The organism is Streptomyces violaceus, assembly GCF_036014075.1.
Lineage (GTDB): Bacteria > Actinomycetota > Actinomycetes > Streptomycetales > Streptomycetaceae > Streptomyces > Streptomyces violaceus.
The window spans coordinates 8,818,779-8,918,193 of sequence record NZ_CP107911.1; the positions used below are offsets into that span (position 1 = coordinate 8,818,779).

A 99,415-nucleotide genomic window follows, 5' to 3' on the forward strand; every position below is an offset into this window, starting at 1 on the left:
CGGGAGAAGTGGGCTGGATCTCCCGCGCCCAGGTGATGCGGCGGATATCCGGCACCTGGCAGACCCACTACGACGACCCCAAGTGGGGCCACTACTACTGGTTCGTCCCCGACGTGGTCACCGGCCCGGCTCCGAACGGCACGGACGGCAAACACAGCGCGGTCGTGGTCAAGTCCCGCAAGATGACGGCCGAAGAGAAGAAGCTGTGCTCCACCGGCAACACCCAGGACAGGATCTTCACCCGGTCATGAGTGTGTTCGGCGGGCTCGACGACTTCGTCGTGACGTCGCTCGGGGGCTCGTGACGGCAGATAGGGCCCGCCGTACGGCCTACCGGTCCCGTGATGTACCGGTGAAAACCCTGCCGAGTCGGGCGAGTTCGGCCGGGCCCGCGAAGCCGCCGACCAGGCACGCGCCGCCCACGCCCGGCCCCCGCGCTACGAGCGGCTCAGCAACTGCCTGCGCGAACTCGCCCGCCTCCGGGCCCAGCAGCAGAACGCCGACTCCCTCGCCCTGCTCGGCGAGCCGGGACCGGAGGAGGACCGGGCAGAGGAATGGGCCGAGTGCGTCCGCCTCGCGGGTGCCGTGGAGGGCATCTACCTGGAACGCCCCGCCCCCCGCCCTCACCCGCCTCGACGCGGCGGTCTCCCGCCTGACCGCGCCGGCCACACCGAGGGGGCCGAGCCGCTGACGTCGTTGGCGGCCCGGCTCCACGACGAGGAGTGACTCCGGGGGAGAGAGGAAAACTCCGGGCCGCCGGCGCGGGCATGCCGTCGGCCGACGGCGGGCAGAGCTGAACCAAGTCGAAGGAAGGTGGCGTTGTGGCCGGAGTTCACGTCTGCTCTCTCAAGGTCGACACCCCTCAGCTGATCGCGCCGGGAACCACGTACAAGATCGTGCGGTTCCCCTTCGGCACGGCGGAGGCATCGGACGGATTCGAGATGCACCAGGCCGTCCAGCCGGACGGCTACGTCGTGAGCAACTGGGCGACAGACGACCGCAGCGGCCTGATCTGGCCGTCCAAGGCCGGCTGGGGCCATCTGCACGCGATGATCCAGTGGGAATCCGCCAGTGGCGCGGGCGGCTACACCGAGCTGCGCGACCAGTACGTCCGTGACCCGCTGGGCCTGACGCCCACACCCAACGACACCACGGCGACCGAGCACCGCACGCCGACACCCGGAGGCCAGTACTACGTCAAGAACCACGGCATCTTCGTCGCCCCGGGCACCCCGATCGCACTCCGCGTGACACACAACGACGCCGCCTCCCGCCTCCTGACCCTCGCCGAGTTCAAGCTCGTCATCCACGATGCCGCCTAGCGCTCCGGGCACGCCGATTCCACCGGATGCCTGACCGCCTCGTGTGAGCGGCCCGGCAACGTGGGACCGATGCTCCATGCGCATCGTGCTCACCGGGTCGACCGGACACATCGGCTCCCTCGTACGCCGCCCACGGGCCGAGGCCGGGCACGCCCTCGCCGGTTGCGCCCGGAGGCTGCCCGGCGGCCCCGGCGTGTGCGACGAGACGACCTGTCAGGCGCCGGACGCGGGTAGGCGGTGCCGGTGACCGCCGAGGCGGCCGGCACCGCCGACCCGACCCCGGCGCGCCACAGACCGCCGCGTGTGCTCGCGCTGCTCGCCGCCGCCCACGGCGGGCCCGCCCTGGCGGTCACCGTCATCACGGGCCTGCTGGCGCTCCGCGGCGGCCTGCACCCGTTCCACGCCGTCGCCGTCGCGGCGGCGGTGTTCACCGGCCAGCTCACCATCGGCTGGGGCAACGACCTGCTCGACCTCCCGCGCGACCGCGCCGTGGGCCGCACCGACAAGCCCTTGGCCGTCGGCTCTCTCCCGGCCGGCTGGGTGGCGCGGGCCCTGGTCGTGGCCGCAGCCGCCTCTCTCGCGCTGTCCGCGCTCGTCGGCTGGCGCAGCGCGCTGGTCAATGTCGTCCTCGCCACCGGTGCGGGCCACGCGTACAACCTCGGGCTCAAGGCGACCCCGTGGTCCTGGGCGCCGTACGCGTGCGGCTTCGGGACGTTGCCCTCGGTCGTCACCCTCGCCGGCCCGGCCCCGGACTGGGCGCCATGGTGGATGACCGGCGCAGGCGCCGCACTCGGCGTCGGAGCGCATCTGCTCAACGTGCTGCCCGACCTCGCCGACGACGAACGCACCGGTGTCCGCGGCCTGCCGCACCGGATCGGCGAACACCTCTCGCGCGTCCTGGCCGCCCTGCTGCTCACCGCCGCCTCGGTACTCGCCGTGGCCGGTCCCGCCGGTTCCCCTCCCGCGTGGACATGGATGGCCCTGGCCCTGGTGGTCGTCCTCGCGGTGCTCACGCTGTGCGCCCGGGGGCGCGCTCCTTTCCGTGCCGCGGTGACCATCGCCCTGCTAGACGTCGCGCTGCTGGCGGCCGGCTGATGGCGCGACAGACGTCATGCCGGCCGGGCCGGCCCGGCCGCCCCAACCGCCCGATCCCAGGAGCCACCATGACCATGCGCGTCCTCAGCGTCCGCGGCACACTGCCCGAGCACTGCCACCGGCAGGAGGAGATCACCGAGTCCGTCACCACCACCCTGGTCGGGAACACGGTCGATCGCGGCGTCGTCGAACGGTTCCACCGCAACGTGGGTGTCGAGACCCGGCACACCGTGCTCCCGCTGGAGGAGTACGACCGGATCGAGGACTTCGGCCAGTCGAACGACGTCTTCATCCGCGCCGGCGTCGAACTCGGCGGTCGCGCGGTCGTCGACGCGCTCAAGAGCGTCGACCTCACACCGGCCGACGTCGACTACATCGTCTCGTGCACGGTGACCGGCCTGGCCGTGCCCTCCCTCGAGGCCCGCGTCGCGGCGGAGATCGGCCTGCGCCCCGACGTGGTACGCCTGCCCCTCGTCGGCCTCGGCTGCGTCGCCGGCGCGGCCGGCGTCGCCCGCCTGCACGACCTGCTGCGCGGCCGCCCGGACGCGGTGGCGGTGCTGATGTCCGTCGAGCTGTGCTCCCTCACGCTCCAGCGCGACGACACCTCGGTCGCCAACTTCGTGGCCAGCGGCCTGTTCGGGGACGGCGCCGCGGCGGTGGTCGCCGTCGGGTGCGAGCACCCCCTCGCACAGTCCGACGACCCCGCCGCTCCCGAAGTGCTCGCCTCGCGCAGCCGCCTCTACCCCGACTCGGAACGCATGATGGGCTGGGAGATCGGCGCCGGCGGGTTCAGAGTCGTGCTCGACTCCGCGGTCCCGGACCTGGTGCGCCGGTACGTCGGCGACGACGTCCGCCGCTTCCTCGCCGATCACGGCCTGACCAGCGGCGATCTCGACTGGTACGTCGCGCATCCCGGCGGCCCGAAGGTCCTCGAGGCGTTGCAGGACGCCCTCGGCATCGAGCGGGACGCGTTGAGCGTGACCTGGGACTCGCTGCGCCGGATCGGCAATCTGTCCTCCTCCTCGGTGCTGCATGTCATGGCGGACACCCTCGCCAACCGCCCGCCCCCGCCCGGCTCCTACGGGCTCATGCTCGCCATGGGCCCGGGCTTCTGTTCCGAACTCGTGCTCCTTCGCGCCCCGGGTGGTGGGCAGTGAGCAGCGAGGCCCTGTTCACCGTGCTGGTGCTGGCCGTGGGCCTGGAGCGGGTCGCCGAGCTGGCCGTCTCCCAACGCAACGCCGCCTGGAGCCTCGCGCAGGGCGGCGTGGAGTCCGGGCGGGGGCACTACCCGTTCATGGTGGTGCTGCACACGGGCCTGCTCGGCGGCGCGCTCGTGGAGGTGTGGATGCGCCGGCCGGACGTCGTCCCCGTCCTGGCCTGGGCCATGCTCGCCCTCGTCGCGATCTCGCAAGGGCTGCGCTGGTGGTGCATCGCCACCCTGGGCCGGCAGTGGAACACCCGGGTGATCGTCGTGCCGGGCGCCGCGCGGGTGACCGGCGGACCCTATCGCTGGATCCCGCATCCGAACTATGTCGCCGTCGTCGTCGAAGGGCTCGCGCTGCCCCTCGTGCACTCGGCCTGGGCCACGGCGATCGTCTTCACCGCGCTGAACGGATCCCTGCTCGCCACCCGCATCCGCGCCGAGGACGCCGCCCTGGCACGGCTGGCCTGAGGAGACATCCATGGATCTGCTCGTCGTCGGCGGCGGCCCCGCGGGCCTGGCCACGGCCCTGCACGCGGCCCGGGCGGGGCTCGACGTCTCCGTCTGGGAGCAGCGCGCCGGCATCGTCGACAAGGCGTGCGGCGAGGGCCTGATGCCGGGCGCCGTCGCCGCCCTGGCGGCACTGGGCGTGCACCCGCCGGGGCACGACCTGCGAGGAATCCGCTACGTCGCGGGTCCCCGCCGGGTCGACGCCCACTTCCGAGCGGGCCCGGGGCGCGGAGTGCGCCGCACGACGCTGCACGCGCTGCTGCGCGAGGCGGTGCTGGCAGCGGGCGTACGCGTCGACCAGCGCACCGCCCGTCACGTCGCGCAGGACCGGGACGGGGTGATGGTCGACGGCACCCGCGCCCACCACCTCGTGGCGGCCGACGGACTGCACTCGCCGATCCGCCGCGCCCTCGGGCTGAACCGGCCGCGCCGCGCCCGTCCGCGGCACGGGCTGCGCCGCCACTACGCGCTCGCCCCCTGGAGCGATCACGTCGAGGTGTACTGGTCCCGCGAAGCGGAGGCCTATGTGACCCCGGTGGCCGACGACCTCGTGGGCGTCGCGGTCCTCACCACCGCCCGCCGGCCCTACGACGACCACCTCGCCGCCTTCCCCGAACTGAGGGAGCGGCTGGCCGGGGCCGGCCCCGCCGGACCGGTACGGGGGGCGGGCCCGTTCCGCCAGACCGCGAGCGCGCGCACAGCCGGCCGGGTGCTGCTCGTGGGCGATGCCGCCGGCTACGTCGACGCGCTGACCGGCGAGGGCGTCGCGCTGGCGCTCGCGCAGGCGTCCGCCGCGGTCCGGGCCATCACCGACGGTGACCTGACGGTCTACGAGAGGGAGTGGCGGCAGCTCACCCGGCGCTACCGCTGGCTGACGCACGCGCTCCTCGGCGCGACGAGACCACTTCCGGCCCGCGCGGCGCTGGTCCCCATCGCGCAACGCCTGCCGTGGCTGTTCTCCGCGGCCGTCGGCATGCTGGCGCGGCCGGCGGGGGAGCACGCCAGGTCCGGCCGACGGACCGGGTAGGGGTCGGCCCCCTGCCGGACGCGTCCAGCAGGGGGGCCGACAAGCCCGCTCGTCGGGAAGTCCGCGTCAGGCGATGGACGCCGACAGGATGGCCGACACAGCGAGATTGCAGGACGCCGTCACCCACACCGCGGGGTGCGGCTCCGGCTCGACCAGCGCGGCGCCCAGGCGCCCCGGCGTGATCAGGTCCACCACCAGGAACGCCACGGCCATCATCACCAGACCCAGCAGCCCGAACGCGGCGGTCGAGACCAGTCCCTTGCCGAAGTCCTCGTAGGTCGTCCAGATGGACGTGAACACGATGCCACCGATACCGAGCAGCGCGGAGCTGAGCACCATGGCGGCGTTGCGGTTGCGCTGCTCCCAGATCTGCCGGCCCAGCTTTCCGGGCGTGAGCACGTCGACCAGGACGATGCCGAGGACCAGCAGAACCAGTCCCAGTCCGCCGTAAGCGGTGGCCCTGCCAAGTCCGTTGACGATGTCGCTCATGGGTGGGCGGCTCCGTAGCGTGAGAGATCGTGAATGATCGCGGTCAAGGAACAGCAAAATGTAACGCACCTGTTCGGTGCCCCGACCGGCCCCCCTGGCGCTGTCACAGCGGGGGCAGCGCCTGCTCGCACCAGATGGTCTTGCCCGTGGTCGTCTGCCGGGTACCCCAGCCCTGGGTGAGCTGGGCGACGAGGAGCAGTCCGCGTCCGCCCTCGTCGAAGGCCCGGGCGCGCCGGAGATGCGGTGCGGTGCTGCTGGTGTCGGACACCTCGCAGATCAGCGTGTGATCGCGGATGAGCCGGAGCTGGATAGGGGGTTGCCCGTAACGGATGGCGTTGGTGACCAGCTCGCTCACCACCAGCTCGATGACGAACGTCGCCTCCGTCAGCCCCCAGGCGTCGAGCTGCTCGACGACCAGCTTGCGGGCGCGCTCCACCTGGACCGGCTCCGCCGGGATCTGCCACGTCGCGACGTGGTCCGCCGGCAGAGCGCGGGTGCGGGCCAGGAGCAGCGCCACGTCGTCGGCCGCCCGGTCGGTGAGCAGGGACCCGATCACGGTGTCACAGGCTTCCTCCAGGGATTCCGCGGGTTGCGCGAGGGCGAGGCACAGCTCGGCCAGCCCGGCGTCGATGTCCCGGTGGCGCGCCTCGACAAGGCCGTCGGTGTACAGGGCGAGCACACTCCCGGCATCCAGTTCCAGATGCGTGACTTCGAAGGGGAGGCCGCCGATCCCCAGCGGGGGACCGACATGACCGGAGACGACGTGCACCGTGCCGTCCGGAGCCAGGACAGCGGGCATCGGGTGCCCGGCCGTGGCCAGCGTGCAGCCGCGGGAGACCGGGTCGTACACCGCGTACAGGCAGGTGGCGCCGAGGTCCGCCGCGGAGGACCCGAAGCCGTCCACCTCTCCGTCATCCCCGTCTCCGCCGGGCACGGGTTCGCCTTCGGAGAAGTGCAGGATGAGGTCGTCGAGGTGGGTGAGCAGTTCGTCGGGCGGCAGGTCGACATCAGCCAGCGTGCGCACGGCGGTGCGCAGCCGGCCCATGGCCGCGGAGGCCTGGAGACCGTGTCCGACGACGTCCCCGACGACCAGGGCGACCCGGCTGCCCGACAGCGGGATCACGTCGTACCAGTCACCGCCGACCCCGGTCCGCGTCCAGGCGGGCAGGTAGCGGGAGGCCACCTCCACGGCCGTCTGGTAGGGCAGACGCTGCGGCAGCAGGTGACGCTGCAGGGCCAGCGCGGTGGACCGCTCCCGGGTGTACCGGCGCGCGTTGTCGACGGCGACCGCCGCCTTGGCGGCCAGCTCCTCGGCGAAGGCGACATCGTCGGGCCCGAAGGGATCGGGTCGGCTGCGCCAGAAATCCACCGTGCCCACCGTCACCCCTCTGGCCTGCAGCGGTGTCCTGATCCTGGAGTGGATGCCGTACGCGAGGATGCGCGCTGCCGCCTCCGGCTGCTCCGACGCCCACTCGGTACTGTCCCGCAGGTCCGCGTCGAGCCTGGCCCGCCCGGAGAGCGGCACCCGGATCTCGGGCGGGGGCGAGGTCGGGTCCGGCAGGTCCGCCGGACCCGCCAAGGGGGAATCGCCCCGGACACCGTCCGCGGCCACCCGGCGCAGCCGCGTGCCGGCGCCGGCGGTCGGCTCGTCGCCGCGCAGCACCGGTTCCAGCAGGTCGACGGTGGTGAAGTCGGCGAACCTAGGAACCGCCACCCGCGCCAACTCGCGGGCCGTCTGCTCCACATCCAGCCCGGTCCCCACCGACACACTCGCCCCGTACAGCAGCTCCAGGCGCGTGTACAAGAACTCCAGACGCTCACGTGCTTCCTCGGTCCGCGCACGGCTGTCCTGCAACGAGGCGGCCATGGTGTTGAACGACGCTGCCAGCGCGGCGACCTCCGCCACCCTGCTGGAAGGCACCCGTACCTCCAGATCGCCCTTCGCCAGCCGCCCGGCCGCCGAGGCCGCGCGCCGCAGCGGCCGCACGATGGCCCGGTGCTGGAACACGGTGAGCGTGACGATGAGCCCGGTCAGTCCGGCGAGCCCCGCACAGGCCACGACCACCGCCCGCTGGGCGCTGGCGTCCGTGGCGTCCTGGCGCTCCTGGAGCTTGGCCCGCTCATCGGTGATGTACGTGGTGAACCGGGCCCGCAGCGCGTCCACCCGCCGCTTGCCCTCAGTGGTCACCGCCGGACTCGAGGCCGAGGAGTCGTCCCGCCGAACCGCCTCGACCAGCGGTACCGAGTAGTCCGTGACGAACGAGTCGATGTCCCTGTTGATCTGTCCCGCGAGACGGCGCTGTTCCGGGGAGGTCGCCGACGCCAGGAGCCGCCTCGCCTCGGCCGGATAGCTTTCCCGTGCCGCTTGCCAGGGCTGAAGGAACGCCTCGTCCCGGGTGATGACGAAGCCGCGCTGGCCGGTTTCCAGGTCGATCAGATGCTGTTCCAGAGTGCCGGCATCCGTGATGGCTTCGCGGGAGGCCCTCGCGTCAGCCGTGAAGCCGCGAGAGTCACCGATGACCTGCAGCAGGACGGCGAACGCCACACCGATCAGCACCGCCAGCAAGCCGCTCGCCAGGACCGAGGTGCTCGTCAGCCCCAGTCGACTGCTCCCACCATCGGGCCGTGTCCTCATGATCCGCCTACCTAGGTCGTTCGACCGCGGGCGAGGTGACGTCCCCTGGTGCGCGGCTCGGCCTTCCAGGTACAAGGCGGCCGCCGAAGCCACCCGGCGTGCAGAACGTTCGTCGAGCAGTGTCCAGGCTAGTAGAGCCGGTCACCCGTCGCACCCGGCTGCCGTGCCCGGAAGAGGCCTCCGAAAGCTGAACCGGGGCAGAAGAAGTGGTAGAGGACTGATCCCTCTGTCGCCCTGGTCAGGAGGACGCGATGCCCAGGAGACTCCTTCCGCAAGGCGGCCCCTCGCTGCGCGACCGGCTCGGCAGGGAGATCTTCTCCCGCGTGGCGGGTCCGGAGGGCCCGGGCAACAGGGCACGCATTCACGGCACACCCGGTCCCCGCTGGTTCGGCCCCGAGCGGCCCGTCAGGAGGGTGCACGGGGACGCCGCGATGTTCATCGGCGGTCTGTCGGCCCTGCTGCTCCAGTCGCTCCATCCTCTGGCCATGGCCGCCGTGGCCGGGCATTCGGGATTCCGCGGAGATCCGTGGGGACGGCTGCAGCGGACCAGTACCTTTCTGGCCGTCACCACCTACGGGCCTGCCCGCAGCGCGCAGGAAGCCTGTGACCGGGTACGAGCCGTCCACGAGACGGTGCGCGGCACGACCGCCGACGGTCAGTTCTACTCCGCCGCGGACCCGCATCTGCTGTGCTGGGTGCACATCGCCGAGGTCGACAGTTTCCTGCGCGCTCATCAGCGCTACGGGGCGCACCCCCTCGACGGCGAGGGATGCGACGCCTACGTCGCCGACATGGCACGCATCGCCATGGCGCTCGGCGTCCCGGACCCGCCGGTGAACACCGCTGAACTCGCCGCGCGCCTGGCCGCCTACCGCGGTGAACTGCGCGCCACCAAAGAGGCGCGCAGCTCGGCCCGCTTCCTGCTGCTGAACCCGCCCGTCCCGTTCCTCGCCCGCCTCCCGTACGGCGTCATCGCCGCCAACGCCGTCTCCCTCCTGCCGCTCTGGGCCTCGCGTGCGCTGTGGCTGCCACGGCTCCCCGTCGCCGAGGGCCCGTGCGTCCGCCCGCTCGGCACGGCCGTGACCGCGGGCATCCGCTGGGCCATGTCGCCGCCTCGCGACGCGGCATAGCACTACCGGCAAGGCACCTCGACTCGCCGCTCCGAAGCTGGCACTGTGCATGCGTATGAAGCGGGTCGAAACCGGGCAAACCGAAACATCGGTGCGCTTGAGACTCATGCTGGCCAGCAGCACCATGCTCTTCGTCGAGCTGGCACTGATCAGATGGGCGGGCGCCAACGTCGTCCACCTCAGCTACTTCTCGAACTTCATCCTGCTGGGATCGTTCCTCGGCATCGGCATCGGGTTCCTGATCCCCGCGGAGCGCGGACACTGGCTCAAACGCTGGACGCCGATCCCGCTCGTGATTCTCGTCGTCCTGGTCCGCGAGTTTCCGGTGCAGGTGCGTCAGAGCAGCGGCCAGGTCATCTACTTCACCGCTGTGAAGACCACCGGGCTGCCCGAGTGGGTGACGCTGCCGGTCATCTTCCTGCTGACCGCGGTGATCATGGCGGGGATCGGCAAGATCACCGCCGACCTCTTCCGCCGGCTTCCCTCGCTCAATGCCTACCGCTACGACCTGCTCGGCAGTCTCACCGGCTCGGTGTCCTTCGCCGTACTGTCCTGGCTCCGCGCCCCGTCGGTCGTATGGGGCGTACTCGCCGCCGTGGCCCTGCTGATCCTCGGCGGCCGGCGTCACACCCTGCTGTACGGCATCCCCCTGACGGCGATGGTCGTCGTGCTGTTCACGGAGTCGACGACGACCGGCATCTCCTGGTCGCCCTACTACAAGATCCAGCTCGAACCCTCACCGACCACGACCCGGACCTACCACATCTCCGCCAACGGCGTCCCGCACCAGAGCACCGCGCCGCTTCCGGTGCTGATGCGCGAGAACTCGCCCTACCGGCGGGCGTACGAGCAGACGCCCCACAACCCCCACAAGCGCGTGCTGGTCATCGGGGCCGGCAACGGTAATGACGTCGCGGTCGCACTCGCGTACGGAGCGGAGCACGTGGACGCGGTCGAGATCGACCCCCGGCTCCAGCAGATCGGCGCCCAACTGCACCCCACGAAGCCGTACGACGACCCCAGGGTGCACGTTCACATCGACGACGGCCGGGCCTTCCTCGAGCGGACGGACACCAAGTACGACCTCATCGTCCTGGCACTGCCGGACTCGCTGACGCTGGTGGCCGGCGCGAGCAATCTGCGCCTGGAGAGCTACCTGTTCACCCGGGAGGCGTTCGAGGCCGCGCGCGACCATCTGACGCCTGACGGCGCGTTCGCCATGTACAACTACTACCGGAAAAGCTGGTTGGTCGACCGCTTCGCCGGTACCCTCGACGACGTCTACGGCCACGCCCCCTGTGCGACGACGTTCAAACGGAACGCGGCCGTGCTGGTGGCCGGAATGACCACCGCCGACCAGTCCTGCGGGCAGGTCTGGAGGCCCAGCGGCGCGGTCCCGCGGGCCGCGACCGACGACCACCCCTTCCCCTACCTGCTCCACCGCAGCATTCCCACGCTCTATCTGGGCGCGCTCGGCGCCATGCTGCTGGTGACACTCCTGTCGGTTCGCCTGGCCGGGGTCCGCGTCCGAAGCACGTTCCGCTACACCGACATGTTCCTGCTGGGCGCGGCCTTCATGCTGCTCGAAACGAAGAACGTGATCGGATTCGCGCTCTACTTCGGCACGACCTGGCTGGTCAACGCCCTCGTCTTCATCGGCGTGCTCCTGGCGGTCCTGGCGGCGGTAGAGGTCCGGCGCAAGCTGCGGCGGGTCAACCAGATCGTGCTGCAGCTTCTCCTCTTCAGCTCCCTCGCAGCAGCCTGGCTGGTCCCGACGGACGCCGTCCTGTCGCTGCCGTTCCCCGCCCGTCTCGCCTCGGCCATCGCCCTGGCCTTCGCCCCCATCTTCTGCGCCAACCTCATCTTCTCGGACCGCCTCGCCCACGCCCCGGACCCGACCACGGCGTTCGGCGCGAACCTGCTGGGCGCGCTGACCGGGGGCGCGCTCGAGTACCTGGCCCTGGTGACGGGCTATCAGGCGCTGCTGCTGGTGGTAGCCGTGCTGTACCTGGGGGCAGTCGCCGCCGTGCGCTTCGCCGGCGCCGGGACGGCCCGTCCCAAGCCTTGAAGCCTCTTCTCACCGGCGCCGAGGCCTTGATCGGGCCGGCGGCGACAGCGAGCCGTGCGACGGTGCTGCCGATCTCCACGGAGCCGGGGGAGGGGAGCCTGCGCAGCGGCTCAGGCCAGGTAGCCTGCGCGGGCGTCACTGAGCCGTTCCCGGTGAGGGGTCAGGTGGTGAGTCGGCGGACGGCCTCGAGGAGGGTGTCGACGTCGTGCTCGGTGGTGGAGAAGGAGGTGACGAAGCGGCAGACGCCCGGCTCCCAGCGGTCGTGGTAGAAGGCGAATCCTTCCGCCAGGAGTTGGTTGACGACCGGCTGGGGGAGGCGGCAGAAGAGGATGTTCGCCTCGACCGCGTGCAGCAGGTCGGCGCCCGGCAGAGCTTTGAGGCCGTTGCCCAGGCGTGCGGCCATGGCGTTGGCGTGGGCGGCGTTGCGCAGCCACAGGCCGTCGGTGAGGTAGGCGTCCAGCTGGGCGGACTGGAAGCGCATCTTGGAGGTGAGCTGGCCGGCGCGCTTGGCGCGGAAGGACAGTTCCGGGGTGAGGGCGTGGTCGAAGACGACGATGGCGTCGGCGGTCATGCCACCGTTCTTGGTCACCCCGAAGGACAGGACGTCGACACCGGCCCGCCAGGTCAGCTCGGCGGGCGTGCAGCCCAGCGTGGTGACCGCGTTGGCGAAGCGGGCCCCGTCCATGTGGACGCGCAGGCCCGCCCCCTTGGCGATGCCGGCCAGGGCCCGGATCTCGTCCGGGGTGTAGAGGGCTCCTGTCTCGGTGGCCTGGGTGATGCTGAGCACGGAGGGCTGCACGCTGTGCACATCGCCCGCCTTCCGTGTCGCGGCCGCGCGCAGCCGGTCGGGGTCGATCCGGGCGTCGTCGCCGGGCAGTGCGACAAGCTTGGCCCCGTTGGTGAAGAACTCCGGGGCGCCGCATTCGTCGGTGTTGATGTGGCTGTCGCGGTGGCACAGCACGCTGCCCCACGGTGGGGTGAGGGCGGCCAGGCTCAGGGCGTTGGCCGCGGACCCGGTGGAGACGGGCAGGACATCGACCTCGCGCTCGAAGACCTCGGCGAAGCGTGCCCGGGCGCCGGCGGTGAACGGGTCGGCGCCGTAAGGCAGGTCCTGCCCGCCGGCGGCGCCGGCGACGGCCTGGACGATCTCCGGGCAGGCGCCGGCGGTGTTGTCGCTGGTGAATATGTGCTGGGGTGCGGCGGGGGCGGCGACGCTCATGTTCAGGGGTCTTTCAGCTGATGATGGGGGAGGCGATGACGACGGTGACGTCGGCCCCTTCGGGGCCGGTGCGGTAGACGTGCGGGGCATCTCCCGCGAAGGCGAGCAGATCGCCGGGGTGCAGGTCGGTGGGAGCCTCGGAGGGTCCGGCGGTGAGATGGCCGGACGAGACGAGCAGGTGCTCGATGGTGCCGGTCGCGTGCGGAACGCCGTCCAGGTGCGTGCCGGGGGGCATGCGCAGCCGCCAGATCTCCAGGCTGTTGCCGCTGCTGATCCGCCGCAGCAGCTCTCGTCCCACTTCGCCGTCGGCCAGGTCGGTGCCGGGCACGAACACCGGTCCCGGGTCGGTGTCGCGGGCCAGCAGGTCGGTCAGCGGGATGCGCAGGGCGATCGCGAGCGCGTCGAGGGTCTCGATGGTCGGGTTGCCCCGTCCGGCCTCCAGTTGCGACAACGTCGCCTTGCTCAAACCGGCCCTGCGGGCCAGTTCGGCACTGCTCATGCCGCGCTGCTCGCGGCGCTGCCGGATCTGCGCCCCGACCGCGATCGCGGTGCTGCTGGCGGGGCGGCGCTCGCCCGACGGGGGAGTCATGACCGCTCCTGGTGGGCGGCGCTGTAGGAGACGCGGATCCGGCCCTTCTTGACCTTCAGCGTCGGCAGCGCAACGTCGGCGATGTCGCCGAGACCGCTCACGTGGGTTCCCCCGCACGGAGCCGAATGCAGACCTGCCAGGTGCACGATGCGGCGTCCCTCGGCGTCGTTCTCCCAGGTCACAGGCAAGTTCTGCGCAATGGCCCCGGCGACCTCCGTCCGCAGCGCCTCGGTGGCCTTCTCCCGGCCCTCCGGGCTGTCCAGGCGGGCGTCGGGCTGTGGCGTGGTGAACTCGATCCGGGCCTGGCCGGGAAAGTGGCTGTTCGCGGCCAGCGCCCAGCCCTGCGCCCGCCCGGCCGCCTCGATCAGATGGCCGGCCGTATGCAACGCGGCGTGCGCGATGCGCGCCGGAAGGTCGATGCGGACCTCGACCGGCTGTCCGACCGAGAAGACCGGCAGCGCGGCCTCGCCGCGGGTCACGGCCACGACCAGCCCGGAGTCATGGTCCCGCACGGGGACGATCTCGTGGCCGTCCACCCACCCACGGTCGGCCGGCTGGCCGCCGCCCTGTGGATGGAACAGACAGTGCTCGACCGCCACCCACGGCGCGCCGTCGCGCTCGCCTATGGCGGCCACCCGGGTATGGGCCTGCTCCTCGTACGTGTCCGCGTAGTAGGCGGGGATCTGCATACACCCTCACTGGAGAAGATAAACGAACTATACGTTCACTGTAACGAACGCAGCCGTAATCTCGAGCCCGTCGGCGTCTGGAGCGCCGCGTCGGGAGTCGCCCGAGCGTTCACCTTCAATGTATTGCAACGAATAACCCTTCGAGTGTTGCGTTAGACTGAACCCATTGCAACGATCCCAAAGCTGTGGCCTGCGTAAATAGACATGTAAGGCAGCTAAGCCGTTGCCATATCCATGAACGCAACGTAGCGTTTCCTCTACAAGAAACTACGCGCGGAAGGCCTGGCAGGTCGAGAGGCGCATGTTTCGGGGAGTAAGGGATCAAGGGGGTTGGATCATGGCAGCGCAGAGACGGCAGCGGGCGGCACCCGGCGCCTTCGCAGCCTTCGCCCGCTTCGTGCTCTGCGGCGGCGGAGTGGGGCTCGCCTCCGGCTTCACCGTGGCGGCGCTCGCCTCCTGGATACCGTGGGTTGTGGCCAACGCCCTGATCACCGCGGTTTCCACGGTCATCGCAACCGAGTTACACGCCCGCTTCACCTTCGGCGCCGGCGGCCGCGCGACGTGGCGCCAGCACGCGCAGTCGGCCGGGTCTGCGGCGGCCGCGTACGCGGTGACCTGTGCGGCGATGCTGGGCCTGCACCAGTTGGTGGCGGCACCCAGTGCGGTGCTCGAGCAGGTCGTCTATCTGTCCGCCTGCGCACTCACCGGTGTCGCGCGGTTCGCGGTGCTGCGCCTCCTTGTCTTCGCGCGGAACCACGCCCAGGTCGCGGCCGCCGCCCGCACTGCCCGTCCCGTGCGCGCGACCGTGACCCGTGCCGCGGCACCGTCCGGCCCGGCGGCGCTCTGCCGGACGGCCTGATTGTCCCGTCGGTCTCGTCAGTCGTTGTACCGCTTGAGGTGTAGCTGCTTGCCGTATTCCTGGCCCAGCCACAGGCGCCGGTCTTCGCCGAAGTCGGCGATCCATCCCTGGGTTCCCCCGTGCGGTACGTCGGCGGTGCGGACATGCGCCTCGATCCTCGTGATCCTTGCCATAGGAGTGTCTTCCTTTCCCCCGCCGAGTTTCCCCGGCGGGGCTCTGAGTCTTTCTGGATCAATCCCCCGCAGTCGGCCGCTGAATCCGCTGAGGCTGCAATGTCTTTGTGTCCGTCCAGCCCATTTCGGTGGTATGCAGATATTAATTACAGAGCTGCGGGTGCTGGACCTTCAGGTTGCTGGCACAGGTGCATCGGCGCGGCTCTCCGCGTCCGGCGGTCGGTGAGCCCCCACCGATAGACCGGCGCGCGACGGCGCACGGAACCTGCGGGGAGAGCGCTTCGCTCAATTGAATGAACCCGTGGAGGGAGGTGTTTCCGTGTGGTGCGCAGGTCAGAATTAAGAAGGTCGGCAGCAAGCGACCTGGAATTTGTGCAGGCAAATGTGAGCCTGATCAATGTATTCACTGGGCCCTGCCGTGGTAATTCCTCTTCTCTCTTTTCCGGAAAGGGTGCATAATATGCCTCGCCGCCGTTCCCGTTCGTCGTTCAGTCATGCGTTGCGCGATATCGTGCGTGCCACGGAGGATCTGGTGGACGACGCCCTGGACAGGGCGGGTGAATTCGAGTGCGGCCTGCGGAGATCGGTCAGCCGGGCGCTGGACGACGACCATCACGACCGCCGCGGCCACGACGACTACGACGATGATGACTGGGACGGGCACCGCGCACCCCAGCACCGGCGCGGTCGCCGCCGAGGTGACGGGCCCCGCCGTCGGCTCGGACCGGACGAGGGGGAGCCCTACGCGTCCGATCCCCGGCCGGGCCCGCGTCCCCGCTCGGACGACGACCACCCCGACAGGGAGCCGGGCGAACTCACGGCGCTGAGGGACCAGCTGGAGCTGTTACGGGGGCGGATGGACAGGCGCTTGAGCGACGGGGATCATCCCGGAGGCCGGGGGAGGGTGCCGCGGGCCCGGGGCGCGGAGGACGCGGAAGCCCTGAAAGACGAACTGGCGCGGTTGGCCGATCGCATCGACCGTATCCGCGATGCGCGCTGACCCTGTGCCGGTCCGCTGTTCGCCGCCCCCGGCCCGGCCGTCCCCCGGGCGGGCCGAGGACGACGGGGGCGGCCGGGAGCGGGAGCACGAGCGATGAGCACGGGCCGGGGGCGTGTGCTGATGCGAGTGCTCACTCACCTGGTCCGCCAGGAGGCCGCGCTCGCGGCCATGCCCGCGCCCGGGGCGGCGGAAGGAAAGGGCGCCAGGGCCGTACGCCGGGCCCGCAACGTCCGCCGTGCGCTGGAGAGTCTCGGGCCCTTCTACGTGAAGGTCGGCCAGATGCTGGCCACCCGGCCCGACATCGTGACCCCCGAGATGATCGGCGAGTTCGAAAAGCTGCAGGACGAGGCATCGCCCGTTCCCTTCGGCGACTTCGAGCCGGTGCTCCGGCAGGAACTGGGAGCCGGCTGGGCCGGGCGCTTCCGTGACATCGACACCCAGCGCCCCCTGGGCACGGCGTCCCTGGCACAGGTGTACCGGGCGGAACTGCCGGACGGCCGGCCGGTCGCGGTGAAGATCCAGCGGCCCGGTGTGCGCGAGACGGTCGAGGCGGACATGAAGCTCATGGGCTCCCTGTCCCGCTTTGCCTCCCGGCGGGCCTGGCGTTTCAACGAGGTCATCGACGTCGAGGCCATGCTCAACGTGGTCTTCGACGCGATGCGGCCCGAACTCGACTTCGTCATGGAAGCCCGGAACATGACCGAGGCGGCCAAGACGGCGGAGGACTTCGACTACGTCCAGGTCCCCGACGTGGTCGAAGCCACCGGGCGGGCCTCGTGCAGGGACTCGCTCCGGGGACGCCGATCCGGGAAGCGGACAAGAACCGGTTCGACGCCGAGGAACGCAAGGCCATCGGGCAGGACCTGCTGGCCTTCATGTACCGCGGCTACTTCGTGGACCGCATCTTCCACGCGGACCCGCACCCGGGCAACATTTTCGTCGCCCCCGGCCACCCGGCCACCCTGATCGACTGGGGCATGGTCGGACGCATCGACCGGCCCATGAGCACCAGCATCCTGCTGCTGCTCAACCTGGCGATGAACGACGGAGCCGGCACCGCCCGGGCGTGGATCGACATGGGCAGCGCCACCTCGTGGGCGAACACCCCAGCGTTCGCCGGGGACATGGCTTCACTGGTGCCGCAGATCGCCACGGCCTCCCTGGAGGAGCTCAACTTCGGGGTGACCCTCACCGCCGTACTGCGACCGGAATGGAACACCGGCTTGGCGGTACTGTCCGCGCATGAAGCAGCTCCCCTGCACTTTGGAAGCCCTTGTTGTGCGCACTGACTTCTCGGGGGACGGTGCCTGGGACGCTCTTCGGGCGGCGTTGTATTCGCCCAGCAAGGACGGCTTCTTGGCCAACGTCGCCCTGGTCGATGACCGAAGGTACGAGGGCTTGACGCCTGACCGGGCCATCGACCTGATCCATCCCTCGTACCAGCATCCCCTTCTTGTGCTGGCGGACTCCACGGCTGTCACCTCGGCCGAACTGCCGCTCCTTGTGGTGGACCTGCGGGGTGATCGTGGGTGTTGTGTCCGCGTTGTGGCAGCCGAGCTGTGGAGCATCGAGAACAACCTCTCGGGCGCGAACATGGACTTCGAGGAGTTCGCCGGTGCCGTCGGCGACGACGGTGTCTTCCGGGGCTTCTGAGTCAGGCGTGATCGGTGAGCACGGCGAGTCCGGCGACGAGTCCCACGAAGGCCAGCAGCGCGAGCAAGCAGAGGAACAACACCAGCCAGCCTGCCAGGATGCTGGCCAAGGCCAGCCCGCGGCCTTCGCCGTCCATCCGGCGTCCCCGGAAGCGTCCTACGTGCCCGGCGGGGATGGCCATCAGCGCGCACAGTGTGGCCAGGCCGACGAAGATGCCAGGGTTTATCCAGGCGATGCCGGTGGCGAAGTTCGCCAGGAACGCGACTCCACTCAGCGTGAGGAACGCACTGACCTTCGCCGCCCGGTTTCGTCCCGTGAGTGTCCGCGCCGGCGCTCCGGCTGCCGTCCGCGTGCTGTTGGTACTGCTCATGCCCAATTCCCCGAGGTGTCCGTGTCCTGGATGCGTACAGGGCAAGAAATGTTACGGCCAGGCCGCGGACTCCGGTCCGGGTGAGGCCCACGTCCTTGATCACCTCCGCCACCGTGTGAACCGCACGCCCGGTGGCTCGATCACGGCTGTCGTACCCCGATTGTCAGTCGGCACCCAGTACGGTTCATCCCGCCCGGGCGAGGAAGAACAGCACGATCTTCAAGAACCCAACCAGCCGCATCAGGGTCGGCCAGCAGGAGAACTGTGTCATCCAGCCCCTGGGCCCCGGGCACGTCCAGTCCGCGGTCACCGTGGTGGCCTGGCCGGCGGACCGGCTGATCCTCGCCCTCGCGGCCGTCCACGCCGCCCGCCCCAGTGCGATCCGCCGTCTCAGCTCGACGACTTCGACATCGGCAACCGCCGACTGGTCATCGACGGCCGTGTCCGACCCCTGGACGAGCTGACGCTCCAGCTTGCCCTTGCCTGGCTGGACTACCGGCGAAAGCGCTGGCCCGACACCGCCAACCCGACCCTACTGATCAACAAGCACAGCGCGCTGGAGACCGGGTCCATCAGCGGTGTGTCCGTCTCGGCGGCACTCCGCGGTCAGACCGCCACGCTGGAACGGCTCCGTGTCGACCGCCAGCTCGAAGTAGCCCCGGTTCACGGCCCGGACTCGCTCCACCTCGCCGAGGTCTCCGGTCAGGCCGAGAAGTCCGCGATCCGTTACGCGGGCTCCGCCCGGGCGCTGCTGGCACAGACTGCTGAGCTCTCGACGTAGCCCACGGGAAAAGAACTTGGCCCGGATTGAGGGGCCTTGAACAATGCTGGCTAGCCCGCTCACCGTCTTGTCCGTCCAGAGAACCAGAAGGCGGCGTGGTCGCGAGTTGGAGTCGAACTCACGGATCCAGCACCGTGGAGCAGGACGACGGACCCCTGAGTTCCTGCCAAGGACCCTTCAGTCTGCGTGAACTCGCGGGGATCTCGGGGTGCCGGTAAATCTCGGGGTGCCGGTAAGAATCGTGTCACCAGCCGCAGACGGCGGTGACCATCCCTCAGGTCCCGAAACCTGTTTGACCTGAGTCGACGTACCGTCCTCGCCGATGCGGCCATCGGCGTACTCGCCGAGGCCGGAATCCGGGGCCTGACCCATCGCGCGGTGGACCGGGCAGCAGACCTGCCACCCGGCACCACCTCCGCCTACTACCGCACCCGCCAGGCACTGCTCACCGCACTGGTCCGGCGTCTGGTCGCCCTTGACCAGGCAGAACTCCAGGCGATCGGAGAGCAGGCGCCGGTGCCGCGGAGTGCCGAGGAAATGGTGGCCGGGATCGCTGCCTTCGTCGAGCAACGGCTCACGGGGGAGGGACGACGACGCTCCCTCGCGCGATACGCGTGCGCCCTCGAGAGTGTGCACTACCCCGAGCTGCAGGAGATCCTCGTGCCGCGCCAGAACGCAGCACGACAAGCCGCGCGCGACTTCCTGGCCGCGCAAGGTGTCGCAGACGCCGAGGACCGTACTGTCACGCTGCTGACCTGTGTGGACGGATTGGTTTTCGACCGCCTGGTGGGGGGCGGAACCGTGTCGGACCAGGAGATCCGCGGGCTGGTGGCGGCGGCGCTCCGATAGCCCACACCTGCCGGCACCGGGCGCGGGCCCGAACCAGATGCTCCTGGGGCCCGTTGACGGAAAGGGTCCGATGGTAGGAGCGCGACACTCGGGGCAGGCGACGGGCTCGTTCAGCCAGTGGCGCCATCGCACCCTCATCCCGCAAGCACCCCCAGGCTCCCACCGCAAGGCTCTGGGTGTTGCCAGAACTCAGAAGCATCGCCCTCCGGCCAAACCGGGCGTTGCTCGCCCTGATCGACAAGTGGTGTCAGCTCCCACGTACAAAACCAGCCGATCGAGAGCTTGGCGCCGCCGTGCGGCTCGTACATCGGGGGGACACAGCGGTGACGTCCAGCCGTCACGAGATCGGCCGCTACCGAGGCGTATGACGGCTCTACGTCACGATCAACTCGGGCGGCTGCCGGGTGCTGTCCAATCTCGTGCACATCGCCCCCGGCCCAAATCGAGCGCCTCCCATCGAGCTGAACATCTGCTGTCGAGAGAGAGTCGTGGATGAAGCCACCCGCAGCTCGATGACGCTGAGTGAGCGGTCAGGGGGAGATCTGATCATCCCCGTCGACAGGCGCAAGGGCCGGGCGCCCAGTGCATCCCTGGCCGTGGGGCGTCGGCCTCTCCGCCAGGCCGACGCCACTGGTCGCCGGAGCGGCGCGGTGCTGTCATGGGTAGGGAAGACGGCGTGGACGTGCCGGCAGGGCTGCGGAGGCCGGCGCGCCGCGCGTGGCCTGCCCGGGCGGTCCGGCCTCGGCCGCCCCGTCGTACAGCGGAGGAGGCCGATGCCATGTTGTACCGCCGCACGGTCGGTGACGTGATGACCGAGGAAGTCGTCACCTTCCGCCCCAACACACCGTTCCAGGAGGTCGCCGCCCTGCTGGACGCGAACGACATCGTCGCGGCCCGGGTCGTCGGCGACGACGGCGCTCCCGTCGGCGTCGTGTCCGCGTCCGACGTGCTGCACCACGAGACCGGCATGCCCGATCCGCAGGGTCAGAACGGGAACAACGAGCGTTCCTGGGGCAAGGCCCGGGCCCGAACCGCGGGCGCGCTCATGAGCAGACCTGCCTTCACCGCCCGCGCCGACTGGACGATCCCCCGGGCCGCGCGGGAACTCCGCAGGCGGCACGTCAAGCAACTGCCGGTGGTCGGCGACGACGGGCTCCTCACCGGCATCGTCACCGCAGCGACTTGCTCGACGCCTTAATCCGCTCCGACGCCGAGGTCCGCAGCGAGGTCGAGCAGGACGTCCTGAGGCGCATCCTCGACCTCGACGAGGGCTCCGTCGCGGTCGAGGTACGGGACGGCGTCGTCACCCTTCAGGGACACATCCCGGAACGCGTCTCGTCCCGGTCGTCGTGGGCCTCTGCCAGGGCGTCGACGGTGTCGTCGCCGTGGACGCTCACCTCGCCGCCGCCCGGGCGGCTGAGTGTTCTGCCCCACGCCCACGCCGCCGCGACCCCGCCCCGATCGATACCCGGACGCCGTCCGGCAAGTACCTCCCCTACTGAGTCCCCGAACGAAGGAATCATGAACGCCCGAAAGATAGTCATCACTCAGAAGCGCGTGGCCCACCCGTGGCTGCGACTCTTCAACCCGTTCATCTCAGGCCTCAATCGGCGTGATCGTGCATATCGCGAGGAGGCTGCCGAACGCAGGAGCGTCAGTGGAAGAAGGACGGGACCCTCAAGTGAACGACACCAAGAACACCTCGAACCTCATCCCTGACCTCTGGGGGTAGGGGCAGGGACGCCCTCGTCAGGACCTGGCGCACCTCCCAACACGCCGCCCGTGCCGCCGTCCGCCGCATCACCGGCCACAGCTTCCGCCGCGGCTGGATCCATCGGGACGCCGGCAGCCCGCCCGAGGCGTTCGTTCTGCGGTTCGAAGCCGGGCTTGTGCGGCTGCGTCGGATCGGCGGCCGAGGAGTCCGGGGGCCAGGTTCGTAGGATCCAACGGCGGCGGAGCGTCACGGCGACTACTCCCGATAGGAAGAAGGCAGCGAGAGCCGCCGTGCCGAACGCTGGCAGGTTAGGGGGAAGAGCCATCACCCAACTGCGGGTAAGACTGCGCGATGGATCCTTTGGAACGTAGGTAACCAGCATCGACTCACCGGTATGCGCATCGGGAAGCATCCCGCCGATCTGCGAGAGCTCGACCGTGGTCCCTCTCTCAGGGCCCTGGACGAAGCGGACTTCGACACAGTTGGGCTTGGTGTCGACGTCAATGACCGTGGCGGCCACTGTGACGCCGCGGGAGTGCAGATCCTCGACCAAGGAGCGCGACGGAAGCCAGAAGGTGAGAGACATCCCGACACACAACGCACACAAGCCGATGCAAGCCCAGATAACACGCAATCCTGGAGGCTGTGGCCGTGGCTTGAACTCGGCGACTCTGGCTGCAGCCTGCCGTGCGCGTTCTGCCTTGGGGGCAGCTGATACTGATCCGCAGGGCGGCGCTTCTGCTTCTTCTTACTCATCGTTGATCGACCTCATGAGAACCATTCGCTTCGGTCGCCTCGTGCGGAGTGGCGGCGGGTCTTCCCGTGCCGTCCCTCTCGCCGGCTTCGTCGGGGTACGGCGACGACGCTCGAGCTGACACGGGTTAGGGAGTCCCCGGTCGCACGAGCGAGTGCCTACCTTGCTGGTACCTCCTGGGCGGACATGCTGGCGCACCGGTTCCGCCCGCGCGAACCGCAGCGCGATACGGCGCATCAGACGCGCTGGATGCGGGAGTGGGACGACAAGGACGACCCGAAGGTCCCGGCCATGCACCCCGTGAATCTCGCCCTACCTGGGCACGTACGCGGAGCGGGTGATGACGCTGCGCGGCACCGCGTCGACCACCGGCCTGGATCTGATGACCGCGCTGCGGCCGCCGACCCGTGTGGAGAAGAACGAAGCCGGTATGTTCAAGCAGGCGTTCAACGCGGTTGTTCCCCGGTCAGCAGCTCGGACATCGGCGACCTGTGCAGCATCGGTCATGGGCTGCTGTTCTCCTCAACCCTCGTCAAACAGCAGGTCATCGGCGGCGTGCGTCATGCGGAGGGTGTTGCCGTTGGTGACCTCCACGACGTGGTGGAGGCCCAGGCGACGCTTGTTGGTGGACAGGATGGTGAAGGGGTCCTCCTTGCCCGCCAGGTAGGCCGGGAAGCAGGCGATCGACGGCGTGCCCAGGGCGAAGTAGTCGACCAGTCTCCGGAACAGCTTCGGCAGAATCACGACGTCGTCGACGATCGATGACAGGCCTGTGATCTTCGCTCCGGTCGTCGTCACGTCGTCGGGCCACAGTCCCTTGCCATCGTCGCTGGCCTTCTTCGCTGCGGCGGTCAGTTCGAGCCTGAGGTCCATGAACAGGCTGCGGTAGAAAGTGGGGTAGGCCAGTCCCTCCGTGACCAGATGGTGGTTGACCGTCTCCTTAAGCAGGGGGACGTCGACGGTGATGTCCGAGCCGCTGGCCGCCGGCGCATTGCCCTTGCCCACCAGAGCGACACAGCGGCCGAGGTTGTCGGCTCCCCGGGAGAGGACGAACCCCGGCGTCGTCTCCGGGGTGGACGAGATGACCTCGCCCTTTGCATCGCGCTGCACATCGGTGAACCCGAGCCAGCTCAGCAACTCCGCTGCGGCGGCGTTCGCATGGGTGAGCGGCTGGTGGGACCCGTGGTAGTGGGTTTCCAGCGCGTCGATGCCCTCCAGCCGGATCTTCGCCTCACCCGCAGCCGTGGTGTCAAGCGGGTTCTTGCCGCTGACGAGGTTCCAATCGGCCGGGTTATCGGCGACGAAACGGACGGTGTCCCCGTCCGGCCCGGTGCCCTTCAAACGGAAGACACCTTCGATCAGCACCATCGGCATGGCAACTCCTGCGGTTAGGGACTGGCGGAGGGCGGGGCACCGCCGTACGCGAATGAGGCCGGTAGTTTCGTGTGACGCACGTTTGTCCCGTATTAGGCAAATTGGCGTCGTACTGGATCATCGCCCGTGAGGCGCGCCGCCGCGCGGCAGCCGAGGCCGTTAGGGCGACAATGGCGTCATCTGCGCGGCAGCGAGGGCGAGCTCGTCGGCGGCCGGCTCCGGTTGGCAGGACGGGATATGCGCACCTAGATCAAACGCCTTCTAACGACTCCGGGAACTGGGAACCGCTCCGCTCGCCGACCGGAAGACCGTCAGCTCCGCGAGCCAGCAGGACGTCCCCTCCTCGTCGGGAGGGCTCATGACGATGCGCCAGCCGTCCGTGTCCGTTCCCGGGCGGACATCGATCCTCGGGCCGGGCTCCGAACGCCCCGCGCAGTCGACGGCGCCGGGCTCCACACCGGGGGCCAGGGTCACTTCCACCCGATGGGGGACGAGGGAGCTGCCCCAGACGGCTCGGTAGAGGACGTCTCCCGTGGCCTCCGTCGCGGGCGGGCCACTGTGGCGCAGCGTCACCGACTTGCCCTCCCGCAGCGCGAAGACCGCGGCGCCGGCCACGCGGACGGGCGCGTCGGCAGGGATAGCGTCCGCGACCGGTCCGCCGGGGAAGGGAACACAGCCGACCATCTGCGGCAGGGCCCCGCCGCCACCCCCGCGGTCCCGGTCGTCCCGTCGGACCGCGGTCCGGGCGAGTCGTACGGTGGTCAGGGCGATGTCGACCGCGCCGTCCGCGGCGACGCGCACCACCGCATCCCGGCGCAGGGCACCTTGGGCGGCGAGCGTTCTGACCAGGTCCACATTGCGCGGGTGGTAGGCCCTTTCCAGCTGCTTCCACGCGAGATCCTGGGCGGACCCCGGGGCGGTCTCCGTCCGCGCGTATGTCCAGCACCTGGCTGCCTGATAGGCCACGAGTGCCCGCCGCGTGCCGCCGCGGGCCGCCCACTGCCGCTGAGCCGAGACGGTTTCTTCCCAGACCTGGCGCAGCCGGTCCTCCAGCCTCTGCCGGTTCCTGGGCGGTCGCCTGCCGTGCAGCTTGCCCAGCCGCCGTGAGCATTCCAGGAACCTGTCGAGGTAGGCGTTGCGCGGCGCGGCGACATAGGCGCGCAACGCGCAGTCCGCCGCGGTCAGGAAGCTGCGCGTCGCCGCCTCGAGCAGGCCCGCTCGTTCCAGGCCGCACCGTCGGCACAGGCCTGATCCAGCGCCCGGCGGTAGTCGCCCTCGTCCCGGTACCAGCCGGCCAGTGCCGTGACCGACCCAGCCGACGCGGCGGCGTCGGCCCGTAGGTGGCCGACGACCTCGGCCTGCAGCCGCGCCGCACTCGTGTGGTCGTGCCGCGAGGCGAGGTACAAGGCGGGCGAGGACAGCAGATGGCAGCGCAGGCCTACGCGCTGGTGCGCCGATTCCACCGTGTCGACCGCTGCCAGAGCCGTGGTGATGAAGTCCGGTGCAAGGGCCGCGCCCGTGCACGTGGCCCGGAGCAGCAGGTGCGCCGCCGTGATGGATGCGCTGCGTACGTCGCCGCTCGCCCGCTGCCGCACTAGGTGTGCTGACCGGACAGGTTGGTGACGCGGCTGGCTGGGGTGTGGCCGCTGAGCATCGTGTCGAAGGTGTCGGCGAGTTCGCGGAACTCGTCCTTGCGGCCCGGTAGCCGGATCCGGTGGGACAGCGATCCGGCTGCGGCCGTACGGGTGGCGTGGGTGATGCGGTCCAGGGGGGCGAGCATGCGTCCGGCGAGGATCCAGCCTCCCAGAAGACCGAATATCAGCAGACATACCAGTACAACGGCTACCGCCGGGCCGAAGCCCTGCAGGAGGACGGAGCGGATCAGCATGCCCGATGGGTAGGAGCGCAGGAGGTACACCCATACCGCTGCGAGCAGCAGGACGCCGGCCAGCATGAGGAATCCGGCGTAGCTGAGGGTGAGTTTGAGGCGCACGCTCCATCCGGGCTGCCTATCCACGACCGCTGCCTCCCTCACGCCCGGTGTCGCGCGTCGTGTCGATGCGGTAGCCGACGCCCGGCACGGTGGCGATGAGCCAGGGCTCGCCGAGGCGTTTGCGCAGGGCGGAGACCGTGATGCGGACGGCGTTGGTGAACGGGTCGGCGTTCTCGTCCCACGCGCGCGCCAGGAGTTCCTCGGCGCTGACGACACCGCCTTCGGCGGCGACGAGGACTTCGAGGACCGCGAACTGTTTGCGGGTGAGCGCGATGTAGTGGTCGTCGCGGTAGACCTCGCGGCGGAACGGATCGAGGCGCAGCCCCGCGATCTCCCGCACCGGCGGCCGGTTGTGGGCGCGCCTGCGATCGAGTGCCCTGAGCCTGAGCACGAGCTCCAGGAGTTCGAAAGGTTTCGTGAGGTAGTCGTCGGCGCCGAGTTTGAACCCGGACGCCTTGTCGTCGAGCCGGTCGGCCGCGGTGAGCATCAGAACGGGTGTGCCGCTGCCGGAGGCGACGATGCGTTTGGCGATCTCGTCGCCGGAAGGACCGGGAATGTCACGGTCGAGGACGGCGATGTCGTAGGTGTTGATACTCAGCAGCTCCAGGGCGGTATCGCCGTCACCGGCGATGTCGGCCGCGATCGCTTCCAGGCGCAGGCCATCGCGGATCGCTTCTGCCATGTAGGGCTCGTCCTCGACGATCAAGACACGCATGTTCTGAAGACTACGAGTCGGCACATATCGTCGGCGTAACAAAAACCACATACGTGCTGGCAACACCGGAGTGCTTTCACTAGCGGCATGCCTCGAACTCCAGCATCAGCACGAGCAACGACGACCCGCCGGGTTCGCTGGTTGCCCACCGTCGGCCCGACGGCCGTCACAGCCGCGATGCCCGCGGGTGGCTCCCGGCCGGGCCCGTGGAAGCGCGGCCCGGTACCCACGGCGTGCGCGCTCCTGCTCGGCCTGCTTCTGCTGCTGCACGGGACGCTCACGGACCGGGCCGGTCTGGGCAGTCTGGTGGAGACCTTCCTGCCATGGTTCGGTCTGTTCGTCCCGGTGCTGCTCGCTGCGGCGCTCTGGCGCCGTTCCGCCTCCGCGGTCACCGCGCTGGTGCTTCCGGCCGTGGCGTGGGTGAGCCTCTTCGGCGGGCTGCTCGGCGACAAGTCCCACGCGGGCAGCGACCTCACCGTCGTCAGTCACAACGTCGCCGCCGAGAACCGCGATCCGGTCGGCACCGCCCGTGACCTGGCCGCCTCCGGCGCGGACCTGCTGGCGCTCGAGGAGCTGACCGACCAGGCCAGGGGCACGTACGAGAAGGAGCTCGCGCAGGCATACCCGCACCACACCGTGCAGGGCACGGTCGGACTGTGGAGCAAGCTGCCGCTGTCCGGCACCCGGCCGGTCGACGTCCTGCGGGGCAGGGCCGGGCCCCTGGCCGAGAAGCTGCGGCCCGAGGACACCCCGGTGGACCCGCCCCGGGCGCTGCGCACCACGGTGACCACCGGGCAGGGACCGCTGGCGGTGTACGTGGCGCATCTGGGTTCGGTGCGGGTGATGCCCAGAGGCGGCTTCTGGACCGACTCGCGCGACGCCGGCGCGACGAAGCTCGCCGAGGCGGTCGCCGCCGAGCGCAGTGAGCGGGTACTGGTGCTGGGCGACTTCAACGGCACCGTGGACGATCGTGCGCTCGACGGCCTCTCCTCGCAGCTGCGCTCGGTCCAGGACGTGGCCGGGGACGGCTTCGGCTTCACCTGGCCGGCGAAGTTCCCGGTGGCGCGGATCGACCAGATCCTGGTCCGCGGTGTGGAGCCGAGGAGCGCGTGGCTGTTGCCGGCCACGAGCAGTGACCACCGGCCGGTGGCGGCCGGAATCAGCTGGTGAACGCCGCTCCCACCGCGGGGCGGGGACATATCGTCGGCGTATGGAGATGTGCATACGCCCGGGCGACACTCCGCCGCCCTTGGACCGGCGAGATCGAAACGTGGCTCGATCCGCCGGCGGCGCATCTCGGCAGCAGGCGGCCCACCGAGGTGTCCGGCCGGTGGACCGACCCGGTCGGCGCCCATGTGGCCGCCCGGCTCAGCGCCGCCGGCCGGCTTCCGCGGAGTCCCCGGGACGGCTTCGGGATGGGACATCCGCAGTACAGATACGAGATTCCGCTGGCGGGCAGAGCCGAGGACGACGTACTCAGAGGCATGAACCAGCAGTGGCGCCGCGACATTGACAAGGCTGACAGGGCGGGCGTCGTGGTCACGGCCGGCGACGGAAACCCGGAAGACCTGAAGGCGTTCCACGACCTCTACGTCCACGCCGCCGAGCGCGAGCGCTTCACACCCCGGCCGCTGCGCTCTTTCGAGACCATGTTCGCGAAGATGTGGGCCGAGGATCCCGAGCGGATCAGGCTCTACGGGGCGCACGTCGGCCTCGTCCGGTCCAAGGCCGGCACCGGCGGCCAGGCGGTGCGGTACGTCGGCGAGTGGGACCTGCCACTGCGGCCGGGCATCGCCCCGCCCGCGACGTATCGCGGGTATATCGAAAACCACATACGTTCCGGCAACAGCACACCGTCTTGACTGAAGGTATGACCCACAGCGAAACGACCCGCATCACCATGTACGGGTGCGGCCCGGACGAAGCCGTTCTGTTCCGCGAACTGGCGCCCGGCCTCGGTGTGCGGCCGGTCGTCACCGACGCACCAGTGTCCGAGGCCAATGCCGAACTGGCCGCAGGCAGCCGGTGCGTCAGCGTCGGCCACAAAACGCACATCACCCACGCCACTCTCCGTGCGCTCGGCCGGGCCGGCGTGGGTTACATCTCCACGCGGAGCATCGGCTACAACCACATCGATGTGGCATACGCGGACAGCATCGGCATCCTCGTGGAAAACGTCTCCTACTCGCCGGACAGCGTGGCCGACTACACGCTGATGCTCATGTTGATGGCGGTGCGGGATGCGAAAGCCATCGTCCGGCGCACCGACATGCACGATTACCGGCTCAGCGAGGAGCGCGGGAGGGAATTGCGCGACCTGACGGTCGGAGTGATCGGGACGGGCCGCATCGGCGCGGCGGTCATCGACCGGCTGCGGGGTTTCGGCTGCCGCATCCTGGCCCATGACCACCGTCCCGCGGACCGCCCCGGTGCCGCTGTCGAGCTCGTTCCGCTCGATGAGTTGCTGCGGCGCAGCGACCTGGTCACGCTGCATGTGCCGCTCACCGCGCAGACGCACCATCTGCTGAACCGGCAGCGCCTGGCACAGCTGAAGAACGGCGCGCTGATCGTCAACACCGCACGGGGTGCGCTCATCGACACCGAGGCACTGGTGCAGCGGTTGGAGAGCGGCAGTCTGAGTGGCGCGGCACTGGATGTCGTCGAAGGCGAGGAAGGCATCTTCTACGCCGACTGCCGAAGCAAAGCCATAGAAGGCAAGGGGCTGTTGCGACTGCAGGAGCTGCCGAATGTGCTCATCAGCCCGCACACCGCCTACTACACGGACCACGCCCTGCGCGACACCGTGGAGAACTCCCTCACCAACTGCCTGACATTCGAAAGCAGGAACAACCGGGGCTGAGCGCCCGCCTCGTCCAAGGGACGAGGCGGGCGCTCACATCGTCCTGGGGCCCTCGACAGCCCGCTGGGCGCAGGCTGCGAGGTGAGCCTGGCGGACTGCTTGTGTCAGCGGGTGGTTGTCACTGAGCACCCGTGCGGAGTCGGACAGAATCTGCTCGAACAGCGGGATGGCCCGGCTCAGGTCCCCGGCCGACTGGTAGGCGTAGGCGAGGTTGTTGCGGGTGGTCAGGGTGGAGGGGTGGGTCTCACCCAGCAGCAGGACCCGGGCGTCCACAGTCTGCTCGAACAGCGGGATGGCCCGGCCCAGGTCCCCGGCCGACTGGTAGGCGTAGGCGAGGTTGTTGCGGGCGGTCAGGGTGTCGGGGTGGTCCTCACCGAGCACCCGTGCGGTGTCGAACAGGGTCTGCTCGAACAGCGGGACGGCCCGCATCAGGTCCCCGGCCGACTCATAGGCACTGGCGAGGTTGTTGCGGGCGGTCAGGGTGTCGGGGTGGTCCTCACCGAGCACCCGTGCGGTGTCGAACAGGGTCTGCTCGAACAGCGGGACGGCCCGCATCAGGTCCCCGGCCGACTCATAGGCACTGGCGAGGTTGTTGCGGGCGGTCAGGGTGTCGGGGTGGTCCTCACCGAGCACCCGTGCGGTGTCGAACAGGGTCTGCTCGAACAGCGGGACGGCCCGCATCAGGTCCCCGGCCGACTGATACGCGCAGGCGAGGTTGTTGCGGGCGGTCAGGGTGTCGGGGTGCTCCTCACCGAGCACCCGTGCGGAGTTCGACAGCGTCCGCTCGAACCGCGGGATCGCCCGGCTCAGATCCCCCGCCGGCCCGCGGTGATGGTTGCACCCACACCGCAGGCACCAGCCGGAATGGCGCTCTGACATACCTTCTCTTTCTCGCGTGAGCCGCACGCGCTTCGGCGGCTTCGACTTCCCGGGCCCGGTTCAGTCACGTGACCGGAAAGTCGAAATACGTGTCCGGATACGGCTCGTCCTTCAGGGTGTAATGCCACCATTCACACGCGTAGGCGTTGAAACCACATGTCTCCATGATGGAGCGGAGGTATTGCCGGTTTCTCGCCTCGGACTGTGTGATCCCGTGTGCTCCGTGATGCGAGATCGGATCCATCAGGTCGTGGTCACCACCCATGGCGGCCAGCTCTCCGGTGGCCAGATGGTAGAGCGTCAGGTCGACGGTGCTGCCCCGGCTGTGGCCGGACTTCTCGGCGACATAGCCCATCTCGAACATGTCGGCTCTGTCGATATTCGGATAGTGCCGCTGCTTCGTCCGGCCGTCCTCCGGCTGCTTCGACCAGCGCACGAAGCAGTCCACGGCGCGTTGGGGGCGGTACCCGTCCCAGATGAGCAGGCCGAAGCCATAGGCCCGGGCCTTTTCTCGCGCCCTTTCCAGAGCCGAACACAAAGGTATGGTGCCGACGATTCGATTGGCCAGATAGCCGTCCACGGGTTTGCCGGTGAAGTTGTCCCAGGTGGCGTACTTGGCATCCCAGCGTATTCCGGGTACGCCTTCGTCCAGGAAGGCGAAGTTGTCCTTCATTGGATTTTCCCCGTCAGTGCCAACGTCACCATGCGGTCGATCACTTCGGTCAGCGGCAACCCCGCAGCCGCCATCATCCTCGGGTAACGGCTGTAGGAGGTCAGGCCCGGCAATGTGTTGACCTCGTTGAGGACCACACTTCCGTCCTCCTTGAGGAACAGGTCCACCCGTGCCAGACCGCTGCAGCCCAGGGCGCGATAGATGACCTTCGCCGTCTCCTGAACGAGTGAGCGCGATTCTGCTGAAATGTCAGCGGGAACGATGAACGTCGAGTTCTCGGACCCGCTCTCCGGATTCTTCTCCTGATGGATCTTGAAGAACCCGTGCGACAGGGCGACTCGGTCCACCTCGCCGGTGATCAAGTCCAGTTCGTTCCCCAGGATGGAGCATCCGACTTCGCTGCCGACGACCGCCTCTTCGACCAGCACCTTTGAGTCGTACTGCCGCGCGGTCTCCACCGCAGGCAGCAGTTCCTCCTCCCGGGACACCTTGGTCACGCCGAAGGACGACCCCGAACGGGCCGGCTTCGTGAAGACGGGATACGTCAGCTTCCCGGGATCAATATTCTCGTCCGCCGCCACCGTCCAGAAGTTCGGTGTGGCGATCCCGGCCCCCCTGACGATTTGATAGGTCAGGGACTTGTCCATGCACAGAGCGGAACTCTGCACATCACAGCCCGCGTAGGGGATGCCGGCGACCTCCAGCAGGCCTTGCATCGCGCCGTCCTCGCCGAGTTTTCCGTGCAGGATGGGCAATACGACGTCCAGCTTGACCGTGCTGTACCGCCCCTGCTCCAGAACGAGCAATCCGCCTACGCTTCTGTCCGGTGACAGCAGTGCCGTGCGACAGTCGCCGCTCTCCCAGTCCGGGCCGGGGCTGTCACAAAGCTTCCAGGCACCGCTCTTCGTGATTCCGATGTAGAAGGGCTCGTACTTGGTGAGATCAATGCTTTTTGCGACCTCTTGCACAGATTTGATGGAGACCGGGTGCTCTTCGGAACAGCCCCCGAACAGGATTCCGACGTTCAGCTTGCCCATGCCGGTTCCTGCTTTCTCGCGGGACGCCGTGTGCTTTGATGCGCTGTAGGTCATGCCCTCAGTCAAGGCGGCACGGCGTTGCCGCAACGTATGCGGTTTTCGATACGTCGACGATATGTTACCCAGCGGTAACATATCGTCGGCGTATCGAAAACCGCATACGTGCCCGCAACATGACGCCGCCTTGACTTGGAGGTGTGACCTACAGCGAACCTGCCTCCTCCTACCTCTACCTCGCCGGCCTCGCTCCAGCCCGCGGGCTCCCGCGCCGCGTGGGCATGGTCCCGCTCAGCCTCAGCGAGATCGCTGCGGTCGTCGGCGGCACGGTCGTGGGCGACGGCGCCGTGACGGTGACCGCGCCGGCCGTGCTCGACGGCCGGCAGGCCGAGCCGGGCGGCCTCTTCGTCGCCATGGCCGGGGAGCGTGCCGACGGTCACGACTACGCCGGCCAGGCCGGCCGGGCCGGAGTGGTGGCCGTGCTCGGCTCCCAGCCCACGCCGCTGCCCACCGTCGTCGTCGAGGACGTCCAGACCGCGCTGCAGAGGCTCGCCGCCCACGTCGTGGCCGGCCTGCGCAACGGACTGACCGTCGCCGGGGTGACCGGCTCGCAGGGCAAGACCAGCACCAAGGACCTGCTGACGGCCGTGCTGTCGAGCGCCGCGCCGACGGTTGCCACGGCCGGCTCGCTCAACAACGAGCTCGGCGTACCGCTCACCATGGTGCGCGCCGAGATGGGCACCCAGTTCCTCGTCCTTGAGATGGGAGCCCGTCATGTCGGCGACATCGCCGCCCTCACCGGCCTCGTCGCGCCCGACATCGCTGTCGTCCTCAACGTCGGAGTGGCCCATCTCGGCGAGTTCGGGTCGCGCGCCGCCATCGCCGAGGCCAAGAGCGAACTGGTGCGGGGGCTGGCGCCCGGCGGCACCGCCGTCCTCAACGCCGACGATCCCCGGGTGGTCGCGATGCGCGCGCTCACCGACGGCCCGGTGCTCACCTTCGGGCGGGCCGAGCACGCCGACGTACGCGTGCTCGACCTGACCCTTGACCGGCTCGGCCGGCCGTCCTTCACACTGCGCACCGCCGACACCGCGGCGCGCGTCGCGCTGCCGCTCGTGGGCGCGCACCAGGCACTCAACGCGTCGGCCGCCGCGGCGGCGGGGCTCGCGGCCGACATACCGCTGGAGGTGGCCGCGGCGGCGTTGGGCACGGTCTCGCTGTCGAAGTGGCGGATGGAGCTGCGCGACCTCGCCTGCGGGGCGACGCTGCTCAACGACTCCTACAACGCCAACCCCGACTCGACCCGCGCCGCCCTGGACGCGCTGGAGGCGATCGAGGGCGGGCGTCGTATCGCCGTCCTCGGCGCGATGCTCGAACTCGGCGACGGCAGCGAGGCGGAGCACCGTGCCGTCGGGGCGTACGCCGCCGCCCGGGCCGACACGGTGGTCGCGGTCGGCGAAGCCGCCCGGCCGATCGCCGACGGCGCGGGCGAACGGTCAGTGGTGCTGGCCGGCAACGACGCGGCCGTCGACTGGCTGCGCGGTCACCTCGACACCGGCGACGTGGTACTCGTCAAGGCTTCCCGCGGGGCGTGCCTCGACGAGGTCGCCGCCGCGCTCGCGTAGTTCGGCGGGCGGCCACGCCGACTCCCGCGGTCCGCCGTTCGACTCACGATGGACCACAAAGGGGGCTTCCCCTACGCTAGTTGAGGATCGGCGGTGCGGGCGAGAAACACCAGAAGGGAGACGGCCATGGACAGCGAGCGTGGTCCGGCGGGGCGCGCGCTCGCCGACAAACTGGAGCACTTGTTCCGGACGGTCGTCCCACCCGGACGTGAGCCTTACGGCACGGAGGAAGTGGCCCAGGCCATCACGGCAAGCGGGGTGTCGATCTCCGGCAGCTATGTCTGGCTGCTGCGTAAAGGCCAGCGGGACAACCCCACCATCCGGCATCTGCAGGCGATCGCGGATTTCTTCGGAGTGCCCGCCGCGTACTTCTTCGACGACCAGGTGGCAGCGGACGTCGACGCGGACCTGAGGCTGCTCGTCGCGCTCAAGGATGCAGGCGTGCAGAGCGTCGCGCTCAGAGCGGCCGGCTTGTCGTCCAAGAGTCTGCGCTCGATCAGCGAGGTGATCGAGCGGGTCCGTGAACTGGAGGGCCTGCAGCAGGACGCGCCGGATCACCGCTCAGCAGAACGAGGCCACCAGGACGGAAAGTTGCCGTCCTTACCTGGCGGCGCAGTGCCTGACGAGAGAAACGGAGAGGGTGCGTGAAACTGGGAGGCTTACAGCGGCGGTGCAAGGCTCTCATCCGCAACTTGGAGATACCGAGCCCGTTCGACGTACACACGTTGATTCAGAGCGTTGCACAACGGCAGGGCCGTCCCATTCAGTTGATTGCCATCGCCATGCCGGCAGGCAGCCCCTGCGGGCTGTGGGTGTCCACGGCCGGCACCGACTACATCTTCTACGAGAAACAGGCCAGCCCGCTCCATCAGGAGCACATCATTGTTCACGAGCTCGGCCATCTTCTGTGCGGCCATGTCCGCCTCACGGATGTGAACAACGATATAACGCGCCGGCTCATGCCGACCTTGAGCCCGAATATGATCGAGCGAGTGCTGCAGCGCACCTATTACAACACCCCGGAAGAAAAGGAGGCCGAAATGATCGCCTCACTGATTCTCCAGGGTGTCGACCGGTCGCCGTCAGGACTGAACCGGGCCGTGCCGGAGGTCGACGAGGCCGTGCGAAGAGTGCAACGCTTGTTGGTGGACTGAAGGCGACCGGTCGCTAATTTTACCTGCCGCGGAGTTGCTGTGACCGGAGCCAAGAGTGTCTTATACCCTTTACTTGCCTTATTGTGTTGGGTGGCCTTCTTCTACAAGTGTCACTCCCTGAGATCGGGTCGGTGTGATCCAGGGCTGCTCGCGTTACTGGCCGCTCTCCTCCTGAAGGGGTCGGCCTTCGCGCTCGCGACCCCCGCGGTCTCCCTGGCCGTCGACGAGTATCTAGGCATATCCGACGTGACGGCGCTGGCCATACACGTCCTCGGTGGCGTGGCCTTCAGTGCCGCACTACTCGTTGTCCTCCTGTTCTGGGCGCACCCACCCGAACAGGCATGGCCGAGGGCTCAATGGCGGCTCGGTATGGCCGCGATCATGATGCTGGCCATGCTGTCGCTGTGGATCATGGCCTCGTCCGAGTCGCAGGAACGCTCGGCGCACTTTCTTCTGCAGAACGTTCACCGGCCCGTGGTGGCTGCCTACTCGCTCATCTACGTGGGCGCCCTGCTGGTGGCGCTCGTCGAGATCGCCCGCCTGTGCTGGAGATATGCCGAGGTCGCGGGAGAGCCATGGCTGCGCCGCGGCCTGCGCCTGACCGCTGTAGGCGCAGTGGTCTATTCGGTCAATTTCGTCAGTCGAGCGTCGGCCGTGGTCAGCGTGCAATTCGGCCTCCACCCGTTGGAGTGGGAACTGGTGACCGTGCTTGGTGCAGGGATCGGCATACCACTCGTCGTCGGTGGTCTCACCATGCCGTCCTGGGGGCCCCGCCTGTCGACCCTGAATACCTGGTGGAACAACTACCGCACCTACCGCAGCCTTTCCCCCTTATGGCTGGCGATGCATCAAGAACTACCCGAGATCGTATTGCATTCTCCAGCTTCGGTCATGGTCAATCTGAACTACCGTCTGTATCGCCGGACCATCGAGATCCGTGACGGACAGATCGCGCTGCGCCCCTACATGAGTCCTGAAACAGCAATGCGGACAGCCGAACTGGGCGAAGAGGCCGGCCTCACCGGCAACGACCTTCGGGCGGTGGTTGAGGCAGCCCAGCTGAAGGCGGCGCTCCGGGCCAAAATGAACGGAGCCCCCGTTCCGGCTTCAGGCGCCAGTACTGGCCACCCCGTCCCCTCCGAACCGTACGGGGGCGACGATCTGGTCAGCGAGGCCGTTTGGCTGTCACAGATCGCACGAGCCTTCGCACATTCACCGGTCGTCGCCGCATCGGTGAACGGTCGCTGCAGCCGCAGTTAGCGCGGTCCGCGCGCGTGATGCCGCTGCGTTGCCCCGGTCTGTGGGCTGCCGACCGTAGGGGCCATCAACTCACGTAAGAGTAGAGGGAGTTTACAGTTATACCTCCGTTGACTGCCGTCACGCGGCGCTGTTACTGTCACCAGCGTTCCACTGGGGCGCCGAAGGCGCGTTGACACCCACGTCAGTGGGCCCATCTCCAGCGGGCCTGGGACCTGGGAGGCCCATCGGTCCGCTTCAGCTCGGCAGCTCGTCCGGCCGCGCCCTCGCGCTGTGGCCCGGGCTTTGAGGCAGGAAACTCCGTCTGCACCACAGGCACCGAACGGGTAAGTAGTGGCAATGGGTAATTCCGTACCGCACCGCAACGTCGCCGACGAAGTAGAAACCCGAAAGGGAGAGTTCAGGTGGATCCGACAAGCGTTGACATGGTCGCTCTCCCTGTCGTCGAAATCGAGTTGTCCCGGCTGTCTTCCGTATCCTCGCCCCGAACCTCAGGAGAGGATCCGGAGCACGTCGAGACATTGTTGTCGACAGAGGGAGCACTGCCGCCTATTCTCGTCCACCGACCGACGATGCGGGTGGTCGACGGCCTGCACCGGTTGAAGGTGGCGCGACTCAGAGGCGATACAAAGATCGTGGCAAGGCTCGTCGACGGCACTGAAGCGGACGCCTTCGTCCTGGCCGTCGAGGCGAACATACGGCACGGTCTGCCGCTCTCGCTCGCTGATCGCAAGCGTGCTGCCGTGCACATCATCGGGACGCATCCGCAGTGGTCCGACCGGCGCGTAGCCTCGGCGACCGGCATCTCCGCCGGTACCGTGGCCGACCTGCGCAGACGCGGCGGCGACAAGGGAACCGAGGCAAGGATCGGCAGGGATGGACGCATCCGTCCGGCCGACGGCTCGGGGCGCAGGAGACACGCTGCCGAGCTCATCCGCAGCAACCCGGGCCTTTCGCTCCGGCAGGTCGCCCATCAGGTCGGCATCTCCCCGGAGACGGTCCGGGACGTGCGCGGCCGGCTCGAGCGCGGTGAGAGCCCGGTCCCGGAAGGAAGCCTGAAGTTACGAACCGAGTCGCGTCCACTGCATCGCACGGAAACGGGCTTCGGCCGCGCGGTGGATCGAGACCGCCTCGTGACGCTGGAGCGCCTCAAGGCCGATCCGGCGTTGCGGTTGAGCGAGACCGGCCGCATTCTGTTGCGCATGCTGGCCATGCACTCCATCGACGGGCAGGAGTGGGAAAGGATCCTGCACCGCGTCCCGCCGCACTTGTACAACGTGATCGCCGAGTTCGCCAGAGAGCACGCGCAGGTCTGGACCGGGTTCGCGGAATGCCTGGAGAACTGGGCGACCAGTTTGGCCGCAGAATAATCGCGTTTTACGGCGCAGTTCAGCACGTTGATGCCGCTTGCGGATTCGGGAGAGCATTGCTGATCCCCTCCGTAGCCTGCAAGCCGGCGTCCGGGCGGTACTCGAAGTGCCACCACTCGTTGTCGTAGATGCGGTGGAGGCCGTAGCGGGCACCGTGCTCCTCGAGCCAGCGCGCGCCTTCGTACGGGCGCACATCCAGCGCGGTGCCCTTGACGTGCTTGGATTCCGCCGGTGGCAGCACAAGCATCCGGGCCGCGGCCGGTGAGCCGACGCGACTCACCTCCTCGTCGAACAGCCGCTGCTGGACGAGGGGGTCGCGGTATCCCGAGGTGAGGCCGATGAGCTGCCCGTGACGCCAGAGCGCCTCAGCGCGTGCAGCGGTGAACGCCGCCCTGGCACCGTAGGTGAGCCCGGTGAGATTTTCGGCCGGAAACCGGACCCCCAGCGCCCAGTGGCAGGCCCATTCGCGGGCGCGGCCGGGATGGCGGACGAACGCGACGGGCAGCAGGAGCACGGCGAGCACCACGGCAAGTACGGCGAACAGCCGGTCACGGGGCCGAAGCGGGATGATGTGCGATTCATTCATGCCTCCAGTTGAGCGGGCGCGATGTTGTCGGCCCGTATCCAGTTTTCGATATGCCGACGAAATGCACGGCTCCGCTGGACAAGAAGCTTCATGAGGCAGCGATGGATATGCTCTGTCCGCGCTTCGAGGGCCGGCCAATGGCCGCACCGAGGACAACGATGGCCGGCTCGAACGCGCCGATCGGGCCGCCGCACCGCAGACCGCCCGCCCCGCGTACCCGCCCGGAACCGTACGGCCGCAGTGGGAGGCGCCGTTCACTTCCCCTGGGGGCGGGTCCGACTGCCGGATGCGCGCATGGCCGTGCCACCCCTGGGAGTCTTCATGTCCGATACCGAACGACGAACCCGCACCGCTGCGCTGGACCACGGTGCCACCGGGTGGCTGACCAAAGACCCTGGACGGGGGCCGGCATGAGTGCCGCGTTCGACCTGGAGCACCTCGATGTCCTGGAGTCGGAAGCGGTACACGTATTCCGGGAAGTGGCAGGGGAGTTCGCACGGCCGGTGCTGCTGTTCTCCGGCGGCAAGGACTCCATCGTCATGCCGCACCTGGCACTGAAGGCCATGGCCCCGGCCCCCGCTGCCGTTCGCGCTCCTGCACGTCGACACCGGGCACAACGTCCCGGAGGTGCTGAGGTATCGCGACCGAGTGGTGGCGGAGCACAACCTCCGCCTGGACGTGGCCTCGGTGCAGAAGTTCATCGACAGCGGCAGGCTGCGCGAGCGCCCGGACGGCAGCCGCAACCCGCTGCAGACGGTGCCGCTTCTGCACGCCATCGAGACCGCGCGGCTCGGCGCCGTCTTCGGCGGTGGGCGACGGGACGAGGAGAAGGCCCGCGCGAAGGAACGGGTGTTCAGCCTGCGGCACGAGTTCGGCGGCTGGGACCCGCGCCGGCAGCGTCCGGAGCTGTGGCACCTGTACAACGGCCGGCACGCCCCCGGCGAACATGTCCGCGTCTTCCCACTGTCCAACTTCACCGAGCTGGACATCTGGCAGTACATCGCCCGCGAGAAGATCGAACTCCCGTCGATCTACTACGCGCACAAGCGTGAGGTGTTCCGTCGCGACGGGATGTGGCTGGCCGCCGGCGACCGGGGCGGCCCAAGACGCGGCGAGACCGCCCAGACCCGCCTCGTCCGCTACCGCACTGTCGGCGACATGTCCTGCACCGGTGCCGTCGACTCCCGTGCCGACACCGTCGAAAAGATCGTGACCGAGATCGCCGCCTCCCGGCTGACCGAGCGCGGAGCCACCCGCGCCGACGGTCGCCTCTCGGAGACCGCGATGGAAGACCGCAAGCGCGAAGGCTACTTCTGACCATGAACGGCATCTCACTTCTGCGCCTGGCCACCGCCGGAAGCGTGGACGAGGGCAAGTCCACGCTGGTCGGCCGGCTGCTGCACGATTCCAAATCGGTCCTCGCCGACCAACTCCGCACCATTGAGCGCGCATCGAGGAGCCGCGGAAAGGAGGGCCTGGACCTGGCGCTGCTCACGGACGGCCTGCGTGCCGAGCGCGAACAGGGCATCACCATCGATGTCGCCTACCGCTACTTCGCCACCGCTGCCCGGCGCTTCATCCTCGCCGGCACCTCCGGCCACGTGCAGTACACCCGCAACATGGTCACCGGAGCCTCCACGGCCGAACTCGCGATCATCCTGATCGACGCCCGTACAGGCGTGGTGGAGCAGACCCGCCGGCACGCCGCCATCGCCGGCCTCCTGCGCGTCCCGCACGTGGTCCTCGCCGTCAACAAGATGGACCTGGTCGCGTACGACGAGGACGTCTTCGCCACGGTCGCCGCGGACTTCGTCGACTACGCCACCCGCCTGGGTGTGCCCGCGGTGACGGCCATCCCCATCTCCGCACTCCACGGCGACAACGTCGTCGAGTGGCCCGTTTCCCCGTGCAGTACGTCATCCGACCGCAGACCGCAGACCGCAGACCGCGGACCGCGGAGCACCCGGACTACCGCGGCTACGCCGGAAAGATCGCATCCGGCCTCTTCCACGTCGGGCAGCAGGTCACCGTTCCGCCCTCGGGACGTACCACCACGATCGCCGCGATCGACGTCCTCGGCGAGGCCGCCGAGATCGCCTGGGCTCCGCAGTCGATCACGATGCGCCTCGCAGACGACCTGGAGTCTCCCGCGGCGACGTGATCGCCCCGTCCGACCAGCCGCCCACGCTGACCAACGAGGTCACCGCAACGGTGTGCCACCTCGCGGACACACCGCTCACCGCGGGCGACCGGGTACTGCTGCGACACGGCACGCGTACGGTCACCGCCAAGGTCAAGGCCATCGACTCCCGGCTCACCCTGGCCGACCTGTCCCAGCAGCCGGGCCCGGGACGACTCGTGGTCAATGACATCGGTGAGGTGGTGCTCCGCACCGCGGAGCCGGTGCCGGTCGACGACTACGCCGCTTCCCGCCGCACCGGATCGTTCATCCTGATTGACCCGGCCGACGGCGCCATGCTCACCGCCGGCATGGCGGCCCACACCCTCGGGTGAAGGCGGTGACGTCGGCGGAGGCGCAGGGAAGGCCACCGCGGGCCGGCCACGTCCAAGTGGCAAAATTCTTCAGTTGGACTCACTCGTGGCCATTGACCTGATTCAGCAGGTGGACCCAGAATGCGTCTTTGCGGATCAGTGTATGGCAAAAGTGCCCTGAACTCGGGACGGGTAATTTTCCTGCGGGGTGACGTTCCTATACGTTCATTCGCTCGTCCGGGGAAACGGTGTCGGAAAAACAGCGAGGAGCGGATGCACAATGTCAGAGAACGGACTGTTCACCTCCACAGTGACGCTGTCCGCCCAACCCGACCGGATGTGCGTAAAGGGGGGTGCAGCCAACGGGGAGGAGGGCTTTCCACTCTCCCTGGATATGCTGCTCATCCTGGACATCATGCTCCACGAGCATGATGTCGCAGCGGCGGAAGCCCAGTTCACCGCGGTGCGGAGGGCCCCACTGGCGGCCGACGCGCAAGCCGCTGTGGATGAACTCAGCTACAGCGGGAACACCTGCTCGATACGCGCCCAGCGCGGCTCTGTCATCGTGCGCGATGATCGGAAGATGGCCCCGGCGGCGGACCTGACCGCACAGAGCCGTTCGACCCGGCAGGTGCTGCGGGCGCTGGGAATGCGGCGAAATCTGAGCCACGATCTCGAAACCCCGAATTTTCGCGGGCTTTTCACGGAACTGCAGGAACGTGGCCTCCTGGTGCCGTCGGTCGGTGAGATCGACTGGGGCCAGCTGCGCAGGCTGACGCCGATCTGCCCGGATTTCGGAATATCCCGGGGCACCCCCATCGACCGCCACTACCTGAACCAGTTCATCGCCGAAATCCGTGATCTCGTTCAAGGAGATGTTGTGGAGATCGGCGGAAATGACGGAAACAAGGACGTCTACGGTTTCACCCGTACTTCCGGATACCGCGGTCTGGACATCAGAGAGGCCCCGGGAGTCTCTCTGGTCGGTGACGCGGCGGACCCAGGAATCATCCCGGCGGACTCCCTTGACGCCATCATCGCCTTCAACGTTCTGGAGCACACCGCGCGCCCGTGGCAGGTGGTCGACAACATGCGGCAATGGCTGCGAAAGGGCGGAAGAGCGTACTGCATGGTTCCCAGCGCCCAACGACTGCACGGCGCGCCCGAGGACTACTGGCGGCCACTCCCGGCAGCGTTGCGGGAGATGTTCGGCGCCTGGTCCGAACAGACCGTGTACCAGTACGGCAATCCGATGAGTGTCATCGCGTCGCTCATGGGTGTCGCGGCCGAGGAACTCGACACCCTGGAATTGAGCACATACCACCCGGCCTACCCTGTGGCCAGTTGCGTCGTCGCAAGGAAGTGAGGCCCGACCGGGCGGCAAGCCGACGAGCCCTGGGTCGAGAGGGTGATCGCGGTGGTCCCCCGCGCCGCGGCGGTCGTGCGGCACAGACGCCGGTCGCTGCGTCCAAGTGCCCGAAGTCCTCAGTTGGACTCACTCGTGGACATCGACGTGATTCAGCACGATTGGGATTCGCTGACTTCGTGCGTTGTATGAGAGGGGCACCTGCGTGGAGATGGTGTTGCGCTTCCAGGGCATGAAGAAGAGTGATGAGGACCCCGATCCCTGGCACACCGACATCCACCCGGGGACGGTGCGCAGAGTCCTCGCCTACTTTCGCCCGCACATTCGCACGGTGGTGCTCTTCATTGCTGTCGCCGCATTGGAGGCGTTCGCCGTCGCCACCACTCCTTTGCTCTTGAGGGAGCTCGTCGACAACGGCATCGTCAAGAACGACCGCGGGGTCGTGATCTCGACGGCATGCCTGGCCGCGGGGCTCGCCGTGCTGGGCGCGGTGTTGTCGCTGGTGTCCGCCTACATCTCCGGGCGGATCGGGCAGGGGGTCACCCACGACCTCCGGGTGCAGGCGCTCGACCACGTCCGGCGGCAGCCGCTCGCGTTCTTCACCCGCACCCAGACGGGGGTGCTGGTCGGTCGGCTGCACACCGAACTGGTCATGGTGCAGCAGCAGTTCACCGGCTTGCTGATGGCGGCCACCAGTGCGGTCATGGCCCTGGTGGTGCTGGCCGAGCTGTTCTACCTGTCGTGGCTCGTCGGCCTCATCACGCTGGCGCTGGTTCCGCTGTTCATCGTGCCCTGGGTGCACGTGGGGCGGCAGATACAGCGGCGCACCCGACGGCAGATGGACGAGAACGCCGGCCTCGGCGGACGGCTTCAGGAGCGGTTCAACGTACAAGGGGCGATGCTCTCCAAGCTCTTCGGCCGTCCGGACGAGGAGATGGCCGAATTCGCGGACCGTGCCAGGAAGATCCGCACGATCGGCGTGAACCTCGCCGTCTGGGGCCGGGGCGCCTTCGTCATGATGACGCTGATGGCCTCGCTCGCCACGGCGCTCGTCTACGGGGTCGGTGGCGGGCTCGTGCTCGCCGGGACTTTCCAGCTCGGCACGCTGATCGCCCTCGCCACCCTGCTCCAGCGACTGTTCGGGCCGATCACCCAGCTGTCCGGGATGCAGCAGACCGCGCAGGCCATCGTGGTGAGCTTTTCCCGGGTCTTCGAACTGCTCGACTTGAAGCCGTTGATCCAGGAAAGCCCCGATGCGGTCGTGCTCGCGCAAGACGTGCCGCCGGACCTCGAGTTCGAGCATGTGTCGTTCCGCTATCCCACCGCGGACGAGGTCTCACTGGCGTCCTTGGAACATCTGCGGACCGATCGCGAGCGCGGGGAAGTGACGCCGGACGTCCTGCGCGACGTGAGCTTTCACGTGCGGGCCGGAACCCTCACCGCGCTGGTCGGCCCGTCCGGCGCGGGGAAGAGCACCATCACGCACCTGGTGTCCCGGCTGTACGACGCGAACTCCGGGACCGTTCGCGTAGGCGGACACGACCTGCGGGACCTCACCTTCGACTCGCTCCGCGAAGCGGTGGGGGTGGTCAGCCAGGACGCCTACCTGTTCCACGACACGATCCGGGAGAACCTTCTCTACGCTCGCCCGACCGCCACCGAGGACGAGTTGATCGAGGCATGCAAAGGGGCCCAGATCTGGGATCTGATCGCCTCCCTCCCCAGTGGGCTCGACACCGTCTCGGGCGATCGCGGCTACCGCATGTCGGGCGGGGAGAAGCAACGGCTGTCCATCGCCCGGCTGCTGCTGAAGGCACCCTCGATCGTCGTGCTGGACGAAGCCACCGCGCACCTGGACTCCGAGTCGGAGGCCGCCGTCCAGCGGGCCCTCAAGATCGCCCTGCGCAGCCGTACCTCCCTGGTGATCGCCCACCGGTTGTCCACGATCCGCGAGGCCGACCAGATTCTCGTGATCGACGACGGACAAGTCCGCGAACACGGGACGCACGAGGAGTTGCTGGCCGCAGATGGCCTGTACGCCGACCTCTATCGCACGCAGTTCGCCAAGCCGGCAGGCAACGGCGCCGAGCCCGCCGGACTCGGGACCGGGCTCGGACCGGACAACGCACTCCGGCCGGTGCCTCAGGCGGTTCGTGAAGGAGAACGATGAATTCCACAGCGCAAGCCACACCGACGGTGCTGGAGCTGTTCGCCTCGCACGTGGACCGGACCCCCGATGCGGTGGCCGTCGTCGACCGTGATCGGGTTCTGACGTACCGGCAACTCGATCAGCACGCGGGCCGGCTGGCCGGGCGCCTTGTCCGTCGGGGCGTCCGCCGTGGCGACCGCGTCGCGGTCATGATGGACCGTTCCGCCGACCTGCTGGTGGCCCTGCTCGCGGCATGGAAGGCGGGGGCGGTGTACGTGCCCGTGGACGCCGCCTATCCGGCGCGGCGGGTGGCGTTCATGGTGGCGGATGCAGGGGTCTCCCTGATGGTGTGCTCAGCCGCGGCGCGCGACGGCGTACCGGACGGGATCGAGTCGATCGAGCCCATCGATGCGGACGCCGGCACGGACGAGGGCGCGTGCGATGCGGCGGCGGTCACGGTGCGCCCGGGCGATCTGGCCTACGTGATGTACACCTCCGGCTCGACGGGCACCCCGAAGGGGGTGGCCGTTCCGCATCGGAGCCTGGTGGAGCTGGTGGAGAGTTCCGGCTGGGCGATGGAGCCCGGCGATGCGGTCCTCATGCACGCGCCGTACGCCTTCGACGCTTCCATGTTCGAGATCTGGGTGCCGCTGGCGTGGGGCGCCCGTGTGATGATCGCCGGGCCGGGGCCGGTGGATGCCCGGCGCCTGCGGGAGTTGGTCGCGGCCGGGTTGACGAGGGCGTATCTGACCGCCGGGAACTTCCGCGCGGTGGCGGAGGAGTCGCCGGAGTCGTTCGCGGGGCTCCGTGAGGTGCAGACCGGTGGCGACCTGGTGCCCGCGCACGCGGTGCACAGGGTGCGGGAGGCCTGTCCCCGGGCGCGGATCCGGCACCTTTACGGCCCGACCGAAGCGACCGTGTGGGCGACGTGGCATGTGCTCGAACCAGGTGACGTGATGGGTCCGACGTTGCCGATCGGACGGTCGCTGTCGGGCCGCCGGGCTCAGGTGCTCGACGAGTTCCTCCGGCCCGTGGGGCCGGGTGTGGTCGGGGAGCTGTACCTCTCCGGTGCCGGTCTGGCGGACGGCTACCTGAACCGGCCGGGTCTGACGGCGGAGCGGTTCGTGGCGGATCCGTACGCACCCGACAGCGCTTCCGAGGGGGGCGGTGACCAGGTGACGGGCGGGCGGATGTACCGGACCGGGGACCTCGCCCAGTGGACCGCGGACGGTGAGCTGCTGTTCGCGGGCCGGGTCGATCACCAGGTGAAGATCCGTGGGTACCGGATCGAGCCCGGCGAGATCGAGGCCGCGCTGACGGCTCAGCCGGGCGTCCACGACGCCGTGCTTGTGGCGGTCGACGGGCGCCCGATCGGTTATGTGGTGGCGGATGGGGACGTGGACCCCGAACTCGTCCGCGAGCGCCTCGCGGCGCAACTGCCGGAGTACATGGTGCCGGCCGCCGTGATCGTGATGGACGCGCTGCCGCTTACCGGCAACGGCAAGGTGGACCGAGCGGCGTTGCCCGCGCCCGAGTTCGCGGCGAGCGCTACCGGCCGTGAACCCGTGACCGAGGCGGAGCGTGTCCTGTGCGATCTCTTCGCCGAGATGCTCGGCCAGGAGCGGGTCGGTGTCGACGACGGCTTGATCCAGTTGGGCGGGGACTCGATCGTCGCGATGCGCATGGCGGCACGTGCGTTCAAAGCCGGCCTGCTGGTGACACCCGCCCAGATCCTCAAGGAGCAGACCCCCGCACGGCTGGCGGCCGTGGCGCGTGCCGTACAGGCTGATCGCCCCGTCGACCGGCCGCTGATCGCTCTGACCGCGCAGGACGAGGCGGAGCCCGCGATCGCCGATCCGCAGGCGGAGGAGGTCTGGCCGCTGGCACCGCTCCAGGAGGGGCTGGTCTTCCAGTCGACCCTCGATGATCAGGGTCTCGATGGTCACGGCCTCGGTGATCAGGGTCGCGACATCTACCAGGTGCACTGGCTCGTGGAGCTGAACGGACCGCTGGACGCGGCCCGGCTGCGGGCCACGTGGGAAGCGGTTTTCGCCCGGCACCCCCAGCTGCGACCGAGCTTCCATCGACTCCCGTCGGGCAAGACGGTGCAGGTCGTCCACCGGCACGTCACCCTGCCGTGGCAGGAGGTGGATCTGACGGGCGCGAGCGATGTCGATGCGGCCGTCGACGCCCTGGTCGAACGGGAACAGGAGAAGCGGTTCGATCTCGCCGAGGCTCCGCTGGCCCGGCTGGTGCTGGTGCGGATCGCGGAGGACCGGCACCGCCTGCTGGTCGTCATTCACCACACCCTGATCGACGGTTGGTCGGTGGCGGTCATCCTCAACGAGGTGGCCGAGGCGTACACGGCCGGCGGGCAGCTCCCCGAACGGGCGGGTTCGGCCTCCTACCGGGATTACCTGGCTTGGCTGGACCGGCAGGACAAGGATGCGGCACGTGCGGCCTGGCGGGCGGAGCTGTCCGGTACGGACGAGCCGGCGCTGGTCGCGACAGCGGCCCCTGCGGCGGACTACGACCACCGCGTCGTCCACCTGTCGACGGATCTGCACACCCGGCTGACGCGGTTGGCCCGCGACCACGGGCTGACGCTGAACACGGTGGTACAGGGTGCGTGGGCGATGGTCCTGGCGCGACTTCTGCGGCGGACCGATGTGGTCTTCGGCGCCACGGTCGCCTGCCGTCCCGCGGTGCTCCCGGGTGTGGAGTCGATGCCGGGCCTCATGATGAACACGGTGCCGGTCCGGGTGCCACTGGACGGCGGGCAGTCGGTTGTGGACATGCTCGCCGCGTTGCAGCACCGGCAGGCGGCCCTGATCCCGCATCAGCATCTGGGGCTGCCGGAGATCCAGAAGGCGGCCGGCTCCGGCGCGGCGTTCGACACGTTGCTGGTGTTCGAGAACTATCCGCGCGACTTCGCGGGCCGGTTCACGTATCTGGGCACGGTCGAGGGGACCCACTATCCGCTGACCCTCGGCATCATTCCGGGAGATCATTTCCGGATCCAGCTCAGCTACTGGCGCGGGCAGATCCGGGAGAGCGTTGCCGAGTCGGCTCTGCAGTGGTTCGTCGATGCGCTCGCCGCGTTGGTCGCCGATCCGTCCGGACTGGTGGGGCGGGTCGGTGTGGCCGCGGGCCATGCGCATGACGCGGGCCCGGCGTTGGTGGCGGGGCAGTCGTTGCCGGCCTTGGTGAGGCGGGTGGTGACGGAGCGGTCGAACGACGTGGCGGTAGTGGACGGTGCGGGTGAGCTGTCGTTCGGGGAGTTGTGGGACCGGGCGGTGGGACTGGCCGCTGTGCTGCGGGCTCGCGGGGTCGGGCCGGAGCGCCGGGTGGGCGTGGTGGTGGAGCGGTCGTCGTGGTGGCTGGTCGGAATCCTGGGCGTGTCATTGGCGGGCGGTGCGTTCGTTCCGGTGGATCCGGCGTATCCGGCCGAACGTGTGAAGTGGATGCTGGACGACGCCGATCCGGTGTCGGTGGTGTGTGTGGGAACGACGCGCCCGGCGGTGCCGGAGGAGTTCGCGGACCGGCTGGTGATGGTCGACGAGGTCGATCTGGCGGGGGGCTCGGAGGCGGGGCTGCCGCAGGCGGGTCCGGGTGACGCGGCGTATGTGATGTATACGTCGGGCTCGACGGGCGCTCCGAAGGGGGTCGTCGTCTCCCACGCGGGGCTCGGCAATCTGGCGGCGGCGCAGATCGACCGGTTCGGTGTGTCGCCGTCGTCACGGGTCCTGCAGTTCGCGGCGCTGGGCTTCGACGCCATGGTGTCGGAGGTGTTGATGGCATTGCTGTCGGGGGCGACGCTGGTCATGGCGCCGGCGCGGGACCTGCCGCCGCAGGTGTCGTTGGCCGAGGCGCTGGAACGGTGGCAGGTCACACATGTGACGGTTCCGCCGTCGGTGCTGGGCACGGCCGACGCCTTGCCGGACGCGCTGCAGACGGTGGTGGTGGCGGGGGAGGCCTGTCCGCCGAGCCTGGTGGATCGCTGGTCCCGGGGGCGGCGGCTGATCGACGCCTATGGCCCGGCCGAGGCCACGGTATGCGCGGCGATGAGTACGCCGTTGGCGGCGGGCCGGGATGTGGTCCCGGTCGGGACGCCGATCCCGGGGGGCCGTTGTTATGTGCTCGACGCGTTCCTGCTTCCGTTGCCGCCGGGGATCGCTGGTGAGCTGTACGTGGCCGGAGTCGGGCTGGCACGCGGCTACCTGGGCCGCGCGGGGCTGACGGCCGAGCGGTTCCTGGCCGATCCGTTCGCCCCTGGTGAGCGGATGTACCGGACGGGGGATCTGGCGTACTGGACGAGCCAGGGTGAGTTGGTGTTCGCCGGGCGCGCCGATGACCAGGTCAAAGTCCGTGGGTTCCGGATCGAACCCGGCGAGATCGAGTCTGTCCTGTCCGACCACCCACGGGTCTCCCAAGCCGCGGTGACCGTCCGCGCGGACCGACTCCTTGCCTACGTTTCACCGAGCGACGTCGATCCGCGGGCGGTGCGCGAAAGGCTTGCCTCCCGGTTGCCTCAGCACATGGTGCCTGCGGCGGTGATGGCGCTGGACGCGCTGCCGGTGACGGCGAACGGGAAGATCGACCGGGGTGCGCTGCCCGATCCCGATTTCGCCGCCGCGACCGCGGGACGGGAGCCGGCCACGGAGGCCGAGCGGGTGCTGTGCGACCTCTTCGCCGAGGTGCTTGGTCTCGACCGGGTCGGTGCGGACGACAGCTTCTTCGAGCTGGGTGGGGACTCGATCCTCTCGATGCAGCTGGCGTCGCGGGCGAGGCATGCCGGTCTGACGTTCACCTCGCGGGATGTCTTCGCGTGCAGGACGCCGGAGCGGCTCGCCCGGCTGGCGGCGCAATCGCCGCTGCCGTACAGCGATCCATCCCCCGCCGCCGATGGTGTGGGCGGTGTCGCATGGACGCCGGTCATGCGGATGCTGGGGGACGGGGTGACGGGGGCGGGGTTTGCCCAGTGGGCGGTGGTGGGTGCGCCACCGGATCTGACGCAGGACGTGCTGGCGGCGGGGCTGGCGGCGCTGGTGGACGCGCATGACATGTTGCGTGTGCGGGTGGAGCCGGGGCGGTTGGTGGTGGGTGAGCCAGGGTCGGTGGATCCGTCCGCCTTGGTCACGCGCGTAGCGGCTGCCGGACGTCGGCTGGACGAGGTCGTGCAGGACGCGGCCCGGGGGGCGGTGGAACGGCTCGATCCCGCGGCGGGTGTGGTGGTACAGGCGGTGTGGGTGGACGGCGGGCCGGATCGGCCGGGACGGGTGGTGGTGGCGGTACATCACCTGGCCGTCGACGGGGTGTCGTGGCGCATCCTGCTGCCGGATCTGCAGGCCGCCTGCGAGGCGGTGGCCGCCGGACGGGCTCCGGAAGTGGAACCCGTGGCGGTGTCGTTCAGGCGGTGGGCAGGCCTGTTGGAGGAGTGGGCTCTGTCCGCTGAGCGGGTCGGCGAGTTGGCGGCATGGAAGGCGATCGTCGGTCAGGAGGACCGGCCGGTCGGTGCGCGTGGGCTGACCCCAGGCCGGGACGCGGGCGGTACCGTGCGCTCGCGGTCGTGGGTCGCGCCGAAGGCGGAGGCGTCGGTGCTGCTCGGGCGGGCTCCCAGGGAGTTCCACTGCGGGGCGCATGAAGTCCTGCTGGCCGGGCTGGCCGGCGCGGTCGCGCGGTGGCACGGCGAGGACGCGCTGTTGGTGGATGTGGAGAGCCATGGCCGTCATCCCGTCGACGGAATGGATGTGTCCAGGACAGTGGGCTGGTTCACCAGCGTGCATCCGGTGCGGCTGGACGTGACGGGGATCGACCTGGCGGATGTGCTGTGCGGTGGTTCGGCGGCCGGACGCCTGCTGAAGGCGGTCAAGGAGCAGTCGCGGGCGGTGCCCGGCGACGGCCTCGGCTACGGGTTGCTGCGCTATCTCAACGGTGAGACCGGGCCGATTCTGGCGGCATTGCCGTCACCCCGGATCGGGTTCAACTACCTGGGCCGGTTCGCTGTCGGTGACCACAACGGTGTGCGGGCGTGGCGGTTGGCCGGGGACATCGGCAGTTCGATGGATGCGAGCACGGATCTGCCGCACGCGGTGGACGCCAACGCGATCGTCCAGGACCGGCCGGACGGTCCGGAGCTGACGCTCACGCTGGAATGGCCGGACGGTCTGCTCGACGAGGCCGAGATCGAACGACTGGGCCAGGAATGGCTGGACATGTTGTCCGGGTTGGCCCGTCAGGCGGACGATCCTGCCGCGGGCGGACACACCGCGTCCGACTTCGGCCTCGTCGACCTGGAGCAGGACGAGATCGAGGCCCTCGAGGCCGAACACGCGGGCACCGGTGGGCTGGCCGAGGTGCTGCCGCTCTCCCCGTTGCAGCACGGGCTGGCCTTCCACGCCGGCTACGTGGGCGACGGCGTCGATGTCTACACCGCACAGGCGGTGCTGGACCTGACCGGTCCGCTGGACACACAGCTGCTGCGGAAGTCGGTGCGCGGGCTGCTGGACCGGCATACCAATCTCCGGGCCGGATTCCGGCACAGCGCCGCCGGGGTCCCCTACCAGGTGATCGCTGGCACCGCGGAGGTGCCATGGACCCAGGTGGACGTGGATCAATCGGTGGATCCGCAGGCCGAGGCGGTGGCGGTGGCCGCGGCCGAACGGGCACGGCCGTTCGAACTGTCCCGCCCCCCGCTGCTGCGGTTCGTGCTGATCTCGGTGGGACCGGACCATTACCAGCTGGTGCTGACCTCTCATCACATCCTGCTCGACGGCTGGTCGATACATCTGCTGCTGGATGAACTGTTCAAGCTGTACGGCAACGGAGCAAATCCGCTCGCGCTGGCGCCGGTGACGCCGTACCGGCAGTACCTGGCCTGGCTGAGCCGGACCGATCGGGACGCCGCGACGGCCGCGTGGCGCAACGCTCTGGCCGGCCTGCCGGAGCCGACTCTGATCGCGGCGGACCGGCCGGTGCCGGTCCAGATGTCCGAACAGATCTGGGCCGCACTGGACGAGGCGTTCTTCGAGGCGGTGACGGCGCGGGCCCGTGAGTTCGGCGTCACGGTCAGCACACTGCTGCAGGCGGTGTGGGGAGTGGTGCTGGCGGCGATGACCGGTCGCGACGATGTGGTGTTCGGCTCGGTGGTGTCCGGACGCGCGGCCGGGCTCGACGGGAGCGAGACCATGGTCGGACTCTTCATCAACACCGTCCCGGTCCGGGTACGGATGCGGCCGCAGCACACCTTCACCGAGCTGGTGCGGCGCTTGCAGGACGAGCAGACAGCGGTGCTTCCCCATCACCACCTGGGGCTCACCGACATTCAGCAGGCCGCCGGACTTGGGCAGCTCTTCGACACCCTCTTCGTCTACGAGAACTACCCCAAGCCCGCCGCGATCGGTGACGGAGCCGCCGATGCGGAACCGGACCGGCTGCGTGTGCGGGGTGTGACCGACGCCGATTCCACCCACTACCCCCTGGCTCTGACGGCCATCCCGGACAACGGCCTGCGGCTGCGGCTGGAACGCCAGCCGGCGCTGGTCACCGCCGCGCAAGCCGATGCCGTGCTGGACCGGTTCACGCAGGTGCTCGAAACCCTGATCGCCGCGCCGCAGTCACCGCTGTCCATGGTGCCGGTCTTGACGGACTCCGAACGGCAACAGCTGGGGGCGTGGAACGACACTGCGGCGGAGGTGCCCGCACAGACGCTGCCGGAGTTGTTCGCCGCGCAGGTCGCCGCCACCCCCGAGGCGACTGCGGCGGTCTTCGAGAACCAGTCGCTGACCTACGCCCAGCTCGACGCCCGCGCCGACCAGTTCGCCCACTGGCTCATCGATCACGGTGTCGGACCCGAGGACCGGGTCGCGATCATGTTGCCTCGCTGCCTGGAACTGGTGGTCGCCGTGCTGGGTGTCACCAAAGCCGGCGCGGCCTGGCTGCCCATCGACGCGAACTACCCCCAGGCGCGCATCGACTACATCCTCGCCGACGCGCGGCCGGCGGTCGTGGTGGACGAGTCGGTGGTGCGCGAGGTCAGCCAATACCCCACTGGTCCTGTGCGGTCGCGGACAGTGCCCGAGAACGCGGCCTACGTCATCTACACCTCCGGCTCCACCGGGCAGCCCAAAGGCGTTGTGGTCACCCACACCGGTCTGGCCAGTCTGGCCCGCAGCCTGGCCGAGCGGCTGGATCTGAGGGCGCGGAGCCGGGTCCTGGCGCTGGCATCGCCGAGTTTCGATGTCTCGGTGCTGGAGCTGCTCATGGCGATCGGTGGCGGCGCGGCACTGGTGGTTCCGCGCGAGGGTGTTGTGGCCGGTGGAGAGCTGGCCGAGGTGTTGGCCGGCCAGGAGATCAGCCATGCGTTGATCCCGCCCCCCGTGCTGGCCACCGTGCCCGCAGTGCCCGAGACGGTACTGCCGTGCCTGGTACTGGGTGTGGCGGCGTGTCCTCCTGAACTCGTGCACCGGTGGTCGCCCGGGCGCCGGATGATCAACACCTATGGGCCGACCGAGGCCACCATCGCCATGACCATCGGCCCGGACATACCGCCCGGTGACGAGATCCCGCCGGTCGGCTATCCGACCGCGAACGCGCGGGCGTTCGTGCTGGACTCGTGGCTGCGTCCGGTGCCACCGGGTGCGGTGGGCGAGTTGTACATAGCCGGCGTGGGTGTGGCGCGGGGGTATCTGGGACGAGCGGGGCTGACCGCGGCACGCTTCGTAGCCGATCCGTTCGGTTCCGGTGAGCGGATGTACCGGACCGGGGACCTGGTCCGCTGGAACCCGGAAGGGGAATTGGTCTTCGTCGGCCGTGTGGATGACCAGGTGAAGGTGCGGGGGTTCCGCATCGAACCCGGTGAGGTCGAGGCGGCCCTGCTGGCGCAGGAGTCGGTGGGGCAGGCGGTGGCGGCGGTCCGCGCCAGCCGCGCCGGCGAACGGCTGGTGGCGTATGTGACCGCCGCCGGGGCCAGCGCGGTGGATGCCGTCGCGGTGCGCGAGGGCGTGGCGGCCCGGTTGCCGGAATACATGGTGCCGGCGGCGGTGGTGGTGCTCGATGCGCTGCCCTTGACGGCGAACGGGAAGATCGACCGCAAGGCGTTGCCGGAACCCGACTTCAGCGGACGCGTCTCGGACAGGGAGCCGGTCACGGAGGTCGAACGGATGCTGTGCGATCTGTTCGCCGAGGTGCTCGGTCTGCCACGGGTCGGTGCGGACGACAGCTTCTTCGAGCTGGGCGGGGATTCGCTGCTCTCGATGCAACTGGCAGCGCGGGCCCGCCGTGACGGCATGGTCTTCGGCTCGCGAGAGGTGTTCGAGCATCGCACGCCCGCGGGCATCGCGACGATCGTGGAGCTGGGCGCGGACGACCCCGCTGCGGGTGGAGACATCACAGCTGACGTCGACCTCCTCGACTTGGACCAGTCGGAGATCGACGCATTCGAGGCCGAGTTCGACCACCAGTAGGACCGCCGATCCCGCCGCTCATGCGGGGCAACCGAAGGAATGGACGTGGCCGTGATGCACTCCGCGCTGGTGATAGGCACAGGACTGATGGGCACGTCGGCGGCGTTGGCGCTGCGGGCGCGTGGCGTGACCGTGTACCTCGAGGACGTCGACTCGGCGGCCGCCCGGACGGCCGCGTCGCTGGGCGCCGGTACGGTGCGGCCGCCCACGGAAACCGTCGACCTGGCGATCGTCGCGGTGCCGCCGCCGCTGGTCGGCAAGGTGCTGGCGGACGCACAGGGCAGACACCTGGCGCGGCACTACACGGACGTGGCGAGCGTGAAGGCGGAAACGCAGCACGACATCATCGACCTCGCCTGCGACACCTCGTGCTACATCGGCGGACATCCCATGGCGGGCGCGTCGCGCAGCGGTCCGCTGAAGGCCCGGGGCGACCTCTTCGAGGGCCGCACCTGGGCGCTGACGCCGACGGCGGACACCGACACGGAGACGCTCAACACGGCACTGGAACTGGTGACGCTGTGCGGCGCTGTTCCCGTGCTGATGGAGGCGGCGGTGCACGACCGTGCGGTGGCGCTGGTGTCCCACGCGCCCCATGTGGTGGCGAGCCTGGTCGCGATGCGCCTGGAGAGCGCCGGGGAACGTGAGGTGAGTCTGGCGGGCCCGGGCCTGCGGGACCTGACCCGGATCGCGGAGGCCGACCCCCAGCTCTGGCTGGACATACTGGGCGGCAACGCCTCGGTCGTGGCGGACCTCCTGGACGAACTGGGCGCCGATCTGAGCGAGATGGTCGCCGGGCTGCGCGCCATGGCGGCGACGGACGACGCCAAGCGCAGCAGCGGCATGAAGACGGTCGGGACCATGCTGCGCAGGGGGGTGTCGGGCCGCAGCCGCATCTCCGGCAAGCACGGGAGCCGGCCCGAGCGGTTCGAATCGGTGACCGTGATGATCGGGGACCAGCAGGGCGAACTGGCACGGCTGCTGACGGACGCGGACCGCGCGGACGTCAACATCGAGGACATCCGCATCGAACATGCCACCGGCCGGCAGGCCGGCCTGGTCCATGTCAGCGTCGCTCCCGGCATGACGGCACCGCTGCGGGAAGCTCTGCGGACGGGTGGCTGGCACGAGCAGTGAAGACCGAGCGACCGCGTCAGGTGCGACTGGACATGTTGTCCGGGCTCGCCCCGTCAGGTGATGATTCTCCTGTGCGGCACGTTTCGCATTCGCATTCGACGTCGACCTCCTCGACCTGGAACAGGGCGAGTTGAGGAATTCACGGCTGAGTTCGACGACGCACGTCAATCCCACAGCTGACCGAGGGAGACATTGATGGCCCAGTCGCGTATCGAGGACATCTGGCCGCTGTCGCCACTGCAGGCTGGGTTGCTCTTCCACGCGGTTTACGACGGCGAAGGACCCGACGTCTATATAGGCCATTGGATCCTGGACCTGGACGGGCCGCTGGACGCGGCCAGGCTGCGCGCGTCGTGGGAGGCGCTGCTGACGCGGCACGCGCCACTTCGGGCCTGCTTCCGGCAGCGTAAATCGGGTGAGACGGTGCAGATCGTCCTCAAAGAGGTGGAACTGCCGTGGCGGGAGGTCGACCTTTCGCACCTCGAGGACCCCGAGGAGGCCGTGCGAGAGCTGGCCGAGGAGGATCGGACGACGAGGTTCGACCTCGCGCAGGCGCCGTTGCTGCGGTTGACCTTGATCCGTCTCGACGACCGTACGCACCGGCTGGTGATGACCTGTCATCACACGATCATGGACGGCTGGTCGTTGCCGGTCGTGGTCAACGAGCTGTCGAAGCTGTACCCGGCCCACGGCGATCCGCAGGCCCTGCCCGCGGTGACGTCGTACCGGAACTACCTCGCGTGGCTGAGCAGGCAGGACAAGGAGAGGGCGCTGTCGGCATGGGTGGCGCAGCTGCGCGGTGCCGAGGAGCCGACGCTGGTGGCGCCCGCCGATCCGGGGCGAGCGCCCGGTGTGCCGGAGAGCGTCGAGGTCGAGCTGTCCGAGACCCTCACGCGCTCGCTGGACGAGCTGGCTCGTAGCCATGGGCTGACGCTGAACACGGTGGTGCAAGGCGCGTGGGCGATGGTGCTGGCGCGACTGGCGGGCCGGACGGACGTGGTGTTCGGGGCGGCGGTGTCGGCGCGCCCGCCGGATCTGCCCGGAGTGGAGGAGATGGCGGGGCTGTTCCTCAACACCGTTCCGGTGCGTGTGCGGCTTTGCGGCTCGACGCCCGTCATGGAGTTGCTTGCGCAATTACAGAAACAGCAGTCGGCGCTCATACCTGACCAGTTCGTGGGGTTGGTGGACATACAGCAGGCGGCCGGCCCCGGCGCGGTCTTCGACACCATGATTGTCTTCGAGAAGTTCCCCAATAAGCCCGCCGAATCGGACTCCGCAGGGAACTTCGGCATTCGCATACATCAGGGCCGGGCAGCCGCCCATTATCCGCTGACGCTGGTGTGCGTCCCCGGCGAAAAGATGCTCCTCAAACTCGACTATCTGACGGAGCTCTTCGACTGGGCCACAGCGTTCTCCATCGCTGAGCGGTTGAAGGAGGTTCTGCGTCAGCTGACGGGTGCGGGCGACCTGACGGTGGCCGAGATCGACGTGACGAGTGCGGCCGAGCGTGAACTGGTGGTGGACGCATGGGGCGCGGCAGCCGCCCTGACGCAGGGCCGGCCACAGCATCCGGCCGGACTGGCCTCGGAACTGTTCGACCGTCAGGTGGAGCGCCGCCGCGACAGGGTGGCGGTCGTCGAGGGCGATCGGGCGATGTCGTTCGGGGAACTGGCTGAGCACGCGGAGCGGCTCGCCGGCTATCTGCGCGGCAGGGGAGTGCGGCGTGGGGACCGGGTGGCCGTGGTGCTGGGCCGGTCGCCCGAGCTGATCGCGACGTTGCTCGCGGTGTGGAAGGCAGGAGCGGCGTACGTCCCCCTGGATCCCGCCTATCCGGCGGAACGCCTGAAGTTCATGCTCGCGGATGCGGAGCCGGCGGCGGTGATCTGCGCGGAAGCGTACCGAGATGTCGTGCTGGTCGGAGGGCTCGATCCGATCGTCCTGGACGATGTCCGGACGCGGCAGGCGGTGGCGGAGTGCACCCGCCTGTCCGTAGACGTACATGCGGACGACCTCGCGTACGTGATGTACACGTCGGGGTCGACGGGAACACCGAAGGGCGTCGCGGTGTCGCACGGCAGCGTCGCGGCGCTGGTCGGCGAGCCGGGATGGGCGATCGGCCCCGATGACGCCGTGCTGATGCATGCCTCGCACGCCTTCGACATATCCCTGTTCGAGCTGTGGGTGCCGCTGCTGTCGGGTGCCAGGGTGGTGCTGGCCGGACCGGGTGCGGTGGACGGCGAGGCTCTGGCCGGACATGTGGCCGGCGGTGTCACGGCCGCCCACCTGACCGCGGGGACCTTCCGGGTGGTGGCCGAGGAGTCACCGGAGTCGCTCGTCGGTCTGCGCGAGGTGCTGACCGGTGGGGACGCGGTGCCGCCCGCGGCGGTGGAGCGGGTGCGGCGCGGCAGTCCGGGCGTGCGGGTGCGGCATCTCTACGGCCCGACGGAGGCCACGCTGTGCGCGACGTGGTGGATGCTCGAACCCGGCGACACGACGGGAACGGTGCTGCCGATCGGACGACCGCTCCCGGGGCGGCGAACCTACGTCCTCGATGCGTTCCTGCGACCTGTGCCGCCGGGCGTGGTGGGCGAGCTGTATGTCGCCGGAGCCGGTGTGGCGCAGGGCTATCTCGGCCGTGCGGCATTGACGGCGGAGCGGTTCGTCGCTGACCCGTTCGTTCCCGGCGACACGGCTGTGGGCAGCGCCTCCGTGCCGGGTGAGCGGATGTACCGGACCGGGGACCTGGCGTACTGGACGGACCAGGGCGCGTTGGTGTTCGCCGGACGCGCCGATGACCAGGTCAAGATCCGCGGGTATCGGGTGGAGCCCGGCGAGATCGAGGTGGTCCTCGCCGGCCTGCCCGGTGTCGGCCAGGCGGTGGTGTCCGTACGGGACGAGCACCTGATCGGTTATGTGGTCGCCGAAACGGGGCACGACGCCGACCCGGAGCGGTTGCGCGAACAGCTCGCCGCGACGCTGCCCGAGTTCATGGTTCCGGCCGTGGTGCTGGTGCTGGACCAACTGCCGTTGACGGTCAACGGAAAGGTGGACCGGCAGGCCCTGCCCGCACCGGACTTCGCCGCGAAGGCGGTCGGCCGGGGGCCGGACACGGAGGCTGAGCGCATCCTGTGCTCGGTGTTCGCCGAAGTCCTCGGCCTGGAACGGGTCGGGGTCGAGGACAGCTTCTTCGAACTGGGCGGGGACTCGATCTCGTCGATGCAGGTGGCCGCCCGTGCGCGGCGCGAGGGGATCTCCCTCACCCCGCGGCAGATCTTTGAGCACCGGACCCCTGAGCGGCTCGCGGGACTGGCACAAGAGGCCCCGACGACACCGGCACGGGATCGCTCCGAGGCGGTCACAGGCGTGGGAGACATCCCATGGACGCCGGTGATGCGTGCCCTTGGGGATGCCGCGGTACGCCCTGGCTTCGTGCAGGCGAAAGTCGTCGTCACCCCGGCACGCCTGAATCCGGATGCCCTGGTGGGCGCCCTGCAGGCGGTGCTGGATGTGCACGATCTGCTGCGGGCACGGGTGGCGCCCGACGGACGGCTGTTCGTGGCCGAGCGCGGCGCGGTGGACGCGGCCGGCCTGCTCACGCGGGTGCCGGCCGGGACCGGGAACCTCGATGAACTCGCCGCGCACGAGGCCAGGGCGGCGGCAGGCACGCTGGACCCGTCGGCGGGAATCATGGTGCGGGCCGTATGGCTCGACGCCGGAAGCGACCGGCCGGGCCGGCTGGCTCTGGTGGCGCATCACCTGTCGGTCGACGCGGTCTCCTGGGGCATCCTGTTGCCGGATTTGCGTTCGGCGTACGACGAGGTGGTCTCCGGCGGGCCCCCTGCCCTGGAGCCCGCGTCGACCTCGTACCGGCACTGGGCGCGGCGGCTGACCGAGCAGGCGTTCAGCGCGAGCACGATCGCTGAAGTCGATCACTGGGTCGCCGTACTGGACGGTGCGGATTCGTCCATCGTGAAGCAGACCGGAAAGCAGACCGGGCAGTCCCACTCCTGGTCACGGACGCTGTCCGGAACCACGGCGCGCAGTCTGGTGGCCCGGCTGCCGGCGGCTTTCCACTGCGGGATCCACGAAGTCCTGCTGGCGGGTCTCGGAGGTGCGGTGGCGCGCTGGCGCGGTACCGGCGCCGGGATCCTGGTGGACGTGGAGGGCCATGGTCGCCACGGCGCCGACGGGATGGATCTGTTGCGCACCGTCGGCTGGTTCACCAGCGTCCATCCGGTCCGCCTCGATGTCTCCGACGTCGACCTTTCTGCCGCGGCAGCGGGGAACGCCGCCGCCGGGCAGTTGCTGAAGGCCGTGAAGGAACAGGCCCGCGCCGTCCCCGGCGATGGCCTCGGCTATGGGCTGTTGCGCCATCTCAACCCCGAAACCGGGGCGAGGCTGGCCGAGTTGCCGTCCCCGCAGATCGGATTCAACTACTTCGGCCGGTCCGGCCTCGCCGCCGAGGACATCCCGTGGCAGGCGAGCGAGGAGTCGCTCGGCGGCGGTCCGGAGATGTCCGCGGCCCACCCGGTGGAGGTCGCTGCGGATGTCCAGGACACGCCCGCAGGACCCCGGCTGAGACTGGCCATCGACGGCAGGGACCTCGACCCCGCCACGGTGGAGCGGCTCGGCGAGGCATGGCTGGAGATGCTGACCGGTTTCGCGGCACTGGCCGAGGATCCCGGCGCCGGCGGGCACACACCGTCCGACTTCGACCTCGTAGAGCTGACGCAGCGGGACGTGGCGGAGCTGGAGGCCGCGGTGCCGGGGCTGAGGGACGTCTGGCCGCTGTCACCGCTGCAGGAAGGCATGCTCTTCGAGCGGGCCATCGACGCGGACGGCGTCGACGTCTACCAGAGCCAGCGGATCCTGGACCTCGAAGGACCGCTCGACGCGCCACGGCTGCGTGCGGCGTGGCAACGGCTGGTCGCCCGGCACGCATCGCTGCGGACAAGCTTCCACCAGCTCGGATCCGGCGAAACGGTGCAGGCCGTCGCGGACGAGGTCGCTGTCCCATGGCGCGAGGCCGATCTGTCGCACCTCGATGAGGCGGCCGTGGCCGCGGAGGCCGACCGCCTGCTCGCGCAGGATCAGGCCGAGCGGTTCGACGTGACCAGGGCGCCGCTGCTCCGGCTGTTGCTGATCCGTCTCGGTGAGAGCAGGCACCGGCTCATCGTGACGTCGCACCATGTCGTCCTGGACGGCTGGTCCACACCGATCGTCCTGGGCGAGATGTCGACGGGGTACGCGGGTGGGCAGGGCCCGTCGACGGCACCGTCCTATCGGGACTACCTGGCGTGGCTCCGCCGTCAGGACGTGGAGGCGCCACGAGCGGCGTGGCGGTCCGAGCTGGCCGGGGCGGACGAACCGACCCTGACGGACGCCGACGCGGACAAGACGATGGTCATGCCGGACGGGCATGCCGCATGGCTGCCCGAGGAGACGACGCAGGCGCTCACCGACTTCGCGCGTGGCCATGGACTGACGCTGAGCACGATCGTGCAGGGCGCATGGGCGCTGGTGCTGGCGCGGCTGGCGGGCCGGACGGACGTGGTGTTCGGGACGGTGGTGTCGGGGCGTCCCGCGGAGGTGCCGGATGTCGAGCGGATGGTGGGGATGTTCATCAACACCGTCCCGGCCCGTGTGCGGCTCGAAGGCGGCCGACCGGTGCTGGAGATGCTGCGGGACTTGCAGAGGCGCCAGTCGGCGTTGACGGAACACCAGTACCTCGGGCTGTCGGAGATCCAGCGGCTGGCGGGGACGGGCGCGATCTTCGACACCATCGTGATGGTCGCGAACTACCCGGACGACGCCGCCGGTCCCGGAGACGACGGTGGCTTCGCGATCAGCTCGCTCCGCACCCGGACCGGTACCCATTATCCGCTGACGATGAGCGTCTCTCCCGGAAACCGCCTGCGGATCGATGTGGCCTACCGGCCCGATCGGATAGACCGGGAAACGGCCGCCGAGGTCGCCGGGCAGGTCGTGCGGGTCATCGAACGAATGGTGGCGGAGCCCTCGCTTCCGGTGGGCCGTCTGGCCGTGACGCACGCATCGACGCGCGCGTCGATGCTGGAGCACGGCAACGCGACCGGCGAAGCGGCCGCCCGGCCTTCGGTGCTGGAGCTGTTCCGGCAGCAGGCCGACAGGTCCCCGGACGCGGTGGCGGTCATGGACGGGGGACGCACCCTGACCTACGCCGACCTCGACCGGAGATCGGATGGGCTGGCGGGGCACCTCGCCGGGCTGGGCGTGCGGCGCGGCGACCGTGTCGGCGTGGTGATGGAACGCGGCGCGGACCTGTTCGTCGCCCTGCTCGCGGTCTGGAAGGCGGGGGCCGCGCAGGTACCGGTGAACGTGGACCACCCCGCCGAACGGATCGAACGGATGCTGGCCGATGCCGGCGCACGGATGGCGCTCTGCGTCGCAGCGACCCGCGACGCGGTGCCGGACGGGGTCGAGCCGGTGGTCACGGACGTACCGGCGCTCGAGGAAACGCCGCACGAGGCGCCGGCGCTCACGGTCGGGGCGCACGACGTGGCCTACGTGATGTACACGTCGGGATCGACCGGGGTTCCGAAGGGCGTCGCGGTGCCGCACGGAAGCGTGGCGGCTCTGGCCAGCGAGCCCGGCTGGTCGCAGGGCCCGGACGACTGCGTGCTGCTGCACGCGTCGCACGCGTTCGACGCGTCGTTGATGGAGATCTGGGTGCCACTGGTCAGCGGCGCCCGCGTGCTGGTCGCGGAACCGGGCGCGGTCGACGCGCAGCGGCTGCGCGAAGCGATCGAACGAGGCGTGACCACCGCCCATCTGACGGCCGGCAGTTTCCGGGTGGTGGCCGAGGAAGCGCCGGAGTCCTTCCGCGGGCTGCGCGAGATCCTGACCGGCGGGGACGCGGTGCCCCTCGCGTCCGTCGCGCGGGTGCGCCGGGCGTGCCCAGAGGTTCGGGTCCGGCAGCTCTACGGCCCCACCGAGACCACCCTCTGCGCCACGTGGCACCTCCTCGAACCGTGGGACGAAACGGGCGCCACCTTGCCGATCGGCCGACCGCTGGCCGGACGGCGGGCCTATGTGCTCGATGCGTTCCTCCAGCCGGTGGCGCCCAACGTGACCGGCGAGCTCTACCTCGCCGGCGACGGCCTCGCGCACGGTTATCCGGGCGCCAGCGGGCAGACCGCGGAGCGGTTCGTCGCCGATCCGTTCGTCCCCGGCGACGCGGTGGCGCGCAGCGCCTCAGCAGGTGGTGGCCGGGCGACGGGCGGGCGGATGTACCGCACCGGTGACCTGGCGCGCTGGACGGATCAGGGGGAGCTGCTGTTCACCGGAAGGGCCGACTCCCAGGTGAAGATCCGGGGCTACCGCGTGGAGCCCGGGGAGATCGAGGCGGCCCTGGCCGAGGTTGCGCAGATCGCGCAGGCGGTCGTGGTGGCGCGGGAGGACCAGCCCGGCGAGAAGCGGCTGATCGCGTATGTGACCACGCAAGGGGATGTGGAACCGGATGCGGTCCGCGAGCACCTCGCGGCGCTGCTGCCGGAATTCATGGTGCCCGCGGCGGTGGTGGCGCTGGACGGCTTCCCGCTGACGCTCAACGGAAAGATCGACACCGCGGCCCTGCCGGCTCCGGAGTTCACCGCGAAGGCCGCCGGCCGCGAGCCGCGTACCGAGGCCGAGCGGGTGTTGTGCGACCTGTTCGCCGAGATACTCGGGCTGGACAGGGTCGGCGCCGACGACGGCTTCTTCGAGCTGGGCGGCGACTCGATCCTGTCGATGCGATTGGCCGCCCGCGCACGTCGCGAGGGCCTCGTCTTCGGGGCGAAGCAGGTCTTCGAGCGGAAGACGCCCGCGGGGATCGCGGCGGTCGCCGAGCGGGGCGGACCGGCGCGGGCCGACCTCGCCGACGGCGTCGGCGAGGTCCCGTGGACGCCAGTGGTGCGGGCACAGCTCGAACGCGACCCCCGCGCGATGACCCGGCGCGCACCGGCGCAGTGGGTGACCGTGGGGGCGCCCGACGACCTGTCCGTGGACGTGCTGGCGGCCGGACTCGCCGCGGTGATCGACACCCATGACATGCTGCGCAGCCGGATCGTGGAGACCGACGGGGAGCAGCCCCGGCTGGTCGTGGCCGACCGGGCGGCGGTGGCCGCGGCGACGCTGGTCGAGCGGGTCGAGGCCGGTGCCGGTGACGTGGACGAGATCGCGGAGCGCCGCGCCGGCGAGACCGCCACCCGGCTGGATCCCGCCGCCGGCGTGATGATCAGGGCGGTGTGGGTGGACGCCGGACCCGGCCGCCTCGGACGGCTCGTGGTGGTGGCGCACCATCTCCTGGCCGACGTCGTGTCGTGGCGCGTCCTGCTGGCGGACCTGCAGGCGGCGTGTGCGGCCGTGGCCGCGGGCCGGGAACCGGCGCTCGATCCGGTCGGCGTCTCGTACCGGCGCTGGGCGCGCACACTGGCCGATCAGGCGGCGATCCGGTCCGCGGAGCTGGAGACGTGGACGGCGATCCTCGACGGAGCGCCGTCGTGGCCGGGCGAGTTCGACCCCACGCGCGACACCATGTCGACCGCGGGACGCAGGTCCTGGCGGTTGCCGCGGGACAAGGCAGGCGTGCTCGTGGCGAAGGCGACCTCGGCCTTCCACTGCGGGGTTCACGAGGTGTTGCTGGCCACCCTGGCGGGCGCGGTGGCCCGGTGGCGCGGCGACCCGGCCGTCGTGGTGGACGTCGAGGGTCACGGCCGCCAGCCCATCGGTGACCTGGACCTGTCCCGGACTGTCGGCTGGTTCACCGACATACATCCGCTCCGGCTGGACGTGACCGGGATCGACACGGCCGAAGCCCTCTCGGGCGGCGACGCGGCAGGCAGGCTGCTGAAGAGCGTCAAGGAGAGCGTGCGCGCCGTGCCCGACGGCGGGCTCGGCTACGGGATGCTGCGTCACCTCAACCCAGAGACCGGGCCGGTCCTGGCGGCGCTGCCGAAGCCGGGGATCGGGTTCAACTACCTCGGCCGCTTCCCGTCCCGGCCTGGCGGTGCCGCGGAGCCCTGGCAGACGGTGGGGACCATCGGCGGTACGACGGACCAGGACACGGCGTTGCGCCACGTCCTGGAGATCGACGCGGTCGTGCTGGACACCGCCGAAGGACCCGAGCTCGAGCTGACCGTGACCTGGGCCGGGCGCATACTCGGCGAAGCCGAGGCGGAGTCGCTCGGACAGGGCTGGCTGTCCATGCTGACCGGCCTCGCCGCCCATATCGAGGCCGGCGGCGCCGGAGGGCACACGCCATCCGACTTCCCGCTCACCGCGCTGACGCAGCGGGACGTGGCGGAGGTCGAGGCCGCCGTACCCGGCCTGCTCGACATCTGGCCGCTGTCTCCGCTCCAGGAGGGCCTGCTGTTCCACGCCGCCGACGAGCGCGGCCCGGACGTCTACGCGAGCATGCGCACCCTCGTCATCGAGGGACCGCTGGACGTCGCCTGCTTCCGCAGGGCGTGGCAGGTGCTGCTGGACCGGCACCCCGCCCTGCGGGCGAGTTTTCACCAGCTCGGGTCGAGTGCGACGGTGCAGGCGGTCGCCGGCGAAGTGACGCCGCCCTGGCAGGAGACCGACCTGTCCCATCTGCCCGAGGACGAGGCGCTGGCGGAAGTCGACCGTCTCGCGGCGGAGCTGCACGCCGAGCGGTTCGACCTGACCCGGGCGCCGCAGCTGCGTCTGCACCTGCTGCGTCTCGGTGACCGCAGGCACCGGCTCGTCTTCACGTCGCATCACATCGCGGCGGACGGCTGGTCCCTGCCGCTCATCACCGGTGAGGTGCTCGCGGCGTACTACGCCGGCGGTGAGGGCCGGGCGTTGCCGGCCCCGACGTCGTACCGCGACTATCTCGCCTGGACCGTGCACCAGGACAAGGCAGCTGCCCGGGAGGCGTGGCGGGCCGAACTCGCGGGGCTCGACGAGGCGACCCACGTCGTGCCACCGGAAACGATCATCGCGCCCGTCGAGCCGGACCGGGTCGCATTCGCACTCGACGACGACCTGAGCCGGCGCCTGGTGGAGTTCACCCGCCGGCACGGTGTGACGGCGAACACGCTCTTCCAAGGGGTCTGGGCACTGCTGCTGGCCCGGCTGACCGGTCGCGGCGACGTGGTCTTCGGCGCCGCGGTGGCCGGTCGTCCGCCCGAGATCCCCGGTGTCGAGTCCGCGGTCGGCCTGTTCATGAACATGCTGCCCGTCCGGGCCCGCCTGGTCGGCGCTGAACCCTTCCTCGACATGCTGGCGGACCTGCAGGAACGGCAGGTCGCGTTGATACCGCACCAGCACGTCGGGCTGACCGAGATCAAGCAGCATGCCGGGCCGGGCGCGGCATTCGACACGATCGTGGTGTTCGAGAACTACCCGCCCCCGCCGCCCGTGTCCGACGAACCCGACGCACTCGTCATGCGTCCCGCGGGAATCCCGAACGACACCGGGCACTACCCACTGTCCATGCGTGCGTCCGTAGCGGGCCCCGTCCACGGCGAAGTCATCTTCCGCCCGGACGCGTTCGAGAGGACCCAGGTCGAAGACCTTCTCGCGTCGCTCCTCCGGGCTCTCGAACAGGTCGTGGCCGATCCGCGGACGCCGGTGGGACGGGTCGGCCTGATCGGACCCGAGCAACGCCGCCTGGTGGTGGACGAGTGGAACAGGACCGACGAACCGCTCGCGGCGGAGACACTGCCGGTGCTGTTCCGCAGGCAGGCCGCGCGGACACCGGAAGCGCCCGCGGTGCAGGACGCGGCGCGGAGCCTTTCGTACAGCGAGTTGCTCGGCGAGGCCGAAGCGCTGGCGCGACTGCTCGTGGGCCTGGGCGTGCGGCGTGAGGCCCGGGTGGGAGTACTGGTCGAGCGCTCGGCCGAGCTGGCGGTGACCCTGCTGGGGGTGACGTTCGCCGGCGGGGCGTTCGTGCCGGTCGATCCGGACTATCCCCGCGAGCGCATCGAGTTCATCCTGGCGAACTCGGCGCCGCAGGTGCTGGTGTGCACGAGGACGACCCGAGCGGTCGTACCCGCGGAGTTCACGGGCACGGTGCTGGTGCTGGATGAGCTGCCCGCCGCCGATCCGGATGCCGAGCTGCCACGAGTGGCACCCGAGGACGCGGCGTACGTGATCTACACATCGGGGTCGACAGGGGCACCCAAGGGCGTCCTGGTCGCCCACTCCGGACTCGTCAACCTGGGGTACGCGCACATCGAGCGGATGGCCGTGACGTCGTCCTCGCGGGTCCTGCAGTTGTCCGCGATCGGATTCGACGCCATCGTCTCCGAGCTCTACATGACCCTGCTGGCCGGTGCGACCCTGGTACTGCCGGACGCGGCGAGCATGCCGCCCCGCGTGACCCTGGGCGACGCGATCCGCAGGGCGGACATCACCCACCTGACCGTGTCGCCCAGTGTGCTGGCGAGCGAGGACGACCTGCCGGACACCCTGCGGACAGTGCTGACGGGCGGCGAGGCGCTGCCGGCCGCGCTGGTGGACCGCTGGTCGCCGGGCCGCCGGGTGATCCAGGCCTACGGGCCGACCGAGACGACCATCTGCTCGACGATGAGCGCCCCGCTGGCTCCGGGGCACGATGTGGTCCCGCTCGGCGGCCCGATCCGCAACGTGCAGCACTACGTGCTCGACGCCTTCCTCCAGCCGGTACCGCCGGGGGTGGTCGGCGAGCTCTACATCACGGGCGTCGGACTGGCTCGTGGCTACCTGGGACGCCCCGGTCTGACGGCGGAGCGGTTCGTCGCGAGTCCGTTCGCCCCCGGTGAGCGGATGTACCGCTCGGGCGACCGGTTCCGCTGGAGCCGGGAGGGCCAGCTGATCTTCGCGGGCCGGGTCGACGCGCAGGTCAAGGTGCGCGGATACCGGGTCGAGCCGGCTGAGATCGAGGCCGTGCTCGCGGAGCATCCCGGGGTCGGCCAGGTGGCGGTCGCGGTCCGCAGGGACGGACCCGGCGACAAGCAGCTGGTGGCGTATGTCGTGCCGTCGGCCGAGGCTTCCGGCGCGAACGGCACGCTGACCTCCGCGCTGCGCGAACTGGCCGCCGAACGCCTGCCGGAGTACATGATGCCTGCGGCGTTCGTGTCGCTGGACCACATGCCGCTCACCCCGAACGGCAAGCTCGACCACCGGGCGCTGCAGACCCCCGACTTCGCCGGAATGTCTTCAGGGCGGGATCCGCGCACGGCGATGGAAGCGAGGCTGTGCGAGCTGTTCGCGGAGGTGCTCGGCCTGGACCGGGTGGGTGCCGACGACAGCTTCTTCGAACTCGGCGGCGATTCGATCATCTCGATGCAGCTCTCGGCCCGAGCCCGCCGCAAGGGGCTGGAACTGAGCGCGTGGCAGGTGTTCGAGGAAAGGACGCCGGAACGGCTGGCGGTGCTTGTCGCGGAACTCCCCGCCGACGGCGATGCCACCGCGGCGCCGGAGCCCTCGGCGGGCACGCTCGTCGATCTCTCGTCCGAGCAGATGCACCAACTCGAGGCCGGACTGGCCGATGAACAAGCGCTGTAAGGAGCAGACCGTGACAGTTGACGGCACCCGCCCGAAGCCCCGCTCCAGCGTGGAGGACGTCTGGCCCCTTTCGCCGTTGCAGGAAGGGATGCTGTATCACACCGCACTCGACCACGACGGTCCCGACACCTACACCGTGCAGACCGTCTACGGCATCGACGGCCCGCTGGACGCTGCCCGGTTGAGGGCGTCGTGGCAGGCCGTCGTGGACCGGCATGCCGCGCTGCGGGCGTGTTTCCGCTACGTCAGCGGCGCGCAGATGGTGCAGGTCATCGCGCGGGACGCCGAGATCCCCTGGCGCGAGACGGATCTGTCGGGGCTGCCGGCAGACGTCGCCGACAGCGAGGTGGACCGGCTGGCCGCGGACGAGGTGGCCGAGCGGCTGCACATCGAGACGGCACCGCTGATGAAACTGCACCTGATCCGGCTCGGCCCGCAGCGCCACCGGCTCGTGCACACCCTTCACCACGTGCTGGTGGACGGCTGGTCGATGCCGGTCATCCACCGCGACCTGGCAGCCATCTACGCGGCGGACGGGGACGCGTCCGGGCTCCCGCCCACCGGGTCCTACCGGGACTATCTCGCGTGGCTGGGCCGGCAGGACAAGGAGGCGGCCAGGGCAGCCTGGCGAGCGGAGTTCGCGGGGCTGGACACCCCCACCACGGTCGCCCCGGCCGATCCGACCCGCGTGCCGGACATCGACACGGTGCTGCTCGAGCTGTCCACGCGACTGACGGCAGACCTGGCCGCACTGGCGCGCCGTCACGACCTCACCCTGAACAGCGTCGTGCAGGGCGCGTGGGCCGTCGTGCTGTCGCAACTGGCCGGCCGTACCGACGTGGTGTTCGGCGCGACCGCCTCGGGGCGGCCCGGCGACCTCGCCGGTGTGGAGTCGATGGTCGGCCAGCTGCTCAACACCCTGCCGGTGCGGGTCCGGCTCGACGGCGGGCGGCGGGCCGTCGAGCTCTTCGCCGAGCTGCAGCGCGACCAGTCGGCTCTCATGGCCCACCACCATCTCGGCCTGCAGGACGTGCAGGCCGTCGCCGGCCCCGGAGCGGTCTTCGACACACTCGTCATCTACGAGAACTTCCCTCGCAAGCGACCCGGCCGGGCGCAGGACGACGACGGCCTGGTCCTGCACCCGGTGAAGCGGGGGCGCAACTCCTCGCACTACCCGTTCACCCTGATCACCGGACCCGGCGAGCAGATGCCGCTCATCCTCGACTACGACCGGGGTCTGTTCGACCGCGCGATCGCCGAATCCGTCGTGGGCGCGCTGGCCCGCGTGCTGGAGCGGCTGGTCGCCGAGCCCGATGTGCTGGTCGGCCGCCTGACGCTGCTGAGCGAGACCGAGCGCGCCCTGGTGGTGGACGAATGGAACGCGACCACGGGCCCCGTGCCCGGCACATCCGTGGTCGCGATGTTCGCGCGGCGGGTGGCCGAGGCGCCGGACGCGGTGGCGATCACCGACGCCGACGGCGCGGATCAGACCTACGCCGAGGTCGACCGGGCCTCGAACCGGCTGGCCTGCTACCTCGCCGGTCGTGGCACAGGCCGCGGCGACCGGGTCGGTGTGGCCATGGACAGGTCGCCGGACCTGCTGATCGCGTTCCTGGCGATCTGGAAGACAGGTGCGGCGTACGTCCCGGTGGACATCGAGTACCCGGCCGAGCGGATCGCGTTCATTCTCGATGACTCCGCGGTCTCCACCGTCCTGTGCACCGAGGCCACCAGCGCCGTCGCGCCGCAGGACGCGATCGTCCTCGACGCGCCCAGTACGCGGGCGGCCGTCGACGGCTGTGCCGCCACGGCGCCGGAGAGCCTGCCGAGCGCCGACGACCTGGCGTACGTGATGTACACCTCCGGATCCACTGGCCTCCCGAAGGGCGTGGGCATCCCCCACGGAGGCGTGGCCGGCCTGGCCGGTGACGAGGGCTGGCAGATCGGTCCGGGCGACGGCGTGCTGATGCACGCGACACACGTCTTCGACCCCTCGCTCTACGCGATGTGGGTGCCGCTCGCCATGGGCGGCCGCGTCCTGCTCACCGAGCCGGGTGTGCTGGACGCGGCCGGGGTACGCCGGGCCGTCGAACGCGGCGCGACCGCCGTCCACCTCACCGCCGGTACCTTCCGCGCCCTGGCGGAGACGTCCCCGGAGTGTTTCGCGGGTCTGGTCGAGATCGGGACCGGCGGCGACGTGGTCCCCGCACAGTCGGTGCAGAACCTGCGACGGGCCCAGCCCGGCCTGCGGGTGCGCAACACCTACGGACCGACCGAGACCACCCTGTGCGCGACGTGGAAGCCGATCGAGCCAGGAGAGGAGCTCGGGCGGGAGCTGCCGATCGGCCGCCCCATGACCAACCGCAAGGTCTACATCCTCGATGCCTTCCTGCGCCCGGTCGCGCCGGGAGTCGCCGGCGAGCTGTACATCGCCGGTACGGGGCTGGCCCGCGGGTACCTCACCAGCCCCGGCCTGACCGCCGAGCGGTTCGTGGCGTGCCCGTTCCTCACCGGGGAACCGATGTACCGCACCGGCGACCTGGCGCGCTGGAACCAGCACGGCGAGGTCGTCTTCCTCGGCCGCGCCGACGACCAGGTGAAGATCCGCGGCTACCGGGTGGAGCTGGGCGAGGTGGAGGCCGTGCTGGCGGCCCAGCCCGGGGTGGTCGAGGCAGTCGTCGTGGCGCGGGAGGACCAGCCGGGCGAGAAGCGCCTGGTGGGCTACTTCGTCTCCGACGGCAGCGATGCGGGGGCAACACAGATCCGGCGGAACATGGCCCTGGTCCTGCCCGCGTACATGGTTCCGACGGCGATTGTCGCCCTGCCCGGCCTGCCGGTCACCGCCCACGGCAAGGTGGACCGCCGGGCCCTGCCCGCCCCGGATCTCGCCGGACACGCGTCGGAGAAGGCGCCGGAGGGCGAGACCGAGAAAATGCTGTGCGCGCTGTTCTCCGAGATCCTCGGCGTCGACCACGTGGGTGGCGACGACACCTTCCACGACCTCGGCGGGAGTTCGGCGCTGGCCATGCGGCTCATCGCGCGGATCCGTGAGGAACTCGGCGCGGACCTGCCCATCCGGCAGCTGTTCTCCTCGCCGACCCCCGCGGGTCTGGCGAGGGTGCTTGCCGCGAAGTCACGCCCCGCACTGGAAGCCGCCCAGCGGCCGGACCGGGTGCCGGTCACCACCCGGCAGCTGCGCGCCCGGCTGCTGGCCGACCCCGGCAAGGACACGGCCGGCCTGCACGCGTCCGTCGCACTGCGCCTGCGCGGCCGACTGGACGTGCCCGCGCTGGCGGCGGCGCTCGGCGACGTCGCGGCCCGGCACGACATTCTGCGCACGACCTTCCCCGGCGATGCACACAGCGTCCACCAGCACATCCAAGACGCCCTCGCGGTCGAGCTGACCCCCGTCCCGGCCACCGAGGAGGACCTGCCCGGGCTGCTCGCCGAGCGGCGCGAGTCGGTGTTCGATCTCACCAAGGACGTGCCGTGGCGATGTGAGCTCCTCGGACTCGCGGAGAAGGAGCACGTACTGCTCCTGCAGGTGCACCGGATCCTCGCCGACGACGACTCGCTGGACGTGTTCTTCCGCGACCTGGCGGCCGCGTACGGCGCGCGGCGCGAGGGCCGAGTCCCGGAGCGCGCGCCCCTGGCTGTGCAGTTCGCCGACTACGCGATCTGGGAGCAGCGGCTGCTCGCGGACGAGAACGAGCCGGGCAGCCTGCCCCACGAGCAGATCGCCTTCTGGCGGGACAACCTGGCCGGCATCGACGGGGAGACGGTGCTGCCGTTCGACCGCCTGCGGCCGGCCGTCCCTTCGCGTCGGGCCGGCACGGTCGAGCTGCGGCTGGACGCGGGCCCGTACGCCCGGTTGATGGAGGCGGCGGAGCCGGCCGGCGCAGACGCGTTCCAGGTGGTGCACGCCGCCCTCGCCATGCTGCTGACGAAACTGGGCGCGGGCCACGACCTGGTGATCGGCACGACGCTGCCCCGGGACGAGGACCTCATCGACCTCGAGCCGATGATCGGACCGTTCGCCCGGCCGGTCGCCCTGCGCACGGAAGTCTCGGGCGACCCGGACTTCCTGGACGTGGTCACCCGCGTGCAGGAAACGGTCCAGGCCGCGCAGGAGCACCTGGACGTACCTTTCGAGCGGCTCGCCGAGCTGCTCGACCTGCCCGCCTCCCTCTCCCGCCACCCCGTGTTCCAGGTCGGACTCGAGGTGCTGGAAGAGGGGCTCGGCACCTGGGACGCGAGGGAACTGCCGGGCCTGCGCACCGAAGTCGAACCCGGCGGGGCCGAAGCCATGGAGCTGGACCTCGCGTTCAGGCTCACCGACAACCTCGACGACGAGGACGGCCTCGAAGGCACCCTCCGCTACGCCACCGACCTGTTCGACCAGGACACGGCCGAGTCGGTGGCCCGGCGGCTGGTCCGCGTCCTGGAACAGGTGGCGGAGGATCCCCGGCGGCGGATCAGCGACCTGGACCTCTTCCTGGACGACGTCGAACGCAGCCGTCCGGTCATCGCACCGGCGCGGTGGCACGGGGCGGTGCCCCCGGCGCTCGCCGGCCTGGCCGAGGACGGTCCGCTCGGCGCACTCCTCCTCGACGATCGGCTGCGCCCGGTCACACCGGGGGCCGTGGGCGATCTCTACGTCACCGGGGCGGCAGTGGACGAGGGCAAGGCCGGTCGGCCGACCGTGCGCTGCCCGTTCGGAACCCCGGGACATCAGATGCTGCGCACGGGCCTGCTCGCCCGGAAGACCTCCGCCAAAACCCTGCTCGTCGTGGGCGAGCGGAGGCGCTCGGCCCCGTCGTTGAAGACGGGCGACTACGAGATCCTGCTGCCGCTGCGAGCCGGCGGTGATCGCCCGCCACTGTTCTGCTTCCACGCGAGCGGCGGCCTGAGCTGGAACTACCAGCCGCTGCTGCGGCATCTTCCGGCGAACCAGCCGGTCTACGGAGTGCAGGCGCGCGGCTTGGCCCGCACCGAACCCTTGCCGGGCAGCGTCGAGGAGATGGCGGCCGATTACCTCGCGCACATCCGGGCCGTGCAGCCGACAGGGCCGTACCACCTTCTCGGCTGGTCCCTCGGCGGGCGGATCGCGCAGGCGATGGCCGCGTCGCTCGAGGCGGAAGGGGAGGAGGTCGGCCTGCTCGCCCTGCTCGACGCCTATCCCGTCTACATGGGACGGAACGCCACCGGCACGGTGAGTGAAGAAGCCGTGCGCGACGAGGAGGCCGTGCAAAAGCGCAAGCAGCAGGACCTGGAGCTCGCCGGTGGACTGGTGCAGGGGCCCGGCACCAGGAAGCGCCTCCAGGCGGTGATGCGCAACCTCTGGGAGGTCGGGCCGCGGCACACCGCCTCGCCCTTCGCCGGCGACATCCTGCTCTTCATCGCCTCGCTGGACCGGCCGGCACATCTGCCCGTGCCGGAGGCGATAGCCAGCTGGAAGGACTTCACCAGCGGAACCATCGAGCCCCACGAAATCCCGTCCAACCACTACGACTTGGTGCAACCCGCGGCGCTGGCCCAGATTGGAGCCATCGTCGCCGAGAAGCTCCATTCCCGGCCGAAGAGCGAAAGGACGCAACGATGACCAACCCGTTCGACGACGACAACGGTTCCTTTTTCGTGCTGGTCAACGATGAGGGCCAGCACTCCCTCTGGCCGACCTTCGCGGAAGTGCCTGCCGGATGGTCCCGTGTGCATGGTGAGGCCACCCGTCAGGAGTGCCTCGACTACGTCGAGGAGAACTGGCAGGACCTCCGGCCGAAGAGCCTCATCCAGGAAGCCGGCGCCTGAGACCGAGGTGTCCAGCCGCTCAATGCGGACGGTTGGACGGGCCCGACGCCCGTCCGGCCGGCTCGCGACAACCATTCGGTCATTCGGTATCCGAGGGCTGGACGTGGCGAAAGGACCTGCGCAGTGCTCGAGGAGAACAACGTTGTCCGGGGCTCGTTCGAGGAGATCAACGTTGACCTGGGCTTGGACATACACCGACGGGACCGGTTCGATCCGGTGCCGGAGCTACGCGCCCTGATGGCCGAGGGCCCCATGGCCGTGCTGGGCGTCGAGGACGCCCCCGAAGGGCGGACCGCGTGGCTCGCCGCCGGGTACGACGAGATCCGGCACGTTCTCGGCTCGGACAAATTCAGCTCCAAGCTGCTCTACCGTGGCACCGCGGCCGGTTTCATATTCCCCGGCTTCCTCACTCAGTACGATCCACCGGAGCACACGCGTCTGCGCCGGATGGTGACGGGCCCGTTCGCCATCCGGCGGATACAGGGATTCCGGCCGCAGGTGGAGAAGACCGTCGACGCCACCCTTGACGACATCGAGTCCACCGGTGGCCCGGTGGACTTCGTCCCGCATTTCGCCTGGCCCATCGCGACGACGGTGACCTGTGACTTCGTCGGCATTCCACGCGATGATCAGGCCGAGCTGTCCCGTGCCCTGCACGCCAGCCGGGCCGAACGGTCGGGCAAGCGGCGCCTGGCGGCGGGAAACAAGTTCTGGGCGTACATGAACCAGGTCGTGACGCGTACCCGCCGCGATCCCGGTGACGACCTGTTCGGCGTCGTGGTGCGCGAGCACGGCGACGAGATCACCGACGCGGAGCTGATCGGAGTGGCCGCGTTCGTCATGGGTGCGGGCGGGGACCAGGTGGCCCGCTTCCTCGCGGCGGCCGCATGGCTGATGGTCGAGGAGCCCGAGCAGTTCGCCGTTCTGCGGGACAGGCCGGACACCGCGCCGGATTGGCTGGACGAGGTGGTCCGGTACATCACCAGCGACGAGAAGACCACTCCGCGCGTCGCGCTGGAGGACGTGCACATCAGTGGGTGCCCCATCAAGGCGGGCGACACCGTCACCCCCTCGTTCCTGGCCGCGAACCGCTGGAACTTCCCCGGCCCGGACGACCGGTTCGACATCACCAGGGAAAAGCCCGCGCACGTCGCGTTCGGGCACGGCATCCACCACTGCCTCGGCCGGTCGCTGGCCGAGATGGTGTTCCGGGTGGCGATTCCGGCTCTGGCCCACCGCTTTCCGACCCTGCGGCTGGCCGAACCGGATCGCGAGATCAAGTTGGGGCGGCCGCCGCTCAACGTGGAAGCCCTGCGGCTCAACTGGTAGCGCCGAGGCTAGGAGGAGAACCGATGGCAGGGCAGGAGCTTCCCGCCGATGCGTCGAGTGGTCACGACCCGCGCCCCCTCCACGTGCGCAGACAGGGCCTCGATCCGGCGGACGAACTGCTCGCGGCGGGACCGCTGACGAGGGTCACCGTCGGATCCGGAGCGGACGCCGAGACCCGCTGGATGGCGACCACGCACGCCGTCGTCCGGCAGGTGATGGGCGATCACAAGAGGTTCAGCACCCGGCGGCGCTGGGACCGGCGGGACGAGATCGGCGGGGAGGGCATCTTCCGGCCGCGTGAGCTGGTGGGCAACCTGATGGACTACGACCCGCCGGAGCACACCCGGATGCGGCAGAAGCTGACTCCGGGCTTCACGCTGCGCAAGATGCGGCGTCTGCAGCCCTCCATCGAACAGATCGTGACCGAGCGTCTCGACGCCATGGAGCAGGCGGGATCCCCCGCGGATCTGATCGGGTTCGTTGCCGACGAGGTGCCCGGGGCCGTGCTGTGCGAGTTGATCGGCGTGCCCCGGGACGACCGGGGCATGTTCATGCAGCTGTGTCACGGGCATCTTGACGCCTCACGGAGCCGGAAGAGGCGGGCGGCGGCCGGCGAGGCGTTCTCCCGCTACCTGTTGGCGATGATCGCCAGGGAACGGAAGGATCCGGGCGAGGGGCTGATCGGAGCCGTCGTCGCCGAACACGGCGACGCGGCGACGGACGAGGAACTGAGGGGCTTCTGCGTCCAGGTGATGCTGGCCGGCGACGACAACATCTCCGGAATGATCGGGCTGGGTGTGCTGGCGCTGCTGCGGCACCCCGAGCAGATCGCCGCGTTCCGGGGCGACGAGCGGTCGGCGCAACGGGCGGTCGACGAGCTGATCCGCTACCTGACGGTCACCTATTCCCCGACACCCCGCATCGCCATGGAGGACGTCACCATCGGGGACCAGGTGGTCAAGAGGGGGGAGAGTGTCATCTGCGCGCTTCCGGCGGCCAACCGTGACCCCGCCCTGACGCCGGATCCGGAACGTCTTGACGTCATGCGTGAGCCCGTCCCGCATGTCGCGTTCGGGCACGGCGTCCATCACTGCCTGGGAGCCGCACTGGCCCGCCTCGAACTGCGGACGGTCTACACCGCTCTGTGGCGGCGCTTTCCCGGGCTGACGCTCGCGGACCCCGCCCATGAGGACATGTTCCGCCTGACCACCCCCGCGTACGGACTGACGGAGCTGATGGTCGCTTGGTGATCGTCTGGGATGACTGCTGTGACCAGTGACGCAAACGACCACAGAGGAGTAGGTATGAACGGAATCCGATGGATCGCGTCGTATCCCAAGGCCGGAAACACCTGGCTCAGGTGCATGCTGGCCGCCTACATCACGGGAGAGGCACCGAAGGTCTGGAACGACGTGTACGCCACGACCCCCGTGCTGGAGGGAATGCTGCGTTACGGCGATCTGCCGCCGATGGAGCCGACGGAACCGGTGCTGCTGAAGACGCACCTCAGGGCCGATGTACCGGTGCTGGACGTGCTGCGGAGGTCGACCGGCAAGGTTCTCTATCTCGTGCGCAACCCGAGGGACATCCTGCTCAGCTCGCTGCGCATGGCCGCGATACCGCTCGACGACCTGGAGAGAAGCCGCGCCTTCGTCCGCGAGTTCATCGCCACGGAAGGCCATCAGATGGCGGCACTCTCGCCGGGGGTCGGTATCGGGTCGTGGCCGGAGAACGTGCGGAGCTGGACCGAGTCGTCGAGTGACCGCTTCCCCGACGCGGACCTGCTGACGGTGCGTTACGAGGATCTGCGGGCCGATCCGGTGGCACGGTTCGCCGAGATCATGGAATTCCTCGCCCTCGGGGAGCCCGTCGAGATCGACAACATTCTCCGCGCGGTGGAGGCCAGCACTCTGGAACGGATGCGTGAACTGGAGCAGGAGAGCGCGCGGGTGGGTGGCGGGACGTCACCCACCGGCCAAGAGGCCGGCGGTGACGGGCCGAAATTCGTGGGCGAGGGCCGGTACGGCGACCGTTCACTGTCCTTCTTGGGCGAGGAGATCGAGTCCGCCTATCAGGAGCTGCTGCATGGCGACTCTGCATACGCCCATTACGCCAAGCAGTACGGGTACGCCGACTAGTCGGCCAGCGAAGGAGATACCACTCGTATGGGGCAGGGTACGGATCAGGTCGCGCCACTCCTGAGCGAGCCGCCGAACTTCAAGATGAGAACGAACTGCGATCCGCATACGGACAACTTCGATCTCAGAGCGCATGGCCCGCTGTTCCGGATTGCCGGGGAGGCGTCCGAGCAGCTGGGCAGGGACTATGTGTGGCAGGCCTTCGGGTACGACGTCGTGCGCCGGATACTGGGCGACCACGAGAATTTCACGACCCGGCCCCGGTTCACCCAGGGGAATACAGCGGAACGCATTGAGCCCCAGTTCGTCGGGCAGATATCGACGTACGATCCGCCCGAGCACACACGCCTGCGGAAGATGCTGACACCGGAGTTCACGGTCCGGCGTATACGCAAGATGGAGCCCAACATCCAAGGCCTCATCGACGACCGGCTCGAGATGATGGAGGCCGCGGGACCACCCGCGGACGTCCAGCGGGATTTCGCCGATCCGATTGGCGCGGGTGTCCTGTGTGAGCTGCTCGGCATCCCCCGGGACGACCGACGCGAGTTCGTCCGGCGGCTCCGGCGGAACGTCGATCTGAGCCGCGGGCTCAAGGCGAGGGCCGCCGACAGCGCGGCGTTCAACCGGTACCTGGACAACCTGATCACCCGGCAGCGCAGGGACCCCGGCGAGGGGCTCCTCGGCATGGTCGTGCAAGGGCACGGGGACAACATCACGGACGAGGAGTTGAAGGGCCTGTGCATGGCGCTGATCCTCGGTGGTGTCGAGACCGTCGCGGGGACGATCGGCTTCGGGGTTGTCGCGCTGCTGGACAATCCCGACCAGATACCGTTGCTTTTCGCGGGCCGCGAGAAGGCCGACCGTGTAGTCGCCGAACTGGTGCGTTATCTGTCGCCCGTGCAGGGGCCGAATCCCCGTCTGGCCATCAAGGACGTGGTCATCGACGGACAGTTGATCAAGGCGGGGGATTATGTGCTGTGCTCGGTTCTCATGGCCAACCGGGACGATGCGCTGACGCCGAATCCCCACATCCTCGACGCGAACCGCGAACCGGTCTCGGACGTCGGATTCGGGCACGGCATCCACTACTGCCTGGGCGCGGCGCTGGCCAGGGCGATACTGCGCATTTCCTATCAGGCCCTCTGGCGCCGGTTCCCCGGGCTTCGGCTGGCAGTGCCCATCGGCGAAGTGAAGTACCGGAACGCGTTCGTCGACTGTCCGGACCAGGTGCCAGTCACTTGGTAGCGATCGAGCGGGGCAGGCTTTGAGGATCAGCCGCAATAAATTGACCCGCAACAGAGGAAACGGTGGCGAGATGTCGGTCGAAGAATTCGATGTAGTGGTGGCCGGCGGCGGGCCGGGTGGTTCGACCGTGGCCACATTTGTGGCCATGCAGGGCCATCGGGTGCTGCTGCTGGAGAAGGAGAACTTCCCCCGGTACCAGATCGGTGAGTCGTTGCTGCCCGCCACGGTGCACGGCGTGTGCCGGATGCTCGGCGTCGCGGACGAACTGGCCGGTGCCGGGTTCCCGGTGAAGCGGGGCGGCACGTTCCGCTGGGGCGCTCGCCCGGAGCCGTGGACGTTCCACTTCGGCCTCTCCGCCCGGATGGCCGGCTCGACGTCGTACGCCTATCAGGTCGAGCGGGCGCGATTCGACGAGATTCTGCTGAACAACGCCAGACGCAAGGGCGTGGTCGTGCGGGAGGGGTGCGCGGTCACCGACGTCATGGAAGACGGCGATCGTGTCACCGGTCTGCGTTACACCGATCCCGACGGCAGTGAGCGTGCGGTGTCGGCGCGCTTCGTGGTCGATGCGTCGGGCAACAAGAGCCGGCTGTACGGGAACGTCGGCGGCGCGCGGAACTATTCGGAGTTCTTCCGCAGCCTGGCGCTGTTCGGCTACTTCGAAGGCGGTAAGCGGCTGCCCGAGCCGGTCTCGGGCAACATCCTGAGCGTGGCCTTCGAAAGCGGCTGGTTCTGGTACATCCCGCTGAGCGACACGCTGACCAGCGTCGGCGCGGTCGTGCGCAGGGAGGACGCCGAGAAGGTCCAGGGAGACCGGGAGAAGGCGCTCAACTCCTTGATCGCCGAGTGCCCGATGATCTCGGAATACCTGTCGGACGCGACCCGGGTGACGACCGGCACGTACGGGGAACTGCGGATCCGCAAGGACTACTCGTACCAGCAGACGCACTTCTGGCGGCCGGGGATGGTCCTGGTCGGCGACGCCGCGTGCTTCGTGGACCCGGTGTTCTCCTCCGGGGTGCATCTGGCGACCTACAGCGGGCTGCTCGCGGCCCGGTCGATCAACAGCGTCCTCGCGGGCGAGCTGGACGAGAAGACGGTACTGACCGAGTTCGAGGCCCGGTACCGCCGCGAATACCAGGTGTTCTACGAGTTCCTCATGTCGTTCTACCAAATGAACGTGAACGAGGACTCGTACTTCTGGCAGGCCAAGAAGGTAACGAACAGTCAGAGCAACACCGGCATCGAGTCGTTCGTGGAACTGATCGGTGGGGTGTCGTCCGGTGAGACGGCGCTCACGACGGCGGACAGGATAGTCGAGCGCAGCGCCGAGTTCGCCGCGGCCGTGGACCAGATGGCAGGCGGCGACCAGGAAAACATGGTGCCGATGTTCAAGTCACAGGTGGTCAGGCAGGCGATGCAGGAGGCAGGCCAGGTCCAGATGAAGGCGCTGCTCGGCGAGGACGCCGAGCCCGAGCTGCCGCTGTTCCCCGGCGGCCTCGTGACCTCGCCCGACGGGATGAAATGGCTGCCTCATCAGCCGGCCTGAAACAGGGGGTGCGACATGCGCGTATTGCTGACGACGTATGGCAGCCGCGGAGATGTCGAACCGCTGGCGGCACTGGCGGCGGGGTTGCGGGAGCTCGGCGCGCAGGCGCGGGTGTGCGCACCGCCGGACTGCGCGGAGCGGCTGGCCGAGGTCGGTGTGGAGCATGTGCCGGTCGGCCCGTCGGCGCGCGCGCCGAGACACGGAACCGCGCCGCCGACGCCCGAGGACATGCTCAGGTTCTCGGCCGAGGCGATCGCCACGCAGTTCGACCAGCTCCCGGCAGCCGCCGAGGGGTGTGACGCGGTGGTGACGACCGGTTTGCTGCCCGTCGCGATCGGGGTGCGGTCGGTGGCCGAGCAGCTGGGCATCCCCTACATCTATGCCTTCCACTGCCCGGTCTACGTGCCGTCGCCGTACTACCCGCCGCCGCCGCCCCTCGGCGAGCCGCCCGCACGGGACGTGACCGACATCGGGGCGCTGTGGGACCGGAACAACCAAAGCGCCTATCAGCGGTACGGCGGCCCGCTCAACGACAGGCGGGGCGCGCTCGGCCTGTCACCCGTCAAGGACATCTTCAGGTTCGGCTACACCGATCATCCCTGGATGGCGGCGGACGCGGTCCTGGCCCCGCTGCAGCCGACGGACCTGGACGCCGTGCAGACCGGCGCGTGGATCCTGCCGGACGAACGGCCCCTTTCGACAGAGCTGGAGGCGTTCTTGAGTGCCGGGTCACCGCCGGTGTACGTGGGCTTCGGCAGCCTGCGCGCGCCGGCGGACGCCGTCCGGGTGGCCGTGGAAGCGGTCCGTGCCCATGGCCGCCGGGTGATCCTCTCCCGCGGCTGGGCCGATCTGATCCTGCCCGACGACCGGGCGGACTGCTGCACCGTCGGGGAGGTGAACCAGCAGGTGCTGTTCGGCCGGGTGGCCGCCGTCATCCACCACGGCGGCGCGGGCACGACGCACGTGGCCGCGCGGGCAGGCGCCCCCCAAGTCGTGGTCCCCCAGATCGCGGACCAGCCGTACTACGCCGGCCGGGTGGCCGAGCTGGGCATCGGGGTGGCACATGACGGTCCGGCCCCGACGTTCGACTCCCTGTCGGCCGCGCTCGGCACAGCCCTTGCCCCGGGAACCCGCGCGCGAGCGACGGCCGTGGCGGGCACGATCCGCGGCGACGGGACACGGGTGGCCGCGGAGCTGCTGCTCGATGCGGCTGGCCGGGAACCACACCGGCCCGTCCAGTCCTCACTCGTTGCGACGCGGCAAACGCCGTTCATAGATTGACTGCCATGTTTCGAGGCTCCGACCGGACCCGACTACTGGTGATATCCCCTCATCTGGACGATGCGGTCCTGTCCTTCGGGGCCGGCCTCGCCCAAGCGGTGCAGGACAGTGCACAGGTGACCGTCTTCACGGTATTCGCCGGCACCCCCTCACCTCCCTACTCCCCGGCGGCGCAGCGATTGCACGGAATCTGGGGCATCTCGCCGGATCACGACGCATCGCTGCACCGCCGGAAAGAAGACATCGCCGCGCTCGACCACCTGGGGGTCGGCCACCGGCACGGCCGGTTCCTTGATGCCATTTATCGCAAGTCGCCCGATGGCCAATGGCTGGCCGACAACGTGCCGGGCCGGCAGAAGGTGGCCATCAGAAGGCGACCGTCACAGGGCGATGCGGCTCTGTTCTCCGCGGTGAAGGCCGACATCGAGTCGGCTGTCGACGCGTGTGCTCCGAGGCTGATCGTCACCTGCGCGGCCGCCAACGGCCATATCGACAGCGAGATCGCACGGGACGCCGCGCTGTTCACGGCGCACGAGCACGGCATTCCGGTGCGCCTGTGGGAAGACCTTCCGCACGCGATCTTCGGGCTGGACCCCGTCGAGCTGCCGAGGGGCTTTCGTCTCGGTCCTCCCGATTTCAGCTCCGTCGAGACGCAGGCGCGGACGCGGAAATTCGAGGCCCTGAGGCGCTACGCCTCTCAGATGCCGATGCTCAACGGGCCCGACAAGGACTTGTTCGCCCAGCTGGAGAAGCATGCGCGGGAGAGCTCGCCCCACGGCGGATACGGCGAAAGAACCTGGGCTGTCGTCCGACCAATGTCGACCAGGAGGTTGGCCTCATGAGTAATCAGCTGGAACATGGCCCGGTTCGGACGACTCGCGCGGACGCTTTGCTGGCCTGCGTGGGTGAGCGAGGTGTGCTGCGCAGCTTCTACGACGACGACGCCGGGTCCGATCTGATGCAGGATGCGGACGGCGTCTCGGAGGCACAGGAGATGGGCGCCCGCATCCGCTCCGCGTCCGGACCGGTCCTCGAACTCGCTGCCGGAACGGGCCGACTGACCTTCCCCTTGCTGGCGCTCGGGTTCGAGGTGACCGCACTGGAGCTGTCGACCGCGATGGTCGCCGCCCTTCGGCGGCAGCTGGAGGACGAGCCGGCAGATCTTCGGGACCGGTGCACCGTGGTGCAAGGAGACATGAGCGCCTTCGTGCTGGGCCGGCGCTTTGGGGCCGTGGTCATCAGCTACGGCTCGATCAGTCTCCTGGAGGACGCCGACAGGCGTGGCTTGTACGCGTCGGTTCGTGAGCACCTCGAGCCCGGCGGGACATTCCTGATCAGCATGGCCGATACGGGCGGGTCGCAGTCGCTCGAGCGCGATCAGGAGCTGTCAGGTCGCAGCGGCCGACGGTACGTGTTGCACGTGCGGCGGTCGCCGGCGGAAGCGATCCAGGACATCACCGTCTACCCCGCCGATGATGCGTCGGACCCCTTCGTCGTCTGCACGAGTCGCCTGCGGCTCCTGGAGCCGGATCAGGTGGTACGGGAACTGGAACAGGCCGGATTCGACGTGAGGGAGCCGGCTTCGTTCAGGTCCGCCGGGGGCAGCGGCCGCCATGACGCCTTGTTGCTGCAGGCGTCCTTGCGGAGCGATCCCTCATGACTCTCCGGACCCGGATCAGGGGAGGCGCGCGGTGATGAGTGCGGCGAGCCGGGAGACGGCCTCCTCGATGAGCTCCGGTGTGAGCAGGCTGATCGAGAGCCGGAGTTGATTGAACCCGTCCTTGCCGCCGTAGAAGTGGTGCATCGGCGTGAACAGGACGCCGTAGTCGCTGGCGGCGTGTTTCAGCAACGCGTCGTCGACGACGAAGGGCACGGTGACGGTGACGAAGAAACCGCCCTTCGGCGCGTTCCAGCCGACCCCGGGGCAGCCGTCGAGCCTGCGGGCGAGCTCGCCCAGCGTGTGCTGGAGGTTGCGTTGGTAGATGGCGATTTCCCTGGCGTTGGCCTTGACCAGACTGAAGTCGTTGAGCAGGAGCTTTCCGGCGATCACCGCTTGCGCGACGGGCGAGGTGTTCACCGTGAGCATGCCCTTGAGCTTCGAGAGCTGGTCGGCGAGCAGGCCGCCCCCGGCCACGTGCTGATCGGCCACGACGTAACCGACCCGGGCGCCGGGCATGCCGGTTTTGGCGAAGGAGCCGATGTGGACCACGGTCCCCGACCGGTCGAGCGCCTTCAGCGTAGGAAGGCGCTCGGACCCGAAGACCCCGTACGCGTTGTCCTCCAGAAGCAGGATGCCGCCCGCCTCGGCGACCTCCAGGAGCCGGTGGCGGGCGGGCACGTCCATGCTGGTGCCCGTCGGGTTGGCGAAGTCGGGCGTCACGTAGCAGGCCCGGACGCGCTTGCCCTGCTCGTTGGCGCGTTTCAGCTGGAGGGCGAGGTCCTCGGGGTCGATGCCGTTCTCGGTGGACCGGACAGGCCATACCGGGGTGTCGGTCAGCAGTGCGGCCCCGGTCAGGCCGACGTAGGTGGGGGCGGGGGCGAGCAGCACGTCCCGCTCGTCCGCCCGCAGCGCGCGGAGAACCAGGAACATGGCCTCCTGCGCGCCCACGGTGACGACCACGGACTCGGGGTCGGCGTCGACGTTCTCGTCCACGGCGAGGTTGCGGGCGATGAGATCGGTGATGACGCCCTTCGTGGTGCCGTACTGGAAGAGCGTGCGGGTGACCTCCGCCTCGGTCAGCCTCCGATCATTGTGGAGGTGGTCGCAGTAGGCGTCGATGTACTCGTGGATGAGACGGACGTCGAAGAACTCTTCGTACGGGCGACCCGCCGCCATGGAAATGGCCACGGGATATTCGCCGACCAGCTCATTGAGCAGGTTCATCGACGAGATAGCCGGATCGGTGAGCGAGCCGTGCAGAGTTTCCATGCTCAAGCGCGTGGACAGACCGTATGAATTCATGAATGCCAGGGTTTTTCATAGGCGGTCGAGGTGTCAAGTCGACGGCCGTGGACGCATGTCTCCGGCGCGTCCGAAATTGTGGATGTCTATGGCCGCTCTTCCAGATGCTCGATATTCGAAGGTACGGTCACACATATGCCACAGCATCTGGTGGGGGAGGACCGGCATGTTAATGACAACGGAGAGCGGAATTCGGTTGTCCTACCACGACCACGGAAATGCTTCGCCCGTCCTGTTGCTGACCGGCACCGGGGCGCCGAGTTCGGTGTGGGACCTGCACCAGGTGCCCGCGCTCCGCTCCGCCGGATTCCGGGTGATCACCATGGACAACCGCGGGATCCCGCCCAGCGACGACGGCGCGGACGGGTTCACCATCGACGACCTCGTCGCGGACGTGGCCGCCCTGATCGAGCACCTCGGAGTGGCGCCGTGCCGCGTGGTCGGCACCTCGATGGGCTCGTACATTGCGCAGGAGCTGGCACTTGCCCGCCCCGAACTGCTGGACTCGGCCGTGCTGATGGCGGCCTGCGGCAGGAGCAGTCTCGTCCAGCGGTTGCTGGCCGAGGCCGAGGCGGAGCTGATCGAACGCGGTACGGAGCTGCCGCGGAGGTACCTCGCCGCCGTCCGCGCCATGCACAATCTGGGGCCCGCGACGCTCACCGACGACGACCTCACCGCCGACTGGCTCGACCTGCTCGAGGCGTCAGGTACGGGGGGCCCGGGGATCCGGGCCCAACTGCTGCTGAGCGCTTTGCCCGACCGCATCCAGGCCTACCGCGCGATCAAGGTGCCCTGCCACGTCGTCTCGTTCGAGCACGACCTCGTGACGCCGCCGGCAGCCGGACGGGAGCTGGCCGCCGCGATACCCGGCGCGACGCACCGCACGATCCCCGGGTGCGGGCACTTCGGCTACTTGGAGAACCCGGAAGCGGTGAATCGCGAGCTGATCCGGTTCCTGCGCGCCGAGCCCGCGCGATGGGAGGAGACCGCATGACACCCCTTGAGTCAGCCCGCGACAGTCAGCCGGGCCGTGCCGGACGCCCCGTCGACACGAGCGCCGAGGCGCCCGGAGCCGCGAAGGAGCAGGTATGACCGGCGCGATCGTGCCGCCGTCCACGGCGCCCGCACTGTTCGAGGCGACCGCCGCGGCGCAGCCGGACCGGCCGGCGGTGGTGATGGGTGACACCACACTGACCTACGCCGAGCTGAACGGGGAGGCCAACCTCGTCGCGCGTCGCCTCGTCGAGCACGGGGCCGGCCCGGAACGGCTGGTCGCAACGGTGATGCCGCGGTCGATCGAGTTCGTCATCGCGGTCCTGGCCGTGCACAAGGCCGGTGCCGCATACGTGCCCGTCAACCCGGACTATCCGGAGGAACGCAGGCGGCAGATGCTTGACGACGCGTCAGCGCACTGCGTGCTGTCCCTGCCAGGGCAGGATGTGGCCGGCGCCCCCGCCGCCCTGAGCGTGGAACGGGAGCCGTCCCGGTCCGAGCCGGACCTGGCCGACCACGACCGGCTCGGCGCCTTGCTTCCCGACCACCCCGCGTACGTCATCTACACCTCGGGCTCGACCGGACGGCCGAAAGGCGTGCTGGTCACACATCGCGGGATCCCGAACCTGGCCGCCGACTACGTGCGCCGCCAGCGGCTGCTGCCGGACAGCAGGTTGCTGGCGTTCGCGTCACCCAGCTTCGACGCCTCTGTCGCCGAGTTCTGGCCGACCTGGCTGGCCGGCGGCTGCCTGGTGCTGGCTCCTGCGGCGGACCTGGTCCCGGGTGAACCGCTCGCCCGGCTGGTGCGCGACCAGAGCATCACCCACATCACCTTGCCGCCGTCGGCGCTGGCGCCGCTGGAGGAAGCCGGCGGCCTGCCCGCAGGGCTGACCCTCCTGGTCGCGGGCGAGGCGTGCCCGGCACCGGTCGCGAAACGCTGGGCCACCGACCGCGTGATGATCAACGCGTACGGCCCGACCGAGGCCACGGTCGCGGTGACCGCGAGCGAGCCACTGACCGGCGACGGAACGCCGCCGATCGGCAGGCCGATCACCGGCGTCCGCACGTACGTCCTGGACGACCGGCTACGAGCCGTCCCGGACGGGGACGTGGGCGAGCTGTACATGAGCGGCCCCGGCCTCGCCCGCGGCTACCTGAACCGGCCGGCGCAGACCGCGCAGCGGTTCCTGCCGGATCCGTTCGGCACTCCGGGCGACCGTATGTACCGCACCGGCGACCGGGTGCGGGCGCGCTCGGACGGTCAGCTCGTCTTCGTCGGCCGCGCCGACGGCCAGCTGAAAATCCGTGGTCACCGGATCGAGCCGGGCGAGGTCGAGGCCGCCCTGCTCGAAGTGGACACGGTGGCCCAGGCGGTGGTGACTGAGCACGAAAACAGGCTGGTCGCCTACGTGGTCGGCACGGCGGGCACGCCGGTTCCGACCGAACACCTCCTGGCACAGCTGCGCGGACGGTTGCCCTCCTACCTGGTACCCGACGTGGTCGTCGCCCTGCCGCGTCTGCCGACATCGCCGAACGGCAAGGTCGACCGAGCCGCCCTGCCCGACCCCGAGGACGCCGGACGCGCGACATCGGGGCGAGCGCCGAGTACCCCCACGGAGATCCACCTGGCCACGTTGTTCGCCGAAGTGCTCGGCGTCAGCAGCGTCGGCGTCGAGGACAGCTTCTTCGAGGTCGGCGGCCACTCGCTGCTCGCGACTCGGCTGGTGGCCCGCATCCGCGAGAGCCTGCACGTCCGGCTGCGGGTGCAGGCCTTCTTCAACGCGCCGACCGTGGCACAGCTCGCCAAGGTGCTCGACGGCGCACCGACGTGACCTGGAGACCCTCATGCGCACGAAGACCGCCGACAAGACCGATCTCGGCAACCCCGACCTGTACACGACGCTCGACCGGCACGCCCGCTGGCGGGCACTCGCGGCGCAGGACGCGATGGTGTGGAGCGATCCGGGCAGTTCACCCACCGGCTTCTGGTCCGTGTTCTCGCACCGCGCGTGTGCCGCGGTCCTCGCGCCCTCCGCACCGTTCACCTCCGAGTACGGGATGATGATCGGCTTCGACCGCGACCATCCGGACACCTCGGGCGGCCGGATGATGGTGGTCTCCGAACGGGAGCGGCACCGCAGGCTGCGCAGGCTGGTCGGACCGCTACTCTCCAGAGCGGCCGCGCAGGAGCTGGCGGAGCGGGTGCGGACCGAGGTGCGCCGCGTGCTCGACCAGGCGCTCGACGGCGGCGTGTGCGACGTGGCCCCGGCGATCGGCTCACGCATTCCAGCCGCGGTCGTGTGCGACATCCTCGGCGTACCGACCGGGGACCAGGACATGCTCATAGAGCTGACCAACCACGCGTTCGGCGGTGCGGACGAATTGTTCGACGGGATGACGCCGCGTCAGGCCCACACCGAGATCCTCGTCTACTTCTACGAGTTGATCACCGAGCGCCGTGAGCGCCCCGGTGCCGACCTCGTCAGCACGCTGATGGCCGATGACAGCCTCACCCTCGACGATGTCCTGCTCAACTGCGACAACGTACTGATCGGCGGCAACGAGACCACCCGGCACGCGATCACCGGCGCGGTGCACGCGCTCGCCACGGTGCCCGGCCTGCTGACCGGCCTGCGCGACGGGAGCGCGGACGTCGGCACTGTCGTGGAGGAGGTGCTGCGCTGGACCTCGCCGGCGATGCACGTGCTCCGGGTGACGACCAGCGAGGTCACGATCAACGGCCGTCACCTGCCGCCGGGCGCACCGGTGGTCGCGTGGCTGCCCGCCGCGAACAGGGACCCCGCCGAGTTCGACGACCCCGACGCGTTCCACCCCGGGCGAAAGCCCAATCGGCACATCACGTTCGGCCACGGGGTGCATCACTGCCTCGGTTCCGCACTCGCCCGAATTGAACTGTCGGTCGTACTGCGCACACTGGCCGAGCGGGTCTCGCGGGTGGAATTGGTGCAGGAGCCCACCTGGTTGCGCGCGATCGCCGTGCAGGGGTACCGGGAACTCCCGGTGCGGTTCACAGGGCGCTGACCCGGAGCCGGTATCCATGACGCCTGTGCCGAGGAGGCGTCAATTTGACACCGTTGATGCGAAATTGCCTCGCAGTCATGCTGTGAATAGGCATCTATCCGTTTCTTGGAGGAAGTCTTGAGCGCTGTGCAGAATTTCGAGATCGAGTATGTGGAGATATATGTCGGGAATCTGGAGGAGGCCGCGTTCGGCTGGGTGGATCAATACGCTTTCGCCGTCGCCGGTACGAGCCGCTCGGCGGACCACCGGAGCGTCACGCTGAGCCAGGGACCGATCAAGCTGGTTCTCACCGAGCCGACGTCGGATCGTCATCCGGCGACGGCCTACCTCCAGACGCACGGCGACGGTGTGGCCGACGTCGCGCTGCGTACGTCGGACGCGGCCGCCGCTTTCGAGGCTGCCGTGCGGGGCGGGGCCGTCGCTGTCCGGGAACCGGCGCGGCGCAGCGCAGCGGAGCCGCACGGACCGGCCGTCACGGCCGCCATCCTCGGTTTCGGGGATGTGGTGCACACCTTGGTCCAGAGGGACGAAACTCCCGCCCCGCCGCACGCGAACGGCCATCGCGGGGGCGACGTGGACCTGCTGGGGATCGATCACTTCGCGGTCTGTCTGAGCGGGGGCGACCTCGGCCCCACGGTGCGGTTCTACGAGCGGGCACTGGGGTTCCGGCAGATATTCGAGGAGCACATCGTGGTCGGTGCCCAGGCGATGAACTCCACCGTCGTGCAGAGCGCGTCGGGAGCGATCACCCTCACGTTGATCGAGCCCGATGAGAGCGCCGACCCGGGCCAGATCGACGACTTCCTCAAGGAGCACCACGGGGCTGGTGTCCAGCACATCGCATTCACCAGCGACGACGCGGTCCGCTCGGTCCAGGCGCTGTCCCGGCGCGGGGTGGAGTTCCTGAAGACGCCGGCGACCTACTACGACATGCTCGGTGAACGGATCGCGCTGGATACGCACAAACTGGATGATCTGCGGACGACGAACGTGCTCGCCGACGAGGATCACGGCGGCCAGATGTTCCAGATCTTCACCGCCTCCGTTCATCCTCGGCGGACGATCTTCTTCGAGATCATCGAGAGGCAGGGGGCGGAGACCTTCGGCAGCTCCAACATCAAGGCCCTGTACGAGGCCGTGGAGCTGGAACGGACCGGACAGAGCGATCCCGGCGCCGTTCGACGATGACGTACCTTCGCCTGGAGGAGCTCGAACGTGCCGCCCGGGACGTCCTGCCCCGCCACACCTGGGACTTTCTCGCCGGGGGCAGCGGCGCCGAGGCATCTCTGGTGGCCAACCGCACCGCGCTCGAGCGGATCTTCGTGGTGCCCCGGATGCTGCGTGACCTGATCGAGAGCAGCACGGAGTCCGAGGTCCTCTGCCACAACGCCGCATTGCCGCTGGCGGTCGCGCCCATCGCGTACCAGCGGTTGTTCCATCCCGAGGGCGAGCTCGCGGCGGCCCGCGCGGCCCGGGACGCCGGTGTGCCGTACACCATCTGCACCATGAGCAGCGTGCCGCTGGAGGAGATCGCGGCCGTCGGCGGCCGGCCGTGGTTCCAGCTGTACTGGCTGCGTGACCAGAAACGATCTCTGGATCTGGTGCGCAGGGCGGAGGACTCCGGCTGTGAGGCGATCGTGTTCACCGTCGATGTGCCGTGGATGGGACGGCGGTTGCGCGACATGCGCAACGGCTTCGCACTGCCGGAGTGGGTGACGGCTGCCAACTTCGAGGCATCCGCGGCCGCGCACCGCCGAGTTCCGGGCGTCTCGGCCGTGGCCGACCACACCGCGCGCGAGTTCGCCCCGGCCAACTGGGACTCCGTGGCGGCGGTGTGCGCACGCACGAACCTGCCGGTGGTGCTCAAAGGGATTCTCGCTGTCGAGGACGCCCGCCGTGCCGTCGAGACCGGTGTCAGCGGCATCGTGGTGTCCAACCACGGAGGCCGTCAGCTGGACGGTGCCGTGCCCGGGATCGAGGTGCTGGGCGAGATCGCCGCAGCGGTCGCCGACGGCTGTCACGTGCTGCTGGACGGGGGAATCCGGAGCGGCACGGACATCCTCAAGGCCGTCGCCCTCGGTGCGTCGGCCGTGCTGATCGGACGGCCCCTGATGTGGGGGCTGGCCACGGCGGGCCAGGACGGCGTCCGACAGGTGCTCGAACTGCTCGCCGCCGAGCTCCGGGACGCACTGGGCCTGGCGGGCTGCGACTCGGTGCACGCGGCCGGACGGCTGAGCACGAGGAGACCCCGGTACGGCTGATGCTCCGCGGAAGGGGCCCGGCGTCACAAGCACCCTCCACCTACGCACGACGAAACACGAAAGGTGAGATCAATGACCGCGTCACAGATAAAGCCGGTGTTGCGCAGCAAGCTCAGGACTTGGGGCTGGATGTACCGATGACTACCACTGTCGCGCCGGTTGCGGACCCTTCCGTCCTCACCGGACTCACCGAGATCACCAGATTCGCAGGTGTCGGGACCGCCGTGTCCGACACGTCCTACTCGCAAGCCGAACTGCTCGACATCCTCGACATCGAGGACCCCAGGGTCCGATCGGTCTTCCTGAACAGCGCGATCGAACGGCGCTTTCTCACGCTGCCGCAGGAAGGCCCCGATGGAGTGCGCGTACCGGAACCCCAGGGCGATCTCCTGGACAAACACAAGAAGATCGCTGTCGACATGGGATGCCGGGCGCTCGAGGCCTGCCTGAAGTCGGCGGGAGCGACGCTCTCGGACCTGCGTCACCTGTGCTGCGTCACCTCGACCGGCTACCTGACTCCCGGCCTGAGCGCATTGATCATCCGTGAACTCGGTATAGACCCGCATTGCAGCCGTTCGGACATCGTGGGCATGGGATGCAATGCGGGTCTGAACGCGCTCAACGTGGTCGCGGGCTGGTCCGCGGCGCACCCGGGTGAGCTCGGCGTCGTCCTGTGCAGCGAGGCGTGTTCCGCCGCGTACGCCCTGGACGGCACGATGCGGACCGCGGTGGTCAACAGCCTGTTCGGCGACGGATCCGCCGCCCTCGCTGTCGTCTCCGGTGACGGGCGGGCACCCGGCCCACGCATGCTGAAGTCCGCGAGCTACCTCATCACCGACGCGATCGACGCGATGCGCTACGAATGGGACCGGGACCAGGACCGGTTCAGCTTCTTCCTCGATCCGCAGATTCCCTACGTGGTCGGTGCGCACGCCGAGATCGTCGTCGACAGGCTGCTGTCCGGTACGGGGCTGCGCCGCAGCGACATCAGCCATTGGCTGGTGCACTCCGGTGGCAAGAAGGTGATCGACGCCGTCGTGGTCAACCTCGGCCTGAGCCGGTACGACGTCCGGCACACCACCGGTGTGCTCCGCGATTACGGAAATCTCTCCAGCGGCTCCTTCCTCTTCTCCTACGAGCGACTCGCCGAGGAGGACATCGCCCGGCCCGGCGACTACGCAGTGCTGATGACCATGGGGCCCGGCTCCTCGATCGAAACGGCGCTGATCCAGTGGTGACGCGCGGGGAAACGGATGGCGAACTGATGCTGCGCCTGGACGGCACCCGGCCCCTGTCGGCCGCCTCGGTCGAGGAGATGGACGACCTCTGCGACCGCGCCGAGGACCATCGGGAATCCGGCCCGGTCACCCTCCACGTCACGGGTGTCCCGCCGGCCGACTGGTGGACGGAGCTGACCGTCGGCCTGCTCTCCAAATGGGAACGGGTGGTGCGCCGGTTCGAACGGCTCGGCCGCCTCACGGTCGTGGTGGCGTCGGGCGACTGCGCCGGAACGGCCCTGGACGTCCTCCTCGCCGCCGACGTCCGGATCGTCGCTCCTGACACCAGGTTGCTGCTCTCCTGGGCAGGGGATGCCACCTGGCCGGGGATGACCGTGCACCGGCTCACCCAGCAGGCCGGTGCGGCGGGCATCCGGCGGGCCGTGCTGCTCGGGGCCCCGATCGAGACGGACCGCGCGCTCGCGCTCAACCTGATCGACGAGGTGACCGAGGACCCGGCGACGACGCTGGCCCACCTGGCCGAGGCGGCCGGTGCCGTGGACGGCACGGAGGTGGCGATGCGCAGGCAGCTGATTTTCGAAGCCGGCTCGACGGCCTTCGAGGACGCGCTCGGCAGGCACCTCGCCGCCTGCGACCGCACCCTGCGCCGCACGGGACCGTCCGCATGACGATCGCGAGCAAACTCCCGAGCGGTCTCACCGCCGCCGCGGAGGCGCTGCACAAGGCGGCCGAGCAGGTCGACGACCTGCTCGCCGCCCTGCCCGAGCCGACGCGACGGCACCCCGGCCGGCGGGCCGAGGCCGCCGCCGCCCAGGACGAGGTGCGCCGATTGCGCTCCCGGTTCCTGGCCGAGCACGTCGAGGAGGTGTACGCCCGGATCACCGGCGGCCGCAGTCTGCGCATCGAAGCCCTGGTCGCGCAGGCCGCCGAAGTCTTCCCCGGCCTGGTCCCGACGGCGGCACAGCTCGCGGACGAGCGGTCGCGGACCCAGGCGGACAAAGAAGGCCGGGAGATCGACCAGGGCATCTTCCTGCGGGCGGTGCTCGGCTCACCCGTCACGGGCCCACACTTGGTCGACGCGATGCTCCGGCCGACCGCGCGGGCGCTCGCACTGCTCCCGGATTTCCGGCGGACCGGCCTCCTGCAGACCGAGGCCGTCCGGCTGGAGCGGCGCGACGGCGTCGCCCACCTGACGATGTGCCGCGGCGACCGCCTCAACGCCGAGGACGAGCAACAGGTCGAGGACATGGAGACCGCGGTCGACCTGGCCCTGCTGGACGACGACGTCAAGGTCGGGTTCGTGCGCGGCGGCGAGATGACCCACCCGCGCTACCGGGGCAGGCGCGTGTTCAGCGCCGGAATCAACCTCAAGTACCTGTCATCGGGTGACATTCCGCTCGTCGGGTTCCTGCTCCGCCGGGAGCTCGGCTACATCAACAAGATCGTTCGCGGGCTGCGCCTGGACGACGGTGACTGGCGGCCGCCGTACGCGGCCAAGCCGTGGGCGGCCGCCGTCGACGCGTTCGCGATCGGCGGCGGCACCCAGCTGCTGCTCGTCTTCGACCATGTGCTGGCCGCGTCCGACGCCTTCCTCAGCCTGCCCGCCGCCAAGGAGGGCATCATCCCGGGCGTCGCGAACCTCCGCCTCACCCGTTCGGTCGGCCCGCGCGCCGCCCGGCAGGTGATCCTCGGCGGCCGACGGCTGTGGGCGAGCGAACCGGACGCCCGTCTCATCGTCGACGAGGTCGCCGAACCGGCCGACCTGGACGCCGCGATCGAACGGGCCCTGGAACGGCTGGGCGGGGAAGCGGTACTCGTCAACCGTCGGATGCTGAACCTGTCCGACGAGCCGCCCGAGGAGTTCCGCCGCTACATGGCGGAGTTCGCGCTCCAGCAGGCGCTGCGGCTGTACGGCGCCGACGTCATCGACAAGGTGGGCCGGTTCGCCGCGAGGCGAACATGAACCACATCCGGTACGCCGAGAAGGACCATGCCACCCACGTCACCCGCGACCGCCGCTGCCTGGTCCCTCACTGACGACAGCCTTCGGCACCCGACTCAAGGAGGCCCCATTCCCATGCAGGACCACGTGTCCTTGGCCGCGAGCGACACCAACCTCGAACTGGCGCTCGACGTGCTTCCCGCACTGGCGGTCATCCTGCTGACAGCGGCCGTGGCCGGCCGGCTCGCGGCCATGCTCGGACAGCCGCGGGTACTCGGCGAGATCGTGGGCGGCATCATGCTGGGCCCGACACTGTTCGGCTGGCTGGCGCCCGATCTTCAGGCGGATGTCTTCCCGGCGGACGCACGGCCGGTGCTGTACGTCCTGAGCACCATCGGGCTGACGCTCTACATGTTCCTCGTCGGTGCCGGTCTCGAGCCCGGCCGCCACGAGTCCGACCGCAAGCACCACCCGGCGGTCCTAGCCGTCTCCGGGTTCCTGCCCTCCCTCGTCCTCGGCGGTCTCGTCGGCCTGCTGATGTGGGACGACCTCTCGCGCGAGGATGTCGGCCGGTGGGAGTTCGCCCTCTTCGTGGGCGGGGCATTGTCCCTCACCGCGCTCCCCATGCTGGCCCGAATGCTGTACGAGCGGGGTCTGCAGAACTCCCGCCTGGGGCGGCTGTCCCTGGTCGCCGCCTCCATCGACGACGCGGCGGCCTGGTGCTTCCTGGCCGTGCTGACGGCCGTGCACACCGGTGCCGGGGCCGCCGACGCGCTGCCCATGATCGGCTACAGCCTCCTGTTCACCGCTGTGATGCTGTTCGGAGTGAACCGGCTGTTGCGGCCGCTGGCGCGGCACGTCAGCCCGCAGGGCACGTTGAGCCCCGGCGTGATGTACGTCGTCGTCATCGTCCCACTCGCCTGCGGATACCTCACCGACCTGATCGGCATCTACTCCGTCTTCGGCGGATTCATCGCCGGCCTGGCCATGCCCCGTGACCCGCGGTTCCGCCAGGCGCTGCACAGCCGGATGATGGACACCGTCTCCACGCTGCTGCTGCCCGTCTTCTTCTGCCTGTCCGGTCTCACCACCGACCTGCGGGGCATCTCGGCCGACAGCCTGCTGTTCGGCGTCGCCGTGTTGCTGGCGGGATTCGCGGGCAAGTACTTCGGCAGCACCCTGGCCATGAGGACGCTCTGCTTCAGCTGGCGCGAGGCCTTCGCCGTGGGAGGACTGATGAACGCCCGCGGCATGATGATCCTCATCTTCATCAACATCGGCTTGGCGCAGGGCCTGATCACCAAGCCGGTGTTCTCCGTTCTCGTCGTGGTCGCCGTTGTCACGAGCGCCGCGGCCCTGCCGCTGTACCGCCGGGCGCTCCCGAAGCGCCTGGAGACGCAACTCGGCAGCGGAGCGCCCCTCCCGGCGCCGGCACCCCGCTCCCTGGCGACAACCGACATGCGCTGATCTGCAAGTACCCGCCGGAGTTCCGGACCAACACGGTTGAGTGGGGCGATAGTTCGGAGAAGGCGGTCGCTGCCGTGACATATCGTCGGCGTATCGAGAATCGCATACGCCCGGGCAACACTCCGCTACATTGACTGGCGCCATGTCCTACAACCCTTCCAGCGAACCAATGCGAACTGCAGCCGGGAATCTTGTCGTCAGGCCGATCAGCGCCGTCGAGCATCTGGTGTTCGTGCGGGCCCAGCGGTCGGTCAGCTTTCTGCAGACCCCGGCGTGGGCCCGCGTCAAGACCGAGTGGCGCAGCGAGTCCCTCGGCTGGTTCGACGGCCGGCGCCTGGTCGGTGCCGGACTCGTCCTGCACCGCCCGGTGCCGCGGCTCGACCGTTTCACGCTGGCGTATCTGCCCGAGGGCCCGGTCATCGACTGGAGCGGTGACATCGGTGCGTGGCTCGATCCGCTGGCGGCGTATCTCAAGGAGCACGGGGCGTTCGCGATCCGGCTCGGCCCGCCGGTGGTCACGGACACCTGGAGCGCCGCCCAGGTCAAGGAGGGTATCGCCGGCCCGGACATCCGGCGGCTGACCGACCTGCCGGGACAGTGGAGCGACCCGGTCGGCGCCCGCGTGAGCAGCAGGCTGAAGGACGCGGGCTGGCTGCCGCAGAACCCGTTGGACGGGTTCGGGGTCGGGCATCCGCAGTTCAAGTACGAGGTCCCGCTGGCAGGCAGGACCGAGGACGAGCTGCTCAGGGGCATGAACCAGCAGTGGCGCCGCAACATCAAGAAGGCGGCCAAGGAGGGCGTCGAGGTCACGGTCGGCGACGGGGGCCCGCAAGACCTGAAGGCGTTTCACGACCTCTACGTGCACACCGCCAAGCGTGACCACTTCGCACCCCGGCCGCTGCGCTACTTCGAGACCATGTTCGCGGCGCTGAGCGCCGAGGACCCCGAGCGGATCACGCTCTACCTGGCCCACCATCAGGGCGACTTGGTCGCCTCCACCATCCTGGTCCGCGTAGGCGCCCACGCGGTGTACGCCTACGGTGCCTCCGCCACCGCGAAGCGCGAGGTGCGCGGCTCCAACGCCTGCCAGTGGGCGATGATCCGCGACGCGCTCGCCGCCGGCTGCGATGTCTACGACCTGCGCGGTATCACGCCGACGCTGGACGGGCAGGACCCGCACGTCGGCCTCGTCCAGTTCAAAGTCGGCACCGGCGGCCAGGCGGTGCGCTACGTCGGTGAGTGGGACCTGCCGCTGCGGCCGGTGGTCTACCGGGTCTTCGACCTCTATATGAAACGGCGCGGAGGCTGAACCGCACAGCCCACTACGCGAGCGCGGCGCGGATCGAGTCGGGGTTGGCGTTGTAGGAGTCGTTGAGCAGCGTCGCCCCGCGGGCGAGGTGGCGCAGCTCCATCCGCCACTTCGACAGCGAGACCGTGCCAACGCCGCTGGGTGAGCACCGAACCGTCGGTGAGCGCGCGCATGGCGACCACCCGGGGACCCTCGCGTCGAAGATGCCTTCGACGACATCCAGCCGCAGCAACTCATCGAGCGGACAAAGGGCTGTCGCCGAACAGCAGCGTGCCCGGAACTGCTCATTCTGGAGCAGGGGCGCTACGGACTCTCCGGCAACGCGTCTTTGTGGACGCCCTGGTATCCGGAATACGCCGCCACCCTTCACGGCACCAAACAGCGCAACCACGGAACGTGACCAATGCGCTCGCGGGACGCACGGCGTGCGCCCAATGTGAATGGCTCCACGGTCGTGTACTCCATAGCCTGCGAAGGTGAACCCGCGTGGATTTTGATCGGCAACGACACAGGTGGCCGGAAGGCTTCCTCGCCGCCGTCCGGCAGGGAGAGTTCGACACCGACGGCGCGGAGCGGCCCTTCCCGCTGCCGGACTACTTCACCCTCCTGTGCGTGCGGCCGGCGAAGGCCGGCGGCATGTTGAGGCTCGTTCCGGTGGACCGCCTCCGGGCTCTCCTTGCCGACCGGCCCGACGCGCTTGCGGTGCTGGAACAGGACTTCCACTTCGACCGACGGGGTGACCAGGCGCCGGGGGAGTCGGCCTCGGCGTCGTGCTGAACGTCGGTGACGCCCATCTCGGCAGGTTCGGCTCCCAGGACGCCATCGCCGCCGCCAAGCGCGAACTCGTGGAGGCACTGCCGCACGCATCCGCCGGCGGGGTCGCCGTTCTCAACGCCGACGACCCGCGCGTCGCCGCCATGACGCACCGGACCTCGGCCCGAGTCGTGCTGACCGGACGCACCGCCGGCGCACACGTTCGCGCCACCGGCATCGAGCCCGACAGCCAATCAAGACCGCGGTTCACCACGCGGCTCGACCTGCCCGGCATCAGTGGTTCCGCGCGAGTCGCCCTGCCGACGCGCGGTGAGCACCAGATCGACAACGCGCTGGCCGCCGCGGCAGTCGCGCTGGAGTTCGGTGCCACGCACGACGAGGTCATCGCGGGTCTGCACAACGACCGCTCGACGCCCCCGCACCGGATGGCGGTCCATCGGACGCCGGAGGGGGGCACCGTGATCGACGACGCGCGCAACGTGAGCTCGGGATCGGTGCGGGCTGCCCTGCGCACCCTGGCCGCGATGGCCATGGCCGTCGATGCACGAAAGTGGGCGCTGCTCGGGACGGCACACGAACCCGGCTTCTCCGGAGACGCCAGGCATGACAGCTGGGGACGGCTCGCCGCGCAGTCCGCCGACCAGATCGTGGTGATCGGCGAGGACGCCCGGCAGATCCATGAAGCCGCGGCGAGAACCGCAAGCAAGGACACCCGTACCGAACTGGTGCCGGACGTCGAAGCCGCGACGGCGCTCTTGCGTAACGAACTGCGCGCCGACGACGTCGTGCTTCTCAAGGCATCCCGGAAAGCCGCACTCTGGCGGATAGCCGACGCGCTCCTTCCCGCCGAGACCCCCAGCACGGGATGGACAGCGACTTCGATGTCGTGGCGCCTGGCGGCAGTCCGGGTCCCCTGGTGACGGGGCCGACGAGGACCGCCGGACGGTCGCAGTGCCGCGACCTGGACCGGGCTGACGACGTGACAGTCACCGTACGCCGAGCCACTCTCCCGGATGCCGACCAGATCGCCGGTCTGCTGTGCCAACTCGGGTACCCCAGTACGGCACCGGACGTCGAAAAGCGCCTCACCTTTTGGTTCGACGATCCGTTCAGCGCTGTCCTGGCGGCTGAGCACAGTGGACGCGTCGTCGGCTCCTTTCCCTGCACGCCGTCCCGTACCTCGAGAAAACCGGGCGCTGGGCCCGCATCGAGAGCCTCGTCGTCGACGCGGCGGCCCGCCGCACAGGAGCGGGCAGCCGGCTGACCAGCGCCGCCGAGGAACTGGCGTGGCAATGCGACTGCTCCGCCGTCGAAGTGACGACCCTGCGCTCACGGCTCGATGCCAATGCCTTCTACCAGCACCACGGATACGACGACCGCTGCACGCTTTCCGCCCGCTATTGGAAGGACCTCCCGGGCTGAGCCGCCGGTGCGCAGGGGCAGCCGGCCCAGGCGCCGGACAGGATCTCCTTTGTGGCCCGACCGGTGGAGGGTCTCGGCGGCGGTCACGACTCCGCGAGCCGGATCGCTTGCGCGGGGCACATCGTGGCCGACTCGCCCACGGCGTCGTGAAGTTCGTACGGCGGAGTGTCATCGAGGAGGACAACGCTGCCGTCCTCCTCACGCTGGTCGAAGACGTCGGGGGCGAGCATCACGCACTGGCCCGAAGCAACACAGCTGGGAACGTCGACTTCAACACGCATCATTGTTCTCCCTGCTTCTCTGTTTGGGGCGGACTCCTGCCTGGAACGCCGGCGGCAGCGAAACATGGAGTCGGATCGTTTCGGACGGGCTGTGGGAGTGCGCAAAGCCGTTGATCCAGCCGTCGAGCATGCGACCGCAGGGCGGCGGCCCGCCGGATACGCCTGCAAAGACACTGCTCGCCGCGAGCTGGTGTCCCCGAAGATGATTCATCGGTTCAGTCCCGCGCACAGGTCGCTCAACTCCCGTGACAGCAGTCCGATCACCTCACGACTGCGGTCGACGACAAAGAAGTGCCCCCCCGGAAACACTTCCACGTCGGTCTGCCCAGTTGTGTGTTCCGCCCAAGCGCGTGCCTCGTCGACCGACACCTGCGGGTCGCTGTCGCCGTGCAGCACGGTCACCGGGCAGTCGAGTACCTGACCCGGGTCGTGCCGGTACCCCGCGACGGCATGGTAGTCGCTGCGGATCGCCGGAAGGATCATCGCCAGCATCTCCGGGTCGTCCAAAATCGCCTGGCTGGTGCCGCTCAGCGCCTGGATCGAAGCCACGACCTCGTCATCGGACGCCCGATGGATCCGTCCGTCTCGAAAGCAGGACGGGGCCTGCCGACCGGAGACAAAGAGCCGAGCCGGCGGCGGAAGACCGCTCCGCTGCAGACGAAGCGCTACCTCATACGCGAGCACAGCACCCATGCTGTGCCCGAACAGCGCCAGCGGCCGGTCATCGATGCTGAGCCGTAGCGCGCCGAAGATCTCATCCGCCAATTCTGAAAGGTTGTCGATCGGCGGCACATCGAGCCGATTCTGACGACCGGGGTACTGGATCGCCAGTACCTCCACCGCGGGTGCGAGAGCCTTGGAAACCGGAAAGAAGAAGCTTGCCGACCCGCCGGCGTGCGGCAGGCATACGAGCCGCACTGGACTGTCCGGCGCCGGATGGAAACTGCTGATCCAGTCCCCCGAACTCGAAGCTGTTTCAAGCATGCCAATAGACCCCCTCCAACGGGCGCGCCCCTATACGAAATCGAATCCGCCCAGCGTTGCACAGAAGACGCCACGGGTCGACGGGGTGCCAGCGGTGCCCCAGACCTAGAATGCCCCCGCATCGAATAGCGCACGCACTCCGCAAGTCAACTGGCCTGACCTGCGGAGGGTCGGCCAGAAACCCGCAGTTGGACGTGGCCGCGACGACGGCGACCCAGGTTAAGTTGTCCCTGCGCTCACACGCCGAAAGGCGCGCAACATGAAGGAAGACGCTCCGCCCGGGTAGAAGCGCTGGGATTCAGCCGCGGAGATCCCAACGACGTACCCCCATTCCGTCAGAGCGCCTGCGCCCCATGTGGGAGAGGTAACCCACAACCCACGGCAGCGCCCCGCGCGGTAACCGAACCAGTTCCCACCCCAGACTGCCCCGGCCGGTGTTCCCCCGCCCGGCCGGGGCTTTCCTCAAGGCCACGCAGATCAGCAGCGTGATCAACGGGATCCTGGCCGGGCATGCACGGCCCGAGGTCGTCCGGCGATGGCAGGTCCGGCATCTCCGCCAGCGACAGACTGCGACCATCCGCCTGGTCGAAGTCGCTGAACG

The 99,415-nt window shown here is 69.5% G+C and carries 71 protein-coding genes and 6 pseudogenes (1 of these 77 running past the window's edge); 56 read left to right on the forward strand and 21 right to left on the reverse strand.

All coding sequences use genetic code 11. The features are described 5' to 3' along the window. The 7 genes and pseudogenes from OG542_RS39780 to OG542_RS39810 all read left to right on the forward strand — a co-directional run. Positions 1 to 251, forward strand: the 3' portion of a protein-coding gene (locus tag OG542_RS39780; protein WP_328417619.1) for a hypothetical protein. It extends 418 nt beyond the left edge of the window; the window shows 251 of its 669 coding nt (coding positions 419–669); its start codon lies off the left edge, out of view; it ends in the stop codon at positions 249 to 251. A gap of 114 nt (positions 252 to 365) precedes the next feature. After that, positions 366 to 725, forward strand: a pseudogene (locus tag OG542_RS39785) (hypothetical protein); the annotation flags it as partial. A 95-nt stretch (positions 726 to 820) separates the two neighbouring features. Beyond that, entirely contained in the window at positions 821 to 1,321 is a 501-nt protein-coding gene (locus tag OG542_RS39790; RefSeq protein ID WP_328417621.1) for a hypothetical protein, read from the forward strand. 243 nt (positions 1,322 to 1,564) lie between these two features. Beyond that, the gene (locus tag OG542_RS39795) at positions 1,565 to 2,416 is read left to right on the forward strand and encodes a UbiA family prenyltransferase (RefSeq protein WP_328417623.1); all 852 of its coding nucleotides are present in this window, start codon (positions 1,565 to 1,567) and stop codon (positions 2,414 to 2,416) included. A 68-nt stretch (positions 2,417 to 2,484) separates the two neighbouring features. Further along, positions 2,485 to 3,573, forward strand: coding sequence for a type III polyketide synthase (locus OG542_RS39800; protein WP_328417625.1), 1,089 nt, complete (start codon positions 2,485 to 2,487; stop codon positions 3,571 to 3,573). Next, entirely contained in the window at positions 3,570 to 4,088 is a 519-nt protein-coding gene (locus OG542_RS39805) for an isoprenylcysteine carboxyl methyltransferase family protein (protein ID WP_328417627.1), read from the forward strand. Before OG542_RS39800 ends, OG542_RS39805 begins: the two co-directional genes overlap by 4 nt. A gap of 10 nt (positions 4,089 to 4,098) precedes the next feature. After that, positions 4,099 to 5,154 (forward strand): NAD(P)/FAD-dependent oxidoreductase, encoded by a 1,056-nt coding sequence (locus OG542_RS39810; protein ID WP_328417629.1) that lies wholly within the window; start codon positions 4,099 to 4,101, stop codon positions 5,152 to 5,154. A gap of 66 nt (positions 5,155 to 5,220) precedes the next feature. On the opposite strand, the gene OG542_RS39815 is transcribed toward OG542_RS39810, so the two are convergent. Then, positions 5,221 to 5,643 carry a DUF350 domain-containing protein gene (locus OG542_RS39815; RefSeq protein WP_184598941.1) on the reverse strand — a complete coding sequence of 141 codons (423 nt, stop codon included), beginning with the start codon at positions 5,641 to 5,643 and terminating at the stop codon, positions 5,221 to 5,223. Positions 5,644 to 5,746: 103 nt separating this feature from the next. After that, on the reverse strand, positions 5,747 to 8,278 hold the full coding sequence (locus tag OG542_RS39820; RefSeq protein ID WP_328417631.1) for a SpoIIE family protein phosphatase: 2,532 nt from the start codon (positions 8,276 to 8,278) through the stop codon (positions 5,747 to 5,749). Between the two features lie 251 nt (positions 8,279 to 8,529). Between OG542_RS39820 and OG542_RS39825 the strand changes: the two genes are divergently transcribed. Together OG542_RS39825 and OG542_RS39830 are read left to right on the forward strand one after the other, a co-directional pair. Beyond that, entirely contained in the window at positions 8,530 to 9,408 is an 879-nt protein-coding gene (locus OG542_RS39825; protein ID WP_328417633.1) for an oxygenase MpaB family protein, read from the forward strand. Positions 9,409 to 9,514: 106 nt separating this feature from the next. Then, positions 9,515 to 11,476, forward strand: a complete 1,962-nt coding sequence (locus OG542_RS39830) for a spermine/spermidine synthase domain-containing protein (RefSeq protein ID WP_328417635.1) — start codon at positions 9,515 to 9,517, stop codon at positions 11,474 to 11,476. 160 nt (positions 11,477 to 11,636) lie between these two features. Here OG542_RS39830 and OG542_RS39835 read toward each other — a convergent pair whose 3' ends face one another. The 3 genes from OG542_RS39835 to OG542_RS39845 are packed head-to-tail and all read right to left on the reverse strand — an operon-like array spanning position 11,637 to position 13,973. Then, positions 11,637 to 12,695, reverse strand: a complete 1,059-nt coding sequence (locus OG542_RS39835; RefSeq protein WP_328417637.1) for a threonine aldolase family protein — start codon at positions 12,693 to 12,695, stop codon at positions 11,637 to 11,639. 13 nt (positions 12,696 to 12,708) lie between these two features. Beyond that, positions 12,709 to 13,284, reverse strand: a complete 576-nt coding sequence (locus tag OG542_RS39840) for a helix-turn-helix domain-containing protein (RefSeq protein WP_328417639.1) — start codon at positions 13,282 to 13,284, stop codon at positions 12,709 to 12,711. After that, on the reverse strand, positions 13,281 to 13,973 hold the full coding sequence (locus OG542_RS39845) for an alanyl-tRNA editing protein (protein WP_328417641.1): 693 nt from the start codon (positions 13,971 to 13,973) through the stop codon (positions 13,281 to 13,283). The genes OG542_RS39840 and OG542_RS39845 overlap by 4 nt, the downstream gene beginning before the upstream one ends. Before the next feature lie 337 nt (positions 13,974 to 14,310). Here OG542_RS39845 and OG542_RS39850 point away from each other — a divergent pair, with 337 nt between their 5' ends. Continuing rightward, complete coding sequence (locus OG542_RS39850) at positions 14,311 to 14,832, forward strand: hypothetical protein (protein ID WP_328417643.1); 522 nt, start codon at positions 14,311 to 14,313, stop codon at positions 14,830 to 14,832. 17 nt (positions 14,833 to 14,849) lie between these two features. On the opposite strand, the gene OG542_RS39855 is transcribed toward OG542_RS39850, so the two are convergent. Further along, positions 14,850 to 15,005, reverse strand: a complete 156-nt coding sequence (locus tag OG542_RS39855) for a hypothetical protein (protein ID WP_328417645.1) — start codon at positions 15,003 to 15,005, stop codon at positions 14,850 to 14,852. 499 nt (positions 15,006 to 15,504) lie between these two features. Between OG542_RS39855 and OG542_RS39860 the strand changes: the two genes are divergently transcribed. The 4 genes and pseudogenes from OG542_RS39860 (at position 15,505) to OG542_RS39875 (ending at position 17,658) form a co-directional block, all read left to right on the forward strand. Continuing rightward, complete coding sequence (locus OG542_RS39860) at positions 15,505 to 16,005, forward strand: hypothetical protein (protein WP_328417647.1); 501 nt, start codon at positions 15,505 to 15,507, stop codon at positions 16,003 to 16,005. 315 nt (positions 16,006 to 16,320) lie between these two features. Further along, positions 16,321 to 16,985 (forward strand): annotated as a pseudogene (locus tag OG542_RS40830) (AarF/ABC1/UbiB kinase family protein); the annotation flags it as partial. 21 nt (positions 16,986 to 17,006) lie between these two features. Beyond that, the gene (locus tag OG542_RS39870; protein WP_328418348.1) at positions 17,007 to 17,294 is read left to right on the forward strand and encodes a hypothetical protein; all 288 of its coding nucleotides are present in this window, start codon (positions 17,007 to 17,009) and stop codon (positions 17,292 to 17,294) included. After that, positions 17,248 to 17,658 carry a DUF6924 domain-containing protein gene (locus OG542_RS39875; RefSeq protein WP_328417649.1) on the forward strand — a complete coding sequence of 137 codons (411 nt, stop codon included), beginning with the start codon at positions 17,248 to 17,250 and terminating at the stop codon, positions 17,656 to 17,658. The genes OG542_RS39870 and OG542_RS39875 overlap by 47 nt, the downstream gene beginning before the upstream one ends. 1 nt (position 17,659) lies before the next feature. Here the strand turns inward: OG542_RS39875 and OG542_RS39880 are convergent, their stop codons facing one another. Continuing rightward, a complete protein-coding gene (locus tag OG542_RS39880; RefSeq protein WP_328417651.1) occupies positions 17,660 to 18,028 on the reverse strand; it encodes a DUF4190 domain-containing protein in 369 nt (122 codons plus the stop codon). Between the two features lie 131 nt (positions 18,029 to 18,159). Between OG542_RS39880 and OG542_RS39885 the strand changes: the two genes are divergently transcribed. From OG542_RS39885 to OG542_RS39900, 4 genes are all read left to right on the forward strand, one after another. After that, entirely contained in the window at positions 18,160 to 18,492 is a 333-nt protein-coding gene (locus tag OG542_RS39885; RefSeq protein WP_328417653.1) for a hypothetical protein, read from the forward strand. A 116-nt stretch (positions 18,493 to 18,608) separates the two neighbouring features. Then, positions 18,609 to 18,809, forward strand: coding sequence for a hypothetical protein (locus tag OG542_RS39890; RefSeq protein ID WP_328417655.1), 201 nt, complete (start codon positions 18,609 to 18,611; stop codon positions 18,807 to 18,809). A 297-nt stretch (positions 18,810 to 19,106) separates the two neighbouring features. After that, positions 19,107 to 19,658: a TetR/AcrR family transcriptional regulator gene (locus tag OG542_RS39895; RefSeq protein WP_328418330.1), complete on the forward strand. Its 552-nt coding sequence runs from the start codon at positions 19,107 to 19,109 to the stop codon at positions 19,656 to 19,658. Positions 19,659 to 20,436: 778 nt separating this feature from the next. Then, on the forward strand, positions 20,437 to 20,856 hold the full coding sequence (locus OG542_RS39900; protein ID WP_328417657.1) for a CBS domain-containing protein: 420 nt from the start codon (positions 20,437 to 20,439) through the stop codon (positions 20,854 to 20,856). On the opposite strand, the gene OG542_RS39905 is transcribed toward OG542_RS39900, so the two are convergent. The 6 genes and pseudogenes from OG542_RS39905 to OG542_RS39930 all read right to left on the reverse strand — a co-directional run bounded on the left by OG542_RS39905 (position 20,853) and on the right by OG542_RS39930 (position 26,208). Then, on the reverse strand, positions 20,853 to 20,978 hold the full coding sequence (locus OG542_RS39905) for a hypothetical protein (protein WP_328417659.1): 126 nt from the start codon (positions 20,976 to 20,978) through the stop codon (positions 20,853 to 20,855). The genes OG542_RS39900 and OG542_RS39905 overlap by 4 nt on opposite strands. A 1,670-nt stretch (positions 20,979 to 22,648) precedes the next feature. Then, the gene (locus OG542_RS39910; RefSeq protein WP_328417661.1) at positions 22,649 to 23,500 is read right to left on the reverse strand and encodes a thermonuclease family protein; all 852 of its coding nucleotides are present in this window, start codon (positions 23,498 to 23,500) and stop codon (positions 22,649 to 22,651) included. Positions 23,501 to 23,761: 261 nt separating this feature from the next. Then, positions 23,762 to 24,664, reverse strand: a complete 903-nt coding sequence (locus OG542_RS39915) for a hypothetical protein (protein ID WP_328417663.1) — start codon at positions 24,662 to 24,664, stop codon at positions 23,762 to 23,764. A gap of 17 nt (positions 24,665 to 24,681) precedes the next feature. Continuing rightward, the gene (locus tag OG542_RS39920; protein WP_328417665.1) at positions 24,682 to 25,095 is read right to left on the reverse strand and encodes a hypothetical protein; all 414 of its coding nucleotides are present in this window, start codon (positions 25,093 to 25,095) and stop codon (positions 24,682 to 24,684) included. 50 nt (positions 25,096 to 25,145) lie between these two features. Next, positions 25,146 to 25,517 (reverse strand): annotated as a pseudogene (locus OG542_RS39925) (HAMP domain-containing protein); the annotation flags it as partial. Beyond that, positions 25,510 to 26,208 (reverse strand): response regulator transcription factor, encoded by a 699-nt coding sequence (locus OG542_RS39930; protein ID WP_328407078.1) that lies wholly within the window; start codon positions 26,206 to 26,208, stop codon positions 25,510 to 25,512. The pseudogene OG542_RS39925 and the gene OG542_RS39930, both read right to left, overlap by 8 nt. 177 nt (positions 26,209 to 26,385) lie before the next feature. Between OG542_RS39930 and OG542_RS39935 the strand changes: the two genes are divergently transcribed. From OG542_RS39935 to OG542_RS39945, 3 genes and pseudogenes are all read left to right on the forward strand, one after another. Next, on the forward strand, positions 26,386 to 27,378 hold the full coding sequence (locus tag OG542_RS39935; RefSeq protein ID WP_328417679.1) for an endonuclease/exonuclease/phosphatase family protein: 993 nt from the start codon (positions 26,386 to 26,388) through the stop codon (positions 27,376 to 27,378). A gap of 80 nt (positions 27,379 to 27,458) precedes the next feature. After that, a pseudogene (locus OG542_RS39940) lies at positions 27,459 to 28,070 on the forward strand (peptidoglycan bridge formation glycyltransferase FemA/FemB family protein); the annotation flags it as partial. An 8-nt stretch (positions 28,071 to 28,078) separates the two neighbouring features. Then, entirely contained in the window at positions 28,079 to 29,068 is a 990-nt protein-coding gene (locus OG542_RS39945) for a D-isomer specific 2-hydroxyacid dehydrogenase family protein (protein WP_328407076.1), read from the forward strand. Positions 29,069 to 29,101: 33 nt separating this feature from the next. Here the strand turns inward: OG542_RS39945 and OG542_RS39950 are convergent, their stop codons facing one another. From OG542_RS39950 to vanA, 3 genes are all read right to left on the reverse strand, one after another. Then, on the reverse strand, positions 29,102 to 29,947 hold the full coding sequence (locus tag OG542_RS39950) for a tetratricopeptide repeat protein (protein ID WP_328407074.1): 846 nt from the start codon (positions 29,945 to 29,947) through the stop codon (positions 29,102 to 29,104). A gap of 64 nt (positions 29,948 to 30,011) precedes the next feature. Beyond that, on the reverse strand, positions 30,012 to 30,620 hold the full coding sequence (gene vanX, locus OG542_RS39955; RefSeq protein WP_328407072.1) for a D-Ala-D-Ala dipeptidase VanX: 609 nt from the start codon (positions 30,618 to 30,620) through the stop codon (positions 30,012 to 30,014). After that, positions 30,617 to 31,657: a D-alanine--(R)-lactate ligase gene (vanA, locus tag OG542_RS39960; protein WP_328417677.1), complete on the reverse strand. Its 1,041-nt coding sequence runs from the start codon at positions 31,655 to 31,657 to the stop codon at positions 30,617 to 30,619. Before vanA ends, vanX begins: the two co-directional genes overlap by 4 nt. 278 nt (positions 31,658 to 31,935) lie before the next feature. On the opposite strand from vanA, the gene OG542_RS39965 reads away from it, so the two are divergent. The 5 genes from OG542_RS39965 (at position 31,936) to OG542_RS39985 (ending at position 37,060) form a co-directional block, all read left to right on the forward strand. Then, positions 31,936 to 33,279, forward strand: coding sequence for a UDP-N-acetylmuramoyl-tripeptide--D-alanyl-D-alanine ligase (locus OG542_RS39965; RefSeq protein ID WP_328417675.1), 1,344 nt, complete (start codon positions 31,936 to 31,938; stop codon positions 33,277 to 33,279). Positions 33,280 to 33,405: 126 nt separating this feature from the next. Continuing rightward, positions 33,406 to 33,927: a helix-turn-helix domain-containing protein gene (locus OG542_RS39970; protein WP_328407070.1), complete on the forward strand. Its 522-nt coding sequence runs from the start codon at positions 33,406 to 33,408 to the stop codon at positions 33,925 to 33,927. A 44-nt stretch (positions 33,928 to 33,971) separates the two neighbouring features. Next, entirely contained in the window at positions 33,972 to 34,433 is a 462-nt protein-coding gene (locus OG542_RS39975) for a ParH-like protein (protein WP_328407068.1), read from the forward strand. Between the two features lie 39 nt (positions 34,434 to 34,472). Next, positions 34,473 to 35,693, forward strand: coding sequence for an MAB_1171c family putative transporter (locus OG542_RS39980; RefSeq protein WP_328407066.1), 1,221 nt, complete (start codon positions 34,473 to 34,475; stop codon positions 35,691 to 35,693). A 401-nt stretch (positions 35,694 to 36,094) separates the two neighbouring features. Next, positions 36,095 to 37,060, forward strand: coding sequence for a ParB/RepB/Spo0J family partition protein (locus tag OG542_RS39985; RefSeq protein ID WP_328407064.1), 966 nt, complete (start codon positions 36,095 to 36,097; stop codon positions 37,058 to 37,060). Positions 37,061 to 37,079: 19 nt separating this feature from the next. Here the strand turns inward: OG542_RS39985 and vanY-N are convergent, their stop codons facing one another. Further along, positions 37,080 to 38,144, reverse strand: coding sequence for a D,D-peptidase/D,D-carboxypeptidase VanY-N (gene vanY-N, locus OG542_RS39990; protein WP_328417667.1), 1,065 nt, complete (start codon positions 38,142 to 38,144; stop codon positions 37,080 to 37,082). Here vanY-N and cysD point away from each other — a divergent pair. The 17 genes and pseudogenes from cysD to mpaM all read left to right on the forward strand — a co-directional run bounded on the left by cysD (position 38,057) and on the right by mpaM (position 81,799). Continuing rightward, positions 38,057 to 38,963 (forward strand): annotated as a pseudogene (gene cysD, locus OG542_RS39995) (sulfate adenylyltransferase subunit CysD). The gene vanY-N and the pseudogene cysD overlap by 88 nt on opposite strands. Before the next feature lie 2 nt (positions 38,964 to 38,965). Further along, positions 38,966 to 40,160 (forward strand): annotated as a pseudogene (locus OG542_RS40000) (sulfate adenylyltransferase subunit 1). Positions 40,161 to 40,419: 259 nt separating this feature from the next. Continuing rightward, on the forward strand, positions 40,420 to 41,505 hold the full coding sequence (locus OG542_RS40005; protein ID WP_328407060.1) for a methyltransferase domain-containing protein: 1,086 nt from the start codon (positions 40,420 to 40,422) through the stop codon (positions 41,503 to 41,505). 211 nt (positions 41,506 to 41,716) lie between these two features. Next, a complete protein-coding gene (locus OG542_RS40010) occupies positions 41,717 to 43,675 on the forward strand; it encodes an ABC transporter ATP-binding protein (RefSeq protein ID WP_328417673.1) in 1,959 nt (652 codons plus the stop codon). Next, complete coding sequence (locus tag OG542_RS40015) at positions 43,672 to 53,118, forward strand: non-ribosomal peptide synthetase (RefSeq protein ID WP_328407058.1); 9,447 nt, start codon at positions 43,672 to 43,674, stop codon at positions 53,116 to 53,118. The genes OG542_RS40010 and OG542_RS40015 overlap by 4 nt, the downstream gene beginning before the upstream one ends. 39 nt (positions 53,119 to 53,157) lie before the next feature. Continuing rightward, on the forward strand, positions 53,158 to 54,255 hold the full coding sequence (locus OG542_RS40020; RefSeq protein WP_408057836.1) for a prephenate dehydrogenase: 1,098 nt from the start codon (positions 53,158 to 53,160) through the stop codon (positions 54,253 to 54,255). Between the two features lie 195 nt (positions 54,256 to 54,450). After that, positions 54,451 to 66,786, forward strand: coding sequence for a non-ribosomal peptide synthetase (locus tag OG542_RS40025; RefSeq protein WP_328407054.1), 12,336 nt, complete (start codon positions 54,451 to 54,453; stop codon positions 66,784 to 66,786). A gap of 10 nt (positions 66,787 to 66,796) precedes the next feature. Then, the gene (locus tag OG542_RS40030) at positions 66,797 to 72,388 is read left to right on the forward strand and encodes a non-ribosomal peptide synthetase (protein ID WP_328407052.1); all 5,592 of its coding nucleotides are present in this window, start codon (positions 66,797 to 66,799) and stop codon (positions 72,386 to 72,388) included. Next, the gene (locus tag OG542_RS40035; RefSeq protein ID WP_266490775.1) at positions 72,385 to 72,594 is read left to right on the forward strand and encodes an MbtH family protein; all 210 of its coding nucleotides are present in this window, start codon (positions 72,385 to 72,387) and stop codon (positions 72,592 to 72,594) included. The genes OG542_RS40030 and OG542_RS40035 overlap by 4 nt, the downstream gene beginning before the upstream one ends. 123 nt (positions 72,595 to 72,717) lie before the next feature. After that, on the forward strand, positions 72,718 to 73,923 hold the full coding sequence (locus tag OG542_RS40040) for a cytochrome P450 (protein ID WP_328407050.1): 1,206 nt from the start codon (positions 72,718 to 72,720) through the stop codon (positions 73,921 to 73,923). 23 nt (positions 73,924 to 73,946) lie between these two features. Then, on the forward strand, positions 73,947 to 75,173 hold the full coding sequence (locus tag OG542_RS40045; protein ID WP_328407048.1) for a cytochrome P450: 1,227 nt from the start codon (positions 73,947 to 73,949) through the stop codon (positions 75,171 to 75,173). Between the two features lie 54 nt (positions 75,174 to 75,227). Further along, complete coding sequence (locus OG542_RS40050; RefSeq protein WP_328407046.1) at positions 75,228 to 76,061, forward strand: sulfotransferase domain-containing protein; 834 nt, start codon at positions 75,228 to 75,230, stop codon at positions 76,059 to 76,061. A 27-nt stretch (positions 76,062 to 76,088) separates the two neighbouring features. After that, on the forward strand, positions 76,089 to 77,309 hold the full coding sequence (locus OG542_RS40055; protein WP_328407044.1) for a cytochrome P450: 1,221 nt from the start codon (positions 76,089 to 76,091) through the stop codon (positions 77,307 to 77,309). 70 nt (positions 77,310 to 77,379) lie between these two features. Then, the gene (locus tag OG542_RS40060; RefSeq protein ID WP_408057839.1) at positions 77,380 to 78,858 is read left to right on the forward strand and encodes a tryptophan 7-halogenase; all 1,479 of its coding nucleotides are present in this window, start codon (positions 77,380 to 77,382) and stop codon (positions 78,856 to 78,858) included. A 15-nt stretch (positions 78,859 to 78,873) separates the two neighbouring features. Continuing rightward, complete coding sequence (locus OG542_RS40065) at positions 78,874 to 80,139, forward strand: glycosyltransferase (RefSeq protein WP_328407040.1); 1,266 nt, start codon at positions 78,874 to 78,876, stop codon at positions 80,137 to 80,139. Positions 80,140 to 80,144: 5 nt separating this feature from the next. Next, positions 80,145 to 80,981 (forward strand): PIG-L deacetylase family protein, encoded by an 837-nt coding sequence (locus tag OG542_RS40070; RefSeq protein WP_328407038.1) that lies wholly within the window; start codon positions 80,145 to 80,147, stop codon positions 80,979 to 80,981. Beyond that, positions 80,978 to 81,799: a daptide-type RiPP biosynthesis methyltransferase gene (gene mpaM / locus OG542_RS40075; protein ID WP_328407036.1), complete on the forward strand. Its 822-nt coding sequence runs from the start codon at positions 80,978 to 80,980 to the stop codon at positions 81,797 to 81,799. Before OG542_RS40070 ends, mpaM begins: the two co-directional genes overlap by 4 nt. 15 nt (positions 81,800 to 81,814) lie before the next feature. Here the strand turns inward: mpaM and OG542_RS40080 are convergent, their stop codons facing one another. After that, positions 81,815 to 83,068, reverse strand: a complete 1,254-nt coding sequence (locus OG542_RS40080; protein WP_328407034.1) for an aminotransferase-like domain-containing protein — start codon at positions 83,066 to 83,068, stop codon at positions 81,815 to 81,817. A 205-nt stretch (positions 83,069 to 83,273) separates the two neighbouring features. Here OG542_RS40080 and OG542_RS40085 point away from each other — a divergent pair, with 205 nt between their 5' ends. The 10 genes from OG542_RS40085 to OG542_RS40130 all read left to right on the forward strand — a co-directional run bounded on the left by OG542_RS40085 (position 83,274) and on the right by OG542_RS40130 (position 95,353). Beyond that, positions 83,274 to 84,095 (forward strand): alpha/beta fold hydrolase, encoded by an 822-nt coding sequence (locus OG542_RS40085; protein ID WP_328407031.1) that lies wholly within the window; start codon positions 83,274 to 83,276, stop codon positions 84,093 to 84,095. A gap of 94 nt (positions 84,096 to 84,189) precedes the next feature. Further along, positions 84,190 to 85,926 (forward strand): amino acid adenylation domain-containing protein, encoded by a 1,737-nt coding sequence (locus OG542_RS40090; protein WP_328407029.1) that lies wholly within the window; start codon positions 84,190 to 84,192, stop codon positions 85,924 to 85,926. 13 nt (positions 85,927 to 85,939) lie between these two features. Further along, positions 85,940 to 87,136 (forward strand): cytochrome P450, encoded by a 1,197-nt coding sequence (locus OG542_RS40095; RefSeq protein WP_328407027.1) that lies wholly within the window; start codon positions 85,940 to 85,942, stop codon positions 87,134 to 87,136. Between the two features lie 117 nt (positions 87,137 to 87,253). Beyond that, a complete protein-coding gene (gene hppD, locus OG542_RS40100) occupies positions 87,254 to 88,324 on the forward strand; it encodes a 4-hydroxyphenylpyruvate dioxygenase (RefSeq protein WP_408057698.1) in 1,071 nt (356 codons plus the stop codon). Next, the gene (locus OG542_RS40105; protein ID WP_328407025.1) at positions 88,321 to 89,397 is read left to right on the forward strand and encodes an alpha-hydroxy acid oxidase; all 1,077 of its coding nucleotides are present in this window, start codon (positions 88,321 to 88,323) and stop codon (positions 89,395 to 89,397) included. The genes hppD and OG542_RS40105 overlap by 4 nt, the downstream gene beginning before the upstream one ends. 137 nt (positions 89,398 to 89,534) lie before the next feature. Then, positions 89,535 to 90,635, forward strand: a complete 1,101-nt coding sequence (dpgA, locus tag OG542_RS40110; RefSeq protein WP_328407023.1) for a 3,5-dihydroxyphenylacetyl-CoA synthase DpgA — start codon at positions 89,535 to 89,537, stop codon at positions 90,633 to 90,635. Further along, a complete protein-coding gene (gene dpgB / locus OG542_RS40115; protein ID WP_328407021.1) occupies positions 90,632 to 91,303 on the forward strand; it encodes an enoyl-CoA-hydratase DpgB in 672 nt (223 codons plus the stop codon). The genes dpgA and dpgB overlap by 4 nt, the downstream gene beginning before the upstream one ends. Next, complete coding sequence (gene dpgC, locus OG542_RS40120; protein ID WP_328407019.1) at positions 91,300 to 92,598, forward strand: (3,5-dihydroxyphenyl)acetyl-CoA 1,2-dioxygenase DpgC; 1,299 nt, start codon at positions 91,300 to 91,302, stop codon at positions 92,596 to 92,598. The genes dpgB and dpgC overlap by 4 nt, the downstream gene beginning before the upstream one ends. A 114-nt stretch (positions 92,599 to 92,712) precedes the next feature. Then, positions 92,713 to 94,044: a cation:proton antiporter gene (locus tag OG542_RS40125; protein ID WP_328407017.1), complete on the forward strand. Its 1,332-nt coding sequence runs from the start codon at positions 92,713 to 92,715 to the stop codon at positions 94,042 to 94,044. 169 nt (positions 94,045 to 94,213) lie between these two features. Then, the gene (locus tag OG542_RS40130) at positions 94,214 to 95,353 is read left to right on the forward strand and encodes a lipid II:glycine glycyltransferase FemX (RefSeq protein ID WP_408057697.1); all 1,140 of its coding nucleotides are present in this window, start codon (positions 94,214 to 94,216) and stop codon (positions 95,351 to 95,353) included. A gap of 13 nt (positions 95,354 to 95,366) precedes the next feature. Here the strand turns inward: OG542_RS40130 and OG542_RS40135 are convergent, their stop codons facing one another. Then, the gene (locus tag OG542_RS40135) at positions 95,367 to 95,456 is read right to left on the reverse strand and encodes a glutamate ligase domain-containing protein (RefSeq protein WP_328407013.1); all 90 of its coding nucleotides are present in this window, start codon (positions 95,454 to 95,456) and stop codon (positions 95,367 to 95,369) included. 383 nt (positions 95,457 to 95,839) lie between these two features. Between OG542_RS40135 and OG542_RS40140 the strand changes: the two genes are divergently transcribed. The 3 genes from OG542_RS40140 (at position 95,840) to OG542_RS40835 (ending at position 97,549) form a co-directional block, all read left to right on the forward strand. Continuing rightward, positions 95,840 to 96,130, forward strand: coding sequence for a hypothetical protein (locus OG542_RS40140; protein ID WP_328407011.1), 291 nt, complete (start codon positions 95,840 to 95,842; stop codon positions 96,128 to 96,130). Further along, on the forward strand, positions 96,124 to 97,047 hold the full coding sequence (locus OG542_RS40145) for a Mur ligase family protein (RefSeq protein ID WP_328407009.1): 924 nt from the start codon (positions 96,124 to 96,126) through the stop codon (positions 97,045 to 97,047). Before OG542_RS40140 ends, OG542_RS40145 begins: the two co-directional genes overlap by 7 nt. 241 nt (positions 97,048 to 97,288) lie before the next feature. Beyond that, positions 97,289 to 97,549, forward strand: coding sequence for a GNAT family N-acetyltransferase (locus tag OG542_RS40835; protein ID WP_408057838.1), 261 nt, complete (start codon positions 97,289 to 97,291; stop codon positions 97,547 to 97,549). Positions 97,550 to 97,632: 83 nt separating this feature from the next. Here OG542_RS40835 and OG542_RS40150 read toward each other — a convergent pair whose 3' ends face one another. Together OG542_RS40150 and OG542_RS40155 are read right to left on the reverse strand one after the other, a co-directional pair. Continuing rightward, on the reverse strand, positions 97,633 to 97,830 hold the full coding sequence (locus OG542_RS40150) for a ferredoxin (protein ID WP_328417669.1): 198 nt from the start codon (positions 97,828 to 97,830) through the stop codon (positions 97,633 to 97,635). A 207-nt stretch (positions 97,831 to 98,037) separates the two neighbouring features. Continuing rightward, positions 98,038 to 98,814, reverse strand: a complete 777-nt coding sequence (locus OG542_RS40155) for a thioesterase II family protein (RefSeq protein ID WP_328407007.1) — start codon at positions 98,812 to 98,814, stop codon at positions 98,038 to 98,040. Positions 98,815 to 99,415: the final 601 nt, after the last annotated feature.

What these genes read in the sequence shown, in the direction of transcription:
- OG542_RS39840 (WP_328417639.1), bottom strand. Translation starts at nt 13,284, where the DNA reads ATGACTCCCCCGTCGGGCGAGCGCCGCCCCGCCAGCAGCACCGCGATC.
- OG542_RS40010 (WP_328417673.1), top strand. Translation starts at nt 41,717, where the DNA reads ATGGTGTTGCGCTTCCAGGGCATGAAGAAGAGTGATGAGGACCCCGAT.
- OG542_RS39875 (WP_328417649.1), top strand. Translation starts at nt 17,248, where the DNA reads ATGAAGCAGCTCCCCTGCACTTTGGAAGCCCTTGTTGTGCGCACTGAC.
- OG542_RS39845 (WP_328417641.1), bottom strand. Translation starts at nt 13,973, where the DNA reads ATGCAGATCCCCGCCTACTACGCGGACACGTACGAGGAGCAGGCCCAT.
- OG542_RS40155 (WP_328407007.1), bottom strand. Translation starts at nt 98,814, where the DNA reads ATGCTTGAAACAGCTTCGAGTTCGGGGGACTGGATCAGCAGTTTCCAT.
- OG542_RS40085 (WP_328407031.1), top strand. Translation starts at nt 83,274, where the DNA reads ATGACAACGGAGAGCGGAATTCGGTTGTCCTACCACGACCACGGAAAT.
- OG542_RS39930 (WP_328407078.1), bottom strand. Translation starts at nt 26,208, where the DNA reads ATGCGTGTCTTGATCGTCGAGGACGAGCCCTACATGGCAGAAGCGATC.
- OG542_RS40025 (WP_328407054.1), top strand. Translation starts at nt 54,451, where the DNA reads ATGGCCCAGTCGCGTATCGAGGACATCTGGCCGCTGTCGCCACTGCAG.
- OG542_RS40105 (WP_328407025.1), top strand. Translation starts at nt 88,321, where the DNA reads ATGACGTACCTTCGCCTGGAGGAGCTCGAACGTGCCGCCCGGGACGTC.
- OG542_RS40090 (WP_328407029.1), top strand. Translation starts at nt 84,190, where the DNA reads ATGACCGGCGCGATCGTGCCGCCGTCCACGGCGCCCGCACTGTTCGAG.
- OG542_RS40015 (WP_328407058.1), top strand. Translation starts at nt 43,672, where the DNA reads ATGAATTCCACAGCGCAAGCCACACCGACGGTGCTGGAGCTGTTCGCC.
- OG542_RS39815 (WP_184598941.1), bottom strand. Translation starts at nt 5,643, where the DNA reads ATGAGCGACATCGTCAACGGACTTGGCAGGGCCACCGCTTACGGCGGA.
- OG542_RS39945 (WP_328407076.1), top strand. Translation starts at nt 28,079, where the DNA reads ATGACCCACAGCGAAACGACCCGCATCACCATGTACGGGTGCGGCCCG.
- OG542_RS40065 (WP_328407040.1), top strand. Translation starts at nt 78,874, where the DNA reads ATGCGCGTATTGCTGACGACGTATGGCAGCCGCGGAGATGTCGAACCG.
- OG542_RS40055 (WP_328407044.1), top strand. Translation starts at nt 76,089, where the DNA reads ATGGGGCAGGGTACGGATCAGGTCGCGCCACTCCTGAGCGAGCCGCCG.
- mpaM (WP_328407036.1), top strand. Translation starts at nt 80,978, where the DNA reads ATGAGTAATCAGCTGGAACATGGCCCGGTTCGGACGACTCGCGCGGAC.
- OG542_RS39950 (WP_328407074.1), bottom strand. Translation starts at nt 29,947, where the DNA reads ATGTCAGAGCGCCATTCCGGCTGGTGCCTGCGGTGTGGGTGCAACCAT.
- OG542_RS40020 (WP_408057836.1), top strand. Translation starts at nt 53,158, where the DNA reads ATGGACGTGGCCGTGATGCACTCCGCGCTGGTGATAGGCACAGGACTG.
- OG542_RS39850 (WP_328417643.1), top strand. Translation starts at nt 14,311, where the DNA reads ATGGCAGCGCAGAGACGGCAGCGGGCGGCACCCGGCGCCTTCGCAGCC.
- vanA (WP_328417677.1), bottom strand. Translation starts at nt 31,657, where the DNA reads ATGGGCAAGCTGAACGTCGGAATCCTGTTCGGGGGCTGTTCCGAAGAG.
- OG542_RS40035 (WP_266490775.1), top strand. Translation starts at nt 72,385, where the DNA reads ATGACCAACCCGTTCGACGACGACAACGGTTCCTTTTTCGTGCTGGTC.
- OG542_RS39820 (WP_328417631.1), bottom strand. Translation starts at nt 8,278, where the DNA reads ATGAGGACACGGCCCGATGGTGGGAGCAGTCGACTGGGGCTGACGAGC.
- OG542_RS40070 (WP_328407038.1), top strand. Translation starts at nt 80,145, where the DNA reads ATGTTTCGAGGCTCCGACCGGACCCGACTACTGGTGATATCCCCTCAT.
- OG542_RS40050 (WP_328407046.1), top strand. Translation starts at nt 75,228, where the DNA reads ATGAACGGAATCCGATGGATCGCGTCGTATCCCAAGGCCGGAAACACC.
- OG542_RS40005 (WP_328407060.1), top strand. Translation starts at nt 40,420, where the DNA reads ATGTCAGAGAACGGACTGTTCACCTCCACAGTGACGCTGTCCGCCCAA.
- OG542_RS39800 (WP_328417625.1), top strand. Translation starts at nt 2,485, where the DNA reads ATGACCATGCGCGTCCTCAGCGTCCGCGGCACACTGCCCGAGCACTGC.
- OG542_RS40060 (WP_408057839.1), top strand. Translation starts at nt 77,380, where the DNA reads ATGTCGGTCGAAGAATTCGATGTAGTGGTGGCCGGCGGCGGGCCGGGT.
- OG542_RS40080 (WP_328407034.1), bottom strand. Translation starts at nt 83,068, where the DNA reads ATGGAAACTCTGCACGGCTCGCTCACCGATCCGGCTATCTCGTCGATG.
- OG542_RS40150 (WP_328417669.1), bottom strand. Translation starts at nt 97,830, where the DNA reads ATGCGTGTTGAAGTCGACGTTCCCAGCTGTGTTGCTTCGGGCCAGTGC.
- OG542_RS39880 (WP_328417651.1), bottom strand. Translation starts at nt 18,028, where the DNA reads ATGAGCAGTACCAACAGCACGCGGACGGCAGCCGGAGCGCCGGCGCGG.
- OG542_RS39970 (WP_328407070.1), top strand. Translation starts at nt 33,406, where the DNA reads ATGGACAGCGAGCGTGGTCCGGCGGGGCGCGCGCTCGCCGACAAACTG.
- OG542_RS40045 (WP_328407048.1), top strand. Translation starts at nt 73,947, where the DNA reads ATGGCAGGGCAGGAGCTTCCCGCCGATGCGTCGAGTGGTCACGACCCG.
- dpgA (WP_328407023.1), top strand. Translation starts at nt 89,535, where the DNA reads ATGACTACCACTGTCGCGCCGGTTGCGGACCCTTCCGTCCTCACCGGA.
- OG542_RS39825 (WP_328417633.1), top strand. Translation starts at nt 8,530, where the DNA reads ATGCCCAGGAGACTCCTTCCGCAAGGCGGCCCCTCGCTGCGCGACCGG.
- OG542_RS39810 (WP_328417629.1), top strand. Translation starts at nt 4,099, where the DNA reads ATGGATCTGCTCGTCGTCGGCGGCGGCCCCGCGGGCCTGGCCACGGCC.
- OG542_RS39870 (WP_328418348.1), top strand. Translation starts at nt 17,007, where the DNA reads ATGAGCACCAGCATCCTGCTGCTGCTCAACCTGGCGATGAACGACGGA.
- OG542_RS39965 (WP_328417675.1), top strand. Translation starts at nt 31,936, where the DNA reads ATGGTCCCGCTCAGCCTCAGCGAGATCGCTGCGGTCGTCGGCGGCACG.
- dpgC (WP_328407019.1), top strand. Translation starts at nt 91,300, where the DNA reads ATGACGATCGCGAGCAAACTCCCGAGCGGTCTCACCGCCGCCGCGGAG.
- OG542_RS39935 (WP_328417679.1), top strand. Translation starts at nt 26,386, where the DNA reads ATGCCCGCGGGTGGCTCCCGGCCGGGCCCGTGGAAGCGCGGCCCGGTA.
- OG542_RS39910 (WP_328417661.1), bottom strand. Translation starts at nt 23,500, where the DNA reads ATGCCGATGGTGCTGATCGAAGGTGTCTTCCGTTTGAAGGGCACCGGG.
- OG542_RS39835 (WP_328417637.1), bottom strand. Translation starts at nt 12,695, where the DNA reads ATGAGCGTCGCCGCCCCCGCCGCACCCCAGCACATATTCACCAGCGAC.
- OG542_RS40135 (WP_328407013.1), bottom strand. Translation starts at nt 95,456, where the DNA reads ATGGAGCTGCGCCACCTCGCCCGCGGGGCGACGCTGCTCAACGACTCC.
- OG542_RS39900 (WP_328417657.1), top strand. Translation starts at nt 20,437, where the DNA reads ATGTTGTACCGCCGCACGGTCGGTGACGTGATGACCGAGGAAGTCGTC.
- vanX (WP_328407072.1), bottom strand. Translation starts at nt 30,620, where the DNA reads ATGAAGGACAACTTCGCCTTCCTGGACGAAGGCGTACCCGGAATACGC.
- OG542_RS39830 (WP_328417635.1), top strand. Translation starts at nt 9,515, where the DNA reads ATGCTGGCCAGCAGCACCATGCTCTTCGTCGAGCTGGCACTGATCAGA.
- OG542_RS39855 (WP_328417645.1), bottom strand. Translation starts at nt 15,005, where the DNA reads ATGGCAAGGATCACGAGGATCGAGGCGCATGTCCGCACCGCCGACGTA.
- OG542_RS40130 (WP_408057697.1), top strand. Translation starts at nt 94,214, where the DNA reads ATGCGAACTGCAGCCGGGAATCTTGTCGTCAGGCCGATCAGCGCCGTC.
- OG542_RS40125 (WP_328407017.1), top strand. Translation starts at nt 92,713, where the DNA reads ATGCAGGACCACGTGTCCTTGGCCGCGAGCGACACCAACCTCGAACTG.
- OG542_RS40095 (WP_328407027.1), top strand. Translation starts at nt 85,940, where the DNA reads ATGCGCACGAAGACCGCCGACAAGACCGATCTCGGCAACCCCGACCTG.